The organism is Kitasatospora sp. NPDC096140 (assembly GCF_040303045.1).
Classification (GTDB): Bacteria; Actinomycetota; Actinomycetes; order Streptomycetales; family Streptomycetaceae; genus Kitasatospora.
This window is the reverse complement of the sequence record NZ_JBEOUW010000009.1, coordinates 1-115,343: the sequence shown is the minus strand read 5'-3', so window position 1 is coordinate 115,343 and position 115,343 is coordinate 1. Positions and strand designations below refer to the sequence as shown.

At 73.4% G+C, this 115,343-nt stretch carries 91 protein-coding genes (1 of these 91 running past the window's edge); 56 read left to right on the top strand and 35 right to left on the bottom strand.

The features are described 5' to 3' along the window. The 4 genes from ABT048_RS11665 to ABT048_RS11650 form a co-directional block, all read left to right on the top strand. Positions 1 to 2,149 carry the end of a LamG-like jellyroll fold domain-containing protein gene (locus ABT048_RS11665; protein WP_350521174.1) on the top strand. 2,255 nt of this gene lie to the left of the window's left edge, so the window shows 2,149 of its 4,404 coding nt (coding positions 2,256-4,404); its start codon lies beyond the left edge, outside the window; the stop codon is at positions 2,147 to 2,149. A gap of 86 nt (positions 2,150 to 2,235) precedes the next feature. Continuing rightward, positions 2,236 to 8,781, top strand: a complete 6,546-nt coding sequence (locus ABT048_RS11660) for an RHS repeat domain-containing protein (protein ID WP_350521173.1) — start codon at positions 2,236 to 2,238, stop codon at positions 8,779 to 8,781. A gap of 2 nt (positions 8,782 to 8,783) precedes the next feature. Further along, a complete protein-coding gene (locus ABT048_RS11655; RefSeq protein ID WP_350521172.1) occupies positions 8,784 to 9,566 on the top strand; it encodes a hypothetical protein in 783 nt (260 codons plus the stop codon). A gap of 411 nt (positions 9,567 to 9,977) precedes the next feature. Then, on the top strand, positions 9,978 to 10,811 hold the full coding sequence (locus ABT048_RS11650) for a hypothetical protein (RefSeq protein ID WP_350521171.1): 834 nt from the start codon (positions 9,978 to 9,980) through the stop codon (positions 10,809 to 10,811). A 180-nt stretch (positions 10,812 to 10,991) separates the two neighbouring features. Here the strand turns inward: ABT048_RS11650 and ABT048_RS11645 are convergent, their stop codons facing one another. The 4 genes from ABT048_RS11645 to ABT048_RS11630 all read right to left on the bottom strand — a co-directional run bounded on the left by ABT048_RS11645 (position 10,992) and on the right by ABT048_RS11630 (position 15,771). Beyond that, on the bottom strand, positions 10,992 to 11,906 hold the full coding sequence (locus ABT048_RS11645; protein WP_350521170.1) for a ribosome-inactivating family protein: 915 nt from the start codon (positions 11,904 to 11,906) through the stop codon (positions 10,992 to 10,994). A 262-nt stretch (positions 11,907 to 12,168) separates the two neighbouring features. Then, positions 12,169 to 13,518 carry an MFS transporter gene (locus ABT048_RS11640; RefSeq protein ID WP_350521169.1) on the bottom strand — a complete coding sequence of 450 codons (1,350 nt, stop codon included), beginning with the start codon at positions 13,516 to 13,518 and terminating at the stop codon, positions 12,169 to 12,171. Positions 13,519 to 13,686: 168 nt separating this feature from the next. Beyond that, a complete protein-coding gene (locus ABT048_RS11635; RefSeq protein WP_350521168.1) occupies positions 13,687 to 14,421 on the bottom strand; it encodes a TSUP family transporter in 735 nt (244 codons plus the stop codon). Between the two features lie 192 nt (positions 14,422 to 14,613). Further along, positions 14,614 to 15,771 carry a right-handed parallel beta-helix repeat-containing protein gene (locus tag ABT048_RS11630; protein WP_350521167.1) on the bottom strand — a complete coding sequence of 386 codons (1,158 nt, stop codon included), beginning with the start codon at positions 15,769 to 15,771 and terminating at the stop codon, positions 14,614 to 14,616. Between the two features lie 292 nt (positions 15,772 to 16,063). Here ABT048_RS11630 and ABT048_RS11625 point away from each other — a divergent pair, with 292 nt between their 5' ends. Continuing rightward, positions 16,064 to 17,224 carry a Dyp-type peroxidase gene (locus ABT048_RS11625; protein WP_350521166.1) on the top strand — a complete coding sequence of 387 codons (1,161 nt, stop codon included), beginning with the start codon at positions 16,064 to 16,066 and terminating at the stop codon, positions 17,222 to 17,224. A 157-nt stretch (positions 17,225 to 17,381) separates the two neighbouring features. Here the strand turns inward: ABT048_RS11625 and ABT048_RS11620 are convergent, their stop codons facing one another. Continuing rightward, positions 17,382 to 18,683 (bottom strand): cytochrome P450, encoded by a 1,302-nt coding sequence (locus tag ABT048_RS11620; protein ID WP_350521165.1) that lies wholly within the window; start codon positions 18,681 to 18,683, stop codon positions 17,382 to 17,384. A gap of 140 nt (positions 18,684 to 18,823) precedes the next feature. Continuing rightward, a complete protein-coding gene (locus tag ABT048_RS11615; protein ID WP_350521164.1) occupies positions 18,824 to 19,462 on the bottom strand; it encodes a TetR/AcrR family transcriptional regulator in 639 nt (212 codons plus the stop codon). A 147-nt stretch (positions 19,463 to 19,609) separates the two neighbouring features. Between ABT048_RS11615 and ABT048_RS11610 the strand changes: the two genes are divergently transcribed. Continuing rightward, complete coding sequence (locus ABT048_RS11610) at positions 19,610 to 20,038, top strand: DUF4345 domain-containing protein (RefSeq protein WP_350521163.1); 429 nt, start codon at positions 19,610 to 19,612, stop codon at positions 20,036 to 20,038. Here the strand turns inward: ABT048_RS11610 and ABT048_RS11605 are convergent. Then, positions 20,020 to 21,744, bottom strand: coding sequence for an FAD-dependent monooxygenase (locus ABT048_RS11605; protein WP_350521162.1), 1,725 nt, complete (start codon positions 21,742 to 21,744; stop codon positions 20,020 to 20,022). The genes ABT048_RS11610 and ABT048_RS11605 overlap by 19 nt on opposite strands. Positions 21,745 to 21,884: 140 nt before the next feature. Here ABT048_RS11605 and ABT048_RS11600 point away from each other — a divergent pair, with 140 nt between their 5' ends. After that, positions 21,885 to 22,523 carry a TetR/AcrR family transcriptional regulator gene (locus tag ABT048_RS11600; protein WP_350521161.1) on the top strand — a complete coding sequence of 213 codons (639 nt, stop codon included), beginning with the start codon at positions 21,885 to 21,887 and terminating at the stop codon, positions 22,521 to 22,523. Positions 22,524 to 22,646: 123 nt separating this feature from the next. Continuing rightward, the gene (locus tag ABT048_RS11595) at positions 22,647 to 23,189 is read left to right on the top strand and encodes an MOSC domain-containing protein (protein ID WP_350521160.1); all 543 of its coding nucleotides are present in this window, start codon (positions 22,647 to 22,649) and stop codon (positions 23,187 to 23,189) included. A 542-nt stretch (positions 23,190 to 23,731) separates the two neighbouring features. Here ABT048_RS11595 and ABT048_RS11590 read toward each other — a convergent pair. After that, positions 23,732 to 24,013 (bottom strand): metal-sensitive transcriptional regulator, encoded by a 282-nt coding sequence (locus ABT048_RS11590; protein ID WP_350521159.1) that lies wholly within the window; start codon positions 24,011 to 24,013, stop codon positions 23,732 to 23,734. 114 nt (positions 24,014 to 24,127) lie between these two features. After that, the gene (locus tag ABT048_RS11585; RefSeq protein WP_350521158.1) at positions 24,128 to 24,457 is read right to left on the bottom strand and encodes a heavy-metal-associated domain-containing protein; all 330 of its coding nucleotides are present in this window, start codon (positions 24,455 to 24,457) and stop codon (positions 24,128 to 24,130) included. Between the two features lie 246 nt (positions 24,458 to 24,703). Here ABT048_RS11585 and metF point away from each other — a divergent pair, with 246 nt between their 5' ends. Further along, positions 24,704 to 25,660, top strand: coding sequence for a methylenetetrahydrofolate reductase [NAD(P)H] (metF, locus tag ABT048_RS11580; RefSeq protein ID WP_350521157.1), 957 nt, complete (start codon positions 24,704 to 24,706; stop codon positions 25,658 to 25,660). A gap of 73 nt (positions 25,661 to 25,733) precedes the next feature. On the opposite strand, the gene ABT048_RS11575 is transcribed toward metF, so the two are convergent. From ABT048_RS11575 to ABT048_RS11560, 4 genes are read right to left on the bottom strand one after another with little or no spacing between them, the layout of a single operon-like run. Then, positions 25,734 to 26,234, bottom strand: coding sequence for a hypothetical protein (locus tag ABT048_RS11575; protein ID WP_350521156.1), 501 nt, complete (start codon positions 26,232 to 26,234; stop codon positions 25,734 to 25,736). Further along, positions 26,234 to 26,623, bottom strand: a complete 390-nt coding sequence (locus ABT048_RS11570) for a hypothetical protein (RefSeq protein WP_350521155.1) — start codon at positions 26,621 to 26,623, stop codon at positions 26,234 to 26,236. The genes ABT048_RS11575 and ABT048_RS11570 overlap by 1 nt, the downstream gene beginning before the upstream one ends. Continuing rightward, on the bottom strand, positions 26,620 to 28,215 hold the full coding sequence (locus ABT048_RS11565) for a hypothetical protein (protein ID WP_350521154.1): 1,596 nt from the start codon (positions 28,213 to 28,215) through the stop codon (positions 26,620 to 26,622). The genes ABT048_RS11570 and ABT048_RS11565 overlap by 4 nt, the downstream gene beginning before the upstream one ends. Further along, positions 28,212 to 28,526: a hypothetical protein gene (locus tag ABT048_RS11560; protein ID WP_350521153.1), complete on the bottom strand. Its 315-nt coding sequence runs from the start codon at positions 28,524 to 28,526 to the stop codon at positions 28,212 to 28,214. Before ABT048_RS11560 ends, ABT048_RS11565 begins: the two co-directional genes overlap by 4 nt. A 222-nt stretch (positions 28,527 to 28,748) precedes the next feature. On the opposite strand from ABT048_RS11560, the gene ABT048_RS11555 reads away from it, so the two are divergent. Next, positions 28,749 to 29,912 carry a permease gene (locus ABT048_RS11555; RefSeq protein WP_350521152.1) on the top strand — a complete coding sequence of 388 codons (1,164 nt, stop codon included), beginning with the start codon at positions 28,749 to 28,751 and terminating at the stop codon, positions 29,910 to 29,912. Between the two features lie 48 nt (positions 29,913 to 29,960). Here ABT048_RS11555 and ABT048_RS11550 read toward each other — a convergent pair whose 3' ends face one another. The 3 genes from ABT048_RS11550 to ABT048_RS11540 all read right to left on the bottom strand — a co-directional run bounded on the left by ABT048_RS11550 (position 29,961) and on the right by ABT048_RS11540 (position 31,340). Further along, on the bottom strand, positions 29,961 to 30,161 hold the full coding sequence (locus tag ABT048_RS11550; protein ID WP_350521151.1) for a DUF397 domain-containing protein: 201 nt from the start codon (positions 30,159 to 30,161) through the stop codon (positions 29,961 to 29,963). An 83-nt stretch (positions 30,162 to 30,244) separates the two neighbouring features. Further along, positions 30,245 to 30,448, bottom strand: a complete 204-nt coding sequence (locus ABT048_RS11545) for a DUF397 domain-containing protein (RefSeq protein WP_350521150.1) — start codon at positions 30,446 to 30,448, stop codon at positions 30,245 to 30,247. Between the two features lie 34 nt (positions 30,449 to 30,482). Beyond that, positions 30,483 to 31,340, bottom strand: a complete 858-nt coding sequence (locus ABT048_RS11540) for a helix-turn-helix domain-containing protein (RefSeq protein ID WP_350521149.1) — start codon at positions 31,338 to 31,340, stop codon at positions 30,483 to 30,485. Positions 31,341 to 31,580: 240 nt separating this feature from the next. Here ABT048_RS11540 and ABT048_RS11535 point away from each other — a divergent pair, with 240 nt between their 5' ends. The 3 genes from ABT048_RS11535 to ABT048_RS11525 all read left to right on the top strand — a co-directional run bounded on the left by ABT048_RS11535 (position 31,581) and on the right by ABT048_RS11525 (position 32,881). Next, positions 31,581 to 32,015: an ATP-binding protein gene (locus ABT048_RS11535; protein WP_350521148.1), complete on the top strand. Its 435-nt coding sequence runs from the start codon at positions 31,581 to 31,583 to the stop codon at positions 32,013 to 32,015. Then, entirely contained in the window at positions 32,012 to 32,293 is a 282-nt protein-coding gene (locus tag ABT048_RS11530; protein ID WP_350521147.1) for a hypothetical protein, read from the top strand. Before ABT048_RS11535 ends, ABT048_RS11530 begins: the two co-directional genes overlap by 4 nt. A gap of 276 nt (positions 32,294 to 32,569) precedes the next feature. Next, positions 32,570 to 32,881, top strand: coding sequence for a hypothetical protein (locus ABT048_RS11525; RefSeq protein WP_350521146.1), 312 nt, complete (start codon positions 32,570 to 32,572; stop codon positions 32,879 to 32,881). Between the two features lie 80 nt (positions 32,882 to 32,961). On the opposite strand, the gene ABT048_RS11520 is transcribed toward ABT048_RS11525, so the two are convergent. Further along, positions 32,962 to 33,909, bottom strand: coding sequence for a DUF8832 domain-containing protein (locus tag ABT048_RS11520; protein WP_350521302.1), 948 nt, complete (start codon positions 33,907 to 33,909; stop codon positions 32,962 to 32,964). Positions 33,910 to 34,190: 281 nt separating this feature from the next. On the opposite strand from ABT048_RS11520, the gene ABT048_RS11515 reads away from it, so the two are divergent. Further along, entirely contained in the window at positions 34,191 to 36,434 is a 2,244-nt protein-coding gene (locus ABT048_RS11515; RefSeq protein ID WP_350521145.1) for a heavy metal translocating P-type ATPase, read from the top strand. A 180-nt stretch (positions 36,435 to 36,614) separates the two neighbouring features. On the opposite strand, the gene ABT048_RS11510 is transcribed toward ABT048_RS11515, so the two are convergent. Then, positions 36,615 to 38,402, bottom strand: a complete 1,788-nt coding sequence (locus ABT048_RS11510) for a serine/threonine protein kinase (RefSeq protein ID WP_350521144.1) — start codon at positions 38,400 to 38,402, stop codon at positions 36,615 to 36,617. A 262-nt stretch (positions 38,403 to 38,664) separates the two neighbouring features. Here ABT048_RS11510 and ABT048_RS11505 point away from each other — a divergent pair, with 262 nt between their 5' ends. The 9 genes from ABT048_RS11505 to ABT048_RS11465 all read left to right on the top strand — a co-directional run bounded on the left by ABT048_RS11505 (position 38,665) and on the right by ABT048_RS11465 (position 51,421). After that, a complete protein-coding gene (locus tag ABT048_RS11505; RefSeq protein WP_350521143.1) occupies positions 38,665 to 42,927 on the top strand; it encodes a hypothetical protein in 4,263 nt (1,420 codons plus the stop codon). A gap of 197 nt (positions 42,928 to 43,124) precedes the next feature. Beyond that, complete coding sequence (locus ABT048_RS11500) at positions 43,125 to 43,550, top strand: hypothetical protein (RefSeq protein ID WP_350521142.1); 426 nt, start codon at positions 43,125 to 43,127, stop codon at positions 43,548 to 43,550. Next, positions 43,547 to 44,341, top strand: coding sequence for a nucleotide exchange factor GrpE (locus tag ABT048_RS11495; protein ID WP_350521141.1), 795 nt, complete (start codon positions 43,547 to 43,549; stop codon positions 44,339 to 44,341). The genes ABT048_RS11500 and ABT048_RS11495 overlap by 4 nt, the downstream gene beginning before the upstream one ends. A gap of 31 nt (positions 44,342 to 44,372) precedes the next feature. Further along, positions 44,373 to 46,940 carry an Hsp70 family protein gene (locus ABT048_RS11490; protein ID WP_350521140.1) on the top strand — a complete coding sequence of 856 codons (2,568 nt, stop codon included), beginning with the start codon at positions 44,373 to 44,375 and terminating at the stop codon, positions 46,938 to 46,940. After that, on the top strand, positions 46,937 to 47,254 hold the full coding sequence (locus ABT048_RS11485; protein WP_350521139.1) for a hypothetical protein: 318 nt from the start codon (positions 46,937 to 46,939) through the stop codon (positions 47,252 to 47,254). Before ABT048_RS11490 ends, ABT048_RS11485 begins: the two co-directional genes overlap by 4 nt. 92 nt (positions 47,255 to 47,346) lie before the next feature. After that, entirely contained in the window at positions 47,347 to 47,586 is a 240-nt protein-coding gene (locus ABT048_RS11480) for a chaplin (RefSeq protein ID WP_350521138.1), read from the top strand. A 175-nt stretch (positions 47,587 to 47,761) separates the two neighbouring features. Next, positions 47,762 to 49,402, top strand: a complete 1,641-nt coding sequence (locus ABT048_RS11475) for an AMP-binding protein (RefSeq protein ID WP_350521137.1) — start codon at positions 47,762 to 47,764, stop codon at positions 49,400 to 49,402. 134 nt (positions 49,403 to 49,536) lie between these two features. After that, positions 49,537 to 49,980: an SRPBCC family protein gene (locus ABT048_RS11470; RefSeq protein WP_350521136.1), complete on the top strand. Its 444-nt coding sequence runs from the start codon at positions 49,537 to 49,539 to the stop codon at positions 49,978 to 49,980. A 175-nt stretch (positions 49,981 to 50,155) separates the two neighbouring features. Then, positions 50,156 to 51,421, top strand: a complete 1,266-nt coding sequence (locus ABT048_RS11465; protein ID WP_350521135.1) for an APC family permease — start codon at positions 50,156 to 50,158, stop codon at positions 51,419 to 51,421. A 168-nt stretch (positions 51,422 to 51,589) separates the two neighbouring features. Here the strand turns inward: ABT048_RS11465 and ABT048_RS11460 are convergent, their stop codons facing one another. From ABT048_RS11460 to ABT048_RS11450, 3 genes are all read right to left on the bottom strand, one after another. Then, positions 51,590 to 51,991 (bottom strand): YccF domain-containing protein, encoded by a 402-nt coding sequence (locus ABT048_RS11460; RefSeq protein WP_350521134.1) that lies wholly within the window; start codon positions 51,989 to 51,991, stop codon positions 51,590 to 51,592. A gap of 144 nt (positions 51,992 to 52,135) precedes the next feature. Further along, positions 52,136 to 52,798, bottom strand: coding sequence for a hypothetical protein (locus tag ABT048_RS11455; protein ID WP_350521133.1), 663 nt, complete (start codon positions 52,796 to 52,798; stop codon positions 52,136 to 52,138). A gap of 273 nt (positions 52,799 to 53,071) precedes the next feature. Then, on the bottom strand, positions 53,072 to 54,109 hold the full coding sequence (locus ABT048_RS11450) for a YncE family protein (protein ID WP_350521301.1): 1,038 nt from the start codon (positions 54,107 to 54,109) through the stop codon (positions 53,072 to 53,074). A gap of 135 nt (positions 54,110 to 54,244) precedes the next feature. Here ABT048_RS11450 and ABT048_RS11445 point away from each other — a divergent pair, with 135 nt between their 5' ends. Continuing rightward, the gene (locus ABT048_RS11445; RefSeq protein WP_350521132.1) at positions 54,245 to 55,141 is read left to right on the top strand and encodes a LysR family transcriptional regulator; all 897 of its coding nucleotides are present in this window, start codon (positions 54,245 to 54,247) and stop codon (positions 55,139 to 55,141) included. A 109-nt stretch (positions 55,142 to 55,250) separates the two neighbouring features. On the opposite strand, the gene ABT048_RS11440 is transcribed toward ABT048_RS11445, so the two are convergent. Beyond that, a complete protein-coding gene (locus tag ABT048_RS11440) occupies positions 55,251 to 57,656 on the bottom strand; it encodes a collagenase (protein ID WP_350521131.1) in 2,406 nt (801 codons plus the stop codon). 257 nt (positions 57,657 to 57,913) lie between these two features. Between ABT048_RS11440 and ABT048_RS11435 the strand changes: the two genes are divergently transcribed. The 3 genes from ABT048_RS11435 to ABT048_RS11425 all read left to right on the top strand — a co-directional run bounded on the left by ABT048_RS11435 (position 57,914) and on the right by ABT048_RS11425 (position 62,473). After that, on the top strand, positions 57,914 to 58,468 hold the full coding sequence (locus ABT048_RS11435; RefSeq protein ID WP_350521130.1) for a hypothetical protein: 555 nt from the start codon (positions 57,914 to 57,916) through the stop codon (positions 58,466 to 58,468). 110 nt (positions 58,469 to 58,578) lie between these two features. After that, positions 58,579 to 60,240 (top strand): multicopper oxidase family protein, encoded by a 1,662-nt coding sequence (locus ABT048_RS11430; protein ID WP_350521129.1) that lies wholly within the window; start codon positions 58,579 to 58,581, stop codon positions 60,238 to 60,240. A gap of 421 nt (positions 60,241 to 60,661) precedes the next feature. After that, positions 60,662 to 62,473 (top strand): APC family permease, encoded by a 1,812-nt coding sequence (locus ABT048_RS11425; protein ID WP_350521300.1) that lies wholly within the window; start codon positions 60,662 to 60,664, stop codon positions 62,471 to 62,473. A gap of 227 nt (positions 62,474 to 62,700) precedes the next feature. Here ABT048_RS11425 and ABT048_RS11420 read toward each other — a convergent pair whose 3' ends face one another. After that, positions 62,701 to 63,333, bottom strand: a complete 633-nt coding sequence (locus ABT048_RS11420) for a transglycosylase family protein (protein ID WP_350521128.1) — start codon at positions 63,331 to 63,333, stop codon at positions 62,701 to 62,703. A 218-nt stretch (positions 63,334 to 63,551) separates the two neighbouring features. Between ABT048_RS11420 and ABT048_RS11415 the strand changes: the two genes are divergently transcribed. Beyond that, positions 63,552 to 64,406 carry an S-methyl-5'-thioadenosine phosphorylase gene (locus ABT048_RS11415; RefSeq protein ID WP_350521127.1) on the top strand — a complete coding sequence of 285 codons (855 nt, stop codon included), beginning with the start codon at positions 63,552 to 63,554 and terminating at the stop codon, positions 64,404 to 64,406. Between the two features lie 123 nt (positions 64,407 to 64,529). On the opposite strand, the gene ABT048_RS11410 is transcribed toward ABT048_RS11415, so the two are convergent. From ABT048_RS11410 to ABT048_RS11395, 4 genes are all read right to left on the bottom strand, one after another. Further along, complete coding sequence (locus tag ABT048_RS11410) at positions 64,530 to 64,934, bottom strand: hypothetical protein (protein ID WP_350521126.1); 405 nt, start codon at positions 64,932 to 64,934, stop codon at positions 64,530 to 64,532. Between the two features lie 165 nt (positions 64,935 to 65,099). Beyond that, complete coding sequence (locus ABT048_RS11405; protein WP_350521125.1) at positions 65,100 to 65,570, bottom strand: hypothetical protein; 471 nt, start codon at positions 65,568 to 65,570, stop codon at positions 65,100 to 65,102. Positions 65,571 to 65,613: 43 nt separating this feature from the next. Continuing rightward, positions 65,614 to 65,745 carry a hypothetical protein gene (locus ABT048_RS11400; protein ID WP_350521124.1) on the bottom strand — a complete coding sequence of 44 codons (132 nt, stop codon included), beginning with the start codon at positions 65,743 to 65,745 and terminating at the stop codon, positions 65,614 to 65,616. Between the two features lie 131 nt (positions 65,746 to 65,876). Beyond that, positions 65,877 to 66,485 carry a TetR/AcrR family transcriptional regulator gene (locus ABT048_RS11395; RefSeq protein ID WP_350521123.1) on the bottom strand — a complete coding sequence of 203 codons (609 nt, stop codon included), beginning with the start codon at positions 66,483 to 66,485 and terminating at the stop codon, positions 65,877 to 65,879. Positions 66,486 to 66,543: 58 nt separating this feature from the next. Here ABT048_RS11395 and ABT048_RS11390 point away from each other — a divergent pair, with 58 nt between their 5' ends. Beyond that, the gene (locus tag ABT048_RS11390; RefSeq protein ID WP_350521122.1) at positions 66,544 to 67,446 is read left to right on the top strand and encodes an alpha/beta fold hydrolase; all 903 of its coding nucleotides are present in this window, start codon (positions 66,544 to 66,546) and stop codon (positions 67,444 to 67,446) included. On the opposite strand, the gene ABT048_RS11385 is transcribed toward ABT048_RS11390, so the two are convergent. Then, positions 67,423 to 68,136: a sirohydrochlorin chelatase gene (locus ABT048_RS11385; RefSeq protein WP_350521121.1), complete on the bottom strand. Its 714-nt coding sequence runs from the start codon at positions 68,134 to 68,136 to the stop codon at positions 67,423 to 67,425. The genes ABT048_RS11390 and ABT048_RS11385 overlap by 24 nt on opposite strands. Further along, complete coding sequence (locus tag ABT048_RS11380) at positions 68,136 to 69,260, bottom strand: uroporphyrinogen-III synthase (RefSeq protein ID WP_350521120.1); 1,125 nt, start codon at positions 69,258 to 69,260, stop codon at positions 68,136 to 68,138. The genes ABT048_RS11385 and ABT048_RS11380 overlap by 1 nt, the downstream gene beginning before the upstream one ends. A 300-nt stretch (positions 69,261 to 69,560) precedes the next feature. Here ABT048_RS11380 and ABT048_RS11375 point away from each other — a divergent pair, with 300 nt between their 5' ends. The 8 genes from ABT048_RS11375 (at position 69,561) to ABT048_RS11340 (ending at position 82,469) form a co-directional block, all read left to right on the top strand. After that, on the top strand, positions 69,561 to 71,696 hold the full coding sequence (locus tag ABT048_RS11375; protein WP_502893999.1) for a molybdopterin oxidoreductase family protein: 2,136 nt from the start codon (positions 69,561 to 69,563) through the stop codon (positions 71,694 to 71,696). A gap of 110 nt (positions 71,697 to 71,806) precedes the next feature. After that, on the top strand, positions 71,807 to 72,997 hold the full coding sequence (locus tag ABT048_RS11370; RefSeq protein WP_396547180.1) for an NAD(P)/FAD-dependent oxidoreductase: 1,191 nt from the start codon (positions 71,807 to 71,809) through the stop codon (positions 72,995 to 72,997). Further along, positions 72,994 to 75,588, top strand: a complete 2,595-nt coding sequence (nirB, locus tag ABT048_RS11365; RefSeq protein ID WP_350521117.1) for a nitrite reductase large subunit NirB — start codon at positions 72,994 to 72,996, stop codon at positions 75,586 to 75,588. The genes ABT048_RS11370 and nirB overlap by 4 nt, the downstream gene beginning before the upstream one ends. Beyond that, positions 75,585 to 75,944, top strand: a complete 360-nt coding sequence (nirD, locus tag ABT048_RS11360) for a nitrite reductase small subunit NirD (protein ID WP_350521116.1) — start codon at positions 75,585 to 75,587, stop codon at positions 75,942 to 75,944. Before nirB ends, nirD begins: the two co-directional genes overlap by 4 nt. Continuing rightward, on the top strand, positions 75,941 to 77,299 hold the full coding sequence (locus ABT048_RS11355; protein ID WP_350521115.1) for a nitrate/nitrite transporter: 1,359 nt from the start codon (positions 75,941 to 75,943) through the stop codon (positions 77,297 to 77,299). The genes nirD and ABT048_RS11355 overlap by 4 nt, the downstream gene beginning before the upstream one ends. Before the next feature lie 151 nt (positions 77,300 to 77,450). Beyond that, entirely contained in the window at positions 77,451 to 77,915 is a 465-nt protein-coding gene (locus ABT048_RS11350; RefSeq protein WP_350521114.1) for a hypothetical protein, read from the top strand. A gap of 50 nt (positions 77,916 to 77,965) precedes the next feature. Further along, positions 77,966 to 81,754 carry an HD domain-containing protein gene (locus ABT048_RS11345; protein ID WP_350521113.1) on the top strand — a complete coding sequence of 1,263 codons (3,789 nt, stop codon included), beginning with the start codon at positions 77,966 to 77,968 and terminating at the stop codon, positions 81,752 to 81,754. A 91-nt stretch (positions 81,755 to 81,845) separates the two neighbouring features. Continuing rightward, complete coding sequence (locus ABT048_RS11340; RefSeq protein WP_350521112.1) at positions 81,846 to 82,469, top strand: hypothetical protein; 624 nt, start codon at positions 81,846 to 81,848, stop codon at positions 82,467 to 82,469. Here the strand turns inward: ABT048_RS11340 and ABT048_RS11335 are convergent. The 3 genes from ABT048_RS11335 to kdpB all read right to left on the bottom strand — a co-directional run bounded on the left by ABT048_RS11335 (position 82,457) and on the right by kdpB (position 86,266). Next, positions 82,457 to 82,921, bottom strand: a complete 465-nt coding sequence (locus ABT048_RS11335) for a hypothetical protein (RefSeq protein WP_350521111.1) — start codon at positions 82,919 to 82,921, stop codon at positions 82,457 to 82,459. The genes ABT048_RS11340 and ABT048_RS11335 overlap by 13 nt on opposite strands. Before the next feature lie 309 nt (positions 82,922 to 83,230). Continuing rightward, on the bottom strand, positions 83,231 to 83,716 hold the full coding sequence (locus ABT048_RS11330) for a universal stress protein (protein WP_350521110.1): 486 nt from the start codon (positions 83,714 to 83,716) through the stop codon (positions 83,231 to 83,233). A gap of 363 nt (positions 83,717 to 84,079) precedes the next feature. After that, entirely contained in the window at positions 84,080 to 86,266 is a 2,187-nt protein-coding gene (gene kdpB / locus ABT048_RS11325; protein WP_350521109.1) for a potassium-transporting ATPase subunit KdpB, read from the bottom strand. Between the two features lie 319 nt (positions 86,267 to 86,585). Between kdpB and ABT048_RS11320 the strand changes: the two genes are divergently transcribed. From ABT048_RS11320 to ABT048_RS11285, 8 genes are all read left to right on the top strand, one after another. Further along, positions 86,586 to 86,765, top strand: a complete 180-nt coding sequence (locus tag ABT048_RS11320; RefSeq protein ID WP_350521108.1) for a hypothetical protein — start codon at positions 86,586 to 86,588, stop codon at positions 86,763 to 86,765. Positions 86,766 to 86,804: 39 nt separating this feature from the next. Further along, on the top strand, positions 86,805 to 88,211 hold the full coding sequence (lysA, locus tag ABT048_RS11315; RefSeq protein ID WP_350521107.1) for a diaminopimelate decarboxylase: 1,407 nt from the start codon (positions 86,805 to 86,807) through the stop codon (positions 88,209 to 88,211). A gap of 228 nt (positions 88,212 to 88,439) precedes the next feature. Further along, positions 88,440 to 89,906 carry an APC family permease gene (locus tag ABT048_RS11310; protein ID WP_350521106.1) on the top strand — a complete coding sequence of 489 codons (1,467 nt, stop codon included), beginning with the start codon at positions 88,440 to 88,442 and terminating at the stop codon, positions 89,904 to 89,906. A gap of 286 nt (positions 89,907 to 90,192) precedes the next feature. Beyond that, on the top strand, positions 90,193 to 91,536 hold the full coding sequence (locus tag ABT048_RS11305; protein ID WP_350521105.1) for an ABC transporter substrate-binding protein: 1,344 nt from the start codon (positions 90,193 to 90,195) through the stop codon (positions 91,534 to 91,536). Continuing rightward, positions 91,533 to 92,456: a carbohydrate ABC transporter permease gene (locus ABT048_RS11300; RefSeq protein WP_350521104.1), complete on the top strand. Its 924-nt coding sequence runs from the start codon at positions 91,533 to 91,535 to the stop codon at positions 92,454 to 92,456. Before ABT048_RS11305 ends, ABT048_RS11300 begins: the two co-directional genes overlap by 4 nt. Beyond that, on the top strand, positions 92,453 to 93,280 hold the full coding sequence (locus ABT048_RS11295) for a carbohydrate ABC transporter permease (RefSeq protein ID WP_350521103.1): 828 nt from the start codon (positions 92,453 to 92,455) through the stop codon (positions 93,278 to 93,280). The genes ABT048_RS11300 and ABT048_RS11295 overlap by 4 nt, the downstream gene beginning before the upstream one ends. Beyond that, positions 93,277 to 94,998, top strand: coding sequence for a glycoside hydrolase family 36 protein (locus tag ABT048_RS11290; RefSeq protein ID WP_350521102.1), 1,722 nt, complete (start codon positions 93,277 to 93,279; stop codon positions 94,996 to 94,998). Before ABT048_RS11295 ends, ABT048_RS11290 begins: the two co-directional genes overlap by 4 nt. A 64-nt stretch (positions 94,999 to 95,062) precedes the next feature. After that, entirely contained in the window at positions 95,063 to 96,148 is a 1,086-nt protein-coding gene (locus ABT048_RS11285; protein ID WP_350521101.1) for a LacI family DNA-binding transcriptional regulator, read from the top strand. A 124-nt stretch (positions 96,149 to 96,272) separates the two neighbouring features. Here ABT048_RS11285 and ABT048_RS11280 read toward each other — a convergent pair whose 3' ends face one another. After that, positions 96,273 to 96,935, bottom strand: coding sequence for an NADPH-dependent F420 reductase (locus ABT048_RS11280; protein WP_350521100.1), 663 nt, complete (start codon positions 96,933 to 96,935; stop codon positions 96,273 to 96,275). Positions 96,936 to 97,147: 212 nt separating this feature from the next. Between ABT048_RS11280 and ABT048_RS11275 the strand changes: the two genes are divergently transcribed. The 6 genes from ABT048_RS11275 (at position 97,148) to ABT048_RS11250 (ending at position 104,251) form a co-directional block, all read left to right on the top strand. Beyond that, positions 97,148 to 97,993 carry a helix-turn-helix domain-containing protein gene (locus tag ABT048_RS11275; RefSeq protein ID WP_502893998.1) on the top strand — a complete coding sequence of 282 codons (846 nt, stop codon included), beginning with the start codon at positions 97,148 to 97,150 and terminating at the stop codon, positions 97,991 to 97,993. Next, positions 97,990 to 98,718, top strand: a complete 729-nt coding sequence (locus ABT048_RS11270; protein ID WP_350521098.1) for a hypothetical protein — start codon at positions 97,990 to 97,992, stop codon at positions 98,716 to 98,718. The genes ABT048_RS11275 and ABT048_RS11270 overlap by 4 nt, the downstream gene beginning before the upstream one ends. Next, on the top strand, positions 98,715 to 100,016 hold the full coding sequence (locus tag ABT048_RS11265) for a cytochrome P450 (RefSeq protein WP_350521097.1): 1,302 nt from the start codon (positions 98,715 to 98,717) through the stop codon (positions 100,014 to 100,016). Before ABT048_RS11270 ends, ABT048_RS11265 begins: the two co-directional genes overlap by 4 nt. Positions 100,017 to 100,258: 242 nt before the next feature. After that, positions 100,259 to 100,987, top strand: a complete 729-nt coding sequence (locus ABT048_RS11260; protein ID WP_350521096.1) for a response regulator transcription factor — start codon at positions 100,259 to 100,261, stop codon at positions 100,985 to 100,987. Beyond that, positions 100,984 to 102,408: a sensor histidine kinase gene (locus tag ABT048_RS11255; RefSeq protein WP_350521095.1), complete on the top strand. Its 1,425-nt coding sequence runs from the start codon at positions 100,984 to 100,986 to the stop codon at positions 102,406 to 102,408. Before ABT048_RS11260 ends, ABT048_RS11255 begins: the two co-directional genes overlap by 4 nt. Positions 102,409 to 102,829: 421 nt before the next feature. Then, positions 102,830 to 104,251 carry an RICIN domain-containing protein gene (locus tag ABT048_RS11250; protein WP_350521094.1) on the top strand — a complete coding sequence of 474 codons (1,422 nt, stop codon included), beginning with the start codon at positions 102,830 to 102,832 and terminating at the stop codon, positions 104,249 to 104,251. Positions 104,252 to 104,303: 52 nt separating this feature from the next. Here the strand turns inward: ABT048_RS11250 and ABT048_RS11245 are convergent, their stop codons facing one another. Continuing rightward, positions 104,304 to 105,911, bottom strand: coding sequence for an NPCBM/NEW2 domain-containing protein (locus ABT048_RS11245; RefSeq protein ID WP_350521093.1), 1,608 nt, complete (start codon positions 105,909 to 105,911; stop codon positions 104,304 to 104,306). Positions 105,912 to 106,577: 666 nt separating this feature from the next. On the opposite strand from ABT048_RS11245, the gene ABT048_RS11240 reads away from it, so the two are divergent. The 4 genes from ABT048_RS11240 (at position 106,578) to ABT048_RS11225 (ending at position 112,289) form a co-directional block, all read left to right on the top strand. Next, on the top strand, positions 106,578 to 107,771 hold the full coding sequence (locus tag ABT048_RS11240; RefSeq protein WP_350521092.1) for a M6 family metalloprotease domain-containing protein: 1,194 nt from the start codon (positions 106,578 to 106,580) through the stop codon (positions 107,769 to 107,771). Positions 107,772 to 108,065: 294 nt separating this feature from the next. Next, positions 108,066 to 108,686: an RICIN domain-containing protein gene (locus tag ABT048_RS11235; RefSeq protein ID WP_350521091.1), complete on the top strand. Its 621-nt coding sequence runs from the start codon at positions 108,066 to 108,068 to the stop codon at positions 108,684 to 108,686. Positions 108,687 to 109,186: 500 nt separating this feature from the next. Further along, complete coding sequence (locus ABT048_RS11230) at positions 109,187 to 111,454, top strand: RICIN domain-containing protein (RefSeq protein WP_350521090.1); 2,268 nt, start codon at positions 109,187 to 109,189, stop codon at positions 111,452 to 111,454. 154 nt (positions 111,455 to 111,608) lie between these two features. Next, positions 111,609 to 112,289: a hypothetical protein gene (locus ABT048_RS11225; protein WP_350521089.1), complete on the top strand. Its 681-nt coding sequence runs from the start codon at positions 111,609 to 111,611 to the stop codon at positions 112,287 to 112,289. A gap of 95 nt (positions 112,290 to 112,384) precedes the next feature. Here the strand turns inward: ABT048_RS11225 and ABT048_RS11220 are convergent, their stop codons facing one another. Then, positions 112,385 to 112,798 (bottom strand): Fur family transcriptional regulator, encoded by a 414-nt coding sequence (locus ABT048_RS11220; protein WP_350521088.1) that lies wholly within the window; start codon positions 112,796 to 112,798, stop codon positions 112,385 to 112,387. 219 nt (positions 112,799 to 113,017) lie between these two features. On the opposite strand from ABT048_RS11220, the gene katG reads away from it, so the two are divergent. Further along, positions 113,018 to 115,237 (top strand): catalase/peroxidase HPI, encoded by a 2,220-nt coding sequence (katG, locus tag ABT048_RS11215; protein ID WP_350521087.1) that lies wholly within the window; start codon positions 113,018 to 113,020, stop codon positions 115,235 to 115,237. The last annotated feature ends 106 nt before the right edge of the window (positions 115,238 to 115,343 follow it).

Below are 115,343 nucleotides of genomic sequence, written 5' to 3'. Positions count from 1 at the left end.
CAACGCCTCGCAGCCCGAGACGTACTACTTCAACGTGCTCTCCGGGCAGACCCAGCGCACCGGTTGGTCGATGGACGACACGGGCGGCACCTCCGTCACCGGCACCGGCGGCAGCTTCGACGCCACCCTCGGCTCCGGCGCCACCCCGAAGGCGCCGGGCCACCTCGGCGACGCGCTCGCCCTGGACGGCACCCCCAACGGCTACGCCGAAACCCAGGGCAACGTCCTGGACACCACCCGCGGCTTCACCGTCTCCGCCTGGGTCAACCTCACCGGCGACACCACCCGCAACCGGGTCGCGGTCAGTGAGAACGGCAACTTCGCGGCCCGCTTCGCCCTCGGCCTGATGGGCGGCAAGTGGGCGATGTGGACCTCCACCCAGGACACCAACGCCGTCTACACCCTGGAGACGGCGAGCTCGGACGTCCCGGTGGTGCTCAACCAGTGGACCCACCTGACGGGCGTCTACGACCCGGTCGCCAAGACCGGCACCCTGTACGTCAACGGCGTGCCCGGCACCCCGGTGGCCGTCACCGCCGCCTGGGACGCCCGCGGCCCGCTGGAGTTCGGCCGCTCGAAGTGGCACGGCAACATGACCGACCCGTGGAAGGGCTCGATCGACGAGGTCCGGCTCTGGGACCGCAACCTGACCGCGGCCGAGGCCGCCGGCGTCGCCGCCGACAAGCAGCTCGCCACCGGCCGCCCCGCCAAGGCGGTCTGGCACCTGGACGGCGCCGACGCCAAGCCGGCCGGCACCACCGAGACCGACAACCTGACCGCCTACAGCGGCGTCGCGCTCGGCCGCCCGGGCATCGCCGGCCAGGCGATCCACCTGGACGGTGTGGACGACTACCTGCGCGGCACCCGCCCGCAGGTGGACGGCAGCCGGGACTTCTCCGTCTCCACCTGGGTGAAGCTGCCGGCGCCCACCGCCGGCGACACCAATCCCAAGATGGCGGTCACCCAGATCGGCCAGCACAACAACGAGTTCTCGCTGTACTACTCGCCCTACTGGAAGCGCTGGATCTTCGGCCGCTACAAGGAGGACACCTCCGCCGACACCCTGGTCCGGACCTCGCAGCCCGACTGCACCCCGGGCACCCCGGTGAACGGTGTGCCCTGCTTCGCCGGCACCACCGGCGAGTGGACCCACCTGCTGGGCGTCTCCGACACCGCCGCCAAGAAGCTGCGCCTCTACATCAACGGCTACCTGGTCGGTGAGTCCGACTACACCCAGAACGCGCCGTGGGCCAACCCCGGCCCGCTGCAGATCGGCGCGGTCAACCGCGAGGGCGTCAACGCCGAGTTCTTCGGCGGTGACATCGACGACGTGCGGGTCTACGACCGGGTCGTCACCGGCCCCGAGGCCACCTCGATGGTCCAGCAGCGCCCGCAGCTGGCCGGCCGCTGGAAGCTCTCCGCCGCCACCGGCGCCCCGGCCGTCACCCCGGACGAGGGCCCGGCCAAGGCCGGCGCCCAGCTCGGCGGCGGCGCCTCGATCAAGGGCGACGGCGGCGTGCTGCCCAACCCGGGCACCCTGCTGCTGGACGGTTCCACCGGCTACGCCGCCACCGCCTCGACGCCGCTGCACACCGGCCAGAGCTTCACCCTGGCCGCCTGGGCGAACACCGCGGGCGTCCCGACCCGGGACATGACGGTCCTGTCGGTGGCAGGGGCCGCCAACAGTGCGGTCACCCTGCGCTGGCACGCCCTCGGCCAGGACGCCACCGGACAGCCCACCGGCCAGTGGCAGGCCGAGGTGCGCGACTCCGACGCCAACGGCGCGGTGCGCACCCTGACCGCACACACCCCGGCCACCTCCGTCCTGGAGAACTGGACGCACCTGGCGGTCAGCTACGACGCCTTCGCGGACCGGCTGGTGCTGTACGTCAACGGCCAGCCGGAGAACCAGGGCTGCCCGGACGGCTCGACCGGCTGCATCCCGCACGTCTCCTGGACCGGCGCCCCGCAGCCCTACGAGGCGGGCGGCGGCGTGCAGTTCGGCCGCAACCGGGCGGCCGGCGCCTGGGGCGAGTACTTCTCCGGTCAGCTGGACGACGTCTGGCTGTACCAGGGCGTGCTGAGTCCGGCGCAGATCGCCAAGCTCGCCGACTACAACGTCGAATTGGCCACCGCCACCGGCGTCTGATCCTCAACCTCCATGGGCCGGGCGGCTACCTGCCGCCCGGCCCATGGTCTGTCATATCCACCTTCTCCCGAGGGAGTCGTTCCACCATGAGCAGGAAGAGGTCGGTGCTGCGGCCGGCCCGTTCCAGGGTGTCCGCGGTCATCGCGGGCGCGCTGGTCGGGTCGCTGCTGCCGGCACTGCCGTTGGCCGCCGTCGCGGCGGCGGCCGAACCGTACACCAAGCCGTCCGCGGTCTCACCGGAGAAGCCGGTCAAGGGCTCGGACGCCAAGTCCAGGGGTCGCAAGGGCGACACCACCGTCAGCAAGGTCGACGGCAAGCACGGCGTCCTGCCCGGCGCGGGCAGTGCCACCGTCGACGTCCCCGGCGAGAAGGGCAAGGCGGTCAAGGCCGACAAGCTGCCCGTCGCCGTCTCCTCCGCGGGCCGGGCGGCCAAGGCGAAGGTCGAACTGCTCGGCCAGGACGCCGCCGTCAAGGCCGGGATCAACGGTGTGCTGCTGACCGTCGCGGGCGCCGACGAGAACAGTGGACTGGCCGTCGACTACTCGTCCTTCGCGCAGGCGGCGGGCTCCGGCTTCGGCTCGCGGCTGAAGCTGGTGCGCCTGCCCGAGTGCGCGCTGACCACGCCCGACCGGCCCGAGTGCCGGGTGCAGACCCCGCTGCCGGGCGGCAACGACCCGGAGCACCAGACCGTCGCCGCGGACGCCCTGACCACGGCCCCGGCCGGGTCGATGCGCCTGGCGGCCGCGCCGGGCGCGATGGTGGTCGCCGCCACCACCGGAACGGCCGGCCCGAGCGGCGACTACAAGGCGACGCCGCTCACCTCGGCCTCCTCGTGGTCGACCTCGCTGAACAGCGGGTCGTTCAGCTGGTCGTACGACATGCCGCTGACGGCGATGCCGGGCGGTCTCACGCCGAAGATCGGCCTGTCCTACAGCTCGGGCAGCGTCGACGGACGGACCGCGAACAGCAACAACCAGGCCTCCTGGGCCGGTGACGGCTTCGAGCTCTCGCCCGGCTTCGTCGAGCGCAGCTACAAGGCGTGCGCCGACGACGGCGCACCCAAGACCGGCACCACCAGCCCGGGCGACCTGTGCTGGGGCACCGACAACGTGACCATCAGCTTCACGGGGCACTCCGGTGAGCTGATCCCGGTCTCCGGTGACGAGTGGCGGATCAAGGGCGACGACAACACCAAGGTCACCCGCCTGCGCGACACCGGCCGGGGCAACGGCGACAACGACGGCGAGTACTTCCGCGCCCTGACCGCCGACGGCACCAGCTACTGGTTCGGCTACAACCGCCTGCCCAACTGGAGCGCCGGAAAGCCGGAGACCAAGTCGGTCTACACCGTGCCGGTCTACGGCAACAACGCGGGCGAGCCGTGCAACGGCGCCGACTTCGCGTCCTCGTGGTGCCAGCAGGGCTGGCGGTGGAACCTCGACCTGGTGATCGACGCCCACGGCAACGACATCACCTACTGGTACACCCCCGAGACCAACAACTACGGCCGCAACCTGAAGGCTTCGGACCGCACCCCGTACGTCCGGGGCGGCCGGCTGGACCACATCGAGTACGGCCAGCAGCAGGGCGACCTCTACTCCGTTACCGTCAAGCCGATGGGCCGGGTCGAGTTCGGCACCGCCGAGCGCTGCCTGGAGACCAACGCCGCGCTCTGCGACCCGGCGAAGATCGACGCCAACCGGCAGTACTGGTACGACACCCCGTGGGACCAGAACTGTGCCGACGGCACCGACTGCACCGGCAAGAGCTCGCCGACCTACTTCACGCGGACCCGCCTCACCTCCGTCACCGCCAAGACGCTGCAGGCCGACGGGAGCTACGCCGCCGTCGACACCTGGACGCTGAACCACAAGTGGGGCACCGCCGACTTCGACTACCAGCTGCTGCTGGACTCGATCCAGCACACCGGCTCCTCCGCCACCCCGTCCGTCGCGCTGCCGAAGACCACCTTCGCGTACAAGCAGCTGGCCAACCGGCTCGACAAGGTCGGTGACGGCCGCATGCCCTTCGTCAAGCAGCGGATCGGCACCATCACCGACGAACTCGGCGGCCAGCTCGACGTCAACTACTCGGCCGCGACCTGCGACTGGAACGCCCTGCCCACGCCGCAGAGCAACACCACCCGCTGCTTCCCGCAGATGTACCAGCCGTCCAACGACGTGCCGGTGACCACCGAGTGGTTCAACAAGTACGTCGTCGAGTCGGTCATCGCCACCGACCGCACCGGCGGCGCACCCGACATGGTCACCCACTACACCTACCTCGGCGACGCCGCCTGGCACTTCGACGACGAGGACGGCCTGACCCCGGCCAAGCTGAAGACCTGGTCCCAGTGGCGCGGCTACGCCCACGCCCGGGTCGAGACCGGCGGCGTCACCGGCATGTCCACCCAGGCCGACCACTACTACCTGCGCGGCATGGACCAGGACCGCAACGATCCTGCCGACAAGAACGCAAGGCGCAGCGTCACCGTCGACGACGGCCAGGGCACCGTCCTGACCGACGACCAGGCCTGGGCCGGCTTCGAGTACCGCAGCGAGCAGTACGACAAGCCCGGCGGCGCGATGCTCGCCAAGTCCGTCAGCACTCCCTGGAAGAAGGAGACCGCCAAGCGCTCCAACGACTGGGGCACCACCACCGCCAACCTCACCGGCACCCAGGCCACCCGCTCCTTCACCTCGCTCGACAAGGGCGCGGGAGCCGCCTGGCGCGAGACCCGCACCGACACGACCCTCGACGGCTACGGCCGCACGACGCAGATCGAGGACCTGGGCGACGTCGCGGTCGGCACCGACGACACGTGCACCCGCACGACGTACGCCGACAACACGGCGGCCTGGATCCTGACCGGCACCGTCCAGGTCGAGACGGTCGCCGCCGGCTGCGCCGCGGCCGTCAACCGCGACACCCAGGCGGACGGGACCTCCGCCGTCCTGTCGGACGTCCGCACCCGCTACGACGGCCAGGCCTACGGCGCCGCCCCCGTCAAGGGCGATCCCACCACGGTGCACGTCCTGAAGTCCCGCACCGGCAACCAGGCCACCTACCTGGACGGGACGACCCACTACGACGGCTACGGCCGCCCCGACAGCACCACGAAGCTGGCGTCCACCACGGTGTTCGACACCACGGGCGCCGCGGCGCCCGTGACCACGCCCAGCCCGCTGGCGCAGACCACCACGACCGGCTACGCCCCGGCGAGCGGCCGGCCGACCAGGATCACCACGACCGGCCCGCCGGCGGTCGCGGGCAACTCCGCCACCGCCATGGTCACCGTCGCCGACCTCGACCTGCTGCGAGGCCTGACCGTCGACACCGTCGACGCCAACAACCGCCGCACCGACAGCCAGTACGACGCGCTCGGCCGCACCCTCAAGGTCTGGCTGCCGAACCGCTCCAAGGCCGGCGGCCAGACCCCGAACCACGAGTTCGGCTACACCGACGACGACGCCCGGATCCGGGTCGTCTCGACGAAGGCGCTCCTCGCCGACGGCTCCCAGGCCACCGCGTACACCCTGTACGACGGCTTCGGCCGGATCCGGCAGACCCAGGACCCGGGGGACAACGGCGGGCGCGTCCTGACCGACACCTTCTTCGACGAGCACGGCCAGGCCGCGCTCGCCTACGCCGCCTACTACGCGACGGGCGCACCCTCCACCGCCCTGTTCAAGGTCGAGGACGCCACCGGCGTCGAGACCCAGACCGCCAACACCTACGACGGCCTGGGCCGCGTCACCAACTCCACCACCCTGGCGGGCAACGGCGTCGGCACCCCGATCGCCACCACGCTCACCGAGTACGGCGGCGACCGGGTCACCGTCACCCCGCCCAAGGGCGGCACCCCGTCGACGACCATCACCGACGCCCGCGGCCGGACCACCGAGGTCCGCCAGTACCGCGGGGGCTCCGCCACCGGTGACTACGACCGGATCACCTACGCCCAGGACGCGGCCGGGCACACCACCCGGCTGACGGACCAGTCCGGGACGCAGTGGAGCTGGACGTACGACCAGCAGGGCCACCTGGTCAAGACCGTCGACCCGGACTCCGGCACGTCGGTCAAGACCTACGACGACCGCGGCCGGCTGGCCACCAGCCGGGACGGCAACAACCGGACCCTGGCGTACGTCTACGACAACCTCGACCGGCAGACCGAGCTGCACTCCGGCTCCGCGTCGGGCCCGCTGCTCACCTCGCAGACCTGGGACCCGGCGGGGAACAAGGGCCTGATCTCCTCGGCGACCCGGTACCTCACCGTCGGCGGCACCTCGTACCCGTACAAGACGACCTGGTCGCTGTACGACGCGCTGGGCCGCGCGACCCGCACCACGCTGAGCGTCCCGTCCGTCCCCGGCCAGGAGTCGCTCGCCGGGAACTACGTCAGCGGCACGATCTACCGGCTCGACGGCAAGCCGCAGAGCACCAGCTACCCGGCGGCGGGCAACCTCGCGGCCGAGTCGGTGGCGTACGGCTACGACGCCCTCACCCGGATGACCACGGCCCAGGGGCTGAGCACCTACCTCACCGGACAGACGTACAGCCTGACCAGCAAGCCGCTGCAGGCGACGCTGTCCGACGGCACGGCGAACAACCAGCTCTACGTCACCAACGCCTACGAGTGGGGCACCCAGCGACTCGCCTCCTCGCGGACCGACCAGTACGGCGTCGCGACTCCGCTGCGCGCGGCCGTCTACGGCTACGACCAGGTCGGCAACGTCACCTCGATCACCGACAGCTCGCGCTCCGGCACCGACCGGCAGTGCTTCCGGTACGACTACCTGGCCCGGCTCACCGAGGCGTTCACGCCGAGCGGCACCGGCTGCCCGGCCACGCCCGACGCCAAGGCCCTCGGCGGCCCGGCCCCGTACTGGACCAGCTGGAACTTCAACCCCGACAGCACCCGTGACACCCAGACCCGGCACGACACCACGGGCGACGCGACGAAGGACGTCACCACCAAGTACAACTACCCCGGCGCGACGGCAGCCCAGCCGCACACCCTGAAGGGCACCAGCGGCACCGGCGTCCTCGCCGAGACCGACGGCTACGACCCGGCGGGCAACACCATCGCCCGCCACCGGGAGCTCGCCGGCGGCGGCACCAGCGACCAGGCCCTGACCTGGGACGCCGAGGGCAAGCTCGGCAAGGTCGTCGACACCGTCAGGAACGGACCCGTCACCAGCACCAGGACGACGGACTACCTCTACGACCCGGCCGGCAGTCGGCTGACCTCGCACGTCCTGGACAGCGCCAACCCGGGCGCCGAAAGCTGGACGGTCTACCTCGGCGCCACCGAGCTGACCCTCACCAAGGGCGCGGCCAAGCCCGCCGCCACGCGCTACTACTCGCTGGGCTCGGCGGTCGCCGTCCGCACGGACGACAACAAGCTCGGCTTCCAGGTCACCGACCACCACGGCACGTCCGAGCTCAACGTCGACGCCTCCACGGGCGCGGTGGCGCAGCGCCGGACGACCCCGTACGGCGAGCAGCGCGGCACCGCGCCGACCTCGTGGGCGGGCAGCCGGGGCTTCCTCGGCGGCGTCAACGAGCCGACCGGCACGGTCCACCTCGGGGCGCGCGACTACGACCCGACCCTCGGCCGGTTCCTCAGCATCGACCCGGAGTTCAACCCGGCGAGCCCCAAGGAGCTGAACGGCTACGCCTACTCGGGCGGCAACCCGATCAGCACCAGCGACCCCGACGGCCGCAAGATGTGCGCCGACGACTGCTCGGGCAGCGACATGGCGCTGCACGGCTGGGTCGGCCCGGACGGCACCTTCCACGACCCGGTCAGGGGCCCCGAGTGCGTCACCAACTGCGCCGACGACGGCGGCGACGACGGCGACGGCGGCGGGGATGACGACGGCGGTGGCGGCGGTGGTGGCGGCGGCGGTGGTGGCGGACACCCGAGCAGCTCCACGGCCGGCTCCCCGGAGGAGCGCCACAAGTGGTACGAGGCCCGGGTGGCCTGGCTGATGCAGAAGGACAACCCGATCATCGGCGAGTACCTGGAGAAGATCCGGGAGATCAACAAGAAGTACTGCCGCCCCTCGGCCAAGGACGGCTGCCAGTTCGCCAACATGGCCCAGGACATCCTCGACCGGAAGATGGTCGAGGACGCCGCCGCCCTGATCGACGAGAGCGCCAACCCGTTCAACCCGCTGGACTTCAAGCGGCTGTCGAAGGGCAAGCAGACCCAGGGCGGGTTCAGCGTCGGCGAGTACCGGATCGCGTTCGACCTGGCCCGGGGCGGCCACTCGGTGGTGGCGATTCCCGAGATCAGGGTGAAGGGCGGTGACGATCCCGAGGTGGCGGACGCCTACGTGGACGGCGTGCCGTCGGAGTTCAAGGCGTCCACCGGCGGCAGCAAGGACGCCGTCAAGGACTCGCTCAGGGCCGTGAAGGAAGGCAAGGGCGCCGTCCGGGCCTATGTGACCCTCAAGGACGGCTACGACGCCAAGACGGCCATGAGCAGCCTCAACAGCTTCCTGCACAACAACACGGCCTACTTCCAGGAGTACCAGATCTGGTCCCGAGGCGACCTCCGGGGCGGCTGGGTGATCAGCGGTAAGATCGGCAGCGAACCCAAGTGCAGTGGCGGGGGGTGCTGACCATGTCGGTCGACGCCGTGCTGGCCGTCCGACGCCCCGACGGGCCTCCGCTGACCGCGGAGGAGATCGGGTCGGCCCTCGGCTTCCGGAACGGTCCGGCGGAACGGACCCGGCACGGGGCGACGGGCCCGGACGGCTCGCGGCTCAGCCTCTGGCTGAGCACCGACCCCGGTGACCTGTCGGGCCCGGCCGTCGGAGTGATCCGCGACGACTGGTACGCGGAGCGCCTGTACGACGGCCGGCTGTACGTCGGCGTCACCGAGTCGGCGGGCGAGGACGTCGTCGCCGCGCTCCGCTCCTACTGCCGCTTCGCGACCGCCCGGCTGCACGGCACGCTCGGGGACCTGGAGACGGCCTCCTACGTCGACGTCGACGGGAACTACAGCTACCGGGTCGACCGCCCGGCTCTGCCGGAGGCCGTGGTCGACCTGCGGCTGGGGAGCGAGGCCGCGCCCGCGGCGCCGGGCTTCTCCCTGGTCGAGGCGGCCAACCGTGCCGCGTCGGGCACCGGGTTGGTCTTCACCGAGGACGAGCCCGGCCGGCACGTCATCCCGTCGGAGGGCGCGGGTGACTCGGTGACCTACACCGTCGCCCACCGGGCGGAGGAACTCCCCTTCGCCCGCGGTGCGCGCTCCGGTGCGGTGCCGGTCGACGCCCGGCTGCTGGGCGAGTTCACCGAGCGGCTGCTCACCGAACTCGCCGGGACCACCAGCGGCGCCGACCTGGCCTGCTGGGTGAACGACCGCCTCCACCGCTACGAGGTGGAGCTGTCACCGCCCGCCTGACCGGGAGGTAGCCGGTAGGCCCCGGTGTTCACGCAGTCCGAAGCCGTCGACCCACGCGCCCCACGGGGTGGGTGGGTCGACGGCTTCGTCGTGCCGTGGCGCCGTCGGGCGGGAAAGGGCGGGCGGGGTGTGGGCGGGCGGCAGTAGTCTGCTGGGCTGCGGAGTCGACTGGGTGTCCGGTGGGGACAGGGACCGCGTGGGGGAAGTGGCGTGACGTACGGGGAGCAGGACCCTTTCTCGTGGCCGGGACAGGGGCCGGGATACGGACAGGGATACGGTCCGGGGCCGGGATACGGTCCGGGGCCGGGATACGGACAGGGACAGTGGCAGGGCCAGCCGCCGTGGCAGCCGCAGGGCCGTGTTCCGTTGTGGCAGCGCTTCCGGGGCGAGGAGTGGCCCACCCTGCGGGAGGTGGTGGCGCCCGCTCGGCGGGCGCTCGGCGGGTGGGTGTGGCTGCCGCTGCTGTTCTGCCTGTGGCCGTTCCTGCTGTTGCTGGGGCTCTACCCGATGGCGCGGTCGGCGCGGCAGCTGGCGCGGCGGGTGTTCGTGGCGCCCGGGCCGCGGGGGATCAGCGATCCGGTGGTGCTGCGGGTGCAGCGGATCCGGGGGTGGCTGGCGCTCGCCGCGGGGTTCACGGTGCTGGCGGTGTACGGGTCGCCCGGGGACTGGAGCGAGGCCAACGACCAGTGGGAGCTGCGGCTGGTGATCACGCCGTGGCTGGTGCTGGTGACGGCGCCGGCGGTGGTGGGGGTGCTGTTCCGGCTGGCCGGGCCCGCCGCGCGGCCCGCGATGCGGGCCCAGGTGCGCCCGGCGGTGCTGATGGCGCTGCGGTACGTGGGCGCGTGCACGGCGGTGCCGGTGCTGCTCTTTCTCGCCCAGAAGGTGCAGGGGTCGGTCCAGGTGCTGTTCGTCGGCCAGCTGGTCGACATCCTGATGCTGGCGGTGCCGATCTGGGCGCTGATGTTCGTGGCGTTCGCCTCGCCGACGGTCGTCCGGACGGCCTTCACGATGGACCGGGTGCACGCGGTGTTCCCGCCCGTGCTGACCGGGGTGCTGGTGTGGGAGCTGGCCCTGATCGGCCTGGCGATCGGCGGGCTGCCGCCCGGTCCGCCGGCCGTGCAGCTGTGTTCGATCGTCGGCGGTCCGGCGACGGTCACCGCGGTGGCCTGGTGGGAGGTGCACCGGCTGCGTACGCGCTTCGGGGTGTCCCTGCGCGGGAGGGCGGCGGGCGGGAGCGGCCGCTAGGCCAGTGCCAGGGCCAGGTGCCCCGCCCGGGCGGGGCACCGCGGTGGTACCCGTACGGTCCGGCGCAAGGGTCGATCGTGCCGGCCGGCACTCAGAACCGTTGTGTGGAAGCCGGAACGGCGCCTCACCCCCGATCGGGCGAGGCGCCGTTCCGGCGTCACGTCGGCTGCCCGGCGGGCGCTACAGCAGCGCCTCGGAGCCGTGGAGCTCCACGAAGCCGACCACGCGCCGCAGCTGGTCGAAGTTCGTCACGTTGTTGCCGATCAGCCGCACCGAGGCCGGCTGGCCCTGCCGCCAGCTGTGGGCGGCCCGGGAGAGCGCGCCCCACTGGTTCTCCATGTCGCGGTAGTCCACGCTCAGTTGGACGTCGGCCCAGGAGCTGATGTTTCCGTGGACCCGGTTGAAGATCGGCCCGAACCGGGCGGCCTCGGAGAAGACGGTGATGGCCATCAGCATGCCCCGGTCGATGCGGGTCTGGTCCCAGGTGCCGACGTTGTTCAGGTCCCGGAGCGCGTTGAAGATGTTCTGGGCGCCGAGGTGCAGGTTCTCGCGCGTGGTGCCGCCGTTGAGGCTGAGGTAGCTGCCGTTGCGCGGCATGAGCCGCGCCGTCACGCCCAGGTCGTTCTGGAACTGCTGCTGGCGGCCGTCCTGGAAGGCCCAGTGCTGGTTGGCGCTCGGCGAGTAGAAGCCCGCGACGTAGAGGTTGTCGGCCCACAGGTAGACGGAGACGAGGTGGGAGCCGTTGTTGTTGACCCGCACCTGGATCAGCCGGTTGGTGTTCCGGGTGGTCTGCTGGAGGGTCCCGTCGGGGGCGTCGGTCGCATCGCCGTAGCTGTTGCGGTGGATCGCGTCGATCAGGTTCCAGTAGCGGTTCGCGTGCTCCGCCCCACCGGCGGTGATGTTGGTGATGTCCCAGTCGATGACGGGCCAGTTCACCAGCGCTGCGGCCCGGTTCACCGCCGCCGGGCCCGCCTGGCTCACCGCGGCCGGGTGGACGGCGGGGGCGGTCGCCGCGGACGCGGTGCCCGCCAGGGAGACGAGGAGTGCGGTGGCCGCGGAGATCGACAGCAGCACGGAGGAGGTCTTCTTGAGCACGGGTTCCTTCTCGGATGACGGGTGATCGGAGGGGGCTGGTCACCGCGACCGGGCGCGGTCCCAGCGTTCCGATCCAGCATCCGGGCATTCCTGCTGCCGCATTTGTCCTGTCGTGCATGCCCTTTGACCTGCGGGCGAACGGCCGCGAAGGGGCGGCTCGGGTGTGGCGGGCCGGGCGGGTGCCCGGCCTCCTGCCCTGTGCGCTCGCAGCCGGTCCGGCTGCCGTGCCTCGCCGGGGGGAGTCGCTTCCCCCCGGCGGGTGTCATTCGCCCGTCTTCGGGGCCTCGTCGGCGGTGCGAGCGTCAGCGGTGCCGGTGCCGGTGCCGGTGGCGGCGGTTGCGGCGTCGGCGGCCTCCGGCGCGGGGGCCTCCGCCCGGGGGGTCTCCATCGCCGTCATCCGGGGGAGCAGGAACAGCACCGCGACCAGCAGGGCGAGCAGCAGGGTGCCGGCCAGCACGATCGGGGTCCGGATGCTGGCGACGGAGGCGATCCAACCGCTCAGGGCGGCGCCGGTCATGATGCCGAGTCGGGTCAGCAGCATGTAGCAGCTGTTGACCCGGCCGAGCAGCTCCTTCGGGACGGCCTGCTGGCGCAGCGAGATCGCCTGGATGTTCCAGGTCACGATGCCGAAGCCGATCACGCCGTACAGCGCGGCGATCTCGAACACCGAGTTGCTCAGCGACATCAGGATCAGCGAGACGCCCATCAGCAGGAAGGCGAGGGCGATCCTGGTGCCCCGGTTGAGCAGGCCGCTGAGTCGGCCGGCCAGGGTGCTCGCGGCGGTGCCGCCGATGGCGCCGGCCGCGAGGACGATGCCGTACGAGGCGGCGGGGGCGTGCACGACCCGGGTGACCATCAGGACCATCATGGTGGTGCCCATGAAGCAGGTCATTGCGCCGAGGGCGGAGAGCACGGCGAGCATCCGCACCTCGCGGTGGCGGACCAGCCAGTTGACGCCCTCGCGGATCTCGGTGAGCACCGGGCGGCCGGCCTTGGCCCGGGCGGTGGTGGAGCGGCCGGTCGCGGCGACCAGGACGGCGGCGAGCGCGAAGGAGGCGCCGTCCACCGTGAAGGGGAAGCCGGCGGCCACGGCGAACAGCGCCGAGCCGAGCAGCGGGCCGATCAGGTTCCCGCCGACGAGCATGTTGGCCTGCATCCGGCCGTTGGCGGCGTCGAGCTGGTCGGGGCGGACCACCTCCGGGACGACCGAGGTGGCGGCGTTGGAGAAGACCGTCTCGCCGCAGCCGAGCAGGAAGGCCACCGCGGCGAGCGCGACCAGCGGCGGGTCGGCGACGAAGACCCAGGCGGCGAAGCCCAGGACGACGACGGCGCGCAGGGCGTCGATCGTCCACATCAGCCGCCGCCGGTCGGACCGGTCGGCGAGCACGCCGCCGTACAGGGACATCAGCAGGTAGGGCAGTGAGGTGGCGACGGAGACCACCGAGACCGCGCTGGGCGAGTCGGAGACCGCCACTGCCAGGAGGGGCAGGGCCGATTCCCGCATGCCGTCGCCGACCGAGGAGATCGCCGAGGCGGACCACAGCAGGGTGAACTTCCGGCCCAGTCGCGGACGGCTTTTGGGTGGCTTCTCTGCCAGGTCTGCTGCGGTCACCGACGCAGTATGTCATGTCCGCGGAGGACCGTTCGGGCGGATTCCGAACTGCCCGGGGTGTCCCGAACTGACCGTGTCGGCAAGGAAGTCGGGGACGTCCTGAGCTGTCCGGACTGTCCTGCGGGTTTGCGGTCCCCGGGGTGCCTCCCGGCCGGCCGTGGCCCCGGGCTAGCCGAGACCGGAGACGCCCTTGACGAGCGTGGTCAGCCCGCCCGCCAGTGCCAGGCCGAGCACCACCAGCCGGGCGCGGTCCTCCGCCACCCGCTCGGCGAGCAGCCGGCCGATCACCGCTCCGCCCGCGAGCGCGGCGGCCACCAGGCACCAGGCGGACGCGCCCAGTCCGGGCAGGCCCTTGGTGGCCAGTGAGACGGCGTTCACCACCACGCCGTAGAACTGTGCATTGGGTACGAACTGCCGGGCCGTCCAGCCGGTGTTGACGGCGTACAGGGACACGGCCGGGCCGCCCACCCCGGCGGCCGAGTTCATGAACCCGCTGGTCGCGCCGGCGACCAGGGCCCCGCCGACCCCGCGCAGCGCGGACGCCCTGGCCCCGCGCAGGACCAGCAGCGAGGCCAGGCTGACCAGGACGCCGATGCCGATCAGCAGTGCGGGCTCCGGCACCTCCGCCGCGACCCACGCCCCGGCCGGGACGGTGCAGGTCGCCGCGAGGATCAGCGGGAGCATCGCCGTCAGCCGCACCTGCCGCCAACTGCCCAGCAGGCCGACGGCGCTGATGACGCCGGCGGCGAGGTTCGACAGCGTGACCCCGCCGCTCGGGCCGAGGAGGAGGACCAGGACGGGCGCGGCGACGAGGGCGAAGCCCATGCCGGTCAGCCGCTGGACGGACGCGCCCGCGAGGACGGTGCAGCCGAGGAGGAGGACGGTGATCCAGCCGTGGTCCATCGGGCTCCTCGGTCGGCGGGCGGTCCGTACCGATCATGCCGCACCGGCGAGTTGCGGCCGGTGCGGGGCAGGACGGGCCGGTGCGGGAAGGCGGCTCGGGGAGGGCGGCTCGGGGAGGGCGATGGGGGCCCGCGGCGTGGGGGAGGCCACGGGCCCGTCGGTCGTTCGCGGCGCGGGTCGGCGGTTCCGTCGTCAGTGGGCAGGGGGTACGGCGTCGGCGGTGTCCGGGAGCGGGTAGGCGGCGGGGTCGACCGGTCCCGGGAGGTCGGTCGCGGGGCGGGCGGGGGCGGTCGGGTCGGGCAGGGACGGTTGCGCGGGCGGGGCCGGGACCTGGCTGAACGGGATGCCGGGCGGCGCCTGGACCGGGCTGGTGCGGCCGGCGGGCACCGGTCCGCGGCCCTGGACCCCGCAGCCCGCCACGGTCTCCAGGTTCTCCGGGCTCTGCACGGCGGGCTGGTTGCCGCTGAAGCAGTTGGCCGGGTCGACGGAGGCCAGGGCGAGGTCGGTGCCGTTGCCGGTGGCGCGGTTGCCCTCGACGCGGTTGCCGCTCGCCGGGTGGCCGGGCGGGTCGGTGATGACGATGCCGACGGCGCGGTTGCCCCGGACGAGGTTGCGCTGCACCTGGTTCGCCGTGCCACCGCCGATGCCGATGCCGATGCCGAAGCCGCCGTCGGCCTGCTCGGGGGTGTCGGCGGCGTTGTTGTCGGTGACGACGTTGCCCGCGATCACCGCGCCGTGCTGCGGGGCGAGGGCCTCCAGGTCGTTGGAGTTGACGGTGACGCCGACCCGGTTGCCGCTGACCTTGTTGCCGAGGATGGTCAACCCGTCGGAGGCGTTGGTGAGTTCGATGCCGACGGCGTTGCGCTCGACGGTGTTGCCGCGCACCAGGGTGTCGCAGGGCTTGCACTGCCCGACGTAGATGCCGGAGTCGGCCTGCCCGGAGGCGTACGAGTCCTCGATGACGCCGCCGCGCGCGTCGAAGGCGTAGATGCCGTACAGGCCGTTGTCGTAGGCGGTGACGCGGGTCGCCCGGAAGCCCTGGACGGCCGGGAATCGGGCGGTGTCCAGGGGGTCGTAGGCGGAGCCGCCGGCGCCGCGCTGCTGCAGCTTCTCGTCGGTGACGCCGGTGAACAGGACGCCGTTGGCGAGGTAGCCGTGGACGGTGAGGTTCTCGACCACCGAGCCCGGCCCGGTGACGGTGACGCCGTTGGCGAGGCGCACGCCGCCGTCGAGCACCACCGTGTTGCGGTCGGTGCCGCGCAGCACGATCCGGGGCTTGGTGATCCGGACGCTCTCGCGGTACGTGCCCGGGTCGACCAGGACGGTGTCGCCCTCGCGGGCCACGTCCACGGCCTGCTGGACGGTCGGGAAGTGCTGTGGGACCCGAACGACCGTTCCTTCCGGGTGTTTTGCATCGGACGAGGTCGAACCTCCGGACGAGCAGCCGGAGATGACGAGCGCGGCGGCACTGAGCAGGGCGGGGAGGAGGGTCCGGACCGCCTTTCCGGGGCTCCTGGTTGTGGTGGAGCGGAATTGACGTGTGGTCAAAAGTTGCATAAGGCGTGTTCTATCGTCTCCAATGTCGCCCATGCATGCCGAAACCGGAAAGGCGCAGGACCGGCCACGAACTGTCGGCCCCGGTGTGGACCGAAGGGCCCTGCTGGCGGGCGGGGCGGCGCTGGCCGCCGGGGTCGGTGCGGGGGTCGGCGCCGGCCTCACGGCGCTCGCCCGCGGGGGCGACGGCGGACGGGCCGCGGCGCCGCCGCCCGAGCCGTCGGTTCCCTTCCACGGCGAGCGGCAGGCCGGAGTGACGGCCCCGCAGCAGCCGGCGACCCAGCTGCTCGCCTTCGACCTGCCGCCCGCCGCCACCTCGGACGGCCGGACCGCCCTGCGGGGCCTGCTCGGGGAGCTGACCCGGGTGCTGGCCGAAGCGAGCAGCGGGACGTCGGCGGACGCGCGCCTGCAGGGCGGCGAACCGGCCCGGCTCAGCAGCCTGGTGGGGGTCGGGCCGGGGCTCGCCTCCCGGCTGGGGCTGAACGTTCCGGCGCCGGTGCTGGCGGAGCTGCCCGCCTTCCCGGGGGACCGGCTCGACCCGGCGCGCGGCGGCGGCGACCTGCTGGTCCAGCTGTGCGCCGCGGACCGGTGGCCGCTGTCCGTCGTCGCCGAGCAGGTCGGCGCGGCGGCCGGGGCGGCGGGCGCGTCGGTGCGGTGGACGCAGTCCGGTTTCCTGCCCCGCACGGCCGCGGGGACGACGCCGAGGAACCTGTTCGGCTTCAAGGACGGCACCGCGAACCCGGACGAGGAGGCCGCCGGGCAGTGGGTCTGGGGCCCGCCCGGCCCGCACCGGCACGGGACCGTCCTGGTCTACCGGCGGATCCGGATGGACACCGCGGCCTTCGGTGCCCTCCCCGCGGACCGCCGGGACCTGGCGATGGGCCGCCGGGAGGGCGACGGCGCGCCGCTCACCGGCTCGGCGGAGCACGACGAGCCGGACATCTACGCGAAGAACCCCGACGGCTCGTACCTCATCCCGGCCACCGCCCACGTCCGGCTCTCCAGCCCCCGGCTGGACGGCGGCGCCCGGATGCTGCGGCGCGGCTACAGCTACGACGACGGGCCGGGCGACCGGGGCCTGCTGTTCTGCGCCTTCGTGCGGGACCCGGCGCAGTTCACCCGGGTGCAGAACCGGCTGGCCGCGCGGGACGCGCTCAACCCGTTCCTGGAGCACACGGCGTCGGCGGTGGTGTACGTGCTGCCGGGGGCGGAGGAGGGCGGGGTGCTGGGGGCGGGACTGTTCGGCTGAACGCCCGCGGGCCGTAGCGCCGTACCGGGCCGGCGCCCGCGGGGCGTGCCGCTGTACCGGGCCGTACCCGCCGTCCGTGGGCGTGGTGCCTGGCGCGGGCGTGGTGCCGCGCGCGGGCCGTACCGCCTGCGGTCGGGGCGGTACGGCCCGGTGCGGTTCACCAGTCGACCGGAATCCGGGCCGGGCTCCGGGTGGTGCTGCCGAGCTGCCACGCGAGCTCCGCGACCGGGGTGGTGAGGCGCAGGCCGGGCAGGGCGGCGGCCAGGCGCCGGAGGGACTCGCGCATTTCGAGGCGGACGCGCCAGGCGCCGATGCAGTAGTGCGGACCGGCGCTGAAGGCGAGGGTGGGCGCGGCGAGGGGGAGGTCGAGGTCGGCGTCGAGGCCCTCGGGGTAGACGTCCGGGTCGCGGTTGGCGCTGCCGAGGCTGATGGCGACGACGGCGTCGGCCGGGATGGTGGCACCGCCGAGTTCGATCGGGGCGGTGGCGCGGCGGATGGTCGCCTCGTCGTCGCCGAGCGGGATGAAGTGCAGCAGGCGTTCGGCGGTCCGCTCGGCGGTGTCCGGGTCGGCGAGCCGGGGCCAGTGCTCGGCGCGTTCGCCGAGGAGGTAGACGAGGGCGTTGCCGAGGGCGCCGGCGACGCTCTCGTTGCCGCTGGCGGTGAGGCCGGCGACGAGGTGGACGAGGGACTCCTCGGGGATGCCGCCGTCGTGGTCGGCGGCCTGGACGAGGCGGCTGACCAGGTCGTCGCCGGGCTCGCGGCGGCGGCGTTCGATCAGCTCGGTGGTGAACGCGCCGTACTCGGCGAGGGCTTCGGCGTGGTCTTCGGCGTCGTCCGCGTCCGCCTCGCCGTGCGCGGCGTCGTCCGCGCTCGTGTCACCGTCCGCCTCGCCGTCCCCGTCCCGGTCCGCGGAACCGTCCGCGGGACCGTCGCCCGGGGCGCCGCCCTGGGCGAGCAGCGCGAGGGTCCAGCGGTGCAGCCGTTCCTCGTCCAGGCTGTCCGGACCGTCGCCGTCGAGCCCCATCAGCCGGGTGGTGACGGCGAACGGCACCGGCCGGGTGAACGCGGCGACGAGGTCGGCCGGCGGGCCTGCCGCGACCAGCGCGTCCACCGACTGCTGGACGGCCGCCGCGACCCAGGGCTGCCAGCCGGCGATGGCGCGCGGGGTGAAGGCCCGCTGGACGGTGGCGCGCAGGCGGCGGTGGGCGGGGCCGTCCTGGTTGAACAGGGACGCCGGGTTGGCGGCGACGTCGGCGGTGGCGCCCGCGGTGCCCACGTCGTGCAGGTCGGCCCGGGTGATCCGGGGGTCGCCGAGGACCTGCCGGACGTCGTGGTAGCGGGTGACCAGCCAGGCGGGGGTGCCGTCGGGGAGGGTGGTCGGGTGGGGCGGCCGGACGGGGGAGACGGGGAGCCGGTGGAGCGGGGGGAGGGCGGTCCTGGTGGCGGCGGGGGAGTCCATGGGTCCCTTCGGGGGTCGGCGGGCGGCGGGCGGCGGGTGGGCGGCCCGGCTGGTCGACGGGAGAAGGGAGTGGGGAGTGGGGAGTGGGGAGTAGGAGAACGGACGATCCAACTGTCATATTTTCATGGGGAATTGGAGGCTTAGGGCGCTTCTCCCGTTGTGCCCGATGGTATGCCCCCGAACAGCGCGCCGGGCAGGAACGGCCGCAGCGCGCCCAGGACGGCGCCGATGCAGGCGTCGCGCAGCTCGTCGCGGGTGCAGCTCTCCTCGGTCAGCCAGTCGATGACCAGCACCCGGACGAACACCAGCCAGCTGCGCAGGATCTGTGACACGGCCCGCCGCGCCGTCTCGTCCGCGAGCGGGAGGACGCCGAGCAGTCGGCCACGCAGGGCGTCGAGCTCCTCGGTGATGATCGTCTGGATCACCTGGTCCCCGGCCAGGACCCGGTTGGCGGCGAGCACGGCGTGCCGGTTGGCGACGAAGTAGTCCAGGTGGGCGTCCATGCCCTCGACCAGCTGCTCGATCAGGGAGTCGGCGGGATCGAACCGGGACTTGGCGAGCAGCTCGTCGGCCGCCTGCCGGTAGACCTCGGCGAACAGGTCGTGCTTGCTCGGGAAGTGACGGTAGAGCAGCGCACGCGAGACCCCGGCCTGCTCGGCGACCTCCTCCATCAGCACCTCCTCGTACGGGCGGGCGGCGAAGAGCCGGGCGCCGACGGAGAGCAGCTGGGCGCGCCGCTCGGCGGGGGAGAGCCGGCGGCGTCGTTCGTGGACTGGCATGCGCGCCAGGTTACTTGACACGTGTCCACTGGTGGTCGAGCTTAGTAGACGCGTGTCAACTAGGGCGTGCGTCGTGAGGGCGCATGCCGGTGAGCGCGTGCGTCGAGCGGGCGCGCTCCGACGGGACCGACGACGGGTGGACGGGTCATGGCCAAGACGCTGCGGGTGCTCGTGTGGGCGATGGGGGTCGCCGATGTGGCGATCGGGTTCTTCCACATCCTGGTGGGGAACGCCGCGGTGCCCGGGGCCGCGGACGCCGGCCCCACGATCGACAGCTTCGGCCGCTTCATGGGCGCGATCTTCGCGGGGTACGGCGCCGCCTGGATCTGGGCCGCCCGGCAGGCGCCGGTGCCGGCCCGGGTGGTGCGGTGGCTGGCGGCGGTGTTCCTGCTGGGCGGCCTCGGGCGGGTGCTGTCCATTGCGGTGGACGGGTGGCCGCACGGCTTCCAGGTGGTGCTGATGGGGATCGAACTCGGGCTCGCGCCGGTCTACTTCTGGCTCGCCGACGCGGACGAACGGGCGCGGGCCGAGGCGTCGTCGCGGCTCTCCGCCCCGGCTCAGGCCACCGGGGCGTAGCCCCCGGGGTGCCCGGCGGCGCCCGGGTCGGTGGCACCCGGGTCGGCGGCGCCCGGGTCGGTGGCACCCGGGTCGCCGGTGGCGCCGGTCAGCGCGACGTAGCCGTCCGGCCGGACGAGGACGACGGCGCCGCCGCGCAGCCCGTACGCCCGCGCCAGGTGGCCGTCGGGGTCGAGGACGGCGGCCCGGCGCAGCTCGACGGAGCGCAGGTCGGGCAGGTCGGGCAGGTCGGGCAGGTCGACCGGACCGGGCGGACCGGCCGGATCGGTGGGCCCGCCGATGGTCAGCAGGGTGAAGTGCGGGCCGCGGAAGAGGTCGAACAGCCGGGTCGGCCTGCCGTCGGCGGTGGTGCAGGGCGCGTCGGGGGCGCGGTCGCCGGCCCGGATGCCGGTGGCGTCGTCGAGGTTCCGGCCGAGCGGCCCGCTCCGGTAGCCGACGGAGAGTCCGGTGAAGTCGGAGCCCGCGGCGGCCGGGTTGACGAACTGGTCGGTCAGCGCACGGGCGCCGTCCGCGCCGAACAGCGCCTTGTGCTGGGCGGAGGTGGCGGCGAGGACGGCGCGGGCGACGGGCAGGCGCTCGTCCTGGTAGCTGTCGAGCAGTGCGTCGGGCGCGCCGCGCAGGACGGCGGCCAGCTTCCAGCTCAGGTTGTGCGCGTCCTGGATGCCGGTGTTCATGCCCTGGCCGCCCGCCGCGGAGTGGCAGTGCGCGGCGTCGCCGGCGAGCAGTACCCGGCCGTCGCGGTAGCGCTCGACCATGCGGACCGTCGGCCGCCAGACGGTGGACCAGCTCGGTTCGTGCAGCGTGACCCCGGGCAGTGCGGCGCGTTCGGCGAACAGCCGGCGGAAGGTCTCCGCGGTCGGGTCGGGGATCGCGCCGTGCTCGTCCGGCGCGACGGAGGCGTGCACCGCCCAGTTGGCGTCGGCCCGCATCGGGATCATGGCCAGGGCGCCGACGCCGAGCCGGGGGTCGTTCCAGATGTGCATGGCGTCGGTGTCCAGGCCGTCGACCTCCATCGAGGCCATGAGGAATCGTTCCTCCTCCCAGGTCTCGCCGAGGAAGGGGATCCCGGTCAGTTTCCGGACGGAGCTGCGGCCGCCGTCGCAGCCGACCAGGAAGCGGGCGTCCAGCCGTTCGGTCCGGCCGGAGCGCCGGACGGTGGCCAGCACGCCGTCCGCGTCCTGGGTGAAGCCGACCAGTTCGGTGTCCGTCTCGACGGTGACGCCGAGTTCGGCGAGCCGTCCGCGCAGCACCTCCTCGGTGTGGTGCTGGCCGAGCAGCAGCATGCCGGCGTACGGGCGGTCGGGGGTGGGGCGGTTGCCGGGTGCCGGGTCCACCTCGCCGACGAGCCGACTCCCCTCGTACGTCCGGACCTTGAGGTCGAGCGTGCCGCGGTCGAGGATCGCGTCCACGACGCCGAGGTCGTCGAACACCTCCAGTGTGCGCGGGTTGATCCCCTTGCCGCGGACGCCGCGGTCGCGGAACTGCGGCTCCCGCTCGATGACGCGGCAGTCCACCCCGGCGCGGGCCAGCCCGAGGGCGAGCGCGAGGCCCACCGGGCCGGCGCCGACCACCAGGACCTCGGCCCGGCCGGTGTCGCCGGCGGGTCGTGCGGCGTGCGGGGTGGTGCGTTCGGTGTGCGCGGCGTGCGTGGTGTGCGGGGTGGTGCGTGTGGCGTTGTGCGTGACAGCAGGCGTGACGTTGCGCATGACGGACCCCCTGGGTACCCATCCATCCGGCCATAAGATACGGCGCGTTTCTTGTCTCTGACTGTAGACTCGAATCGATAAGAAACGCAACGTATCTACGAGAGTGGGTGCGACGGACGCGGGAGGCGCGGGACCCGGTGGTGAGCGAGAGAGCGGGATCGGGATCGGCAACCGGACCGGCGGCGGGGCCGGCCGGCGCGTCACGGCGGCGCGGGAGCGAGCTGGAACGGGCGATCCTGGACGCCGTCTGGGCCGAACTCGCCGACCACGGGTACGACCGGCTCACCATGGAAGGCGTCGCCGCCCGGGCGCGGACCAGCAAGCCGGTGCTCTACCGCCGCTGGCCGAACCGGGCCGCCCTGGTCATCGCCGCCCTCGGCCGCAACGCCCCCGACTACCAGGAGCCGCCGGACACCGGCGAGTTGCGCACCGACCTCGCACTCTTCATGGCCAGTCTGCTGCACCGCTTCGACGACCTGCCGACCGACGCCGTCCACGGCTTCCTGGTCGACCTGCTGCGCGATCCCGAACTGCGGGCCGGCTTCACCGGCGGGCTCACCGCCGAGGGGCCGGTCGGCAGCCTGGGCGCGATGATGCGCCGCGCGGCCGACCGGGGCGAGATCAACCCCGACCGGATCACCCCGCGCGTCGTCTCGCTCCCGCTCGACCTGCTGCGCGACGCCTTCCTGACGGGCGGCGCCGTACCGTCCGACGACGTGGTGGCGGAGGTACTGGACGAGGTCGTGATGCCGCTGCTGCGCTCCCCGTCCGGGAACTGACGGTCAGTCGGTCCCGCCGCGCACCGATCCCACCGGCCCGCCGGGCATCGATCCCGTCGACCCGTCAGGCCTGGCCTATGCTCGGGGCCCATCGAACGTGCGTCCGCGAGGAGGGTCCGAAGCATGAGCGGCACCGTGGTGGCGGTCAGCAGCAACGCCGAGTACGCGTTCACCAAGCCGAACCGGGCCGGCATCAGGTTGCTCGCCGGGCTCGGCGTGGAGGGCGATGTGCACGCCGGGGTGACGGTCAGGCACCGCTCGCGCGTCGCCCAGGACCCGACCCTGCCCAACCTGCGGCAGGTCCACCTGATCCACCGCGAACTGCTCACCGAGCTCGCCGGATCCGGGTTCGACGTGGCGCCGGGTGCGCTCGGCGAGAACATCACCACCGAGGGCGTGGACCTGCTCGGCCTGCCGGTCGGCGCGCTGCTGCGGATCGGTCCGGAGGCCGAGGTGGAGATCACCGGCCTGCGCAACCCGTGCGCACAGATCGAGAACTACCGGACGGGCCTTCTGAAGCAGGTTGTCGGCCGCGCCGCGGACGGGACGATCGTCCGCCGGGCCGGGATCATGGGCACCGTCCGTACGGGCGGCGCGGTCCGGCCCGGCGACGCGATCGCCGTCGAACTGCCGGACGGGCCGCACCGGGCGCTCGACCGGGTCTGACGGTCCGCGACCCGGGCTCAGGCCGTGCCCGGGCGCGACGGTTCACGACCGGACGTCAGGGCCGTGCGGGCCGTCAGCGCGGCGGTTGCCCGTCGACCCGGCGCAGGTCGTAGAGGTGCGACTTCCCGGCCTTCCGGCTGTGCCAGGCGCAGAGCGGCGGGACCGGCTCCCCGGTCGTTCCCCCGGGCAGCGGCGCGGAGTCGGGCGCCCCGGCGGCGTCGACGGTGCACCAGCTGCGCTCGGGCGGCCGGCGGCACCAGACGTCCAGGTCGGTCCGCTTGAACGACGGCCGGCCGTGGAAGGTGCCGTCCTGGTCGAAGTGGTAGACCAGACCGTCCAGTCGGCGGACGAACTCGATCGACGCCGCGGCGGATCCCCCAACTCGTCTGCCCCGCAGGCCCGAAGGGCTTCGAGGATACCCCTGGTCCGATACCCCCCACCCGTACCCGGCTTCCGCCTCCCCGGGGTTCCACTCTCCCGGGTTCGGCCGTGGGCCCGTTCTCGCGGGCCCCGTGCGCGGAGCGGGTGTCGTGCCGGTCGGATCAGGACCGGACGAGGCGGGCGATCGCCTGGTTGGCCTCGCGGATCTTGACGCCCGCCTCCTGGCCGCCCTCGGCGATGGCGTCGCGGACGCAGCACTCGATGTGCTCGTCCAGGAGTTGGAGGGCGAAGGACTGGAGTGCGCGGCTGGCGGCGGAGACCTGGGTGAGGACGTCGATGCAGTAGGTGTCCTGCTCGACCATGCGCTGCAGGCCGCGGATCTGTCCCTCGATGCGGCGGAGCCGCTTGAGGAAGTCGTCCTTGTGGGAGCTGTAGCTGGCCATGGCCGTCTCCGGTTCCTGTGCGGTGAGGAGGGTGCTCACTCTACCGGCGCGCTCCGGCGGGGGAGTCGGCCCGGACGGGCGGTGGCGCCCGCCCGTCCGTCCGGGCCTCGGGGGTCAGCCGTCGAGGCGGCCGACCAGGTCGTAGCCGGCCTCGTCGACGGCGGCGGCCACGTCGGCGTCGGCCAGCGGCCGGGTGCTGCCGACGGTGACCCTGCCGGAGGCGAGGTCCACGGCGACGTCGGTGACGCCCTCGACCTTCTTCAACTCGGCCGTGACCGAGGTGACGCAGTGGCCGCAGGTCATGCCCTTGACCTGGAAGGCCGAGGTCAGGGCGGACGCGTCCTCGGGGGCCGCGCCGGCGCCGGTGCTGCACGAGCCGCAGCAGGAGGAGGCCCCGGCGGTGGTCGACTCGACGGTGAGGGTGGTCTCGCTGGTCTCGCTCATGGGTGTGCTCCTGTCGTCAGTGCCCCGGCGCCTTCCGGAGTGGCCCGGTCGGCCGGCTGCTTCCTTCATGAGAGAAGGTACCATACCCCCCTAGGGTATCCAAGGGAGCGGGCGGGCCCCTGTTCGGCGGCCGCCTCCACCCGGCCCCGGATGCGTCAACGCCGCGCTGTGGCGCCCCTGTTGCGGGTGGTCGGGCAGGGTGGGAGGGCGCCGTCCCGACCCCGCCCACCACACGAGGTGAACCCCATGGACCAGACCACCCGACCCGGCCCGCGCGGCCTGCGCGAGATCCTCGCCGCCGGCGAACGGACGTACTCCTTCGAGTTCTTCCCCGCCAAGGACGACTCCGGCGAGCGCGCCCTGTGGGCCGCGATCCGGCGGGTGGAGGCGGCCGCGCCGACCTTCGTCTCGGTCACCTACGGTGCCGGCGGCTCCTCGCGCGACCGCACCATCGAGACCACCGAGCGGATCGCCGCACAGACCACGCTGCGCCCGGTCGCCCACCTGACCGCCGTCGGCCACTCCACCGCCGAACTGCAGGCCGTCCTGCGGCGCTACGCGGACGTCGGGATCCGTGACGTGCTCGCCCTGCGCGGCGACCCGCCCGGCAACCCCAACGGCGTCTGGGAGCAGCACCCGCAGGGCCTGCGGCACGCCGTCGACCTGGTCCGGCTGGTCAAGCAGTGCGGCGCGTTCACCGTCGGCGTGGCGGCCTTCCCCGAGCGCCACCCGCGCTCCGCGGACTGGGACGACGACGTCCGGCACTTCGTCGCCAAGTGCCGGGCGGGCGCCGACTACGCCGTCACCCAGATGTTCTTCGAGGTCGAGCACTACCTGCGGCTGCGGGACCGGCTGGCCGCGGCGGGCTGCGGGACCCCGGTCATCCCGGAGATCATGCCCGCCACCGACGTGCGCCAGATCAGCCGCTTCGCCGAGCTCAGCGGGGCGTCCTTCCCGGCCGGCCTGGCGCTGCGGCTGGAGGCGGCCCGCGGCGACCGGGCGGCCGCGCACCGCATCGGCGTCGACCACGCCACCCGGATGGCCGAGCGCCTACTGAGCGAGGGCGCGCCCGGCCTGCACTACATCACCCTGAACCGCTCCACCGCCGCACTGGAGATCCACCGCAACCTCGGGCTCGACCGGCCGGCGGGGGAGGAGGCGCCGGCTCCGGAGGCCCGGCCGCTGATCGGCAGCCGCATCTGACGCGAGCGCGCGCGGCGATCACGTGACCGGGGGCGTCCGGTCGGACTTCCTCACGTCGAGCGGGAGCCCTTGATCAGTGCACGGTGACCTGGATGCTCTTGGAGATATCGCACCTTTCCAAGTCGTACGTCGGTACGCCGTCGTGGCAGCCCCCCTCGCCGAACAACCACGTCAGTGTGGTGGTTCCGGGCGCCAGGGCGGTGAAGGTCAGGTCGAACTCGGAGCCGCAGCCCGCTTTGGGCTCGTCCGTGGGGCAGGGAGTGATGACGAAGTCCTTGCCGGGGCGCAGCACGCTGCCGTCGCCCGCCGAGGAGAGGTACCACCACAGTGGCCGGGCACCCCCGGTCGTCCTGACACCGAGCTGCTGTCCGACCGCCAGGGTCACCGTGCTGGGCGGGTACGGGGACCGGCCGTCTCCCGCGTCGTCGGGGAGGGAAACCTCCACCTGCGGCCGGGTGGCGGTGGCGGCCGCGGGACCGGCCGGGTCGGAGTCGGACCACCAGTCGTCGAGGTAGGAGAAGAGCAGCAGGGCGACGGCCACGAGTGCCACCACGCTCGTGATGGTTCGGCGCATCAGGTGTTCCCTTCCCGGACGTGGCGACGCATGGCGATCAGGAGCGCTACCTCGGCCAGCCAGCGTGCGAACAGGACCTCGCGGCCGAGGTCCGCCCCGCCGGCCGCGGCGGCGCGCAGCCAGCCGCGGACCAGCTCGCCCGGTTCCCGGCCGATCACCGGTTCGGGCAGGTCGAGCGCGGCGGCGAAGCCGCCGGCGCGCACGTACTGGGCCAGGACGCCCAGGGGGTCGGGGCCGATGCGCAGGGCCTCGGCCTGGTAGGAGGCGGCGATGGCCGCCTCGCCGAAGAGCACCCGGCGCGGGACTCCGTCGATCAGCAGGCCGCGGGTGAGGGCGGACTCGACGTCGTAGCCGGTCATCAGTTCGGTGTCGGGGAGGAAGTCGGTCATTTCGGAAGCTCCGCGCCGTAGGGCCGGTTGATCTTCGCATCGCCGGTGAGGCCACCGGTATTGATGCTGTTGTGGATGAACTGGTCCTCGGTGACCCACACCGACTGGCCCCAGGGGTTGTAGACCTGCAGGCGGTCGCCGTCCCGGGCCACGATCACCATCTGGTGGTAGCCGCCGTCCTTGCCGGCCGCCTTGCTGGCCTCGTCGAAGGCGCAGAACGGCACCGGCTTGCCCTCGTCCAGGGCCTTCTCGATCCGGGTGACGGCCGCGCGCCGGTCGTCGTCGGTGTCCAGGTTGACGTACTCGTAGGTCGAGCCCGTGGCCTTCCCGAGGTTCTGGTTGGCGAGGAAGGTGTTGCCCTTGGGGCCGATTCCGCCGCCGTTCTCCGGGTAGACCTTGGTGCCGCCGTCGGCCAACTGGCCCTGCTGGTACTGGCCGATGAAGAGCTGCTGGAGGCGCTGCTGGAAGTACTGGGGCGAGTCGGCTCCCGGGACGTCGGTCATGTTGCCGGTGGTGAGCTGCAGCATCGTCACCGGGTCGAGCTTGAGGCTCGCGACCATCGTGGAGGCGGCTACGCAGTCGCCGACGTTGCGCTGGCTGTAGATGTCGTAACCGTCGACGATCTGGGTGCCCTTGTAGTTCAGGAGGATCGTGTGGGTGGTGGACTCCTCCTGCAGGGGGTCCGTGGCGAGCGCCGGGACCAGGTGTTCGGACAGCCAGCGCGGGTCGTCGCCGTGGGGGTGGATCAGCGCGGCGAACTGCTGGACGTCGGCCACCGGGTGGCCGGCCGCCAGGGCCTTCCAGAGGTAGGCGGCCTCCTCCGGCGACTTGGCGTCGGACAGGAGCTTCTGGAAGGCCAGCTGGTCGGTGCCGTTCATCACGGACATGAACTGCTTGGCGCGGTCGAGCTGGCCGTCCGTCAGGATGTAGTCGCCGTCCGCACCGCCGCCGGGGCCCTTCTCGTTCGCCAGCACCAGCGCCGCGAGGGGGTCGATCGGCCCCTGTCCGGCGCGCTCGGTGCGGGCCCTGGCGGCGAGCTGGTTGAGCATGCTCGCGGCGTGGGTGCCGCTGCTCTCCGCCCGCTGGGCGGCCGAGATCCTGGTTCCCACGGCCGTGTTGGCGGGTTCGATGGCGGCGATGGCCTTGCCCATGTCGAAGGCGTCGTGGGCGAGGGACTTCTGCACGTTCTCCAGGGCGGTCACGCCCTGCGCGTCGGTGCTCTGGGCCCCTTCCAGGTTGTCCGCCCAGGTGTTCAGCTCGGTGGCGGCCTGCTCCAACGACTTCTGGGAGACGCTCAGTTCGTTCGCCAGCGCCCGGATGGACTGGGTGGCGTTCTCGGCGACCGAGCCGGTCCAGGCGTTCGGCAGCCGGTTGTCGGCGACCTCCCCGAGGTCGGTGGACGCCTTGGCGTAGGCCTTGGCGGTCTCCGCGTACGCCTTGGCCCGCTCACGTATCGCGCCCGGGTTCCCGGCCGGCCGGGGCACGGCCAGGGCCTTGCCGATCGCGCCGAGCAGTGCGGGGCCGATGAAGAGGCCGCCGCCGGGGTGGGTGATGGCCTGCTGCGCCTTCTGCAGGTCCGCGACCTTGCTCATCGCGTCTGCGCCGGGGTCAGCGACGCGGCGAGCTTCGACTCCGCGGCGCGGTAGTTGGCGTTGGTGGCCGACATCTTCTGGACCAGTTGCGCCACGGCGCGCTGGGTGACGTGCAGTTCCTGGCTCCAGTTGCTGTCGAAGCCCGCCCATGCCAGGTCCACGCCGAACTCGCCGAAGTCGGCGGACTGGACGGGCGTCTGCGCGGTGTAGGACTGGTTGGCCGAGGCCAGGTCGGTCGCGACGTTGTTGAGTGCCGTCGTCACGTGCTCCAAGGCGTCGGGCTGGACGGTGTACCCCACCGAGTCGGGCATCGGCTGCTCTCCCCCAAGAAGCTCCATGGCTCGCCGTGATCGGACGAGCACGGTCGACGAGCATAGACGTAACCGGGGGAGCGCCGGTTCCGGGGTCGGTCCGGGGAGGGATGTCGGCGCGCCACGCAGGCCAATACCCCGTACGGGTATATCGTGGCCGCGCCCAGCGGACTCCCACGGCACGGTGCCCGGCCCGGGCGCCAACCGGGAAGGCGGACCACCATGCACGCGATCCTGCACGCGCTGTCCATCGCCGGATCGATGACCTGGGAGATCACCTGGGCGCTGATCCTCGGCTTCCTGCTCTCCGCCGTCGTCCAGGCCGTCGTCCACAAGGCCACCGTGGTCCGGCTGCTCGGTGACGACCGCCCCCGCACCCTCGCCGTCGCCGCCGGCCTCGGCGCGGCCTCCTCGTCCTGCTCCTACGCCGCCGTCGCCCTGGCCCGCTCACTGTTCCGCAAGGGCGCGGACTTCACCGCGGCGATGGCGTTCGAGATCGCCTCGACCAACCTGGTCATCGAACTCGGCATCATCCTGGCCCTGCTGCTCGGCTGGCAGTTCACGGCAGCCGAGTTCGTCGGCGGGCCGGTGATGATCCTGGTGCTCGCGGTGCTGTTCCGGCGGCTGCTGACCGACCGGCTGCTGCGGGAGGCCCGCGAGCAGGCCGAGCACGGCCGGGCGGGCTCGATGGAGGGCCACGCGGCGATGGACATGTCGGTGGCGGGGGAGGGCTCCTTCGCCCGCCGGCTGCTCACGGGGAAGGGATTCACCTCGGTCTCCCACGTCTTCGTGATGGAGTGGGCGGCGATCCTGCGGGACCTCGTCCTCGGCCTGCTCATCGCCGGCGCCATCGCCGCCTGGGTGCCCGACTCCTTCTGGCAGTCGTTCTTCTTCGTCGACCACCCGCTCGCGAGCAAGCTCTGGGGCCCACTGGTCGGCCCGCTGGTGGCGATCGCGTCGTTCGTCTGCTCGATCGGCAACGTGCCGCTGGCGGTGGTGCTGTGGAAGGGCGGGATCAGCTTCGGCGGAGTGGTCGCGTTCATCTTCGCGGACCTGCTGATCCTGCCGATCCTGAACATCTACCGGAAGTACTACGGTCGGCGGACGGCGCTGTTCCTGCTCGGCACCTTCTACGTGGCGATGGTCCTCGCCGGCTACTTCGTCGAGCTCGTCTTCGGTGCCCTCGGCCTGATCCCGGACAACCGCGACGTGGAGATCCCGATGTCCGGCGTCCAGTGGAACTACACGACCTGGCTCAACATCGTCTTCCTGCTGCTCGCCGCCGCCCTGCTGGTCCGCTTCTTCCGCACCGGCGGCCGGGCGATGCTCCGCATGATGGGCAGCGCCCCCGACGCGGGCGGGTGCACGGGCCACGGTCACCACTGATGAGGTTTGCGCGAGAAGTCGGCCAGGCCGACTTCTCGCGCAGGGAGTTCAGACGCTGGGGATGTCCCCGGTCTTGATGGCGGTGACGAACGCCGTCCATGCGTCGGAGGGGAAGACGAGCGCGGGGCCGTTGGGGTCCTTGGAGTCGCGGACCGGGACGGTGTCAAGGAAGCCGTCCGCGACCTCGACACAGTTCCCCTGGTTGGCGCTGAACTTGCTCTTGCGCCATACGGCACGGCTCAGATCCATAGCACTCCGATCGGTGTCCTTCGCGTAACTGCCGTTGAACTCGCGTGGGAAGTCGGACGGGCCGACTTCCCACGCGGGGTTGTTCACGCGCTGGGGATGTCCCCGGTCTTGATGGCGGTGAGGAAGGCCGTCCAGGCGTCGGTGAGGAAGGCGAGCGTCGGGCCGTTGGGGTCCTTGGAATCTCGTACGGCCATTCCACCGACGGTGATGTGCCCTGTTTCTACGCACTCAGTCGCCTGAGCGCTGTAGCTGCTCTTGTACCAGCCCCGAGCTGAGATCTCCGGCATGGTTACACTCTCACCCTCTTGTCGGATCCGGCACTCACGTCTCTGCCGCGATGGCGGTGATCATATCGAGCGACTGGGTCGGGTTCAGGGCTGACGACCGCAGGTAGTCGAAGACGAGCCCGTAGCCGGCCAGCTCCGCCTCTTTCTCCAGGTAGTGACTGCTGGTCAGCGTCTCCAGGGCCACCGCGCCGGAAGTGGACGAGTCCGTGAACCCGAGCATCACGAACCCGCCGCACGCTCCGGCAACTGCCCCCACCTCCAGTGGCACGACCTGCATTGTGAGGTTGGGGAGCTGCGATGCCTCGGCGAGGTAATGCAACTGTGCTCGGTGTACGTCAGCCCCACCCACAGGGCATCGGAGGGCGGGTTCCCAGATGATTGCCCAGAAGCGTGCCGGGTCCGGCTTGGTCAAGACCGCCTTGCGTTCCATTCGCACCTTGACCAACTGATCGATGCGCTCCGGCCGAACAGCGGCGGGGTTCGCTTCCAGCAAAGCCTGGGCGTAGTCCTCGGTCTGCAAGAGGCCTGGGATGACCAGAGGTTGCCACGTTCGGATGTACCGGGCGTCGCCCTCCAGGTCAAGGTAGTTGGCGTAGGCGGGCGGAATCGTGTCGCCGTAGTCGTGCCACCAGCCGCGCTTCTTGCTTTCCCGAGCGAGTGTTTCGAGGGCGTCCCTGTCCCGGGGCTCGGTCACTCCATAGACGTCCAGCAGGATGCCGAGGTCCAAACGCCGGATCCCGACAACGCCGGTCTCTATGCGGCTGATCTTCGCGCGCGAGCACTTCAGAGCACCTGCGGCGTCGTCTGTGCTCTTGCTCGCCGACTCCCGAAGCCGGCGAAGCTCTGAGCCAAGACGGCGGCCGCGCACGGTCGGCCTTGATTCGTCAGTCACGGCGTTCCTTCCCTGAGGCCTGTCCAGTCTGCCTTGTGACGTGGCATCTGATCCAGGCTAGCCAATCTGCACTGATGCAGAACGGCATGTTGCGATGAGCACTGATGCGGTGCATGCTACTTGGCGTAGTGCGATGCGACACACAGCGTGATCAGTGGCGGCTCATCGCTCGGGCATCCCTTTGCCCTCCGCCGCCTTCGGATCGCGAACTTTCCCACCACCCCCGGAGGAGGCCCCGCCATGCCCGGAAAGTTGGAGAAGCCGCCCGCCCCCACCAACCCGTACTCGTGGTGGCTGCCCAGGCACCACAAGTCCGCCGGGTTCGCCCGGCGGTTGCTCCGCACCTTCCTCGCCGGCCAGCCTGACGGTGAACGGTTCCTCGACACCGGCGAGTTGCTGCTCGGGGAGCTCGTCACCAACGCGGTCCTGCACGCCAAGACCCCGCCGGGGCGGCTCATCTTCATCCGGTTCGAACTCGACCCCGACTCGCTTCGCATCGAGGTGCACGACGCCGACGCCAACCGGCCGTCAGTGCCGCACCCCGCCACCGAGCAGGACGAGAGCGGGCGCGGGCTCTGGCTCGTTTCCCAGCTGGCGTCCGGCTGGGGCTGCCGCCCCCGCGCCGGTGGCATCGGCAAGATGGTGTGGGCGTTGATCGACGGGGGCTCGCAGTGAGCGTCGAACTTCCCTTCCCCGTCAGCGTCGAGATCAAGGACATCGCGAAGGTCGCCATCTTCGCCAAGCTCCCCGATGCCCTCGACGCCGTCCGCGCCAGCCTCGCCCGGCTCCCGTTGGACGAGGACCAGGCCGGCTACCTCGCCGACTACTTCTCCCCGGCCTCCGCCGAGCGGATCGCCCACCAGCTGATCCACATCGGAGTGGTCGGCGTGATCGCCTTCCTCGGGATCCACGCCCACCCCATCTACCTGCGCCCGGCGTTGGACCCCGAGTGATCCGGCGACTCACCTGGGTCCGCATCGAGATGTGGTGGTGTCTCACGCCCAGTTCTCACGCCCAGTTCTCCCGCCCGGTCCGCGCCGTCAGCCCGCGCCGCCAGGCCGCCCATGCCGAGATGCAGCTCTGGGCGGCCACCCCGGGCAACGCCGAAGCCCTTCTCCGCACGGTGCTCCGGCAAGCCGCCCGAGGGTGAGCAGCGGTGCCGGGCGATCCCTCCCGGACCGCCCGGCACTTTCCGTCTGGGCATGTTCATCCGAGTAATCTGCGCACCTGTGAACGACACCTACGGCCTGCTCGCTGGCCTGGCGCAAGCCGGGAGCATCACCGCACTGCGCGGCCTACTGCCCGAAGTCGTGCCATGGGTTGTGTCCCTGCCCAGTGAGGACATCGAGACCCTGCTCACCGAACTGACCGACACGGCACACAATGAGGCGGATCCGGACAACCTCGCCCCGATCGCGGTGCTGCTCGCCCAGTGGAAGCGCAGCGCCGAGATCCACGCGGACCCCGCGTTGCATGCCCGTCTCGCCTGCGAGCCCGAGGGTGACCTCGGGCCCGTCCCCGTCCCCGAGTTGGCCGACTGACCCGATCAAGGGTGTGAACAAGACCATGCCGGGCGATCCCAGATTCGGGATCGCCCGGCATCTTCCGTTGGGAAGCGCGTTCAGTGCTGGTGGACGCCCGTGTCCCCCGTGGCAGCGATGGTGGCGCCGTCGGCTGTCAGGGTGAAGGCCGCCGTGCGGACGGTGTCCTGGTGCTTGAAGTCCAGGAAGAGGCGGTAGCTGCCGGCGCTCGGGGCGGTGGTGGTGAAGCCGATCTCCGGGCCCGGGGCGGTGGTGTCCGGGTGGACGTGCAGGTAGGCGAGGTCGCCGGCGCGGAGGGCGACCAGGTGGCCGTACGCCCCGAGGTAGGGCTGGAGGTCGGTGACCGGCCGGCCGTCCTTGCTGACGCTCAGGGTGAGCCGGCCGCTGCGCCCGGGGGCGAGGTCGCCGCCGAGGGTGACGGTGTAGCCGTCGACGGTGACGGTCCGTCCGGTCTGCGGGAGCGGGGCCGGGCGCAGGTCGCCGGCGGCGTGCAGGTCGGCGCCGAGGGTGAGGCCCTCGGCGGCGCCGGCCGGGGTGAAGTCGGCGAACACCCGGTACTCCCCGGCTGCGGGGACGGCGGTCGGGGCGCTCCAGGTGCCATCGGCAGTGAGGGTCGGGTGCAGGTGCTGGAAGGTGGAGAGGTCGCGCGGGGCGACGATCAGGTGCAGGTCCTTCTCGTGCTGCTGCTGGTAGGCGGTGACCGGCCGGCCGTCGGCGCCGAGGATGCGGAACCGCAGGTCGGTGGGGGAGCCGGCGGTGACGAAGGGGTTCTCGACGCTGAGCGTGTAGCCGCGTTCGGAGATCTGCAGCCCGCCGGGCGGGTGCTCGCCGGCGGCACCGTCGCCCGCCTCCTCGGCGTGTCCGGCGTGTCCGGCGTTCCCGGGGTTCCCGGTGTCGTGTCCGCCGTGCCGGGCCGTGGCGGGCTGGGGGGAGGTGCCGCTGCCGGTGGCGTTGCCGACGCCGAGGGCGAGGCCGAACGCGGCGGCGAGGCCGGCGGTGAAGGCGGTGATGCGCAGCGCGGTGTTCATGGCGGGGTTCTCCTCGGGCGTACGGGCGGGCGGGCGTACGGGCAGTCCGGCGCGGGGCCCGGCCCCGCTCGACATCCATGAGTGAATACCCCATGGGGGTATCAAGTCAAGCGGATCGAAACGGCGAAAAATACCCACTGGGGGTATCGGCCAGGGCTTGCTCTGGATACCCCTCGGGGGTATAAATGAACCCGGCACCGCCCGATACCCCTGCGAGGTATGAAGGCCCGGCCGCCGAACGCACCGCACGACCGGCAAGACGACTGTCACGAGGAGCGACGATGACTACGCAGGCACCCGCCTCCGCGGAGGTGGAACTCTCGATCGGCGGAATGACGTGCGCCTCGTGCGCGGCCCGCATCGAGAAGAAGCTCAACCGGATGGACGGGGTCACCGCCAGCGTCAACTACGCCACCGAGAAGGCGAAGGTCTCCTTCGAGGACGGTGTCGAGGTCGCCGACCTGATCGCCACCGTCGAGGCCACCGGCTACACCGCGGCGCTGCCCGAGCCCCCGGTCGCCGAGGGCCCGGACGGCGAGCGGATCCGGCCGGCGGACGAACTGGCGCCGCTGCGCGCCCGATTGTTCACCGCGGTGGCGCTCGCCGTGCCGGTGATCGCGATGGCGATGGTCCCGGCCCTGCAGTTCGACAACTGGCAGTGGCTGTCCCTGACCCTGGCCGCCCCGGTCGTCACCTACGCCGCCTGGCCGTTCCACCGGGCCGCGTTCACCAACGCCCGGCACGGCGCCGCGACGATGGACACCCTGGTCTCGCTCGGCACCGGCGCCGCGTTCCTGTGGTCGCTGTGGGCGCTGTTCCTCGGCGACGCCGGGATGCCGGGCATGCGGCACGGCTTCGAGTTCACCATCGCCCGCAGCGACGGCGCGTCGAACATCTACCTGGAGGCGGCGGCCGGCGTCACCGCCTTCATCCTGGCCGGGCGCTACTTCGAGGCCCGCTCCAAGCGCACCGCCGGTGCTGCGCTCAAGGCGCTGCTGGAACTGGGCGCCAAGGACGTGACGGTGCTGCGCGGCGGGGCCGAGGTGCGCATCCCGATCGCCGAACTCGCCGTGGGCGACCGCTTCGTGGTCCGGCCGGGCGAGAAGATCGCCACCGACGGCCTGGTGGTGGAGGGCGCCTCGGCGGTGGACGCCTCGATGCTGACCGGCGAGTCCGTCCCGGTCGAGGTCGGGGTCGGTGACGGCGTCACCGGCGCCACCGTCAACGCGGGCGGCCGGCTGGTGGTCGAGGCCACTCGGGTCGGCGCGGACACCCAGCTGTCCCGGATGGCCAAGCTGGTCGAGGACGCGCAGAACGGCAAGGCCGCCGCGCAGCGCCTCGCGGACCGGATCTCCGCCGTCTTCGTGCCGATCGTGATCACCCTCGCGGTGGCCACCCTCGGCTACTGGCTGGGCACCGGCGAGGGCTGGACCGCCGCCTTCACCGCCGCCGTCGCCGTGCTGATCATCGCCTGCCCGTGCGCCCTGGGCCTGGCCACCCCGACCGCGCTGCTGGTCGGCACCGGCCGCGGCGCCCAGCTGGGCGTCCTGATCAAGGGCCCGGAGGTCCTGGAGTCCACCCGCAGGGTCGACACCATCGTCCTGGACAAGACCGGCACCGTCACCACCGGCCGGATGACCCTGATAGCCGTCCACACCACCGGCGGCACCACCGAGGCCGAGGTGCTGCGCCTGGCGGGCGCCCTGGAGCACGCCTCCGAGCACCCGATCGCCCGGGCGATCGCCGACGCCGCCGCCAAGGCCGGCGAACTGCCCGCCGTCGAGGGCTTCGAGAACGTCCCGGGCCTGGGCGTCCAGGGCGTGGTGGACGGCCACGCGGTGGTGGCCGGCCGGGAGGCGCTGCTCAACGAGTGGTCGCAGTACCTGTCGGAAGACCTGGTCGGGGTCAAGCGCGCCGCCGAGGCGGCCGGCCGGACCGCGATCGCGGTCGGCTGGGACGGCGAGGCACGGGCCGTCCTGGAGGTCGCCGACGCGGTCAAGCCGACCAGCGCCGAGGCGATCGGCAAGCTGCGCGCACTGGGCCTGACCCCGGTGCTGCTGACCGGTGACAACCGGCGGGTCGCCGAGGCCGTGGCGGCCGAGGTCGGCATCGCGCCGGAGCACGTGATCGCCGAGGTCATGCCGCAGGACAAGGTCGACGTCGTCAAGCGGCTGCAGGCCGAGGGCAAGGTCGTCGCGATGGTCGGCGACGGCGTCAACGACGCCGCGGCCCTCGCCCGGGCCGACCTCGGCCTCGCGATGGGCACCGGCACCGACGCCGCGATCGAGGCCGCCGACCTCACCCTGGTCCGCGGCGACCTGCGCGCGGCGGCCGACGCCATCCGGCTCTCCCGCCGGACCCTCGGCACCATCAAGAGCAACCTGTTCTGGGCGTTCGGCTACAACGTCGCCGCCCTGCCGCTGGCCGCGGCCGGGATGCTCAACCCGATGATCGCGGGGGCGGCGATGGCCTTCTCCTCGGTCTTCGTGGTCGGCAACAGCCTCCGACTGCGCCGCTTCCGCTGAACGGGCATTCCGCTGAACGGCTTTTGCCGAGCGGCTTCTGCTGAGCCGCTTCCGTTGAGCGGCCTCCGCCGAACCGCCTCCGCCGTGCCGGGCGGACTCCGGACCACTCTCCACCGCCGGGCCGAGGCCCCGGAACCCCGCCGGGGCTCCGGGGCCCCGGCGTTTCCGGGGTGCGGCCGGTCAGTCCTCCGGCAGCTCCACCGCCTGCCAGCGGTACGCCGCATCCTCCTGCCAGGCCTGCAGTTCGCCCTCCACCACCGCGGCCAGGCAGAGCCGCCAGTCGTCGCCCATCGCGAGCGCCACCCGGGTGGCCGGGCGCAGGGTGGGCCGCCACCAGCGGGGACGGCGGGAGGCGCCGCCGGCCGGGAGCCGCAGCCGTACGCCGCCGGCGCCGGCCAGGGCGATGGTCGGGCCGCCGCGGTGGCCCGCCATGGCGATGTCGAGGGAGGGTTCGCCGTCGCCGATCTCGGTGCCCGGCCCGGCGGAGCCGAGGGTGTGCAGCTGGACGGAGCCGTCCGGCCGCAGGGTGGCGGCCTGCGGGCCGGCGGAGGTGCGGGCCAGTGCCCCGGCGCGCAGCGCGCCCTCCGGGCCGACCGGGGTGGGCGGTTCGGTGGTGCCGGGCCGCCGGCCCAGCACCCGGCCGTGGTGCTCGACCAGGACCAGCCAGCAGCCGGGCCGTTCCTCCAGGGCGGCGAGCACCCGGTCGGCGGGGCAGCCGGGCAGCTCGTGGCCGGTGAGGGTGAGGCCGGGCGCCCAGCGGTAGGAGCGCAGCGCGCCGCCGGCGGCCGTCCAGACCGTCATCTCCCCGGCCGGACCGACCGCCCCGGCCAGCCCGTTGACCCCGCGCGCCGCCTCCCACCAGCCGGCCGACGTGCCGACCCAGAGGGTGTTGCCGCGGTCCTCGGCGCAGACCACCAGCTCGCCCTGGCGCCCGGCCCAGCCTGCCGCCAACTCCCGTACGGCTCCGGGCCCCTGTCCGGCGGGCAGCAGTCGGCCGGTGTGGCCGGGGCCGGCCAGCGCGGTGCCGTCGGAGCCGCCGGTGACCACCAGCGGGCGGCCGGTGCGGTCGGGCAGCACGGCCAGTCCCGCGGTACGGGCCACCGGCCGGTGCGAGCGCAGCAGTTCGCGGCCGCGGGCGGCCCACGGGCCGAGCGGGGAGGGACGGCGCTCCGGGTCGCGGGCCAGCGGCTCGCACGCCCAGCGCGCCAACTCCTCGCCGTAGCCGGCCGCCAGCAGCTCGGCGCGGGCCTGCTCGGCGGCGAGCCGGTGGTCGAGCCGGCCGTGGTCGGGCAGCAGCAGGGTGCGGGCGAGGGTGCCGACCGCGAACAGGTCCTTGGCGGTGGTCGGGAAGCCGCCGACCTGCTCGGCCTCCGGCGGAACGTGCCCGGGGGTGAACACCGCGACGGTCAGGGTGTGGTCGAGCGGGGCGAGGAAGGTCAGGTCGATCAGCTTGACCTGGCCCTGGCCGTCCACCAGGACGTTGGCGGGGGAGATGTCGCGGTGCACCCAGCGCTTGCGGTGCAGCTCGTCGACGATCCGGCAGAGTCGGGCCAGCACCTCGGCCACCGCCGCCGGACCGCCGCGCTGGCCGCGCGCCCAGGTGTGCAGCGGCGCGCCCTCGACCCAGGGCGAGATCTGGTAGCCCAGCAGCCCGGCGGAGGGCGCCGCGCCGGGCCGGTGCGGGGAGGGGCCGAGCAGGAAGCTGGGCACCACCAGGTCGGTGACGCCCAGCCGGTGCGCGTTGTGCGACACGTCGTCCCAGCGCCCGAGCCAGCGCCGCACCTCGGACGGGTCGCGCTCCAGCATGATCTTCGCGGCGACCAGTTCCTTGCGACCGTTGTGGCCGGTGCGCACGGCCCGCCACACCTCGGCCTCGCCGCCCCGGTGGTGGAACTCCAGGAGTTCGTACTGCTCGGGGTCGAACTCCGGCCCGAACCGGAGCCCGGGCACCCAACGCGACTCGGACACACGACCCCCGACGTTATGAACCGCTCGACGCTGCTGACTGCCCGGTCGACGGCCGCTCGATGCTTTCGACGAACCGCTGTTGGTGCGCTTGTTCATGTCCTGCTCATGCGTTGCCCAGGATAGTGCTCTTTCCTGTTCGTCTGTCCGATCGAGGGCCTATTCTGATGGCGCCCGAGCAACATCACGACACGACGTCAACTCATGATCGTTCGAACCTCGTTGATCATGGAGACGGCGACATCCTGACACAGGGGGACGGTGCATGGCGCTGCTAGCGGTGCTGCTGATCGTGGTGGCACTGGCCGGTGCGGCCGTCGTCGTACTGGCGCGCCGCCGAGGAGCCCTGGACGCCGACGCGGTGGCGAGAGCCCTGGCCGCGGCCGCCGAACAGCTCACCGCCGGGAAGGCGGCCCAGGCCCGCCGCCGCTACGCCCGACTGGCGAAGCGACTCGCCGCCGGGCCCGCCGAACTGGGCCCGCAGCGCGGCCTCGCGCTGCTCGGCCAGGCCGAGGCGACCATCCCCACCGGCGACCGGGCGGCCACCCTCGCCCTGCACCGCGAGGCGTTCCCGCTGCTCGCCGACCCGGCCCGCCAACTGCCCCGGTGGAGCCTGCGCCACCTCGCCGAGGAGCGGATGCGGGGCGGGGAACGGAACCCGGCCGACGGGACGCCGCAGACCGGGGAACGGCCCCGGACCCCGGACGGCGACCTCGGACCGCTGCTGGCCTTCCTCCAGGCCACCGCCGCCGGCGCCGAACCCGGCGAGGAGGCCCAGGCCGCCGCCCGCGCCCTCGACTGGCTGCAGCGCCGCTGCCGGGAGGGCTCCGCCGAGCAGCGCGAGGAGGCCACCGTCCGCGCCCTCGCCGCCCTGCCCGGCCGCGACTGGCCGGTGCTCGCCCGCGCCGCCCTGCTGCAGGAGACCGGCCGGCTCGCCGAGGCCGAGACGCTGGTCGCCGACTCCGTCCGCGGCGGCAGCGGCGAGCTCCACTTCCGCTGGGGCATCCACCACTACAACCGGCACCGGGACGGAGCCGCCGTCGCCGCCTTCGACGAGGCGCTGCACATCGGCCCCGGCGAGCCCTCCCCGTGGGGGCGCGGCCCGGCACTGCGCACCGACTGCCTGCTCTTCCGCGGCCTGGCCAAGCAGCGGCACGGCAACACCGACGGCGCCTGGAGCGACTTCGCGGCCGCCACCGCGGAGAGCCCGACCGACCCCCGCCCCCGCTACGCCCTCGGCCGGCTCGCCCTGCTGCTCGGCGCCGACGACCAGGCCCGGGAGCAGTTCACCGCCGCCCTGACCGTCCAACCCTCCTTCGCCCCGGCCCGGTTCGGCCTCGCCCTGGTGCACGAACGGGCCGAGCGCCACGCCGAGGCCGCCGCCGACTACCGGGCCGGCCTCGACCGGGCCCCCGACTGGCGCCCCGCCCGGGTCCGGCTCGGTGCCGCCCTGCTCGCCGCCGGTCGGACCGCCGAGGCCGAGCCGCTGCTGCGCGCCGAGTCCGACACCGAACCGGGCAGCCGCTGGACCGGCATCGCCGCCTTCCACCACGGCCTCGCCCTCGCCCGCACCGACGACCCGGCCGGCGCCCTCGCCCGCTGGGAGCCACTGGACGACGAGGACCTGAGCGAGCGCCGGGCCCTGGCCCGCGACCGGCTCGCCCGCACCCGGCTGACCGGGGATCCGGTCGCCGCCCGCGAACTCTGGCAGCGGGCCGCCGCTGAGCACCCGGCCGCCCCCGGCTACCGCGCCGCCCTCCGCGAGGCCGCCCTGCGCGAGGCCGCCCACCTGCTGGTCACCGGCCGTGACCGCCCCGAGTCGCGGGCCGGCGCCACCGCCGCGCTCGCCCTCGCCGACACCCTGCCCGGCGCCCTGACCCACCGCCAGGCCCGGCTGCGCGCCGCCCTGGCCCTGGCCGAGGGCAAGACCGAGCCGGTCGGCACCCTGCTGGACGCCGGCAGCGGCCTGCGCGACCGCTACCACCTCGCCGCCGTCGCCCTGCTGGCCGGCCGCCCGGCCCGGACGATCGCCCTGCTCGGCCCGCCCGACCCGAACGGCGACCCGGCGACCGCCCGGCTGCGCGCCCTGCTCGCCGAACGGGCCGGCAACTGGGCCGCCGCGCTGGAGTGGTACCGGAACTTCCTGACCGCCGCGGCGCCACCGGGAGCCGCCCGTGCGGCGGAGCCCGCCGGCGACTGCGCCACCTGCGACCGGCCCGCCACCGGCGCGTGCGCCGGCTGCGGCCGCGAGGCCTGCACCGACCACCTGCACACCCCGGAGGGCGCCGGCTCGCCCCGCTGCGTCCGCTGCGCCGGTCCTGCGCTGCGCGCCGTCCTGGACTGCGCCCGCCGCACCGGCGCGCCCGACCAGGCCGAACCCGTCCTCGCGGCCTGGGCCGCGGCGCTCGGCGACAGCGCCGCCGCCGCACCGGTCCGGCTCGACCTCGCCCTGCTGCGCGCCGAACTCGGCCGCCACGACGAGGCGCTGGCCGATCTCCCCGCGGACGCCGCGGCCGTCCGCGCCGCCGTCCTGATCCGCCGGGCCGGCGCCGCCCTCGCCGCCAGCCGGCCCGGACGGGCCGCCGGCGACCTGCGCCAGGCCCTCCGCCTGGCCCCCGGCCACGCGCGGGCCACCGAGACCCTCGTCCTGCTCGCCGAGCACGAGGCGCACCAGCACGCCATCGAGGGCCGCCACCGCGAGGCCTGGGAGGCCTACCGCGACCTGCTGCTCAAGGACCCGGCGCACCCCCGGCTGCTGCACGCCCTCGGTCTGGCCGGCTACCGGCTCGCGACCGCGTCCGGGGCGGCTGCCTCCGAGAGTGCCGTGTCCGGGAGTGCCGTGTCCGGGAGCGCCGTGTCCGAGAGCGCCGTGTCCGAGAGTGCCGCGTCCGGGAATGCCGCGTCCGGCGCGGCCCGGGACGAGGTCTGGGCCTGGACGCTCGGCTGCCTGGTTGCCGCCCTGCACCAGCCCGAACTGTGGGCCGAGTCCGCCCGGATCACCGGCCGCACCCCCGAACCGCAGCGGCTCGCCGCCGCCCGCACCGGGCTCATCGACCGCCTGCGGGACGACCTGCGCGCCCTCGACCGGGCCGCCGGCCGCAGCGGGGACGAGGTCTCCGCCTGGACGCTGCGCCTCGGCATGGAGGCCCACACCGCCGACGCCTTCGCCCAGGAGGACCTCCGAATAGCCCTGCCCGGCTGCCCCTCCCGCCGCCTGACGGTCGGCCCCACGCTCGACCGGCTGTTCCGCGCGGAGCCCGAACTCGCCGCCTGGGCCGAGGCGTTCGAGCAGGCCGTACGGGCCTGGCGGCAGCCCGCCGGCTCCGGCGCTCCCGGCCCGGCCCGCGCCCTCGGCCTCTTCGGCGAGCTCGGCCCGCAGCGCTACCTCCAGCTGCAGGGCCGCCAGGCCGCCGCCGTCGCCGCCCTGGATGCCGTGCCCCAGCAGCGGCGCGGCGAGGACTGGCAGTCGCTGCTCGGCGAGTCGCTGGTCAGCCAGGCCCGTGAGCACCACCGCAACCAGGACTGGCGGGAGGCCCTGGACTGCCTCACCCGGGCCGGGGCCGTCCCCGGGGCCGCCCTGCCCGCCGACTCGGCCGCCATCGCCGCCGAGTCCGGCGTCCGGGCCGCCCGCGCGCTGCTCAAGAGCACCGTGGACGACCAGCCGGGAGCGGCCGAGCTGCTGGAGAAGGCGTACGCGCTCGCGCCGGACGACCCCGAGGTGCGCGGCGACCTCGGCGCCACCTACGCCCAGTGGGCCCGCAAGATCAACAACGAGGACAAGGACTACCCCCGCGCCCTGGAGCTGCTGCAGAAGAGCCTGGAGCTCGTCCCCGGCGACCCGACGGCCCGGCACTTCCTGGAGGCCGCCCTGGGCAACCGGGCCGGCCAGCTCAGCCGCCCCGAGGCCTCCGACGCCGAGCTGGAGGAGGCCGCCGACGCCTGGCGGGCGCTGATCGCCCTCAACCCCGACCCGGACCACCGGCTCGGCCTCGCCTTCGTGCTGCGCCACCTCGCCCGCTCGGCCGCCTTCGCCGACGACCGCGGACGCGCGGTGCGCCGCATGGCCGAGGCGCTGGACGCCGACCCGGAGTGGGACGGCGACGCCGAGCACGAGGCGCCGCGCCGGGTCGCGGTGATGCTCGCCAACCACGTGCTCGACGCCATGGGGGACAAGCCGTTCACCGCCCAGGCCGCCGTGCTGCAGAAGGCCAAGTCGTACGACGACTCGACGGACATCCGCCGCCTGATGGTCAGCGTCTGGCGCGGCGAGGCCATCGGCCACTACGAGGCCCGCCGCTACCAGGAGGCGCTCCGGCTGCTGGAGGAGGCGCTCGGTCTGTCCCGCACCCCGGAGGACGATGACAAGCTGCACCGCGAGCTCGGCATCGTCTACGGCTCGTACGCCGTCCAGCGGGCCAACGCCCGGCAGCTGCGGGAGGCCCGCGATCTGGCCCGCAAGGCCGTCGAGCACAACCCGGAGGACCTGGAGCTGCGCGCCATGCAGCGGCGGATCAACTCGCTCTACTGACGGCAACCGCACGGCAGTTGCCGTCGTCCTAGACCGTGCGCCCCGGCGCCGGCCGCCGTCCCGGCCGTCGGGACCGGCCGGTCGGGGCCGGCCCGCCGAGAGCCGTCCGTCGAGACCCCCGCCCGCCGAGAGCCGCCCGTCCTGAGTCGTGAGTCGTGAGTCGTGAGTCGTGATCGTGAGGAGAGGGACCGCCCGCCATGCCACTGCCTGAACCGTCGCCGTACGAGGTCCTGGGCATCCCGCTCACGGCCGGTGTGCGCGAGATCAACCTCGCCGTCGGACCGGCGATGCGGGCGGGCCGTCACACCCGCCAGCAGATCCAGGAGGCCGCCGCGCTGCTGCGGAACCCGGACCGGCGGCTGGAGTCCGACCTCCAGCAGCCCCTCCCGCCGGAGCCCGTCGACCGGGCCGCCGACCTGCTGGCCCCGGCGCTCGCCGAACCACTGCTGGTGATCGAGCGCCCGCCGCTGCCGCCCGTCCCCGCCCTGCTGACGCTGCACCGCGCCGAGCTGGCCGCCGACTTCGCCGAGCCCGCCCCGCCGGGCACCGACCCCGAACCGCCCGTCCCCGCCCGCTACGCGGCCGACCTGTCCGTGCTGCCGCAGATCGAGGTACCCGAATGACCGACGCACCGACCGCATCCCCGCTCGACGGCCACCGGCGGCTGGAGATCCCGCCGGGCGTCGAGGAGGTCGACCTGGAGCGGAAGTTCGTCCAACTGCTCTTCCGCTCCTCCCTCCTGGGGAGCAAGCTGACGGAGCAGCGGCAGACCGCCCGGGCCGAGCAGCGCGACCTGCTGGGCATCCTGGTCGAGGTGGACGACGCGCTCGCCGCCCTCGGCCTGGACCGCGAGCTGGTCGCACTGGGACGCGGTGAGGGCATCGAGGCCACCCGGCGGCGGCTGCTCGGCCGGCTCGCCAAGGCCAAGGTCCGTCCGATGCGGCTGGAGGGCATGCCGGCGGACCCGGAGCTGACCGAGATCGTCGGCACCGAGGTCCGGCCCGGGGTGGTGCCGGAGACGGTGCTGCGGACGGTGGTCACCGGGTTCTTCTGGGAGGACGAGGTGCTGCGGCGGGCCCAGGTGGTGGTCGCCGCACCGGAGCCGGAACGGGCGCCCGACACGCAGGCGCTGCAGCCCGAGGGCACCGGGGAACCCGGGATGACCGAGGGGGCCGGGGAGCCCGAGGCCGTGCCGGTCGAACCCGCTGTCGAAGCGGCCGAAGCGCCCGAAGCCGCCTTGACGGTCGAAGCGGCCGAAGCACCCGACGCCGCCGAGACGACCGTGCCGGCCGGGGCCGCCGGAGCAGGCGATCCCGTCGCCGTGCAGCCCGTCCGCGCCCAGCCCAAGGCGGCCCCGCCCCGGGCCCGCCGCAAGGCGACGGCCGCGGGCAAGCGGGCCAAGCGCAAGAAGTAGCCAGGACCACGAGGGGCAAGAGGGGAACGACATGTACCGCACACTCGGCATCGACCTGGGCACCACCAACTCCGTGGTCGCCCACCTGCGCCGGGGCGAGCCGGAGATCATCTTCAACCGGCAGAACCAGGAGGCCACGCCCTCCGTCGTCGGCAGCGGCCGCAAGGGCGAGCTGCTGGTGGGCTCCACCGCGCGCAGCCGGATCGCCATCGACGGCGCCAACGTGATCCGCTCGGTCAAGCGCTTCATGGGCCGCAAGTTCAAGGACCCGCAGGTGCAGGCCGCCCTCAAGGAGGTCGACTACAAGGTCACCGCGGGCACCGACGGTGACGTCAACGTCTGGTTCAACGGCCGCTCGTACACCCCGATCGAGATCTCCGCGATCGTTCTGCACCGGCTCAAGGAGGACGCCGAGCAGCGCTTCGGCGAGCCCTTCCACCGCGCCGTCATCACCGTCCCCGCCTACTTCGGCGAGCGGCAGGTCGCCGCCACCCAGGAGGCGGGCCGGATGGCCGGGCTGCACGTGCTGCGGATCATCAACGAGCCGACCGCCGCCGCGCTCGCGTACGGGATCACCTCCGAGGCGGGCGACGAGGGCAGGACCGTGCTGGTCTACGACCTCGGCGGCGGCACCTTCGACATCTCCATCCTGCTGCTGGTGCCCGGTTCGGTGTCGGTGCTCGGCATCGAGGGCGACAACCTGCTCGGCGGCGACGACTTCGACCGGGCGATCACCACCGCGCTGCTGGAGGACATCCGCGAGGAGTACGGCTCGGACTACCAGCCCGACCTGCGCGACCGCCCGAAGATCGCCTCCACCGCCGAGACCATCAAGATCGAGCTCTCCAACCAGGAGTCCTCCGAGGTCATCCTGCCCGGTCTCGGCGCCGGACAGCTGGTGCTGGAGACGGAGTTCGAGCGCGCCCGCTTCGAGGAGCTGATCGAGACCCAGATCGAGCGGACCATCGAGCTGACCCACAAGGCCATCATGCAGGCCAACCTGACCGTCGGGGACATCGACGAGGTGGTGCTGGTCGGCGGCTCGACCGCGATCCCGCTGGTCGCCCGGCGGCTCGGCGAGGTGTTCGGCCCCCGCCGGATCCGGCGCGGCGTCAACCCGATGCAGTGCGTGGCACTCGGCGCGGCCGTGCAGTCCGCGTTGGTCGGCGAGGTGGAGTGCCCGGAGTGCCGGGCCCCCGGGGACCTCTCCGCCTCCAACTGCGCCAACTGTGCGACCTCCCTGCTCGGTGGTGACCGGGTCTCCTGCCCGACCTGCCACATCCCGGTCGACTCCGCGGCCGCCGACTGCCCCAAGTGCGGCCAGGAAACGGGTGGTTCGGCCGGCGGCGCGACCGTCCCGAAGCAGGTCCAGGCCACCACCGTGGTCCGCAGCGACAACTGCCCGCGCTGCGGCACCCCGGCGGCCCCCGGCGTCACCGCCTGCGAACTGTGCGGCGAGGCGCTGAACTCGGCCGCCCCCGGCCTGACCAAGGTGATCTCCACCGCCGCCGAGGACGTCGGCCTGCGCTGCGCCTCCTGCGGCGTGGTCAACCCGCCCGGCAGCGAGACCTGCACCGGCTGCGGCGAACTGATGCAGGTGACCAACCCCTTCGACATCACCCCGAAGAACCTCGGCATCGAGCTCAACGACGGCCGGCTCGCCGTCATCATCCCCAAGAACACCAGCTACCCGACGAGTTCGCCGGTCAGCCGGGAGTTCGTGGTCTCCGGCAGTGGCCGGCAGCGGCTGGAGGTGGCGGTCTACGAGGGCGAGCACGAGATCGCCCAGCAGAACGAGCTGATCGGCCACCTCACCCTGCGGCTGCCCGAGGGCCTGGGCGGGCGCACCCCGGTGGAGGTCTCCTTCGGCCTCGACCGCGACCGCACCATCACCCTGTCGGTACGGATCCAGGGCGGCGCGGAGAAGACCGTCAAGCTGGAGCGGGTCACCCTGGACCCGGAGCTGAAGGTGCAGGTCGAGGAGCAGCAGCGGCAGATCGAGACCTTCACCGACCGCTGGGGCGGGGAGCTGACCGAGGCCGAGATGCGCGAGGCGCAGCGGCTGATGGACTCCCTGGACGACCTGGCGGCCGGTCAGACCCGCGGCCAGTCGGTGGACGAGGCGCTGGAGCGGGCCCAGCGCCAGCTCAAGGCCCAGCGCTGGGTGCGCGGCTCGGAGGCGTACCTGAGCCTGTTCATCCACTACTGCGAGAAGCACCTCGACCCCAGCGACCTGGACCGGCTGCGGTCGGTCTCCGCCGAGCTGCGGCTGCGCCGCGAGGCGGCCGACTGGGAGGGCGCGATGCGCGCGGCCCAGCGGGCGGACGAGCTGTGCGACTCGCTCGGTCACACCATGCGGATGCTGACCATGTGCAACGTCTACGTGACCCAGAACATGGTCTCGCCCGCCCTGGGGCAGCTGATCATGGCGGAGCTGCGCGGCCTGGACGCCGCCGTGGAGGCGCCCAACATGGAGGAGGTCAACAAGCACATGTCGAACCTGCTGGCGCTGTACGCGCAGGCGCAGCGGGAGCTCGGCAGCGAGCCGGCCGCGGAGTCGCTCGGCCCGGTGCGCCCGGAGGAGGCGGGGCCGCGATGAGCGCCGTGGCCGACCCGGAGGTGCTCTGTCCGCTGTGCAAGGTCGCGGCGGATCCGCGGAGCCTGTGCTGCCCCTCCTGCCGTGAGGACCTGTCCGCCCTGTTCCGGCTGCGTTACGCCGGTCGGATCGATTACAACCGGGCGTTGGAGGCGCTGGCGGCCGGCGACGAGGCGACGGCGCGGTTCCGGCTGCGGGGCGCCCTGGAGGCGGAGCCGGGCCTGCACCCGGCCCGGGAGCTGCTGGAATCACTGAGCGTGGCGGGGCCGGCGGGCCTGGTGCGGGTGGGGCGGGAGGGCGACACGCCCTCTGAGTGACCAATTCGGACCCTCCCGACCTGCCGTCGCGTTCCATCGGTGCGAGTGTGATCGTCACACGGATGTTCGCCACCCTCACAAGGAGTGACGCAATGCGTATTCGCACCACCCTCGCCGCCACGGCGCTCGCCGCCGTGGCCGTCCTGGCCGGTGCCGGCACCGCCGCCGCGGGCGACGCGACCGCCAACGGTGTCGCCTACGGCTCGCCCGGTGTGCTGTCGGGCAACCAGATCCAGATCCCGATCAACCTCGAAGCCAACGTCTGCGGCAACACGATCGGCATCATCTCGATCCTGAACCCGGCCATCGGCAACACCTGCATCAACGCGTGACCCGTGCGCTGGGGCCGTCCGTCGAACCGACGGGCGGCCCCAGCGCCGCGTCCGGGGCCGGGCCGGTCGTGCCGCGCCCGGGCGCGCTCCGGTACCCCCGTTCGGGGGTGGCGGCAGGGCCCCGGGAACGGGACCATGGTCCCCGACCCGCCCCGTCGCACCCAGGAGCCCGCACGTGCCGACCACGCCGACCCCGCGCAGCTACTCCTCCGGTACCTCGGACGTCCCCCTGCTCGGCGACACCATCGGGGAGAACCTGGACCGCGCGGTGCGCGCCTTCCCCGACCGCGACGCCCTGGTCGACCGCCCCACCGCCCGCCGCTGGACGTACGCCGAACTCGCCGCCGACGTCGACGCCGTCGCCCTCGGCCTGCTGGAGCTCGGCATCGCCAAGGGCGACCGGGTCGGCATCTGGGCGCCCAACTGCGCCGAGTGGACGCTCACCCAGTACGCCACGGCCAAGCTCGGCGCCGTCCTGGTCACGGTCAACCCCGCCTACCGCGCGCACGAGCTGGAGTACGTGCTGAACCAGGCGGGCATCCGGCTGCTGGTCGCCGCCGAGCGGTTCAAGTCCTCCGACTACGCCGCGATGATCGACGAAGTCCGGCCCCGCTGCCCCGAGTTGGAGCGGGTGCTGCTGATCGGCGGCCCGACCTGGGACGACCTGCTCGCCGCCGGCCGTCGGGCCGGCCCGCGGCTGGTCGCGGAATTCGCCGCCCGCCAGGACGAGTTGGCCCCCGACGACCCGATCAACATCCAGTACACCTCGGGGACCACCGGCTTCCCCAAGGGCGCGACCCTCTCGCACCACAACATCCTCAACAACGGGTACTTCGTCGGCGAGCTGCTCGACTACACCGAGCAGGACCGGATCTGCATCCCGGTCCCCTTCTACCACTGCTTCGGCATGGTGATGGGAAACCTGGCGGCCACCTCGCACGGCGCCTGCACGGTGATCCCGGCGCCGTCCTTCGAGCCCGGCGCCACGCTGGCCGCCGTCGCCGCCGAGCGCTGCACCTCGCTGTACGGCGTGCCGACCATGTTCATCGCCGAGCTCGCCGACCCGGACTTCGAGCGCCACGACCTCGGCAGCCTGCGCACCGGCATCATGGCCGGCTCGCCCTGCCCGAGCGAGGTGATGAAGGAGGTCATCGGGCGGATGGGCATGGCCGAGGTCTCCATCTGCTACGGCATGACCGAGACCTCGCCGGTCTCCACCCAGACCCGCGTCGACGACCCGGTCGAGCGCCGGGTCTCCACCGTCGGCCGGGTCGGCCCGCACCTGGAGGTCAAGGTCGTCGACCCGGCCACCGGCCGTACCGTCCCGCGCGGCGAGCCCGGCGAGCTGTGCACCCGCGGCTACTCCGTCATGCTCGGCTACTGGGGCGAGCCCGAGCGCACCGCCGAGGCCGTCGACGCCGCGCGCTGGATGCACACCGGGGACCTCGCGGTGATGGACGAGGACGGGTACCTCGCCATCACCGGGCGGATCAAGGACATGGTGATCCGCGGCGGCGAGAACCTCTACCCGCGCGAGATCGAGGAGTTCCTCCACGCCCACCCGGACGTCCTGGACGTCCAGGTCATCGGCGTCCCCGACCCGAAGTACGGCGAGGAGCTGATGGCCTGGGTCCGGATGCGTGAGGGCGCCGAACCGCTCACCGCGGAGGCCGTCCGGGAGTACTGCGCCGGCCGGCTCGCACACTTCAAGATCCCGCGCTACGTGCACGTGGTCGAGGAGTTCCCGATGACGGTCACCGGGAAGATCCGGAAGGTCGAGATGCGCGAGGAGGCGCAGCGGATCCTGGGGCTGTAGGGCCGACCCGGCCGGGCCCGCGGCCGCCTGCGCGTCGCACCCCGTCGGCCGATCCGGTGACACCGCCGGCCCCTGCGGCCGCTGACCGGGCCGGTCCGGGGGCGAACCCGGCCGCCGGGCGGGAGAGTGTGATCATGCCCCTCGACGTCACCGTGGAACGCCTGATCCCCCGTCCGCCCGCCGAGGTCGCCGGCTACGCCATGGACTGGCGCCGCGACCACGAGTGGACCCAGGGAATCCGCAGCGCCGCCCTCACCCGGGAGGCCGACACCGGGGGCTTCGGCGTGGGCGCCGAGGTCACCCGGACCGCCCACTTCCTCGGGCGGCGCTTCGAGTACGTGCTGCGGGTGGCCGGCTACGCCCCGCCGCAGGTGCTCGACATGGTCTCGGTGGCCGGGCCGATGCCGATGCACGTCACCTACACCTTCGAGCCCACCCAGGGCGGCACCTTCGCCCGCATCCGCGTCCGCGGCGGATCCACCGGTTTCCACCGCCTCACCGCGCCGTTGATGTCCCGCCAGGTCCGCTCCTCCCTCACCAAGGACCTGCGCGCCCTCGAAGCCCGCCTCACCGGCTGAACCGGCTGACCGCTCCGCATCGACCCCCGCCCGGAGCCCGTCCCGCGCAGCCCCGTCCCGCGCAGCCCCGTCCCGCGCGGCCCCGTCCCGCGCGGCCGCTGCCGGCCCCTCGGCGTTCGCTTCGCTCCGGTATCGTGCGCCGTCGTTCGGGCCCGACGGGAAGAGGTGCAGGTCAATGAGTGGGTCGGCGTCGGCTGCCGGGCCGGGGGAGTTGCGGCGGCACCTGGGCGTGTTCGACGCCGTGGTGATCGGGCTGGGGTCGATGATCGGCGCGGGCGTCTTCGCCGCGCTGGCGCCCGCCGCGGCCGCCGCCGGCTCCGGACTGCTGATCGGACTGGCGCTGGCCGGGGTGGTGGCGTACTGCAACGCGACCTCCTCCGCCCGGCTCGCCGCCCGCTACCCGCAGTCCGGCGGCACCTACGTCTACGGCCGGGAGCGGCTCGGCGAGTTCTGGGGGTACCTCGCCGGGTGGGGCTTCGTCATCGGCAAGACCGCCTCCTGCGCGGCGATGGCGCTCACCGTGGGCTCCTACGTCTGGCCCGCCCAGGCCCACGCCGTCGCGGTCGCCGCGGTCGTGGCGCTGACCGCGGTCGACTACGTCGGCGTGCAGAAGGCCGCCTGGCTGACGCGGGCGATCGTCGCCGTCGTGCTGGGCGTGCTCGCCGCCGTGGTGGTGGCCTGCCTGAGCGGCGGCCAGGCGGACGCCGGCCGTTGGGCGGTCGGCGCGGACGCCGGGTTCCACGGGGTGCTGCAAGCCGCCGGCCTGCTGTTCTTCGCCTTCGCCGGGTACGCCCGGATTGCCACCCTCGGCGAGGAGGTGCGCGACCCGCAGCGCACGATCCCGCGCGCGATCCCGCTCGCGCTGGGCATCACCCTGGTGGTGTACACGGCCGTCGCGCTCGCCGTCCTGGCCGTACTCGGCCCCGAACGCCTCGCCCACGCCGCGGCGCCGCTGGCGGACGCGGTCCGGGCAGCCGGGGTGCCCGGGCTGGCTCCGGTGGTGCGCGCCGGGGCGGCGGTGGCGGCCCTCGGCTCCCTGCTCGCGCTGATCCTCGGCGTCTCGCGCACCACGCTCGCGATGGCGCGCGACCGCCACCTGCCGCACGCCCTGGCCGCCGTCCACCCGCGCTTCGGCGTGCCGCACCGCGCCGCGCTGGCCGTCGGCGCGGTGGTGGCCGTCGTCGCGGCCGTCGGCGACGTGCGCGGCGCGATCGGCTTCTCCTCCTTCGGAGTGCTCGCCTACTACGCCGTCGCCAACGCCTCCGCCTGGACCCTCACGCCGGGCGAGGGCCGCCCGCCGAGGATCGTCCCGGTCGTCGGTACGGCCGGCTGCCTCGCGCTGGCCTTCGCCCTCCCGTCGGCCTCCGTCCTGTCGGGCGCGGTGGTGCTCGGGCTCGGCGCCGCTGCGTACGGCCTGCGCAAGGCGGTGGCCCGCCGCTGAGGCCCCCGGTCAGCGCTGAGGCTCCCGGTCAGCCGGCGAGCCGGTGCGGGAAGCCCGTCGGACCAGCCCCCGGCGAGCCCGGCCCCGCCCCGGGCCGGCACCCGGACCGCAGGAACGCCGACGGCCGGCGAGGCGCAGTGCCTCGCCGGCCGTCGGCGTACGCGGGTGCTACCGGCCGCCCCACGGCTCGTCCGTCGAGACGATCTCGCGGCCGAGCGGCGTCAGCGAGACCGGGATCATCTTCAGGTTGGCCCAGCCGAAGGGGATCCCGATGATCGACAGGAACAGCGGAACGCTGGTGATCAGGTGCGCCAGCGCCAGCCACCACCCGGCGAAGACCAGCCAGATCACATTGCCGACGCAGGACGCCGCCCCGGCGTCCGACCGCTCCACCGCCGTCCGCCCGAACGGCCACAGGATGAAGCCCGCGAGGCGGAAGGACGCGATGCCGAAGGGGATGGTGATGATGAGGACGCAGCAGATGATTCCGGCGACCGCGTAGGCAAGAGCCATCCAAATGCCGCAGAAAACCAACCAGATGACATTGAGGATGAACTTCACTGCACTCATGCTTGGTACCTTCTCACGGCCGATCGCGTTGCACCACGACCGTCCCATGCCCGCCGGAGGGCGTGTCTACGCCCTCGGGGGTTGTGCCTCAGGGGTCGGTCCGGGGTGCGGCCTCAACCCGCGGTCGAAGTGAGGCCGGCCGACTCAGCGGTCTCCCACGAGCGCGAAGGCGAACGCCAGGCGCCGGTCGATCCACTCCGCCTTCATGGTGACCTTCTCGCTGCCTTCCGACGTCATCACCACCTCGCCGTCGGCACGCCACTCCAGCGTGCGTGACCTGTGCGGCAGGTCGCCGCCCTCCGCCCCGAAGCTGGTGAGGGCATCCGCGACGCCGAGTGCCAGGCGGCCCGCCGCCAGCCCGAGCGCGTCCTTCGGAGAGCCGCCCGCGATCCACTGGTTACGGCCGACGATCACGGGGTGGCCGGGCTGGTCGATGGCCCAGGTGTGGCGGAAGGGACGCCGGGGCGGAACGCGGCGGACGGTTCCGATGAGCTGCCCCTGCCCGTCGTGGACGGGGTGGTGCCGCTCGCCGTCGACCTCGATCCGCTCGCCGACGTAGCAGAGCAGACGGTTCGCGACGAGGTCCTCGAAGAGGGTGAGTGAAGGGCCTGCGGCCGGCGGCGCCGACGCCGGTACGGGCGGCGCAGCCGAGGTGGCGAGGTAGGCGCAGGGGGCGAGGACACGGTCGTTCCTGCCGCCCTTGGCGACGCGGACGGCGCGAGGGCCGCAGCCGATGCGGTTTCGCGTGGGGGTGGCCGGTCGTTCGACGTCGCCGATCACGAACTCCCTGACCCGTTCCCAGCTCACGGGCTCGACGGGAGGTTCCGCGGAGCTGTTCCTGTTCCTGCCGAAGCGCATGTTCGCCTCCCGACGGCCCGACTGGTCTTGATCCGTCCCCGACCCTAAGCGGTGCCGGTCCGGGGCTTCCCGCGTGGGCCGCCGGGTGGCCGTGGCCCGGGGTGGTCAGCCGGCGCCCCCGGCCGATCGGGCTCGTTTCCGAACACCACCGACCCCGATCGGTCCCAGGGGTGCATTTCGGGGGAAGGTCCGGGGCCGGGGCCCCGGTGTGGGTGGGGCGGGTCAGGCGGGGCGGGGGAGGTAGGCGAGGCCGTGGGCGCCGGGCTCGGCGCGCTTGGGGAGGGTGAGGCGGGAGACCGGCGTGAGGGTGTCGAGGTCGATGACGTCGACGGTGGAGGAGACGACGGAGGAGACGTAGGCGAGTCGGCCGTCCGGGGAGGAGGCGATGGTCAGGGGGAAGAGGCCGATCTCGACGGAGCCGAGGAGCCGGTGGTCCTCGGTGGAGAAGACGCTGAGGCGGCCGGGGAGCTGGCGGCCCAGCCGGGAGTCCGGGTCGGGGGCCGAACGGACCTCGCCGGCCAGGAGCTTGCCGGTGGAGGTGAGGTGGACGGGGAGCGCGGCGGACCCGGTCGGGAGGGTGTCGACGACCGAGGCCGTGCGGGCGTCGATGACGCGGATGCCGGGGGTCGCGTCGGGCCGGCCGGCGAAGCCGAGGTAGGGCCCGGCGACGTACGCCCGGGTGCCGTCGGGGGAGACGGCGAGGCCCTCGCTGCCGGGGACCTCGACCTTGGCGGTCAGGACGCCCTTGTCGAGGTCCACGATCGAGACGAACGGGGCCTCCTTGTTGGTGGCGAAGCCGGTGCGACCGTCCGGGGAGACGGCGAACCAGTGCGGGCCGGGGGCGTCGGTGTCGATCCGGCCGATCGGGCGGCGGGTGTCGGTGTCGACGACCACGACGCCGCCGGGGCGGTCCGGGCCGCCCTCCACGCTGACGTAGAGGCGACCGCGGGCGGTGTCCAACGCCAGGCCGTGCGGGCCGTGTTCGGGGGCGAGGTCGATCACCTCGACGATCCGGCGGGTGTCGGCGTCGATCACGGTCAGCTCGGTGCGGCGGCCGCCGTTGGCGTGGTAGTAGCCGGAGTGGTAGGCGCTGGTGCACCAGAGCAGGCGCTGGGTCGGGTCGAAGCACAACTCGTGCGGCTCGGCGAGGACTTCGACGGTGTCGAGGAGCCGGTCGGTGGCGGCGTCGAAGAAGGAGACGGTCGGGCCGCTCTGGCTGACGGCGGCGAGGACGTCTCCGGCGAGGTGGGAACGGGACATGGTGGACACAGGTGCTCCTTGAAGCGGGTTTCCCGGTGGACGTCTCCACTCTCCGGCTCCCGGGGCGGCGGAACAATGCAAGGATGGACACGGGATAGTTGACCGGAACGCAAAGATGCAGCTCAGGAGCCATGGATGGACCTCAACTTGCTGCGGGCCCTGGACGCCCTGCTGCAGGAGAACAGTGTGACCAAGGCCGCCGAGCGGCTCGGCACCTCACCGGCGGCGGTGAGCCGGACGCTGGCCCGGCTGCGCCGGGCGGTCGGCGACCCGCTGCTGGTGCGGGCCGGACAGGGGATGGTGCCGACCCCGCGGGCGCTCGAACTCCGGGAGGAGGTGGGCGCGTTGCTGCGCGACTGCGACAACGTGCTGCGCCCCGGGGCGGGGTTCGAGCCGGTTCACCTGGAGCGGACCTTCACCGTGCAGACCAGTGACGTCGTCCTGGTCCGGGTGGCCGGGTCGCTGACCGAGCGGATCCGCGCGGAGGCGCCCAAGGTCGACACGGTGTTCCTGCCGGAGGCGCTGGAGGGCGGGCCGGCGCTGCGGCAGGGGCTCGTGGACGTCGAGGTGGGCGTGCTGGGGCACCTGGACCCGGAGATCCGCAGTCGGCCACTGGTCCGGGCGCCCCTGGTGGGCGTGGCCCGCGGTGGGCATCCGCTGTTCGACGGGCGGATCACCGCACGGCGCTTCGCCGCGGCCGACCACATCGGCGTCTCGCGGCGCGGCAGGCGGCTCGGGCCGATCGACGCCGCGCTGGCCGAGCGCGGGCTGCGGCGCCGGGTGGCGGTGGTGGTGCCGAGCCACACCAGCGCGATGCTGCTGGCCCGGGACAGCGACCTGGTCGCGCTCGGGGTGGCGGACTGGCTGCCGGAGACGGTCGCGGCGCTGGGCCTGCGCACCTTCCCGATCCCGCTCGAACTCGACCCGCTGGAGCTGGGGATGGCCTGGCACCCGCGCAACTCGGCCGACCCGGGCCACCGTTGGTTCCGCGAACACCTGGCGGCGGCCGTCCGGCGGGCGGGGCAGGAGTGAGCCGGGCGCGGTACGGATCCCACTGTCCGTACCGCGCCCGGTGATCGGTGGCCCCGGGTGATCGGTGGCCCCGGCGGCCGGTGTTCCGCGGCCGCCGGGCGTTCGGCGGCTACCGGCGGAGCGGTCCCTCGCAGGTGTAGTCGGCGGTACCGGCCTTGCCGCCGGTCCAGACGTCGACCTTGCCGAAGCTGCAGTTCATGTCGTTGAGGTTGTTCGCCCCCTCGACGTCCTTGGTGCGGGTGAGGATGAAGTAGTCCACGGTGTCGGACATGTCCTTGAAGACCTTGTCCGGGTTGGTGGAGTCGGAGAGGTTGGCGGTGATGCGCCCGGTGCAGACGAAGCGCATCGGCTTGTTGGCCCAGTCGCCGTTGTCCTTGCAGTCGGGCGTGGCGCCGGTGGCGGCGGCGAACTCCTCCTGGACGTCGTCGGCCCACGCGAGGTCGAGGGAGCCGTTCGGGACGAAGGAGGTCGACGGGACGTACAGGTTGTCGACGTTCTTGATCTGGGCGTCGAGGAAGGCGGAGTACTCCTTCTGCAGGGCGGCGTCGGCGCCGACCCGGTCGCGCCAGGCGTCGAAGCCGGCCGGGTCGTCGGCGCGCTGGTAGCCGTACATCTCGCGGAGCAGCGAGGGGTGCTGCTGCCAGAGGAACTCGAAGAAGGTGCCGGCGTAGTTGTAGAAGTGGAAGGCCGGGGTGTCGGTGTAACGGGCGTGCAGGAGCTGGGCGACGGTCATCCGGGGGATGCCGGCGGCCTCGTCCGCGGCCAGCTTGCGGACCAGCGACTTGCGCACCAGGATGCCGTGGTCGCGGGTGGAGCCGTCGAAGAACTCGGCGGTGCCCTCGTCCATCGCGGTGGTCTTGTCGTCGGCGTACCAGCGCGGGTCGCCGAAGTAACCCGGCACCGCCCAGCGGCCGTTGAGGTAGTGCACGTACTCGTGGCGGAACAGCTCTTCGAGGGTGAGCTGGGAGTCCTGCGGGACGCGTCGCTGGTAGGTGTAGAAGGTGGCGCCGCGCTCGATGTAGATCCCGCCGTTGCTGGTGGAGTAGCCGGTGAGGATCGGGTGGTAGACCTCGTAGTCGGCGCGCGAGGCGTACAGGTGGATGTGCAGGGTGGGGTTGGCGTCCCCGGCGAGCGGCTGGTCGGTGCCGAGCACCCGGAAGTACTGGGACTTGACCTGCTTGCTCGCGTAGTACATCTGGTCGACGGTGGCCTTGTCGAGGGCGGTGTGGACCTCGACGGCGCCGTTGTCGTAGGTGTACGTGTTCGGGAAGAGCTTCGCCTCCAGGTCGGATATGCAGACGCCGTACTGGTGGCAGACGCCGTAGGTGGCGGCCCAGCCGATGGCCTTGGCCCAGGGGTCGGACCACTCGCCGAAGGCGGTCCGGGTGGTGTCGATCAGCCGGCCGAGGTCGGCGACGGTGGCGTCGTGCAGGGCCGGCACCTGCCCGAACCGGCCGTACTCGGCGACGGCGTCGCGGGCGGCCCAGGCGTTCTTGGTGCCCTTGAGGTGGCCCCAGGAGGCGTAGGCGCGGAACGCGGCGCGGTAGTCGGCGTCGCCGGCGACGGCGGTGAGGAAGGCCGGGTCCTGGTTGTAGATGCCCAGGTAGTTGAGGTTGAGCGCCTGGAGGACGGCCTTGCCCCAGGCGGCGCTGTCGGCCACCGTGGTGCCGGGGGCGAGCACGCCGAGGATGCGTCGGGCGAGGCCGAGGTTGTTCTGGCGCAGGCCGTCGGCGCCGGCGGTGATGGCGGTCTCGCGCAGGATGTTCGCGGCGAGGTCGGTGCGGTCGAAGGCGTGCGCGCTGCCCGCGTACGCCGTGATCGCGCGCTGGATCGAGCCGAGCGTCGCGGGGTCGGAGACGTTCAGCTCGTGGTGGGTGAAGGCGTGGTAGACGGTCGCGTGCAGGTACGTCCACAGCTCGTAGACGTGCGAGGAGCCGGTGCCGTCGTCGGTGGCGGACAGCCGGGTGAGCCGGTCGGCGACCGCACGGACGTGGGCGTTGTCCATGGTGGTGGTGAAGCGGGCGTCCCAGGTCCAGAGGATCGAGTTCAGACAGCCGTCCGCGGTGATCGCCGGGTCGGTGAGGAAGGCGACGAGCTGGTCGGCGCCGAGGCGGGTGAGCCCGTCGACGGTGCAGGGCACGCCGGCGCCGCTGGTGGGAGGGGTGGCGGCGGCGGTGCCGGCGACCTGGTCGGCGGTCGGCGCGGGCGCGCCGACGTGGTCGGGCAGCAGTCCGGGGATGAGCGTGCTGCCGAGCGAGCCGCCGCCGGGGGCCGGGGCCGGGGCGCCGGGCTTGGCGGTGTCGGCGCCGAGGTGGTCGACGTCGTCGTAGGCGGTGCGCTGGTCGGGGGCGGCCGGGGCGGGCGTGGAGCTCGTCGGTGCGGTCGGCGCCGAGGCCGGGGCCGAGGTCGCGGGGGTGGGGGTGAGGGCCTGGGCGGTCTGCAGCGTGGGCAGCGTGAGGGTGACGGCCATCGCGGAGGCGAGCAGGACTCGCCGGGCTACGCGGGAAGTTGACACCGGATCTCCTGGAGGGGGAATTGGCAGGGCGGTGCGAGGCGGCAGTGCCGTGGGTTCCGGCCCGGGACTGCCGGGGGCGAGGGCGGGCGTTGCGGGGTTTGGGGCGCCCTCGGTTGAGCGAGGCGTAACATAGCAATGTGAAATTGCACCTGCCAAGAGGGTGAACGGAGTTGACCCCCACTCCTTCCGCTTCTGCAGTTCGGGATACCCTGCGGGGGTACGTGCAGGCGGACCGGACCCGATGGGGGAGGCGGAGGATGGCGCAGCTGCGGCCGTTCGGCCCCTCGGTGCCACGGGCGCTGCGCCTGCTGCTGCTCGCCGCGCTGCTGATCGGCGTCGTGACGATGCACACGCTCGGGCATCCGGCCGGTGGGCACGGTGAACGCGGCGGGCACGGTGGGTACGGCGGGCACGGTGGACGCGAGGCCGGGGACGGCCGGGTGGCGGCGCGTCAGGCGTCGGGCCACCACGCGATGGCCCCCGAGCCCGTCCGGGCCCCGGCCGCGCGGCTCGTGACCGGCGGCCCCGGCCTCGACGCCGACCCCGGCTCCGGCCCTGCCTCTGCCGCCGCCTCTCGCGCCGCCTCTGCCTTCGCCGACCCCTCGGCTCCCGGCGGCATGGACCCGATGACGGTCTGCCTCGCCGTCCTCGCCGGCTGGACCCTGGTGCTCCTGATCGCCGGTCCGCTGCTGCGTTCCGGTGGGGATGCCGCGGCCGAGGTGCGCGCGCGTCTGCTGCGGGCCGTCCGCGCGCAGCCCCCGCCCGGGGGTGGACGGATACTCCTCGCCCGGCTCTCGGTGCTGCGTCAGTAGGCGCGCGCCCGCCGATCCGTGCCCGCGCGCGCTGCGAAGCGCCCGCGTGCGGAACGGCCGACGCGACGTCCTGCGCGCCCACACCACCACCGCACGAGGTGCACTCCGCCATGCGCACACCCACCCGCCGTACCGTCCTCGCCGCCGCGCTCGCCGCCGCCGGGACCGGCCTGCTCACCGCCTGCTCGTCCGATTCGATGAAGGGCATGGACCACGCGTCCGTGAACCACGGCGACGCGGGAGGTGCGAGCGGCCCGGCCGCCTCCGCCGCCCCCGCCGGTTTCGTCGCACCGAACGGCCCCGAGGTCGCCGCCGCCGAGGCGAAGCGCAACCCCGGCCCGGAGCGCAAGGTCGCGCTCACCGCCACCGAGACCACTCTCGACCTCGGCGGCCGCACCGTCCGCAGCTGGGCGTACGGCGACCGCCTTCCCGGCCGGGAGGTCCGGGCCACCGTCGGCGACACGCTCGCCCTCACCCTCGCCAACCACCTGCCGCAGCCCACCTCGCTGCACTGGCACGGCCTCGCGCTGCGCAACGACATGGACGGCGTGCCGGGCCTGACCCAGTCCGCCGTCAGGGTCGGCGCCACCTTCGACTACCGCTTCACCCTCACCCACCCGGGCACGTACTGGTTCCACCCGCACTCCGGTGTCCAGCAGGACCGCGGCCTGTACGCGCCGCTGATCGTCGAGGACCCGAAGGAGCCGCTGCGCTACGACCGGGAGTGGGTCGTCGTCCTGGACGACTGGGTGGACGGCGTCGACGGCAGCACCCCGGACGCCGTCCTCGCCGAACTCGCCCAGGGCATGGGCGGGACGGACCACTCCGGCGGCTCCGGCCACGACATGCCGGGAATGCCCGGGATGTCAGGGATGTCAGGGATGTCAGGGGCGTCGGGGGTGACCGGCCCGGCGGGGCCGGGGGCGGGCGGTGCGACGAGCGGACCCGCCCGGATGCTGATGGGTGCCCGCAGCCCCCTGCTCGGCGGCGACGCCGGCGACGTCGCCCACCCGTTCCACCTCGTCAACGGCCGTCTCGCGACCGCTCCCGAGACCTTCACCGCCAAGCCCGGCGACCGGATCCGGATCCGGCTGATCAACGCGGCCGGCGACACCGCCTACCGGGTCGCCCTCGGCGGACACGAGCTGACCGTCACCCACACCGACGGCTTCCCGGTCGAGCCGGCCGCCACCCGGGCGCTGCTGCTCGGCATGGGCGAGCGCTACGACGTCCTGGTCACCGCCGGGGACGGCGTCTTCCCGCTGACCGCGCTCGCCGAGGGCAAGGGCGCGACCGCGCTCGCCCTGCTGCGCACCGGCGGCGGCGCCGCGCCCGACGCCTCGGTGCGCCCGGCCGAGCTCGACGGCACGCCGGTGACCGCCGGTGGGCTGAAGGCCGACCCGAGTGTCCGACTGCCCGCCAAGTCCCCTGACCGCACGGTGCAGTTGGAGCTCACCGGTGGCATGGCGAAGGCCGACTGGGCGTTCAACGGCCGCAGGTACGACCCGGCGCAGCGCCACCCGGTGGCCGCCGGCGAGCGGGTGCGGCTGGAGTTCCGCAACAGCACCGCCATGTGGCACCCGGTCCACCTGCACGGACACAGCTTCGCGCTGCCCGGCGACGGCCCGCGCAAGGACACCGCGATCGTGCTGCCCGGCACGACGCTGGCCGTCGACTTCGACGCCGACAACCCGGGGCTGTGGATGGTGCACTGCCACAACGTCTACCACGCGGAGACGGGCATGATGACCGTCCTCGGTTACCAGGCGTAACCCCGGTCCACCTTGTGAGACGCCGGGGCGGGGAGCGCGTTCCCCGCCCCCGGCACCCGCCTCGCTGCGCCGTGCCACCCTCGCCGACCTGCGCCTTCATGACGATTTCTTAACGCGGGCCGATGACACCTCCTTAACGCCCGTCGCATAGCCTGGCGCACTGCCGTCGCCCGACGGCGCTTTTGCGGGGTCTTTAAACAAGAGGTGTCACGTGGTTTCGTCGGGTTCGACGGGGACGGCGACGGAGGGTTCGTCGTCGGCGCGAATACGGCTGCGGAGCTGGCTGCTGGAGGACATGAGCGCGGCGAAGCCCGCGGAGCCGTCCGACGCGGCAGGCGGCCCGCAGGCGTCGCACGACGGCGCGGCGGCGGGGGAATCCGCCGCGCACGGTGCGCACGCCGGCCAGCGCTGGTGGCGGGTGATGTGCCTGACCGGCCTGGACTACTTCTCCACGCTCGGTTACCAGCCGGGCATCGCCGCCCTGGCGGCCGGCGTGCTGTCGCCGATCGCCACCATCGTGCTGGTGATCGTCACGCTGCTGGGCGCGCTGCCGGTCTACCGGCGGGTGGCCAAGGAGAGCCCGCGCGGCGAGGGCTCGATCGCGATGCTGGAGCGGCTGCTGTCGTTCTGGAAGGGCAAGCTGTTCGTCCTCGCGCTGCTCGGCTTCGCGGCGACGGACTTCCTGATCACCATCACGCTGTCCGCCGCCGACGCGAGCGCGCACCTGGTGGAGAATCCGCACCTGACCGGCATGCTCGGCGACAAGCAGGTGCTGATCACGCTGATCCTGGTGGCGCTGCTCGGCGCGGTCTTCCTCAAGGGCTTCAGCGAGGCGATCGGCCTGGCCGTGGCCCTGGTCGGGGTCTACCTGGCGCTGAACGTGGTCGTGGTGGCCGTCGGTCTGTGGAAGATCATCGAGGCGCCGCACGTGGTCACCGACTGGACGGACGCGCTGACCGCCCAGCACGGCAACCCGATCATCATGGTCGGCGTCGCCCTGGTGACCTTCCCGAAGCTGGCGCTCGGCCTGTCCGGCTTCGAGACCGGCGTCGCCGTGATGCCGCACATCGAGGGCAGCGCCGGTGACACCGAGGCGAACCCGGCCGGCCGGATCCGGGGCGCCCGCAAGCTGCTCACCACCTCCGCCGTGATCATGAGCTGCTTCCTGATCGCCACCAGCTTCATCACCACGCTGCTCATCCCGGCCGACCAGTTCAAGCCCGGCGGCGACGCCAACGGCCGCGCCCTGGCGTACCTGGCCCACCAGTACCTGGGCGGCGCCTTCGGCAGCGTCTACGACCTCTCCACCATCGCGATCCTCTGGTTCGCCGGTGCCTCGGCGATGGCGGGCATGCTCAACCTGCTGCCCCGCTACCTCCCGCGTTACGGCATGGCCCCGCACTGGGCCCGCGCGGTGCGGCCGATGGTGATCGTGCTGACCCTGATCGGCTTCCTGGTGACCTGGATCTTCGACGCCAACGTCGACGCCCAGGGCGGCGCGTACGCGACCGGTGTGCTGGTGCTGATCAGCTCGGCGGCCATCGCGGTGACCATCGCGGCGTTCCGCAAGCGCGAGAAGGGCTGGACCGTCGCCTTCGCGGCGATCTCGGCGGTCTTCCTCTACACCACCGTGCTGAACTGCATGGAGCGGCCCGACGGTCTGAAGATCGGCGCCTGCTTCATCGCCGGCATCATCCTGGTCTCGCTGGCCTCCCGGCTGCGCCGCGCCTTCGAGCTGCGGGTCACGAACGTGGCGATGGACGAGGTGGCGGAACGTTTCATCAGGGACTACGCGCACCGCCCGCTGCGGCTGATCGCCAACGAGCCGAGCCGCCGCGACAACGCCGAGTACCGCGACAAGATCCGCCAGATCCGCGCCGACAACGACATCCCCGGCGAGGACGACCTGGTCTTCGTCGAGGTCACCGTCCGCGACGCCTCCGACTTCGAGGCCGAGCTGACCGTCCGCGGCGAGGTCCTGCACGGGCGCTACCGGGTGCTCACCCTGGAGAGCTCCAGCATCCCCAACGCGATCGCCGCGCTGGCGCTCACCGTCCGGGACCGCACCGGGCAGCGGCCGCACCTCTACTTCGAGTGGACCGAGGGCAACCCCTTCGCCCAGTTCCTGCGGTTCTTCCTGTTCGGCCAGGGCGAGGTCGCGCCGGTCACCCGCGAGGTGCTGCGCGAGGCCGAGCCGGACCGCTCGCGCCGCCCGCGCGTCCACGTCGGCTGACCCCGTCGGCCGACCCCCGCGGGCGCCCCGGCGCCGGCCCCTGACCGCCGCCCCAGCTGCACGGCCCGTCCGCTCCCGGTGAGCGGGCGGGCCGTCGGCGTTCCCGGAGGCGCTCTCGCCGGCGGGGCCGGGGCGGCGCGGCGGGTGACGCGGTGAGGCCGTGAACACGTGGTGCCGCCCACGCCCGGGAGGGGAGGGCGTGGGCGGCGGATCGGGAGGGGACGCGGTCAGGAGGGGAGATCCAGGACCATGCCGGGCTGGATGAGGTCCGGGTCGTCGCCGACGGTGCCGCGGTTGAGGGCGTAGAGGGCGGGCCAGCCACCGGGGACGCGGAGGCGCTCGGCGAGGTCGGCGAGGGTGTCGTTCTCCCGGACGGTCCAGGTGCCGTCCCGCGAAGGCGCGGGCTCGGCGGCCGGGGTGTGGGTGTGGGCGGGGGCGTGGGCGGCCGGGGGCGGCGCGGCGTCGCCGCGGTCGTGGCGGTGGGCGGCGCGGGCGCCGCAGACGGGCCACGGCGAGAGGCCGCGGCGGCCGGCGAGGCGCTGGGCGACGGCGATCTGCTGCTCGCGGGTGGCGAGGTCGGGGCGCGGGGCGTAGGCGAGGCCGCCGTTCTCGCGCCAGGTGGGCTGGTCGAACTGGAGACCGCCGTAGTAGCCGTTGCCGGTGTTGACGCGCCAGTTGCCGCTGCTCTCGCAGGCCGCCACGCTGTCCCAGTCGTACCGGCCGCCGTCCGCCCGGCCGGGGTCGGACCCGCCCTCGCGGCCCGGGGGTGCGGCGTGGGCCGCTGGGGCGCCGGCGAGGGCCACGGTCAGGGCGCAGAGCGCGGTCGGGACGAGGCGGCGGAGACGAGCGGTGGGAGGCATGGGCGGCTCTCAGATCCGGGGACAGGACACGCACCGCCCGGAGACGGCGCACTCCCACCGACGCAGACAGCCGGGCCGTTCCGCCGCCGACACGTCCGGCAGGTCACCCGCACGGCCGCCCGGTGCCACCCCGGCGGCCCGCGGCCATCCGGCCGTACCCCCGGTTCACCCCCCGCCCTAGAGTGACCGCGGACGTTCCTCGACGAAGGGTACGAACGATGACGATCGATCAGGGCGGCGCACGCGCCGAGTTGGGCGTGATCGGCGGCTCCGGGCTCTACGCGCTGCTGGACGACGTGACCGAGGTGCGCGTCGACACGCCGTACGGGGCGCCCAGCGACGCGCTGTTCGTGGGGGAGGTGGCCGGGCGTCGGGTCGCCTTCCTGCCCCGGCACGGGCGCGGCCACGGTCTGCCGCCGCACCGGATCAACTACCGGGCCAACCTGTGGGCGCTGCACGCGCTGGGGGTGCGGCAGGTGCTCGGGCCGTGCGCGGTGGGCGGGTTGCGGCCGGAGTACGGGCCGGGCACGCTGCTGGTGCCGGACCAGTTCGTGGACCGGACCTCCGGGCGCGTGCAGACCTTCTACGACGGGCTGCCGCTGCCGGACGGCTCGGTGCCCGAGGTGGTGCACGTGTCGATGGCCGACCCGTACTGCCCGGCGGGGCGACGGGCGGCCCTGGACGCGGCGCGCGACGCGGCGTGGGAGCCGGTGGACGGCGGCACGCTGGTGGTGATCGAGGGCCCGCGCTTCTCCACCCGCGCCGAGTCCCGCTGGTTCACCGCCAACGGCTGGTCGGCGGTCGGCATGACGGGCCATCCGGAGGCGGTGCTGGCGCGTGAACTCGGGCTCTGCTACACGTCGTTCGCGTTGGTCACCGATCTCGACGCGGGGGTGGAGAGCGGCGAGGGCGTCACCCACGCGGAGGTGCTGAAGGTCTTCGCGGGCAACGTCGACCGGCTGCGCACCGTCCTGTTCAAGGCGCTGGAGGTACTGCCCGCGGAACGGGACTGCGTCTGCTCGCACGCCCTGGACGGGGTCGCCACCGGCCTGCCGGGCGTGGCCGCCGACTGAGCGGACTGAGCCGACTGAGCCGTCCGAGCCCGGTGGCACCTGTAGCCCGGAGAGCCCCGGAGACCGCGGAGGCGGGCCGCCGACACCGTCGACGGACCGCCTCCGCGGTCACGACCGGACGGGTCACACGTGGATCTCGGTGGTGCAGTCGGTCCACCACGGGCTGAGCGGGGGAGTCCAGCCGAGGTACTTGGTGCCGCAGATCTTGATGCTCCCGACCTGTACGTAGTACTTGGTCGCGTTGGCCTTGCCCCGGTCCGCCTTCACGTCCCCCAGGTCCTTGTCGAAGTTGGACTTGAGGTGGACGGTGCCCGTGTAGTACGTGCCGCCGCCGGTGTAGATCCAGACCCAGCCGTCGGAGCAGTTGTCGACCTGGACCTGGATGTTGTCGAGCTTGTAGTACTTCGTGCAGCCGGCCGTGGCGGAGGTGCTCGCGGCGGCCGGGGAGGCCGACAGGGTGGTCAGTGCGGCGACTGCGAGCCCCAGGGCGCCGGCGGTCTTCGCCAGCGTGCCCGACGTCTTCTTCATGGTGACAACCCCTGTGGTGTGGTTCCGACATGTCTGCTCTCGGAGCACCCCCACTGTCCCGGTGAGGTCATACGTGTGCCATCAGTCATCTGACTGTCGGGGTGTGCACAGGTGTGGCGGCGGACGTCCCCCGGGACCCGCCGACGCGGGGCGATGACGGGCCCCTCATGTACCGGCGGCCCGGACGTAGACGTCGGCCGCGCCGGGGAGGTCGGCGGCCGGTCGCTCCACCACGAAGATCTCCCGTCCGCCCTGCCCGTCGGGCAGCAATGGGCCCGCGGCGGGCTCGTCTCCCGGCAGTGACGCTCGCAGGTCCTCCGGCAGCGATGCGGGGGCACCGGGCCGGGGCAGGTCGTACGTCCTGAGGAAGTCGTCGAGGTTGGCGTCGTCGCCGCCGCCGATCCGGTAGCGCAGGTAGGCGACCCGCGCCCCGTCGGCGGTCCGGGACAGCACGGCGTCCGCCGGGACGTAGTAGCGCCCCTTGCCGGGGTGCTGCTCATGGGACAGGCCCGCCAGCCGCTCCGCGCGGTCGGTGTCGGTCGGCGGCGGATCGACGGCCCGGAGGTACGCGGCCACGCCCCACCAGGCGCACCCCATGGTGATCAGCCCGCAGAGCACGAGGAAGGCAGCCGGCAACCGTCGCGTCCACCGCCTGTCACCATTGATGTGGGACACCATGTCAGCCCTTCCTGGTCCTGGCCTTGCCGGCGCCTCCCATGTCGAACTCCTGGGCCAGACCTGTCCGGTGGAGACGCTGGAGGTCGTCGTCCGATACGTGCCAGTCCTTGCTGCTCTCCGGTGTTGCGGACATGGGTCACGCTAACGAGCGAGCGGGGACGGGCGCAGCCGAACGGACCGACTGGTGGGGCAGAAGGATCCTGTGGCCCGCCGGGCGATTCGTTCGCGGTGTGTCGCCGTCGGCCGGAGTCGGCGGTGGGTGGGTCAGTCGGTGGTGGGGAAGGCGCGGTCGAGGTGGTAGCGGAGGGTGGCGATGGCCTCCTCCGGGGTGCGCTGGCCGAGGAGGACGCTCAGGCCGAGGCCGGCCGAGGTGGCGAGGAGGACGGCGGCTTCCCGGTGGGGGTCGACGGTGGGGTCGGTGTCGCCGGCTCGTCGGGCGGTGGCGAGGTGGGCGGCGAGGAAGGCCTCCATCTCGTTGGGAGCGGCGAGGAAGGCCTGGTCGGCGAGGGCGCGGTCGGTGACGGAGAGGACGGCGTACTCGGTGTGGATGAGGTGGAAGGCGCGGCTCTCGTCGTCGGTGGGGACGGCTTCGAGCAGGACGGCCTCGATGATGCCGCGCGGGTCGGTGCCGGCGCCGGTCGCCCGTACCCGGTGCCGGACGCGTTCGCCCATGCGGCCGGTGAGGCGGGTCATGGCGTCGAGGAGCAGCTTCTCCTTGGTGTCGAAGTAGTACTGCACGAGCCGCACGGAGACGCCGGCCTCGGTGGCGACGGAGCGCATGGTGACGGAGTGGAGGCCGTCGCGCGCCGCTGACCGGAGCAGGGCGTCGACGATGTGGGCCCGTCGCTCCTCGTGGTCCACCAGCTTGGGCATCGGGTTCCCTTCGAATACTTTTGTGGTACAACCATACCATCAAAACAGGGGAGGGCTCATGACCAGGACCAGCGTCGGACACTTCGTCAGTGAGGCGGCTCGGGCGAAGTTCCTTGAGGCGTACGACCGCGCGATGGACTTGTGGCCGAGCCCGCGGCAGGAGTTCGACGTCGAGACCGCGTACGGGAGCGTGCACGTCCACCGCCACGGCGCGGCGACCGGCGAGCCGATCGTGCTGCTGCACGGGCACGCCGGGCACCCGTCCAACTGGTACCCGCAGGTCGCGGCCCTCGGGGAGCACCACCCGGTCTACGCGATCGACACCCTGGACGACCCCGGCCGCAGCGTGCAGCGCGCCGTCGCGGCGGGATCGCAGGAGAACGCCGCCTGGCTGGGGGAGGTGCTCGCCGGCCTGGGGCTGGAGCGGGTGCACCTGGTCGGGGTCTCGTACGGCGGCTGGCTGGCGCTCAATCAGGCCGTCCACGCGCCCGAGCGGCTCGCCTCGGTCGCGCCGCTGGACCCGGGCGGGATCGAGAAGGTCCCCGCGCGGTTCTACGTCAGCATGATCGCCGGGCTGTTCGGCATGCTGGCGCCGAGGCCGCTGCGTCCGGCGGTGGGGCGGCTGCTCGCCAACCCGGCGCTCGGTGCGCCGCGCGAGATGATCGCTCCGCTGATGCCCGGGATGCGCAGCTACAAGCCGGGCGGCCGCCCGGCGGCCCGACCGTTCACGGACGAGGAGCTGGCGTCGATCGACCTGCCCGTCCTGGTGCTGGTGGGCAGGCGCAGTGCCCTGCTGCGCCCGCGCCGGGTGGTGGAGCGGGTCACGCGCCTGATCCCGGGCGTGCGGGCGGAGATCCTGGACCGGGCCGGTCACGGCCTGAACCTGGAGCAGCCGGAACTCGTCAACGAGCGGCTGCTGTCGTTCATCGAGGGAGCGTCAGGCGGCGGCCGGCAGGGCTGAGGCGGCGTGGGCCTCGTCGTAGCGGTGGAGTACCAGGCGGGCTACGGCCGGGTGGGCCGCCAGCGGGGCGCCGGTCCAGGTGGCCGCGGTGCCGGCCGCGCGGCGGGCGAAGAAGCCGGGGGAGAGCAGGTAGGTGGCGAGGGCGACCCCGGGGTGGCCGGCGGACCGGAGGTCGGCGACCGCCCGGTGGGGGGTGGGGGCGGCGGCCGACAGGTGGGCGGGGGTGACCGGGCGGCCCAGGCGGGCGGCCAGCAGCCGGGCCATCCGCGCGGTGTCGGCGACCGCGGTGGGATCGGAGGAGCCGGCGCCGGCCAGCACCACCGGGGCGTCCGTCGGGGCGCCGGCCTCGGTGAGGCGGTCGGCGAGGGCCTCGGCGAGCAGCGGGTGCGGGCCGAGGGCGGCGGCGAGGCGGGCGTGCGGGAGGCCGGCGTCCGCCAGGGCGGCGGGGATGTCGACGCGCACGTGGTAGCCGGTGCCGAGGAGGAGCGGGACCAGGATCGGCTGCCGGTCGGCGAGCCGGCCGAGGGCATGCGGGAGGGACGGCTCGGCGAGGTCCAGGAAGCAGCAGTGGACGGCCAGTTCGGGGCGGAGCGAGCGAACGAGCCGCAGCAGGGCGCGCGTCGAGGTGACGGCCGCCGGATCGCGGCTCCCGTGGGCGACGGCGAGCAGCGCCGGGGCCGGCGGGGCCATCAGCCCGCCGCCAGCCGGTAGCCGCGCTTGGGGACGGTGCGGATCAGTGCGGCGTGCGGCCCCAGCGCGGCCCGCAGCCGTCCGACCGCCGCCTCCACCGCGTGCTCGTCGGCCGCCGCGTCGGGCCAGGCGGCGCGCAGCAGGTCGGCGCGGCTGAGCACCCGGCCGGGCCGCTCGGCGAGCGCCCGCAGCACGGCCGCGCCGCGCGGGCTGAGCCAGTGGCTCTCGCCGTCGACCAGGGCGGCGTTCCCCTGAAGCGTCAACACCTGCCCGGCGAGGGCGACTTCACGTCGGGCCCGGCTGGGCAGGGTGTCGGCGAGCAGCCGGACCAGCGAGCCGAGGCGGCCGCGCTCCGGGTGGACGGCGGGCAGTCCGAGCTCGGTGAGCGGCCGGGCGCACAGGGCGCCGACGCACACCGGCAGGACGTCCTCGCGCAGGGCGTCGACCAGCGCCTCGTACAGGCCCTCGGCCTCCGCGGTGGCGAGCAGGGCGGTGATCGCGGGCGCGCTGGTGAAGGTGAGGGCGTGCACCTGGCGGCGGACGGTCTGGTCGAGGAGCTTGCGCACCGCGCCCGGGTCCTCCGGAGGCGCCCAGCGGTAGACCGGGACGGAGATCACCTCGGCGCCGCGCTCGCGCAGCGCCGAGGCGAAGGCGTCCAGCCGGATCCCGTGCTCCTGGACGGCGATCCGGCAGCCGGCCAGCGGGCGGGCGAGCAGCCAGGTGAGCAGCTCGTCGGTGGCCTCGGTGCCGGGGGAGTACTCCTCGCCCAGCCCGCTGGCCCGGACCGCGCCGGTGGCCTTGGGCCCGCGGCTGAGCACCACCGCGCCGCGGCAGGCCTCGGCGAGCGCGGCGCCCCGGCCCCAGCCCTCGGCGGCGCTCATCCAGCCGCGCCAGCCGACCCCGGTGGTGGCCACCACGTAGTCGAGGGGGGCGGCCAGGCAGCGTTCGGTGGCCTCGCGCAGGGCGAGGTCGTCGGCGAGCGGCAGGATGCGCAGCACCGGGGCCTCGACCACCTGTGCGCCGCGGCGGGTGAGCAGGGCGGTGAGCTCCTCGCGGCGGCGCGCGGCGGTGACGCCGACGGTGAAGCCGGTGAGCGGCCCTGACGGGGTGGGGGTTGCTGCCATGCCCGCCAGCGTGCGGTGCGCGTGTTACGGGGGCATTGCCCGTCCGTCACCTGCCGGTAAGCGAAAGTGCCGCTCCGGTTACGGCAGATGTCCGGCCGTGCACCCCGGTGGCCGGGTGCCGTGAGCGAGGCGTACCGCGCCCGCAACACGGCCGACCCGATCGGGAAACAGCGGGCGGCCACCGTTCTCGGCATGACGTTGACCAGCCCGAAGGCCGCCGGAGCCGCGGACGCAGCCGGAGCCGCCGCCGCAGACGCCGCCACCGACACGCACTGCCCGTACTGCTCGCTGCAGTGCGGCATGCGGCTGGTGCCGGTCGAGCGGCTGCCGGCCGGGCGGTCGTCGGCTGATCCGTCGTCGGCTGAGCGGCCGTCGGCCGGCCGGTCGCCGGTCGAGCTGCTGGAGCGCCCGGACTTCCCGGTCAACCGGGGCGCGCTGTGCGGCAAGGGCCGCTCGGCGCCCGCCCTGCTGGACCGGGACGTCCGGCTGACCGGTCCGCTGCTGCGCGACCGGCCCGGCGCCCCGCTGCGCTCGGCGAGCTGGCCGGAGGCGCTGGACCGGGTGGCCGCCGGGCTGGCCCGGACCAGGGCAGAGCACGGACCGGACGCGGTGGGCGTGTTCGGCGGCGGCGGCCTCACCAACGAGAAGGCCTACCTGCTGGGCAAGTTCGCCCGGGTGGTGCTGGGCACCGCCAACATCGACTACAACGGCCGGTTCTGCATGTCCTCGGCCGCCGCCGCGCACCGCCGGGCCTTCGGCCTGGACCGCGGGCTGCCGTTCCCGCTCGCGGACATCCCGCACACCGGCTGCCTGATCCTGGTCGGCGGCAACCCGGCCGAGACGATGCCGCCCGCCGTCCGCTACTTCCGCGAACTGCGGGAGAACGGCGGCACGTTGATCGTGGTCGACCCGCGCCGCACCCGCACCGCCGAGCTCGCCGACCTGCACCTGCAGCCCCGCCCCGGCGGGGACCTGGCGCTCGCCCTCGGCCTGCTCCACCTGGTGATCGCGGAGGGCCTGGTGGACGGCGCCTTCGTGGCGCAGCGCACCCGCGGCTTCGAGCAGGCCCGCGAGTCGGCGATGGCCCACTGGCCCGACCGGGTGGAGCGGATCACCGGCGTGCCGGCCCACCAACTCCGCGAGGCGGCAGAGCTGTTCGGCCGGGCCGACACCGGCATGGTGCTCACCGCGCGGGGGCCGGAGCAGCAGAGCAAGGGCACCGACACCGTCGGCGCCTGGATCAACCTGTGCCTGGCCACCGGCAAGGCCGGCCGCCCGTACAGCGGCTACGGCTGCCTGACCGGCCAGGGCAACGGCCAGGGCGGGCGCGAGCACGGCCAGAAGGCCGACCAACTGCCCGGCTACCGCTCGATCGAGGACCCGGCGGCGCGGGAGCACGTCGCGTCCGTGTGGGGCGTCCCGGCCGCGAGCCTGCCCGGCCCCGGTGTGTCGGCGTACGAGCTGCTGGACGGCCTCGGGCGGCCCGGCGGCGTCCGGACGCTGCTGCTGGCCGGCTCCAACCCGGCGGTCTCGGCACCGAACGCCGGGCACGTCACCGAACGGCTGCGGGCACTGGACCTGCTGGTCGTCGCGGACGTGGTGCTCTCCGAGACGGCCCGGCTCGCCGACGTCGTGCTGCCCGTCACCCAGTGGGCCGAGGAGGACGGCACCACCACCAACCTGGAGGGCCGGGTGATCCTGCGCCGCCGCGCCATCGATCCGCCCGAGGGGGTGCGCAGCGAGCTGTGGCTGCTGCGCGAACTCGCCGCCCGGCTGGGCGTCGCGGAGGGCTTCCCGGCCGAGGCCGAGCAGGTCTTCGCCGAACTGCGCCGCGCCTCGGCCGGCGGCGACGCCGACTACGCGGGCATCAGCTACCGGCGGATCGCCGCCGAGGACGGGGTGTTCTGGCCCTGCCCGACGCCGGACCACCCGGGCACCCCGCGGCTGTTCCTCGACCGCTTCGCCACCCCGGACGGTCGGGCCCGCTTCGCCGAGGTGACCCACCGCCCGGCCGGTGAGGAGCCGGACGAGGAGTACCCGCTGTTCCTGACCACCGGCCGGGTGCTCTCCCAGTACCAGAGCGGCGCCCAGACCCGCCGGGTCGCCGAGCTCAACGCGGCCGCCCCCGGCCCGTTCGTCGAGCTGCACCCGCGGCTGGCCGAGCGGCTCGGGATCGCGGACGGCGAGCCGGTCGCGGTCAGCAGCCGGCGCGGCCGGGCCGTCGCCCCGGCGCGGATCACCGACGCCATCCGGCCGGACACCGTCTTCATGCCGTTCCACTGGGCCGGCGCCGGCCGGGCCAACAGCCTCACCAACCCGGCGCTGGACCCGGTCTCCCGGATGCCGGAGTTCAAGCTCTGCGCGGTGCGCGTCGAGCGGGCGGGGGCCGCCGGGGGCGGCCCGACGAGGGTCGAACGAACGGAGGTAGTCCGATGAGCCGCACACCCCCCACAGCCCGCACAGCCCCCACACCCCCCGAGCCCGCCACGGGCCGCACGAGCGGCACGCGCCCTGCGGCCCCCAGGATCGCCGTCGTCGGCGGCGGCATGGCGGCCGCCCGTTTCGCCGAGCGCTACGGCGCCCTCGGCGGGCCCGGCACGGTCACCGTGTACGGCGCCGAGGCCCGCGCCCCGTACAACCGGGTGCTGCTCGCCGAGGTGCTGACCGGGCGCTACGACGCCGAGTCGATCGCCCTGCCGCTCGGCGGGGCGACGGCCCGGCCCGGCTGCGAGGTCGTCGCCCTCGACCCGGGCGCGCGCACCCTCGCTCTGGCCGACGGCACGGTGGAGCCCTGGGACGAACTGGTGCTGGCCACCGGCGCCAACCCGGTGCTCCCGCCCGTCCGCGGGCTGCGCCGCCCCGACGGGTACGGCCTGGTCGAGGGTGTGCACACGCTGCGCACCCTGGAGGACTGCTCCCGGCTGGCCGAGGAGGCCGTCGGCGCCAAGCGCGCGGTGGTGATCGGCGGCGGGGTGCTCGGGGTGAGCGCCGCCCGGGCGCTGGCCGCGCTCGGGGTGCGCACCGAAATCGTCCACCAGGCACCGCATCTGATCGAACGTCAGCTGGATCCCGAGGCGGCCGACGTGCTGCGGGAGCGGCTGCGGCTGCTCGGCGTCGACTGCTACACCGGCAACCGCGCCCGGGCCGTCCACGGCGGCGAGAAGGTCGGCTCCGTGGAGCTGGCCAGCGGCTACCGGCTGGACTGCGACCTGGTGGTCCTCGCCTGCGGCACCCGTCCGCGCACCGCGCTGGCCCACGCCGCCGGACTGCCGGTCGGCACCGGGATCCTGGTGGACGACCGGCTGGCCGCCGCCCCGCACGTGTCCGCGATCGGCGACTGCGTCGAGCACCGCGGCACCGTCCACGGGCTGGCCGGCCCGGCCTGGGAGCAGGCCGACGTCCTCGCCCGCCGCCTCTCCGGCGCCGAACCGGACGCCCGCTACCCCGGCACCAGCCCGCGCGCCCGGCTCAGCACCGGCGACCTGGAGTACGCGGCCTTCGGCACCGTCGACGAGACCCTCGACCCCGGCCTGGACGTGCTGCGGCTCACCGACGCCACCCGCGGCAGCTACAAGAAGCTCGTCCTGCGCGGCGACCGGCTGGTCGGCGCCATCCTGCTCGGCGACCTGGCCACCGTGGACGCCCTGGCCGGCGCCTTCGCCGACGGCGGCACGCTCGCCGGCCACCCCCTGCACCTGCTCACCCGAGGAACTGCCATGACTGGAGTAGCGCGATGACCCCTGACGACCGCGACCGCACTGTCCGGGACCTCGTCCTGGTCGGCCACGGCATGGTCGGCCAGCGCTTCCTGGAGGCCTGGACCGAGCAGCCGGCCGCGGCTGCCTGGCGGGTGACCGTGCTCGCCGAGGAGCCCCGGCCCGCCTACGACCGGGTCCACCTCAGCGCGCTGTTCTCCGGCAGCACCCCCGACGACCTCGGACTCTGCCCCGCCGGCTTCCCGGCCGAGCACGGCATCGACCTGCGGCTGGGCGACCCGGCCACCGCGATCGACCGCGAACGGCGGCTGGTGCACACCCGCTCCGGCTCCCGGGTCCACTACGACGTCCTGGTGCTGGCCACCGGCTCGGTGCCGTTCGTGCCGCCGGTGCCCGGCACCGACGCCCCCGGCTGCCACGTCTACCGGACCATCGAGGACGTCGACGCCATCCGCGCCGGGGCCTCGGCCGCCCGGACGGGCGTCGTCGTCGGCGGCGGGCTGCTCGGCCTGGAGGCGGCCGGCGCGCTGCGGGCCGGCGGACTGGACACCCACGTGGTGGAGTTCGCGCCCCGGCTGATGGCCGTCCAGGTCGACGACGGCGGCGGCGCGGCCCTGCGCCGCAAGATCGAGGAGCTCGGCGTCACCGTCCACACCAGTGCCGGCGCCAGCGGCGTCCTCACCGGCCCGGACGGCACGGTCCGCGGCCTCGCCCTCGCCGACGGGCGTGAACTGCCCGCCGACCTGGTGGTGTTCTCGGCCGGCGTGCGCGCCCGCGACCAGCTCGCCCGGGAGTGCGGGCTGCCGGTCGGCGCGCGCGGCGGTGTGGTGGTCGACGCGCACTGCCGCACCGAGGATCCGGCGATCCTCGCCATCGGCGAGTGCGCCCAGGCCGTCGACGGCCGGGTCTACGGCCTGGTCGCCCCCGGCTACCAGATGGCCGAGACGGCGGCGCGCACCCTCGCGGAGCTGGAGGGCGAGGGCTTCACCGGCGCCGACACCTCCACCAAGCTCAAGCTGCTCGGCGTGGACGTCGCCAGCTTCGGCGACCCGCACGGCACCGCCGAAGGCGCCCTCGACGTGCTCTACAGCGACAGCCGCAGCGGCGTCTACCGCAAGCTCGTCATCGGCGCCGACGGCGCGCTGCTCGGCGGCGTCCTGGTCGGCGACACCGAGGGCTACGGCACCCTGCGCCCGCTCGCCGTCGGCGGCAAGCCGCTCACCGTCGCGCCCGAACAGCTCGTCCTGCCCGCCGGGTTCGCCCCCGCCGGAGCGGTCGCGCTGCCCGACGAGGCGGTGCTCTGCTCCTGCCACAACGTCACCCAGGGCGCGGTGCGGGCCGCCGTCCGCGACCAGGGCTGCGACAGCGTCGCCGCCGTCAAGAAGTGCACCCGGGCCGGGACCGGCTGCGGCAGCTGCCTCAAGCAGCTCGGCGCCGTCGTCACCGAGGAGCTGGAAGCCGCCGGGGTCAGCACCGTCAAGGGCCTGTGCGAGCACTTCGCCCACACCCGCGCCGAGCTGTACGAGATCGTCCGGGTCACCGGCGTGGCGGGCTTCTCCGAACTGCTCGCCGAGCACGGCAGCGGCGGCGAGGGCTGCGAGATCTGCAAGCCGACCGTCGCCTCCATCCTCGCCAGCCTCGGCAACGGCCACATCCTGGACGGCGAGCAGGGCGCCCTGCAGGACTCCAACGACCACTTCCTCGCCAACCTGCAGCGCAACGGCTCGTACTCGGTCGTCCCCCGGGTGCCCGGCGGCGAGATCACCCCCGAGGGCCTGATCACGATCGGCGAGATCGCCCGCGACCACGGCCTCTACACCAAGATCACCGGCGGCCAGCGGATCGACATGTTCGGCGCGACCGTCGACCAACTGCCGGTCATCTGGCAGAAGTTGGTCGACGCCGGCTTCGAGTCCGGGCACGCCTACGGCAAGTCGCTGCGCACCGTGAAGTCCTGCGTCGGCGAGACCTGGTGCCGCTACGGCGTCCAGGACTCCACCACCCTCGCCATCGAACTCGAACTGCGCTACCGGGGGCTGCGCTCCCCGCACAAGCTCAAGGCCGCCGTCTCCGGCTGCGCCCGCGAGTGCGCCGAGGCCCAGAGCAAGGACTTCGGCATCATCGCCAGCTCGGCCGGCTGGAACCTCTACGTCGGCGGCAACGGCGGCATGACCCCGCGCCACGCCGACCTGCTCGCCGCCGACCTCGACCGCGAGACCCTCATCCGCACCATCGACCGCTACCTGATGTTCTACATCCGCACCGCCGACCGCCTGGAGCGCACCTCGGTCTGGCTGGAGCGGCTGGAAGGCGGCCTCGACCACCTGCGGGCCGTCGTCATCGACGACTCGCTCGGCATCGCCGCCGAACTGGACGATCTGATGGAGCGTCACATCGGCGGCTACCGCGACGAATGGGCCGAGACGCTCGCCGACCCCGAGCGGCTGCGTCGCTTCGCCTCCTTCGTCAACGCCCCCGGCACCCCCGACCCCGCCGTGACCTTCGTCCCCGAACGCGGCCAGATCCGCCCCGCCCGCCCCGGCGAGGCCGGCCGCACCCTCGACTCCCCGGTGCTCGTCGCCGGAACCCGACTGGAGGTGCTCACCCCGTGACCGTACAGATCCACGACGGCACCCGCTGGCAGACCGTCTGCGCCCTCACCGACCTGCAACCCGGCCGCGGCGTCGCGGTGTTGCTCCCGGAGGCCGGCCAGATCGCGCTCTTCCGGGACCGCTCAGGAACGCTCCACGCCGTCGACAACCTCGACCCGTTCAGCGGCGCGCCGGTCCTCTCCCGGGGCCTGCTCGGCAGCCGCGGCGACCGTCCGACACTCATCTCGCCCATGTACAAGCAGGTCTACGACCTGACCGACGGCCGCTGCCTGGACGAGGACACCGCCCCCGACGGCGCCCCCGCGGTGCTGCGGCGCTGGCCGGTGCGGGTGGCCGCGCCCGGAGGTGCGGAATGACGACCGTCCTCGACGCGAGAAAGCCCGCCCCGCTGGCAGGTTGGGACCCGGAGGACGAGGAGTTCTGGTCGCACACCGGCGCCCGGATCGCCCGCCGCAACCTGGTGTTCTCCGTGCTCTCCGAACACATCGGCTTCTCCGTGTGGAGCCTCTGGTCGGTCCTCGTCCTCTTCCTCGGCCCCGAGTACCACATCGACACCGCCGGGAAGTTCACCCTCACGGCCCTGCCGACCGCACTCGGCGCCCTGCTGCGCCTGCCGTACACCTTCGCCGTCGCCCGCTTCGGCGGGCGCAACTGGACGGTGGTCAGCGCCCTGCTGCTGCTCGTCCCCACCACGCTCGCCGCCCTCGTGCTGGAACCAGGCGTCTCGTACGGGACCCTGCTGGCCGTCGCCTGCGTGGCCGGCGTCGGCGGCGGGAACTTCGCCTCCTCGATGGCCAACATCAACGCCTTCTACCCGCACCGGCTCAAGGGCTGGGCCCTCGGCATCAACGCGGGCGGCGGCAACCTCGGCGTACCGGCGGTCCAGCTGCTCGGGCTGCTGGTGCTGGCCACCGCCGGTGCCGCCCACCCCCGGCTGCTGCCGCTGCTCTACCTGCCGCTGATCGTGCTCGCGGCGGCGGGGGCGTGGTGGCGGATGGACAACCTGGCGACGAACTCCGCCGGGCCGACTGGGTCCTCCGGTTCGTCCCGGGAGGGGCGGGCGCTGCGGGAAGTCGCCCGCGACCCGTACGGCTGGGCCGTCTCGACGCTGTACATCGGGACGTTCGGCTCGTTCATCGGCTTCGGGTTCGCCTTCGGGCAGGTGCTGCAGGTGCAGTTCCACGAACGCTTCGACACCCCGGTCAAGGCGGCCGCGCTCACCTTCCTCGGGCCGCTGCTGGGCTCGCTGCTGCGGCCGGTCGGCGGGCGGCTCGCCGACCGGTACGGCGGGGCGGTGGTCACGCTGTGCACCTTCCTCGCCATGGGGGCCGGGACCGGCGTGGTGCTGCTCGCCTCGCGGGCCGACTCGCTGCCGCTGTTCCTCGCCGGGTTCATCGCGCTGTTCGTGCTCAGCGGCCTCGGCAACGGCTCGACGTACAAGATGATCCCGGCGCACTACCAGGCCGTCGCCCGGACGGCGGTCGCGGCCGGCGCCGACCCGGAGGCCGCCGAGGCCGACTCCCGGCGCCGCTCCGCCGCGCTGATCGGGCTCGCGGGAGCGATCGGCGCGTTCGGCGGAGTGCTGGTGAACCTGGCCTTCCGGCAGTCCTTCCTGGCCAGCCACAACGGCGACGCGGCGTACCTCGGGTTCCTCGGGGCGTACGTGCTCTGCTCGGTGCTGACCTGGGCGGTGTGGCTCCGCCGGCGGTGACCCGGGGGCGGGCACCGGCCCGCGGGCCGGCCCGCCGGGCCCGGCCGCGGGGGTGGGCCGTTGGTATGACGACCGCCCGGCCTCGACGCGCGGCGCCCCGGCCGGGCGGTTAGCGTCAGCCGCAACACGTCCTCACCACAGGGAGGTTGCAGTGCAACGGTGGATCATCCTGGCGGTCGTCACCACGGCCCTCGCCGGCCTCGCCGCACCCGCCCAGGCCGACGACCCGGTCCCCGCCACCACCGTCGTCAGCCTCGGCGACGCCAAGATCGACCCGAAACTGCCCGGCCGCGTCCGGGTCGACGTCGACTACCTCTGCTCGGTCGGCACCGAGGCCCGCTCGCTCACCGTCTCCGTCGAGCAGAAGGACCCGCAGGACTCCTCCTCGATCGCCTTCGGCTCCAGCCGGACGGCCGAGGCGGACGTGGTCTGCGACGGGACGCAGCAGCAACGGCAGATCGTCGTCCAGTCCAAGACCTTCAACTGGATCCCCGACGTCGACGCCGTGCTCACCGCCACCGTCTCCAACATCGGCGCCACCCCGCCGGCCGCGGCGGACGCCAAGCGGGTCACGCTCACCACCGCGCCGGCCGCCCCCAGCGCCACCACGAGCTGAGCCGGGATTGCCCTACGCTCGTGCCCTGCACACGGGGAGGGGCACGAGCGGTGGTCGACAGCTCGAACACGATGAACGGCACCGTGCACGGGGACGCCGTCCAAGCCGGGTACATCGGAAACGTCTACCTGGACGGACGGCGTCCCCCGGCCGTCGCCGCCGGGGACGACCCCTGGGTGCACACCGCCGCCGACTCCCGGGCCTGGCACCACGCCCGGGCCGACCGCGACGCCGAACCGTACCGGCGGGCGGCGCTCGCAGCCGTCCGCCGACTCGCCCGCCTGCGCGACAAGGCCCACCTCACGGACGACCCCTGGCAGGACCCCGGGATCGCGCTCCGCTTCGCCGCACGCGTCGGCTGGCTGCTCGGCGACGAGCCGCTCGACCTCTACCCGGCCGAGGCGGCGCTGCTGGCCGTACTCCCGTTCCTCTACCGGGTCCGCTCCCTGCGCCTCGCCGCCGCCCGGGCAACCGTGCGGCCGACCGACCTGCAGGCGTCCGGCGGGCCCCACGGCGACCGGGCGGCGTACGAGCAGTTCATCGAGTCCCACGACCTGCTCACCCACCGCGCCCGCACCCGGCCCGACTCGGCCGCTCCGCTCGGCTGGTGGCTCTACCACCGCTGGCTCGACCAGCACGAGGACCTCGCCGACCCCGACGGCGTCCGCGAACTCCTCGACGCGCTGCCGGAGCTCGCCGAACTCGGCGAGACCTTCTCGCCCAAGCGGGTCTGCGCCCTCCTGCACGGCCTCCGCCGAGGCCCCGACGTCACCAACCGCGACTACCTCGCCGGCCTCAGCGCCGACGACCACCTGCGGGCCCCCGGCGAACAGCACGTCCGCGAGCCGCGGCTGGCCCTGCTGCTGGCCCTCGCCCACGGCACCGCCATCGAGACCACCGCTCTGCCCGACATCGTCGCCGAACACCTCGGCATCCCTCACGAGGTCGACCTCCCCGCCCTGCGCAGGACCCTGGACGAGGCGGCGTGGGGCGGGTCCTACGACCTGCCCGTGCTCCGCGCCGAATGCCACCACGAAGCGGTGGTCGAAGGCCTGCGCGAGTACACGGCCAGGGCCGACGAACTCCTCCACGCCGTCCGCCGCGTGCTGGTGGACCACCCGCTGCCCACCCGCCTCACCTCCGACGAAGCCGCCCCCGCCGGCGGCGCCTTCACCGGCTGGGCGAGGTTCCGGCTGGACGAACGGCGGGTGCGCAGCCTGCTGATGGGCGTCGAGCTCTACCGCGACCGGGACCTCGCCGTCCGCGAGCTCTACCAGAACGCCCTCGACGCCTGCCGCTACCGCCGCGCGCGCACCGAATACCTCGACCGCACCAACACCCTGGGCGCCAGCTTCAGCTACGACGGCCGCATCGAGTTCCGCCAGGGCGTCGACGAGGAGGGCCGCGCGTACCTGGAATGCCAGGACAACGGCGTCGGCATGGGCGAGGCGGAGTTGAGGGGAGTCTTCTCCAACGCCGGCGCCCGCTTCGCGGAGCAACTGGACTTCACACTCGAACGCGCCGAGTGGCGAAAGGCCGACCCACCGGTGGAGCTGTACCCCAACAGCCGCTTCGGCATCGGCGTACTGAGCTACTTCATGCTCGCCGACGAGATCCGGGTGACCACCTGCCGCATGGACGCCACCGGCCGACGGGGCCCCCTCCTGGAGGTCTCCATCCACGGCCCCGGCCACCTCTTCCGGATCGTCGAGCGAGAGGACACCTGCCGGAAGCCCGGCACCACCGTCCGGCTGTTCCTCCGGGACGACATCGACCTGGCGGCGTCCTGGTCGGCTCTCGAAGCGCTCGAACGCCTGCTGGGCATCGCGGAGTTCACCACGACGGCCGTTCACGAGGAGCGGAGAGTCGAGTGGGAGCCGGGAACGTTCAGGAGCAGGTCGTCACCGACGGCCGAGGAGTTCGGCATCGGCGCGTGGGGTGCATTGGTTCCGTGGACGGAGGCACCCAGCGGAGTGCACGTGACGTGGTGCGAGTACGGCGGGGCACTCCTGGTGGACGGCCTGTTCGTCCAGCCGTCGGCATCGCGGAGGCTCATGGCACCCGGCAGGGGACCCGTGGGAGTCGTCGTGAACCTCTCGGGCCCGTGGGCGCCGAGCAGGTTGTCGGTTGACCGTCGCCAGGTGATCGATGACGTGTCCGACCGCATCGGTGGACTCCTCAAGCAGGCAGTCGTCGAACTGGTCGGCACCGGCGCACCTCTGCTGAGCATGGAATGGCTCACGGACGTGATGGATGGGGACGCGGAGCTCGCCGACGTCGTGGCCGCGGAGTGTGTCCGGCAGGGCCGAGTCTTCGACTACTGCGGCATCGAGTTCGAGACCCGACGGACGGGGTGCTTCCCCGTGGACATCGATGTGCTGGACGTCGTGGGGATCGCGGCGCCCGGCGCGAGCGGCAGGAAGCCGCAAGTTGCCGGCAGGCCGGGGGACTCGGTCGTCCTGTGGCGACTCCTGGCACACCGTCGGCAGCAGCAGTTGGAGGCGCTGGCGGACGTGTGTCCGGAACTCCTGGCCGTCGGGGACGTGCGTGTGGCGATGCCGTCCGATCAAGTCTCCATGACGACCCGCCATGGTGTGAGGTTCACGGGGACGAGGTACTGGAGGAGTCCTGGCAGAGAGGTGATCGCCATGATCGCCGCCAGGCTCGGTGCCGATCTGGATTCCGCCGAGGAGTGGGCCATCAGCGTCGGCATGGTGCCCGGTGGTGCTCCGGGTGGTGGTCGGCGGGTCACCGTGACCGGATTGGTGGTGGAAGCCGGCTATCGGGACGTCTCGGTCACCGAGGTGGCCGAGGAGTGGTTGCGGGACGGTGCGGATGTCTCTCGGGCTGTGCGTGATCTGGCGCTCGCGGTGGAGTCCGACCCGGTGTTCCTGCGGGCGCGGGAAGAGCACGGGCGGTTCCGTGACTGGCCGGAGCCGGGTGACGTCGTCGCCCCGGGCCATCTGGTCAAGGCGAGCGTCACGCTTGGCGTTCCCGTGCCCGAGGTGGCGCGCGCCATGGCGGGGTACGGACTGAAGGCCGACCCGACGGGACTCCCCACTCATCCGTCGGATGACCTGCTCGTGCCGCTCAGCTCGTGTCTTGACGGTTCATGGCCGTGGCTCCTCCGCGCGGAAGTCGTCCCCGCTGCGCACGTGTTGCGTGTTGCGGAAGCGAGGGAGGTCGGCATCGGCCAGGTGCTCGATTTCTTCACGGATCTCGGGTTCCGAACGCCGACGATGCCGCAGGACGCATCGGTGGAGGACCTGGACCTGTTCGAGCGCCGAGGGGCCCGGTGGGGGGATCCCGCAGAGGTTCCCTTCAGACACGCCTTCGGATTTCTGGACCTCGGAGACACCACCTTGGAGGAGGTGGTCGACTGGTACCGGGCGTACGGATCTCCGATGTGCCTTCCGGGCCCGGCCACTCGACTCGATCGGGAGCTCTTTCAGGTCGACGGCGCCGTGGACTGGGAAGACCTGGCCATCGGTGACACCGTGCCGTTCGCCCGGCTGATCACGGCGGCGCATCAGCTCCACAGACGCCCGGAGGAGTTGGCCGGGCACTTGAGGTCTCGGGGGATCGACGTGTCGTGCGATGGCCTACCCTCCGGTCTGACGCATCGTGAGGCGCTCCAGATTCTCGGTGACATCGGCCGGGAGCCGATCTATGTCGGCAGGGGGCTCTCGTTGGCGACACTCCTGGAGGTCTCGCAGCGCACCGGTAGGTCGATCGCGCAGATCGCCGTGTGGCTCCGTGAGTGGGGCGTTCCCGTCCCCGATGTCGCCGAGACGATCCGCGCGGCCCTGGCGCGGGTGCCGATGGCGGACCCCTCGTAGGTGTGAATCCGCCGGCGAGCGGGACTGCTACGATGCGCCCCCTTGTTCTACAGTTCTGTAGAACCTCACGACCGGTGAACGGGGACGCGACATGCACAAGCCGCTTCGGCTGCCGCAGCAGGATCGGGCGGACTTCGAGACGGCGCTCGGGCGGGCGCTCGCCGCGCCGCAGGTGCGGGAGGCATTGCGGGGTGTCGAGGGTGACGCGCGCGGGGTGGAGTCGTTGCGGCGGGCGGCGCGGGAGGACGCGGAGTTCGTGCTGGCCGCGGCGGCGCCGGAGTACGAGCGGTACGCGGCCCTGCGGGCGAGTGCGGACGCGGTGGTGCGGCTGCCTGCGGACGAGCCGGAGCGGGAGCGGGCGTCGGGGTGGTGGGGGGTGCTGGGGGTGGTGGTGCCGGTCATCGCCGGGGCGGCGGCGGTGATCTTCCTGCTGCTGGGCTTCGCGCTGGGCCTGGTCGAGGACCTGGACGTCCTGGCGCACGCGCTGGTGGAGGCCGGGTGGGTCGCGGCCGGGGTGGCGGCGGTGAGTCTGCTGGTCGGCGGGCTGGGGCTGCTGGGTGCGGCGGCCCGGTCGGCGGAGGCGGCGGGCGAGGAGCCGGACGGCGCGGGGGAGTTGCTGCGGGCGCGGGAGGCCTGGCGGGCGGCGCTGGTGGAGCGCGGGCTGGTGCCGTACCTGGTGGTGCAGGCGAACGGGGCGCCGGATCAGGGGCGTTGATCGAGTTCCGCTGAGCGGGCGGCGTCGACCAGGAGGTGGGCGGCGTCGAGCGGGATGTCGAGCCGGCGGGCGATCCAGGGGGCCGGGCGGCCGGAGCGGGCGAGCATCCAGGCGGAGTAGAGGCGGTCGAGCCGGGGGGCGTTCTCGGCGAGCAGCAGGGGGCGGACGGCTTCCATGGGGAAACCTTCGAGGGCGCGGGCGCTGTACTCGGGACCGTCGGGGCCGGCCGGCGGCAGGGGGAGCGGGCGGCGGGCGTCGAGCCACCGGGTGAGGAGTACGGCGCCGACCACGAGGAGGCCGGTGCCGGAGGCGCCGATCAGGATGCCGCCGATGACGGGGCGCTCGTCCTCCTCGGCCATGCCCAGGGCGATCTCCTCCAGGACGAGCAGGCCGAGCACGGTGAGCAGCGCCGCGGCTTCGCCGGGGCGCGGACGGAGCCGGGACGTCGACATGCGGAACCTCTTCCTCGGCGGGGTGACCGGGGCCTTCGGGCGGGCGCGGCGATTCACCTCCCGTACAACGGCGGTGGGCGGTCCGGGGCACGCCGTGAGGAGCCTGGTGGTGAAGCGTGGGCGCGTGGAGTTGACGTGACGTCAAGAAGGGTTCAGGCACTGTCGGTTGATGGCGCTCTGGCCCAGAAGCGGCTTCGCCCAAGCATAGCCTGAGCATGTCAAGTTTGACGCTGTTCGCTGCGCCCCGCACACGAGCACTGCGCCCCCACGCGGGGCGTGGGGGCGCAGCGGGGGCCAGGGGCCGGGGCCTCAGCGGGCCAGGAGTGGCAGCGGTGCGCCGGTGCGGGCGGGGAGTTCCAGGCGGGTGAGCAGCGCGGACGGCGAGACCTCGACGACCCGGCAGCCGGCCCGGTGGCGGCAGTGGCGGGCGACCGAGCCGTGGCGCAGGCGGTCGAAGCGGCGGCGGGTGGCGGCGCCGAGGACGAGCAGGTCGTCGGGGCCGGTGACGGCGCCGACCAGGGCGCGCCCGGGGTCGGCGTCGACCACCAGCGGGCGGATGACCAGGCCGGACGGGTAGCCGCCGTAGGCCTGTTCGAAGGCGACGTCGAGGCGGCGGCGGGCGGCGTGCTCCAGTTCGGACCGCGGGCGCAGCCCGTCCCGCTCGCCGGCCGTCCACGCGGCGACGGGCACCAGCACCGCCCCGTGCCGGGCCGCCTCGCCGACGGCGTGGTAGAGGGCGGCCAGACTGCTCAGGGATCCGCTCAGGCCGACGATCACTCGGGTGGTCCCGGTCATGGCCGTTCGCCTCCGTCTCTCCGGATTCGCTCCGGTGGTCTGTCCGGTGGTTTGTCCGGTGGTCGGTCCCGTCCCGTCCGTCCGGTGGGTGGGTCCGGTGCGCGGGCCCCGTGGCCCGTCCCGTGGTCCGTTCCGTGGGCTGGTCCGGAGGGGAGTCCGGAGGGTGGGTCCCGTGGGGTTCGCCGGTTCGGTTCTCCTCGCTGCGGATGCCTCCAGTGAACCCCGGAACCGGCCCGTCCGCACCGGCGCTGACACCACCATGACGCCGGTCGCACACATCTTGACGGCCCGCTGACGGGCGCCTGCTGACGGCTGCGCCTGCTGACGGCTGCGCCCGCCGGCGGCTGCGCCCGCCGGCGGTGCTCAGCCGAGACCGGGCACGAACTGGATCACCAGGTCGATCGCCTTGATGCCGAGGAACGGCAGCACCAGCCCGCCCAGCCCGTACACGCGAAGGTTGCGCCGGAGCAGGTCGGTCGCGGAGGCGGGCTGGTAGCGGACGCCGCGCAGGGCGAGCGGGATCAGCGCGACGATGATCAGCGCGTTGAAGATGATCGCGGAGGCGATCGCCGAGGTGGGGCTGTGCAGGCCCATGATGTTGAGGTGGTGCAGCCCGGGGTAGGCGTTCGCGAACATCGCGGGGATGATCGCGAAGAACTTGGCCACGTCGTTGGTGATCGAGAAGGTCGTCAACGCGCCTCGGGTGATGAGGAGTTGTTTGCCGACCCGGATGATGTCGATCAGCTTGGCCGGGTTGGAGTCGAGGTCGACCATGTTGCCGGCCTCCTTGGCGGCCGGGGTGCCGGAGTTCATGGCGACGCCGACGTCGGCCTGGGCGAGGGCCGGGGCGTCGTTGGTGCCGTCGCCGGTCATCGCGACCATGTTCCCGGCGGCCTGTTCGCGTCGCAGGTGGGCGAGCTTGTCCTCGGGGGTGGCCTCGGCGAGGAAGTCGTCCACGCCGGCCTCCTCCGCGATCGCCCTGGCGGTCAGGGGGTTGTCGCCGGTGACCATGACCGTGCGGATGCCCATCCGGCGCAGTTCGGCGAAGCGTTCGGCGATGCCCTCCTTCACCACGTCCTTGAGCTCGACCACGCCGAGTGCGCGGGCGCCGTGCCGGTCGTGGACGGCGACCAGCAGCGGGGTGCCGCCTGCCTCGGCGATCCGGTCGACCAGCGGCTTGGCCTCGATCGGCAGTCGTCCGCCGGAGTCGACGACCCAGCGGGCGACGGCGCTCGCGGCGCCCTTGCGGATCAGGCAGGTGGTGCCGTCGGGCCAGCGCAGGTCGACGCCGCTCATCCGGCTGTGCGCGGTGAACGGGACGGGCTGCTGCTCGCCGAGTTCGCCGGGGGAGCGGGGCGGCACCCAGTACTGACGGTTCGTCAGTTCGACCAATGAGCGCCCCTCCGGCGTCCCGTCCGCGACCGAGGCCAACTGGGCGGCTTCGGCGAGCTGTTCGGTGGTGGCGCCGGGCAGGGGGTGCAGGGCGACGGCCCGGCGGTTGCCGTGGGTGATGGTGCCGGTCTTGTCGAGCAGCAGGACGTCGACGTCCCCGGCGGCCTCCACCGCGCGGCCGGAGAGGGCGACCACGTTGCGCTGGACGAGCCGGTCCATGCCGGCGATGCCGATCGCGGAGAGCAGCGCGCCGATCGTGGTCGGGATGAGCGCGACCATCAGTGCGACCAGCACGATGGTGGTCTGCGGCGCATTCGCGTAGATGGCCATCGGCTGGAGGGAGACGACGGAGAGCAGGAAGACGATGGTGAGGGAGGCGAGCAGGATGTTGAGCGCGATCTCGTTCGGGGTCTTCTGCCGGTCGGCGCCCTCGACCAGGGCGATCATGCGGTCGACGAAGCTCTGTCCGGGCCGGGAGGTGACCCGGACGACCAGGTGGTCGGAGAGCACCGTGGTGCCGCCGGTGACGCCGGTGCGGTCGCCGCCCGACTCGCGGACGACGGGTGCGGACTCCCCGGTGATGGCGGATTCGTCGACGGTGGCGACGCCCTCGACCACCTCGCCGTCCTGCGGGATCACCTCACCGGCCGGCACGAGGACGATGTCGTGCAGCATCAACTGCTCGGCGGGGATGACCTCGTGGCGCAGGTCGCGGGTGCCGACCCGCCAGTGCAGCAGCCGTCGGGCGGTGGTGCCGGCCTGGGCGCGGCGCAGCGAGTCGGCCTGCGCCTTGCCGCGGCTCTCGGCGACGGCCTCGGCGAGGTTGGCGAACAGCACGGTCAGCCAGAGCCAGAACGAGATCACCCAGGCGAAGACGCCGGGATGGACGACGGCGCTGATGGTGGTGAGTGCCGAGCCGGTCTCGACCACCAGCATCACCGGGTTGCGCGCCATGACGCGCGGGTGCAGCTTGCGGACGGCTGCGGGCAGCGCCTCGGCGAGCTGCTGCCGGGTGATGAGCCGGCGGCGCCCGCTCCGGGCGTCGGGCGGCCGGTGGCTCGGGTGCTGCGGAGCTTGCCCGGGTGCACGCTCCCGGCGGCGGGACCGGTTCTGCTGGTCGGTGGTGGTGTCCGGGGTGGTGAGGGCCGAACGGCGCATCGTCTCGGGGGACCTTCCGGGCCGCCCGGTCGGGTGGGCGGCGGTTCGGGATCGGCGGGGACGGCGGACAGCCCACCACCGCCGGTCCGCGCGCCATGCCGCTCTTGACGCAGGCTTGGCGGCGGGGACGCCGTCCTTGACGGCTCCCTGACACCGGGGCCACGCCCCCGTCAGGGGAACGTCAAGGTCGGTGGCGAGGGCGTAGGCCATCCGTCAAGGACGGCTGCGGTCGGTGTGCGGAGGGTCTCCACTGGAGGTGAACGGAGGTGCGGCCCGCCACCGGGACGAACCGCACGACCCACCACCGAGAGGACCCGCCATGACCACCGCAACCCTCCTCGTCGACGTCGACCGGCCGCTGGAGCGCACCGCCCGCCCGGTGTCCGCCGCCGGGCGCCGGGACCGGCCCGAGCCGCCGGATCCGGCCCCGGCGGACGAGCGCGACCGCATCCGCACCCGCCCGGCGCACTGCCGCTTCGCGATGCACTACGAGGACTGACCGGCCGCCACCCCGACCCACCCCCCCAGGAGCACCCTCATGACCCAGCTCATCGCTCGCCCTGCCGCCGGTTCTCCCGTAGCCGGTTCTCCCGTCACCGACGCGCCTGTCACCGACGGCCCCGTCACCGACGGTCCCGCCGCCGACCGGCTCGGCGGCCCGTGGCCGGCCTCGGCGCGGGCCGGCCGGGGAGCCGACGTGCTGGTCGGCGGGGTCGGGCTGGCCGAGGCCGCCGAGCGGTTCGGCACCCCGCTGTACGTGCTGGACGAGGGCGAGGTGCGGGCCAGGGCGCGGGCGTACCGGCGGGCGCTGCCGCACGCCGAGGTGCTGTACGCGGCCAAGGCCTTCCTGTGCAGCGCGATGGCCGACTGGGTGGCCGACGAGGGCCTGGGCCTGGACGTCTGCTCGTCCGGCGAGCTGTGGCTGGCGGTCTCGGCGGGCTTCCCGCCGCAGCGGATCCTGCTGCACGGCAACGCGAAGTCGCCGGAGGAGCTCCGGTCGGCCCGGCGGCTGCGGGTGGGGCGGATCGTCATCGACGGGCCGGCCGAGATCGCCCGGCTCGCCGCGCTGGTGGCGGCCGACACCCCGCAGAAGGTGCTGGTCCGGGTCGTCCCGGGGATCGCGGCCGGGCACCATGCGGCGGTGCGGACGGGTGTCGGCGGGCAGAAGTTCGGCTTCCCGATCGAGGGCGGCGACGCGGCCGACGCGGTGGCCCGGGTGCTCGACCAGCCGGGGCTCGAACTCGCCGGTCTGCACTGCCACCTGGGGTCGCAGATCACCGAGGTGGAGCCGTACCTGCGGGCGGTCGACGCGCTGGTGGGCCTGCTGGCAGAGGTCCGCGACCGGCACGGCGTGGAGCTCCCCGAGCTGGACCTCGGCGGCGGCCACGGCATCAGGTACCTGCCGGGGGACGCGGAGCTGGACCTCGCCGAGTTCGCGGTGCGGGTGACCGACCGGGTGGCGGTGCGCTGCGCGGAGGCCGGGCTGGACGTGCCCCGGCTGGTGGTGGAGCCGGGTCGTGCGCTGGCCGGCCCGGCCGCGGTGGCGGTGTACCGGGTGCTGTCGGTGAAGCGCGTCGCGGACGGCCGGTGCTTCGTCGCGGTGGACGGCGGGATGAGCGACAATCCGCGCCCGGCGCTGTACGGATCGCCGTACAGCGTGCGCCTGGTGGGCCGCCGCTCGGAGGCGGGCGAGGCCCGGGTGGACGTGGTGGGGCGCCACTGCGAGGCGGGGGACGTGCTGGTGCGCGATGCGGTGCTGCCCGCCGACGTGCGGCCGGGGGACCTGCTGGCCGTCCCGGCGGCCGGGGCGTACCAGCTGTCGATGGCCTCCGGCTACAACCTGGTCGGCCGTCCGGCGGTCGCCGCGGTGCGGGACGGCCGGGCGCGGCTGCTGATCCGGCGGGAGACGGTGGAGGACTTCCGGGCGCGCGAGGTCGGCCGCTGACGGCTCTCGTCGGCAGCCCCCGCTGACGGCCTCCGAAGTCGTCCCCCGCGCTCGTTCCCCGTGGTCGTTCCCCGCGAATGCCCTCCCCCGGCGGCCCCGAACGGCTACGTCCGTCCGCATGACCGGCCACATCGATCACCGCGGAACTGGCATAGATCTTCCAGGAGAACACGGTTCGCTCCCCCCGCCACCCGGCGGCCGGGGGCCCTGGAAGGCGAGGTGGCCGAGGTGGCGCAGGAGTCGAGCGGCAGTCAGGGCGGCGCGGACGCCGTCGAGCTCGGGGGGTATCACCAGGAGCTGAAGCGGACGCTCGGCTCCTTCCAGGTGTTCGCGATCTCGTTCGCGTTCATCTCGGTGGCGGTCGGCATCTTCGCCACGTACGACGACGTCCTGCAGAGCGCCGGGCCGGTCGGGATCTGGCTGTGGGTGATCGCCGCGGTGGGGCAGACGCTGGTGGCGCTGGTGGTGGCGCAGTTCGCCGCCCGCATCCCGCTCAGCGGTTCGTCCTACCAGTGGGCCTCCCGGCTGGCCACGCCGCGGGTCGGCTGGTGGTTCGGCTGGCTGACCTTCTGGTACCTGGCGATCGCGGTGGTGGCGATCGACAACGCCCTGGCGAGCCAGGCGTTCATGCCGCTCGTCGGGATCGATCAGGACGAGACGACGGCGCGCGTGATCACGCTGGTGGTGATGCTGATCCAGGCCGTGATCGCGGTCGCCTCCACGCGCCTGGTCAGCCTGATCAACTCCGTCGCGGTCGGGCTGGAGGTGGCGCTCGTCGTCGTGGTGGCGATCGCGCTGGTGGTCGTGGTGCTGGTCACGGGCGACGGCTCGGCCGGCAACCTGATCTCACGCGGCGTCACCGCGAACGCGCCCGACTACTTCGCCGTCGGCGGCGGACTGATGCTGGCCATGATCATGGGGCTCGCCACGCTCGTCGGCTTCGACTCGGCGGCGAACCTGGCCGAGGAGGCCAAGGACCCCTACCGGAGCGTCCCGCGCGCCATCGTGGGCTCGGTCGTGGCGGCCGGGCTCCTCGGCATGCTCTTCCTGATCGCGCTCACCGTCGCGATCAAGGACATCACCCGGATCAGCGGCGTCGGCTCACCGGTGGCGGCGATCCTGCGGGACCGCATGGGCCCGGCCGCGGAACGGATCCTGCTGATCGCGATCACGATCGCGTTCTTCGGTGCCGGGGTCGTGGTCATGGTCGCCTGCTCCCGGCTGGTCTTCGCGATGGCGCGTGACGGCCGGTTCCCCGCGCACCGGGTGATGCGGCGGGTCGACTCCCGTACCGGGACGCCGATCCCGGCCACGGTCCTGATCCTCGCGCTCGGGGTGCTGCTGATGGTCGCGTTGCCCGGCGACGCCCTGATCAAGCTCATCACGGCATCGACGATCATCCCGGCGATCATCTACGGCTCCACGGTCGTCCTCTACCTGGCCGTGCGCGGGCGGCTGAGCCGGCGGACCGGCGCCTTCGACCTCGGGCGCTTCGAAGTCCCGGTCGCGGTCAGCGCCCTGGTGTGGACGGCCCTCGCGCTGTTCGTGCTGGTGACCCCGCCGGACGCCGCGGTCCCGGTCGGGATCGTGGCCGGTCTGCTGGTGGTGGGCGGGCTGTACTTCCTGGGGATGCTGAGGTTCGACCGCGCGGCGCTGGAGAGCGAGCCGGGCGACGAGCACGCCTTCCGGGAGTGACCCGGCGTCGCCGCCCTTGCGGCCGAGGACCGCCGCCGGCGGCCGGGAGGGGCGGCGCCCCGGATAACGGAACGGTTGCGGAGCCCGTCCTTCCCGTGCGCACCTCTTGACGGCGCGGGGAGGGCGGGCGTTTGCTGTGTCCCGCTCGTTGGAACCCGTTTGGTTCTGGTTTGTTTTGTGTGTTTGAACGTTCAAAACGCTCCGGATGCCCCACGGAACCCGGCGAGCGCGCCATCACCCCCTCCCTCCCCCTGCCTTCCAGTGCCGCTCCACCGAGAGGAATGCAATGTCACACCTTTCTCGCCGCGACCTGCTCCGCACGTCCGGAGCGGGCTTGCTGGCCCTCGCCGCCGGCGGCACCCTCGCGGCCTGTGGCGGCTCCGGCTCGGGCGGCGCCTCCGGCGGGGACGCCGACAGCGGCACGATCACCGTCTGGTCCTGGGCCACCGCCGCCGAGGCCCTGCGCGGGATCGTCCCGGCCTTCGAGAAGGACAACCCCGGGATCAAGGTCGACGTCCAGGACATCGGCGAACCAGCCATCTGGGACAAGATCACCGTCGGCATGGCGGCCGGCGGCCAGGGCCTCGGCGACGTCCTGCACATCGGCTGCGACTACCTCCCGGGTTACCTGGAGAAGTTCCCCGGGGGCCTGGCCAACCTCTCCGAGTTCGGCGCCGACGCGCACAAGGACAAGTTCGCCAAGGGCCTGTGGCCGGTCGTCACCGGCAAGGAGGGCCACGTCTACGCGCTGCCGTGGGAGGTCAATCCGCTCGGCTTCTTCTACCGCAAGGACTACTTCGACAAGGCGGGCATCGATCCCGAGTCCCTCGCCACCTGGGACGACCTGATCGCCGTCGCCGACCGGTTCAAGGCCGCCAACCCCGGCATCGCCGTGATCGGCCTCAACAAGGCCGCCAACCCGACCCCCGACCTGGACTTCCTCCAGGGTCTGATGCAGCTCCAGGGAGCGTTCTACTTCGACCTCCAGGGGAAGATCACCGTCGGCTCCGAGCCGGCCGTCCGCGCCCTGACCATCGTCAAGCGACTGGAGGAGGCCGGGCTGATCGCCGACACCCCCGGAGTCCAGAGCTGGGTGCCCGTGATGAAGACGGGCAAGCTCGCGGTGGCCGCGATGCCCGCATGGGTCGCGCACTACCTGGAGAAGAAGTTCCCCGACCAGAGCGGAAACTGGCGCCTCACCAAGCCCCCGGCAGTGACCCCCGGCGGGAAGCGCACCGCCCTGGTCAACTCCACCCACCTGGCCGTCTCCGCCTCCAGCCCGCGCCGCCGCGCCGCCTGGAAGTTCGTCGAGTACGCGCTCACCCGCACCGCCTCGGTGAACGCCATGTTCAACGCCGGCGGTGTCTTCCCGGCCCTCACGGAGGCCTACACCGACCCGCTGTACGCCGCGCCGAGCGCCTACTACGGAGGCCAGCCGGTGCTCAGGACCTTCGCCGACCTCGCCACCGACGGCGGCGACCCCACCAACTACTCCGGCGACTACGCCCGCGCCCTCAAGCTCGTCAGCGACGCCCAGACCAAGGTCCTCCTCAAGGGCGCCGACCCGGCCGCCGTCCTCCAGGACGCCGCGAAGCAGCTCGCCCAGCAGACCGGACGCACGATCGCATGACCGCCGCCGCCCCGTCCGTCACCCTTGCCAAGGACGCCGCGCGGGCCCACCGCGCCGCCCGGTGGCGTCGCACCGCAGTGCCGTACCTGCTGCTCGCCCCCGCCCTCCTGACCTTCGGCGTGTTCAAGGCCTACCCGGTCGTCGACTCGCTGTTGCTGTCCTTCACCACCGGCTCGGGCGCCGCCACCCGCAGCGCCGGCCTCGCCAACTACCGGCGCCTGCTGGACGATCCGTTGTTCTGGACGGCGCTGCGCAACACCGCCGAGATCCTCGTCGTGCAGGTCCCGCTGATGCTCGCGCTGGCCGTGCTGATGGCCGTCGCCATCAACTCCGCGTTCGTGCGCTGGCGCGCGGTGTGGCGGCTCGGCATCTTCATGCCCTCGGTCACCGGCCTGGTGGCCACCGGCGTGATCTTCGCCTATCTGCTCAAGGCCGACGACGGTGCGGTCAACTGGTTGCTGGACGCCGTCGGACTGCCCACCGCCGACTGGCTGGGCCAGCCGTTCTGGGCCCGGATGGCCGTCGTCCTGGTGCTCACCTGGCACTACACCGGCTACAACGCCGTCATCTACCTCGCCGGCCTGCAGTCCATCCCCAGGGAACTGTACGAGGCCGCGATGGTCGACGGCGCCGGACCGATCCGCCGCTTCACCGCGATCACCCTGCCCGGCCTGCGCCCGGTGCTGCTCTTCACGCTCGTGCTGTCCACCATCGGCACGCTCCAGCTCTTCGACGAACCGTACGTGCTGACGGGCGGCGGCCCGGACAACGCGACACTCACCGTTTCCATGTACCTGTACCAGAACGGCTTCAGGTACTTCGACTTCGGCTACGCGTCCGCCATCGCCTACGCGCTCACCCTGCTCGTGTCGGTGCTCGGCGCGGTCCAGATGCGCCTGATGGGAGAGCGCGACCGATGAACCTCCGCAAACTCCGCGGCTGGCCGCTGACCTTCGTGCTCGCCGGCATCACCGGGCTGTCCGTCGGCCCCTTCTACTGGCTGGTGATCGCCTCCACCCGCAAGGACACCGAGATCTTCGACTGGCCGCCCAAGCTGCTGCCCGGCGGGCACCTCGGTGAGAACCTCAGCCACCTCCAGCAGAAGATCGGCCTGCTCCGCGTGGTCGGCAACTCGCTGCTGGTGGCGGGGGTCCAGACGATCGGCGCCCTCGTCGTGGCGCTGCTGGCGGGGTACGCCTTCGCCAAGTTCCGTTTCCGCGGCCGCACCCTGCTCTTCGCACTGCTGCTGTCCACCCTCGTCGTGCCCGAACAGGTCATGCTGGTACCACTGTTCAAGATGATGATGGACTTCGGTCTGCTGGACACCTACCAGGCGCTGATCCTGCCCGGTCTGTGCGTGCCGTTCGCCGTGTTCCTGATGCGGCAGTCGCTGAGCAGTCTGCCGGACGAGCTCCTGGACGCCGCCCGGGTCGACGGCGCGGGCGAACTCCGGGTGCTGTTCAGCGTGGTCGTGCCGGTCATGCGGCCGGTGCTCGCGGCCCTGTCGATCTTCCTCTTCCTGGGGTCCTGGAACCAGTTCGTGTGGCCGCTGATCGCCCTGCGCAGTCCCGCGATGCACACCTTGCCCGTCGCGCTGGCGACCCTGCAGGGCAACAAGTCCAACACCGACTACGGCGCGATCCTGTCCGGCACCGCGCTGTCCACCCTGCCGATGATGGTCCTCTTCCTGGTCCTCCAACGGCAGTTCATCTCCGGCCTGCTGGCCGGCGCCACGAAGGGATGACGACCGTGACCGACATCTGGGAGCCGCACGCGCCCACCGCCGGCGGTCTGCGCCCGCTGCACGCCCAGGGCCTGGACCTGCGGGTCAGCGGCGCGGGCACGGCCCGGGAGATCGCCGACGGGGTGCTGGAGGTGAGCGCCGAGGGCGAGGGCGACGTCCGGATCGAGTGGCGGGTGCCCTGCGTGGACGCCACCGCGCTGTGGACGCCCGAGCCGCACGGCACCGGCCGGCTGCCCGCCGCCTGGAGCGCCCCGCAGCGCACCGGGCTGACCCGCGGCGCGCCGATCGCCGCGCTCGTCGGCACCGGGGACGTCGCGCTGTGCGCCTTCGCCGCCGGACGCCCCGACGTGCTGGCCGGGGCCGGCGTGGTCGAGGAGAGCGGCGAGTTCCGGTTCTGGGCCCAGGCCACCGACCGGCTCACCGTCCGGATCGACACCTCGCGCCGGCACTACGCCCGCAGCCTGGCCGAACTCGCCGCCTGGTGGGGCGCCGACCACAAAGCCGACATCCCCGAGGCCGCCCGCCGCCCCGCCTACTCCACCTGGTACTCGATGCACCAGGACGTCTCGCCCGAAGGCGTCGAGACGCAGGCCGCGCTCGGCAAGGAACTCGGCCTGGACGTGATCATCGTGGACGACGGCTGGATGACCGCCGACCGCACCCGCGGCTACGCCCACTGCGGCGACTGGGAGCCCGTCTCGCTGCCCGACACCGCCGCCCACGTACGGCGCGTCCACGACCTCGGCGTGCGCTACCTGCTCTGGTACGCCCTGCCGTTCATCGGCAAGGACAGCGCCGCGTACCAGCGGATCGGCCGCCACGCGCTCGCCGACGCCGCCCACATGGGCGCGGTCGTCGCCGACCCGCGCTACCCCGAGGTCCGCGCCTTCCTCACCGACCGGCTCGCCCGCGCGGTCGAGGAGTGGGGCATGGACGGCCTCAAGGTCGACTTCGTCGACTGGTTCGCCCGGGACGCCGACGGCGCCCCGCCGGCCGGCCCCGAGGCGGACTGCGCGAGCGTGGACGAGGGCGTCGAGCGGCTGCTCGCCGGGATCCGCCGCCGGATCACCGCCGCGAACCCCGACGCCATGATCGAGCACCGCCAGCCGTACGTCAGCCCGGGCCTGTGGCCGTACGTCACCATGATCCGCGCCACCGACTGCCCGCTCAGCCCGCAGGAGAACCGGCAGCGGACCATCGACGTGCGGCTCGCGGCCGGGCCCGTCCCCGTCCACGCCGACATGCTGATGTGGCACCCGGCCGAACCGCCGGAGCAGGTCGCCTGTCACCTGATCAACGTGCTGTTCTCCGTCCCGCAGATCTCCGTCGACCTCACCGCGCAGAGCGACGGGCAGCGCGAGGCGATCGCCTTCTGGCTCGGCGTGTTCCGCACGCACACCGCGACCCTGCAACTCGGCGAACTGCTCCCGGCCCGCCCCGACCTCGGCTACCCGATGGTCACCGCGCGCGGCGCCGACACCGTCGCCGTCGCCCGCTACGCCGCACTGCCGGTGGACGCCTCCGGCGGCTGGCACACCCTGCTGGTGGCCAACGCCGACACCGACCCGGACGTCCGGCTCACCGGCGGCAGCGGGACGGCCACGATGACGGTGCAGGACGCCCGGGGGCGTATCGTCCGGCAGGGCGAGGTCGAGCTGGACCGTGCGGAACCGATCCCCGTGCCGCGCGGCGGACTGCTGACCCTGCGCCGCAGCTGACCACGCCCGGAGCCACAGCCGACCACGCCCGGAGTCGCAGCCGACCACGCCTGGAGGAGACCGGATGCCCGAGGGACCGCAGCGACCGCGCCGCGGCGCCACCACGATCGAGGAGGTCGCCCGCGCGGCCGGGGTCTCCCGGCAGACCGTCTCCAACGCGCTCAACGCCCCGCAGCGGGTCCGCCCGGAGACCCTCGACCGGGTCACCACCGCGATCCGCGAACTCGGCTACCAGCCCGACCAGTCGGCGCGTTCGCTGCGCAGCGGCGCCCGGCGCACCCTCGGCTACCTCGCCCCGGTGGACGACCCGCTCGACCCCAACCCGCTGATGGCCGGCTTCCTGGAGGCCCTGGTCGACGCGGCCGGAGCCGAGGGGCAGCGGGTGCTGCTGTTCCGGCCCGCACCGCCGGCCGGGGACCCGGTGGCCGCGATCGACGAACTGGTGGCGGCCCGTCAGGTGGACGGGCTGGTCCTGGCGGACGTGCTCGCGGAGGACCCCCGGATCGCGCACGTCGCACGGCTCGGCGTCCCCTTCGTCAGCTTCGGCCGCACCGGCCCGGGGGAGCCGCAGCACTGGGTGGACATCGCCAACGACGCGGCGACGGCGGAGGTGGTGCGGCACCTCGCGGCGCTGGGCCACCGCCGGATCGGCTACCTCGGGGTCGACGAGCAGCTGCCCTGGATGGCGGCCCGCCGGGCGGGCTTCCTCGCCGAGGCCCGCCGGCTGGGCCTGTCCGCGGTGGCGCTCCCCGCGGTGGCGCTCCCCGGGGCGGCGCTCCCCGGGGCGGCGGGGGAGAGGCGGGAGGCGGCCGCGGCGCCCTCCGCGGTCGCCGCCGTCCGGGCGTTGCTGAGCGGGCCCGACCGGCCCACCGCCGTCGCGGCCGGCAGCGACCTGCTGGCGCTGGACGTGTACGAGGCGGTGCGGGCGGAGGGGCTGGCGGTCGGGCCCGGTGGGGTGGCCGTCACCGGCTTCCACGACACGCCGCTCTGCCGCCACCTCCACCCCGCCCTGACCTCCGTCCGGCTGCCGCTGCGCGCGATCGCCACGGCGCTGGTCGGCCGGCTGCTGGGCCGGGTGCGGGGGGAGGCGGTACCGGCGGCGGGCCTGGAGCTGCCCACCGAGCTGGTGGTGCGGGGGAGCAGCGCGTGACGACGGGACGACCGGCGCCCGTCTGACGCCCGGGCCGGTCAGCCCGAGCCCGTTCGCCCGAGGCCGTTCAGCCGCGCCCGTTCGCCCGAGGCCGTCCGCCCGCGCCCGTCCGCCCGCCCCCGGCTCAGGCCCGGTGGGCCGCCGGGCGCTCCGGGGACGCCTCCGCGAGCGCCCGGGTCACGGCGTCGACGCCGGCCCGCAGCCCGTACACCGGGGTGGCCGGCTGCTGGCGCCAGGAGTCGTCGAGGCCGCCCGCGTCCACCGTGTCGAAGCCCAGCTCGTCGACCAGCGCCCGGACGACCTGCTTGGCCGCCTCGTCGTCCCCCGACACCGGTACGGCGAGGCGGTCCGGGTCGCCCGCCGGGAGCGGCCGCTCCAGCAGGTCCTGCGCGTAGGTGCCGTTGAACACCTTCACCACCGGGTGGCCGAGGTGCTGCTCCGTCCACCGGCTCTCGGTCAGCCCGCCGTCCTCGATCGCGTCGATCCGGCCGTCGCGCTCCTTCGGGTAGTAGTTGCCGGTGTCGATCACGACCACGCCGTCGGCGGCCTCGTCGAACAGCCCGGAGGGCAGGTCCGGCACGTTCTTCAACGGGACGGTCACGACCACCAGCTGCGCGCCCCGCGCCGCCTCGGCGACCGGCACCGCCGTCGCGCCCGTCTCCTCGACCAGGGCCTTCAGCGTCTCCGGGCCGCGCGAGTTGGCCACCGAGACGTCGTGCCCGAGCGCGGTCAGCCGCCGCGTCAGGTTGCCGCCGATGTTGCCCGCGCCGATGATGCCGATCTTCATGGGAAGCCCCTCGTCTGCGAGTTCTGCGATTCCTGCGAGTCCTGCGATTCCGCGAAGTCCGCGAGTTCCGTACTGGCTCGTCGCCTTGGCCCAACGACGTGCCGACCGCTCCGATTCCCCGCAACCGGGTGGTTTTCCGGAGGCCGGACCCGGCGGTCCCCGCGTGCCTGGTCCTGCCAGGGCCAGGCACGGGAGGGCGCGCCCGGGTGAGAATCACTCCCGTGAACCCGAGCAGCACCCTGAGCGAATTCCTGCGCACCCGCCGCGCCCGGCTGCGGCCCGAGGACGTCGACCTGCCCGACTACGGCGGCCGCCGCCGCGTCGCCGGGCTGCGCCGCGAGGAACTCGCCCACCTGGCGGGCGTCAGCGTGGATTACTACACCCGCCTGGAACAGGGCCGGGTCGGCAACCCCTCGCAAGCCGTCCTCGACGCCGTGGCCCGCGCCCTGCGCCTCGCCCCCGACGAGTCCGGCCACCTCCACCGGCTGGCCCGCCCGGTCACCCGCCCCCGCCGGCCGACCGCCCGCCAGCAGCCCCGCCCCTCCCTGCTGCGCCTGCTGGAACAACTGGACCACACCCCGGCCGTCGTGATGGGCCACCGGATGGACGTCCTGGCCTGGAACCGGGCCGCCACCGCGCTGTTCGGCGACTACGGCGCCCTCCCGGTCGAGGAGCGCAACATCGCCCGCATCACCTTCCTGGACCCGGCCTCCCGAGAGCTCTACGGCGACTGGGCGACCTGCGCCCGGGAGAACGTCGCCTTCCTCCACCTGGAGGCCGGCCGCCGCCCCGACGACCCGCTGCTCGCCGAACTGGTCGGCCAACTCTGCCTCTCCAGCGAGGAGTTCCACCGCTTCTGGGCCGAACACCCGGTCGCCGACAAGACCTCGGGCCGCAAGCTCTTCCACCACCCCCTGGCCGGCACCCTCGACCTCGCCTACGACACCCTCCGCCCCGCCGACGACCCCTCCCAGGCCCTCGTCACCTACACCGCCGACCCCGACACCCCCTCCGACGACGCCCTGCGGCTGCTGCTCTCCTGGGCGGCCTCCCGGTGAGTCCCGAGCGACCGCCCGGCAGCCGGCTGCAGCACCTCCTCGCCGGCCTGCCCGCCGCCTTCGCGGCCGCGCCCCGGCCCGGCCGGATCGACGCCTGCCCCTGCTGCACCCCGCAGGCCGCCCTCGACACCCTGCTGCGCACACCCCGCGAACGGCTGGGGCCCGACGAACTGACGCGCTACGCCACGTCGGTGCTGAACACCGTCGGCTCCCCGGCGGATCTGCGGTACTTCACGCCCCGCATCCTCCGGCTCCTCCTCACCGGTGAACTCCTGCTCCCCGACCTGGAACCGTTCTGCGGCAAGCTCGACCGGGCGGCCTGGCGGGACTGGCCGGAGGCCCCGTACCTCGGCGAACTCCTCGACGCCCTCTGGACGGACGTCCTGACCGGCCCCGAGTGGTGGGACGCCGAAGCCGTCCTGTGCGCCCTCACCGCCGCCGACCCGGGGAGCGTCGACCGGCGGCTGGCGGAATGGGCCCGACTGGCGACACCGACCGCCGTCGAGCGCCTGCACGAGTTCCTCCTCGTCGGCCCCGGGCCCCGGAACGCCTTCTGGGACCGGACGAGCCCGTCCTACCGGGCCTTCACCGCATGGCTGCGCGGCCCCGTCCTGCTCGACGCCGTCGCCGACGCGTTCGACCGGACCGAGGAACCCGCTCACCTCGAACAACTCGCCACCGTCCATGACATCTTGGGGACTCTGCCGTACCGTCCGTCCATGTGACCCTCGACCAGGCGTACGTGAACCAGATCTTCCTCCCGGCGACCTACGCCGAGGGGGTTCCGTACGGGCTGTTCCGTGAGCTGCGCGCGTCCGCCCCGGTCTGCTGGGTGGAGGAGCCGGCCGTGGGGGAGTGGCCGGCCGGGCCGGGCTACTGGGCGGTGCTGCGGCACGCGGACGTGAAGCACGTGCTGCGCAGCCCGGAGGACTTCTCCTCGCACCTGGGCGCCACCCAGATCCGGGACCCGGACACCCCGGCCGACCTGGACTTCGCGCGGGCGATGATGCTCAACCAGGACCCGCCCGACCACTCCCGGCTGCGCCGGGCCGTCGCCGCCGCCTTCACCCCGCGGGCGCTCCGGGAGCTGACCGCCGCCATCGAGGCCCGCGCAGCCGAACTCGTCGCTGCCGTCCGCCCGCTGGGCGAAGCCGACTTCGTGCCGCTCGCCGCCGACCTGCCGGTGTGGACGCTCGCCCGGATCCTCGGCGTGCCGGAGCAGGACCGGCAGTTGCTGGTCGACTGGTCGAACCGCGTCATCGGCTACCAGGACCCCGACCACGCCCACTCCAGCACCGCTGACCCGTCCCGGCTCACCGACCTGGGGCGCGCCGCGCTGGCCCACCGCCCGGAGGCCCGCACCACCCCCGACGGGCGGCCCGTCAACCCGCGCTCGCGGGCCGCACTTGCGGACATGTTCGCCTACGCGCACGCGCTGGCCGAGCAGCCGCCGCCCGGCAGCATCGTGGCCCGGATGCGGGAATCCGGGCTGAGCGTCGCGGAGTTCGAGACGATGTTCTTCCTCTTCGGAGTCGCCGGCAACGAGACTCTGCGCAACGGCCTGCCGGGTGGGCTGCATTCCCTGCTCACCCACGCCGACCAATATCGCCTGCTGTGCCGACGGCCGGATCTCGTCGCTTCGGCGGTGGACGAGCTGCTCCGATTCTGGCCGCCCGTACTGGAGTTCCGGCGCACGGCGACGCGGGACGTCGAGCTCGGTGGGCAGTCGATCCGCGGCGGCGACAAGGTGGTGGTGTACCACGCTTCCGCCAACCGCGACGAGTCGGTCTTCTCCGATCCGGATCGCCTGGACATCACCCGTACGCCGAACGATCACGTCAGCTTCGGTTTCGGCCCGCACTTCTGCGTCGGAGCGCAACTGGCCAGGATCCAGATGTCGGCGGTGCTCCGGCGGATCGTCACGGAGCTGCCGGAGCTGGAGCTCACTCCGGGCGCGCCGGCCACCCGGCTGGTCTCGAACTTCCAGAACGGCCTCAAGAGCCTGAGCGTCCGCTGGCGCTGACCCGCGCTGACCCGCACCGACCCGCGAGCACCGGCCCGGCCCCGGCCGGCGCGAGGTCCGGTCGGCTCGCCGGAGAAGCCGAATGATCGTAAGCCCCGCACGGGACGGAAAGCCGGCGCACGCGGTTCTGCTCATGAACCCATAGGATTCCCCTAACCTTCCGCGAAGGTGAGGAAGCCTCCGATATCTCGTAATCCGGTGCCCCTTCTCCGCATTTCACCAAGGCCGCTACGGTGTGCGCCATGACGTCCGTCCTCGTCGTCGAAGACGACCCCGCAATCCGCGCTTCCCTCATAGAGGTGCTGACCAATCACCACCTCCTGGTGCGCAGTTCTCCGAACGGCTTCGGCGCGCTGCGCGAGATCACCCGGCGGCCGCCGGACGCGATCGTCCTCGACCTGGGACTGCCGGACCTGGACGGCGCCGACGCCCTGCGGATGATCCGCGGCCTGTCCCAGGTCCCCGTCCTGGTGGCGACGGCCCGGGACGACGAGCGGGAGATCATCAAGCTTCTCCATGCGGGAGCCGACGACTACCTGGTGAAGCCGTTCTCCGGTGGACAACTGGTGGCCCGCCTGATCGCCGTGCTGCGACGCTGCTCCGCTCCCGCCGCCTTCCCCGCGGCAGGTCCGGCGGCACCGGCGGGCCCGGTGCCCGGTGCCGACCGCGGTGCGATCGTCGTGGGCGACCTGTGCATCGAGCCGACGGCGCGGACGGCGCGTCTCGCCGGCGGGGATCTCTCCCTGACCAGGCGCGAGTTCGACCTCCTGGAGTTCCTCGCCCGGAACGCGGGACGGGTCGTCTCCCGGCAGGTGATCCTCGCCGAGGTCTGGCGCCAGCCGTACGTGGACGAGAAGACCGTCGACGTCCACCTGTCCTGTCTGCGCCGCAAGATGGGCGAGCGGGCCTCCCGGCCCCGCTACCTGCACACCGTCCGGGGCGTCGGCGTGAAGCTGGTGGCCCCCCAGTGAGATCCACCCTCGCCACCGTCGCCCTGGTGGCCACCTCCATGGTCGCCCTCTCCTTCCTGGTGCCGCTGGCCCTGCTCCTGCGCACCCAGGTGCAGACGCAGGCCATGCTGGCCGCCGAACAGCGGGCGGCCGCCCTGGTGCCCGCCACGGTGACCCTGGCGGCCCGGCCCGCGGACCTGGAGCTGGTGGTGGCCCGTCTGGAGCTGGCCGGTCGGCACAGCGTCCATCTGCCGGACGGCCGGACCGTCGGCACCGCGCACGCCCCCGCGGACCGGCTGGACCGGGTCGTGCGGGAGCGGCGGTCCTTCACCGGCGCGGTCCCCGGCGGCCGGGCCTACCTCCAGCCGGTGCCCCTGGAGGGGAGCCGGGTGGCCGTCGTGGAGGAGTTCGTACCGCAGGCCGAACTGAACCAGGGGGTGGCCCGGGCCTGGACGGTGATGGCCCTGCTCGCCGTGGGCCTCGTGATCGGCTCGGTCCTGCTGGCCGACCGTCTCGGCGCCCGCGTGGTGCGCGCCTCCCGCACCCTGTCCGACGCCTCGGCGGCGCTGGGCGCCGGCGACCTCGGGGCGCGGGTCGAACCGAGCGGGCCACCGGAGCTCCGGGCGGCCGGACTGGCGTTCAACAGCATGGCCGATCGCGTGACGCAGCTCCTCGAATCCGAGCGGGAGCTGGTCGCGGACCTCTCGCACCGGCTCAGGACCCCGCTGACGGCGTTGCGCCTCACCACCGAGCAGGTCGGCACGGTCGCGGGCTCCACGCGGGTGAGCGAGGCGATCGACCACCTCGAATCCGAACTGGACTCGATCATCGTCACGGCCCGCATGCCGCTGTCCGGCAGGCCGCTCGGTGCCAAGGACGGCACCGGTTCCCGCGCCCGGGGGGCCGGGCACCCCGGGCGGCGCTCCGCCGAACTGTGCCGGGTGTCGGAGCTGGCCGCGCACCGCGTCGGCTTCTGGTCGGTGCTCGCCGAGCAGGAGGGCCGGTGGTGCACCTTCGAGGCGACCGACGAACCCACGCCCGTGCTGCTGCCGGACGACCACCTGGCCGCCATGGTCGACGCCCTGGTCGGCAACGTCTTCCGGCACACCCCCGAGGGGACCGCCTTCGCGGTGAGCGTGCAGCGGACGGCCCAGAGCGTCGTGCTGGTCGTCGAGGACGGCGGCCCCGGCATCCAGGACCCGGGCAGTGCGCTGTCCCGGGGAGTCAGCAGCGGCGGGTCGACCGGCCTCGGGCTGGACATCGCCCGTACCGCAGCCGAGTCGACCCGGGGGCGCCTGTCGATCGGCCGCAGCACGCTGGGCGGGGCGCGGGTGGAAGTGGCCCTCGGCCTCGCCCCGGACTCACGGTTCGCCCTCGGCCGGCCGTGGCGCCACCGCCGGCGGCGCGTCACGGAGGTCCTCCGGCGCAGCCGGCAGGACTGAGGCCCGTTCGCGGACGGGGCGTGTCCCGTCCGCCGTGCCGCCGTGCGTCGTGCGTCGTGCCGAGCAATTCGCAAAGGCGCCGGATCGTCGAGGGCATGCAAATTCATCTCGGATGTCGGCAGGCCTTGTTGACGGATTGTCTTGCAAATATTTGAACGTTCTGAGTATTTGCGTGATCGGACCTTGACGTGGGAAGTTCCTCGCGGCCAAGATCCTCTACCGACGGGTAGGGAAGTCGCCACGGAATACCCAGGCGCCCGCCCGGCGAGCCGCCGAGCGCGATTCCGGCACTCACCACCGCCTCCGCAGCATTCATGTCCGTGGCGCTCCGGTCACGGCCTGCGATGCCCTCGCCCCGCCGACCGTCCGCGCGGTGACCGTTCGACGACAAACGCCCGCTGAGGCGCACGGAGGAGTAGAGATGTCGGATTCGGGGGCCGACGCGGCCGCGACGGACGCCGGACTGGCACGCCTGGTCCGCGACGGACAGGAACGGGACCGGTCCGCGGCGGAGGCGGACGCGTTCCTCCTGCGCGGGTTCCTCAGTCTGCCGGAGGACCGGCAGGCGGTGCTGTGGAGCTGCCTCGACGAGCCCGCCGGCCGATCGTCGACGCCCCTGCCGGAGCCGGACGCGCCGGGTCGTCAGATCCTGTACGACGCCTACCTCCAGACGTATGCCGCGCGGGTGCCCGATCGGTCGTGCCGTCACCTGATCGCCGCCCTGGCGGAGTTCGTCCGGCACGGCGCCACCGACGACACCGAGGGCCTCACCGGCCATCTCTCCCGATGCGACAGCTGTGGTCGCGCCCGGACGGAGCTGACCGCCATCGACCGCTGGCAGCGGCCGGTCCTGCGCCGGGGGTTGCTGCTGTGGACGGGAGAGCCCTCGGCCACCGCCTCGTCGGCGGCCGAGGCCGGCACCCCGCCGGCGGCCGAGGCCGGCACCCGCCCGGAGCCGGCAGCCGCACCGCGACCCGCCCCCCGCAGCCGCGCGCGTCCGCCGCACGACGGCGGCCGGCGCCCCGGCGGGCGGCGCGCGCTGACGTCCTTCGCCGCGGTCGGGGCCGGCGCGGTGTCCGCCCTGGTCCTCGCCGGGGTGGTGCTCACGATGGTGGACTCGGCAGGAACCCACCCCTCACCGGCCGGTGCGCTCACGCTGCCGGGCTCCGCCGAGCCGGCGTCCCCCGCGGGTTCCTGGAGCCCGGCTCCGTTGAGCGTCGCGGACTCGCCGTCGGCCACCGCACCGGTAAGCCCGTCGCCCACGGCCTCGACCGCCTCCGCCTCGGCCGGCCCGTCACGTGCCCGGCCGACCGAGTCGGCCGTTCCGTCCTCCACCCCGTCGAGCCCCGCACCGGCGACGGCGGCAGTGGCACCGCCCCCGAGCCGCCCGGTCGGCCTTCCGCTGGTGAACAGGGCCTCGGGGCTCTGCGTCGCTCCCACCGACCGGAGCGCCGACAGCCCGCTGCAGCTCCAGCAGTGCACCGGCCAGGCCGCCCAGCGCTGGGAGCTCCTGGCGGCCGACCAGGGCGGCTACCAACTCCGCACCGCGGACACCGGACTGTGCCTGGACGGCACGACGTCGGGCGGGAACCTCGTCGCGGTCACCGTGCGGAGCTGCCGGTCCGACGCGCAACGCGCGGAGCAGCTGTGGAGGCTCGAACCGGACGCCAAGACCGGTGCCGTCCGTCTCTGGTTCGTACCGTCCGTCCCGTCGAGCGACGACGCCTCCCACCTGCTCGGCCCGTACAACTGGCCGAAGGCCGACCCGCCCCGGAGCGGATCGGCGCTCGTCCAGCTGCCCGACTACTACCACTCCGGCAGCTTCCTGTTCACCCTCGGATGACCGGCGTGGCCGCGCCCGGGGACGTCCCGCTCGCGGCCCCGCCGTACGGCGGTCAGTCGCAGCTGAGCCGGGGGTCGGCCCAGTCGGCGTGGTCGTGGTCGATGTCCGGCCCCGACCTGGTGACCACCAGGCGCAGCGTGCTGCCGCCGGTGAGGTCGGCGCTCAGCTGCTTGACGGCGGACTTGCCGGTCACGGTGCCGCTGTCGGCGACCTTGGTGGTGTCCCGGTAGATCTGGAAGTCCACCGAGCCGTCACCGCCGGTCTCGTCGTCCACCCCCACGTCGACGGTGAGGTTCCGGCACTTGCCGCCCAGGTCGTAGGCGATGGAGCCGGCGGCGTGCACACCGAGGCCCTTCGCATAGGCGGTGCCGCGGATCGTCAGGGGGTGCCCGTCGTGCGTCCCGCGCTCGCCGTTGCTCATGTCCTCCTCGACCGGGCCCCAGCCGTTGGTGGCGATGGTCCAGGGCTGGCCGCTGAGCGGGCCGGAGTGGACCGCCGGCGGGGTGGGCCGGTCGGTGCCGTCGGCGGTCGGGAGGATCCACTTCTGGGCCTCGGCGTCGGTGCAGGCCTCGGTCGTGGGACCGCCGTCGGCCCCGACGGCCAGGCAGCGTCCGGAGCGGCTGTTCCTGAGGGTCTTCGCCGTGGGGTCGTAGGCCCAGGTCCTGGCCGGATCGTCGACCCGGCCCTCGCCCCGGGTGCCCTGGCAGTCCCGGACGGTCACGGCGGTGCCGTCCACGGCCAGGCAGGTGTCGTTCCTCAGACGCAGCGTGTGGTCGACGGCGTACACCCAGGCCCGGTCGGACTCCTCGGCGCAGTCGGCCAACGCGGCCCTCGATCCGTCGGCCGAGCTCAGGCACCGCTGGTCGTGCCGGACCATGCCCCGGGTGGTGTTGCCGATGGCGCCGCGCTGCACGCTGCCGTCCTGCTTCGTCGTCACCTTCGCCATCGACTTGCAGGTGTCGTTGACCTGGCTGCCGGAGACCTCGGCGGAGATCGTGCCGCCGTTCGCCTTCGGCACGCCGAAGGCGACCGACGTGGCCGGCTGGTTGTAGCAGTTGGACTCGGGGAGGCCCCACTCGAAGTATTCGGTCCAGTCCGCCATCCCGCCCGGAGAGATTCCGCCGGCACCGTTCGTCCTGATGCTGCCCAGGTCGATGCTGGTGTGGGTGGTGGTGTCGGTGACGGTCGCGCCGAACCAGCCCCGTTCCGAGGTGGGGGCGACGGTGAACGCGTACGTGTGGCCGGCCTGCCAGTCCAGCAGGGCACTGCAGTGCTTGCCGCTGCCCTCGCCGTCGAAGTTCTCGCAGGTGCTGACGGGGCTCTTCCGGGCGGCGGTGGCGTCCCACACCGAGAACAGGACGTGGCGCTTGTCACCGCCGTCGCTCTGCATGCCGAAGTAGGCGGTCTGGTTGTTGTCGAAGGCGAACTGGTGGCTCCAGAAGACGTCGGCGGTGTAGCCGGGGTCGGACTGCGGGGTCGTCGTCCAGGTGACGTCGTGCAGGGAGCCGGTGCCCGAGGGGAAGGCGTAGAACGTGTTGGTGCCCGGGGTGGGACCGGCCATGGCCGAGGAGCCGAGCATGGCAGCGGCTCCCCCGGCCAGGCTGAGGGAGAGGACGAGACCGACGATGCGGAGCCGGTTCTTCGAACGGTGTTTGGCCACGGGTGTGCACTCCTGCTCTGTGGGTGGTCTTCGGCGGAACCCGCTCGGGCGTGCCGTGGGGTGCCGTGGGCGTGCCGTGGGGGTGCGTTTCGCGCGGGGTCCGAGGCGCCTGCCCGGGACGGCCGACGCCGCCCGGCCCGAGGGGCGCCGGGGCCGGAACCGGTGCGGGCGTGCCGTCCGCTCCCGGGTGCGGGGATCACCGACCTCGGGGCCCGTCGGCGGACACGAGTGAGGGTAGGAGCGGCCGGGCGCCGGATCCGTCGCCCAGTGGGTCGGGTAACGAACTCCTAGGGCTCCGTTCACCTTTCGGCCCGTACTCCCGGGCCGTGGCCCGGTCGGGGCGAGCGTGACCGGCGGGGCCCGGTGCCGCCGTGACGGTGTGGCGGCACGGGCCGGGACACGGCCCGGGGACTCGCCCGGCCGTTCCGGCGGGTGAGCGGCGCCGTGTGCGGCCGTGCCCGCCCACCGGGCGGCCGTGTCACTCGCGGGCCTCGGCGAGCCGCCGCGCGTCATCCGATCGCGGGTCGCTGTCGATCGTGGGCTGAGCGGAACGTTAGGGCTTGGTTAGCCGTGCCTTCGAGGGCCGGTTCCGGCCACCTGGCGGCTCCTACGATCGGCCGGGCACGGCGGATCTGCCGCCGGTGCGGACGAGTAGGGAGACCCACCATGGCACGTCATCGTCGTACCCGGCGCATCACCAGCGTGGCCCTGGCTACCGCGACCGTGATCGGTGGCGGCGTGTACCTGACGTCCGGTTCCGGCCCGGCGTCGGCGGCGGTCGCGGAGTCGTCGGCGAGCTGCAAGCTGCGGGCGACGGGCGCCAATCTGTCGGAGGGCTTCGGCGGCCAGGCCGGTCTCGTGCCGTCCACCGGCACCGTGAACGCCAAGATGATCTTCGTGGACTTCCCCGACGCCAAGGCGAACGACTCCACCGCGTCGTTGTACGACCAGCTCGCGCCCGGCGCCACCGACTGGTTCTCCAAGGCCTCGTACGGCCGGCTGAACCTGCACATCTCGGCTGACACCAGCCGCTTCTACCGCATGCCGAACTCCTCCGACAGCTACGGCTACCAGCGGGGCCTGAGCTACGAGAGCCACCAGCGGTACATCGAGGACGCCCTGAGGGCCGTCGGCCGCTCGGTGGACTTCAGCGGTACTCAGATCCTCTACATCGTGCCGACCGGGCGCGCCTCGGCGATCTCCTTCTCTCCCACCTTCATGGGCAGCGTCACGGCCGCCGACGGCACCGTGATCGACAAGACCGTCACCCTCGGGCAGGACCTGTGGGCCTGGGGATCGGGTGTGATGAACCACGAGACGGGCCACGCCATGGGGCTGCCCGACCTCTACTCCTTCGGGTCCGGAGACGCCCACGGCTACGTGGGCGGCTGGGACATGATGGGCCTCATCTCCGGCCCCGACCCGGACCGCTTCGGCTGGCACAAGTGGAAGCAGCAGTGGATCGACGACAACCAGGTCAGCTGCTACGGCGGGCCGGGCACCCACACGGTGACCCTCACCCCGCTGGAGACGAACGGCGGCAGGAAGATCGCCGTCGTCAGGACCGGTCCCACCCGCGCCGTCGTCGCCGAGGTCCGCGGGAAGCAGGGCGTCGACAGCGGCGCCTGTACCACGGGTGTCCTGATCTACACCGTCGACACCACCGTCAACAGCGGCGACGGTCCCGTCCGGGTCCAGGACGCCCGCCCCCGCTCCGGCGGCTGCGGAGGACACGAACTCAACGACGCCGCCTTCGGCTACGGCTCCGGCGCCGTCAGCCACTACAGCGACGAGTCCGGGGCGACGATCGACGTCACCGGCCACAACGGCGGCAACTACACGCTCACCATCCACAAGTAGCCGAAGCGGCACCGGGAGGCACCGCACCACGCCGCACGCGGGGACCGTGCGGCGGTGAACCCGTCGTGGGACGGAGGAGGGATGTCGGATCCGGTGAACCACCCGACCACGGAGTCCGGACCGACAGGCCTGCTCCGGGAGGAGCCCGCACCAGGCCCCGCACCACGTCGCGCCCTTCGCCTCCGGGCGCGACCGCCGTGCGCCGACGGCCGGCGTCCCGGCCGGCGACGCGCGCTGACGTCCTTCGCCGCCGTCGGGGCCGGCGCGGTGCTGGCGCTGGTCATCGCCGGTTTGGTGCTCACGACCGTCCACGCGGCGGGTGCGCACCGTCCGCCGGCCGGCGCCCTCGCGCTCCCCGGCTCCACGGAGCCGGCACCCGTCACCGGCGACCCGAGCACGAGTCCGGTGACCACCCCGTCCCCGGGACCGTCGACGGTCGTCACACCGTCGCCGACCGGACGGATCGGTCTTCCGCTCGTCAACAGGGTCTCGGGGCTCTGCGTCGGCATCGCCGACCGGAATGCCGACGGCCCGTTGCAGCTTCAGCACTGCACCGGTCAGGCCGACCAGCGCTGGGAGCTCCTGGCGGCCGATCAGGACACCTACCAACTCCGCAACGCGGACACCGGACTGTGCCTGGACGGGACCACCGCCGGCGGGGACACGATCACGGTCGCCCTTCGGAGTTGCCGCTCCGGCGAGCAACGCGCCCAGCAGCTCTGGCAGTTCGAGCGGGATGCCAGGACCGGTGCCGTCCGGCTGTGGTTCGTCCCGCCCGTCCCGTCGAGCGAGGACGCCGGCCATCTGCTCGGCCCGGAGAACTGGTCGAGGGCCGACCCGGCCCGCGTCGGATCGGCCCTCGTCCAGCTGCCCGACTACTACCACTCCGGCAGCTTCCTGTTCACCCTGGGATGACCGGCGAGCGGCCACCGGCGACCGGCGATCCGCGGTCATGGCCGACGTTCCGCCGGGCTTCGTCCCCGTCGTCGTCGCCGGACCACCCGTCAGCCGGCCGCGCGGCACCGCCGGCCATGGGTTAAGCGGAACGTTAGGGCTTGGTTAACCGCGTCTTCGAGGACGGGTTTCGGCCACCGCACTGCTCCTACGATCAGCCGGGTACAGCGAGTGGTCCGCGAGTGCACCTCGGCCGTCCGCCCGTCACCGGAGCGGTACCGGTGGTGCCGAACTCCCGCTGTCCGCAGCGCTGTCCGAACCGCTGTCGGCCGCGACAGCGCTCGCCGTCCGGACCGGTCGGGGGGCCGTCCGGCGGCCTTCCGACAGCCGCCCGCACCGCATCCGCCCCACTGCCCGGGGCCGGGAACAAGCTGGCCCGACCCGGGCACGGAAGCAAGCCCGCCGCAGGCGCGGGCACCCCAGGGGGACACCCCCGGGCCCCGTACAAGGAAAGGAACGTGATGGGACACCGAAGCACCGAGCGTCGCCGTCGCCGGCAGAAGCGCTCGACCCGCACGACGGCACTCGTCAGCCTGGCGGTCGCCGCCGGGATGGTCGCCGGCGTCCTGGGCATCCAGACCGCGTTGGACGCGCCCTCGCGCGTCCCGGCCGCGGCGTCGGCCGACGATCTCGGCGCGAGCCAGACGGTCGGTCTGGTCACCGACGACGACGGCGAGACCGGCTCCGCCGAGAGCGGCACCAAGGCGCCGGCCGCCCCGAAGCGTGACGCCAAGGCGACGCCGCTCAAGGAGATACCCAAGGAGCAGCCCGACCGCGGTCTCGTCTACGCCGGTCTGAGCCTGCCCAGCGACGACCGCTGCGCCGGACAGCTGCAGGTCAGCGGCGGTACGCTCTGCAGCCACGGCCCCGACGCCCCGCCGCAGGGCGTCGACATCCACAAGGACGCCGCCCCGGTGGCCGCGGCCGCCGCCCAGCCGGCCGCGCTGACCCCGGCGGCGAACGCCCAGCCGCCTTCCGCCGCCGACCTGTTGAAGGGCGGCTCGCCGGTTCTGGACGCCGGGACCAAGGCCCTGGTCGGCGACGCGGCCGACGCCTCGCCGAAGAACCCGGCCGCCGCCGCGGCCGCGGGCGGCTCGGCCGTGGTCTGCGACGGCGACGGCACCAGCGGCAACCGCGTCCAGGTGGTGTACGTCCACGCCCCGGGCAAGGACCGCTTCGCCCAGTACCTGGCCTCGTTCAAGAAGTGGGCCGCGGACGTCGACACCATCTACGACGCCAGCGCCCAGGAGACCGGCGGCGACCGGCACGTCCGCTTCGTCACCGAGTCCGACTGCACCGCCGCGGTGCTGAACGTCCAGATCTCCGACGCGGACATCAGGGACTTCAACTCGCAGAACAACGCGCTGGCCAAGCAGGGGTTCAACCGCAAGGACCGCAAGTACATGATGTTCACCGACGCCCAGGTGTACTGCGGCATCGGGACCTTCGACGGTGACGAGCGCCCCGGCGCCGACAACCAGAGCAACTTCGGTCCCTCCTACGGCCGTTCCGACTCCGGCTGCTGGGACGGCGCCACCGCCGCGCACGAACTCGGCCACAACCTGGGCGCCGTCAACGACAGCGCGCCGAACTCCAGCAAGGCCGGCCACTGCGTCGACGAGTGGGACCTGATGTGCTACTCGGACGCCCCGAACTACCCGAAGATGAAGACCGTCTGCCCGGACAACAGTCACGACGACCGGCTGGACTGCCGCCACGACGACTACTACAACACCAACCCCGCGCCCGGCAGCTACCTGGCCACGCACTGGAACGTCGCCAACAACCGCTTCCTGATCGCGGGCGGCGGCACCGGCCCCAACCCGACCCCCACGCCGACCCCCACGCCGACCAAGACCGGCGGCCCGTCGCCCACGCCGACCAAGACCGGCGGTCCGTCGCCCACGCCGACCAGTACGGCGAGCCCGTCGCCCACGGCGACCGCCACGCCCACCAAGACCGCGTCCCCGAGCCCGACGGCCACCGGTACCTCCTCGCCCACCGCCACGCCGTCACCGACGGCCACCTCCACGACCGGCTCCACCGGTCCTGACGTGACGGTCAGCCAGGTCACCCAGAGCTCGGCCATGCTGAGCTGGCCGGCCGCCAACGGTGCCGCCGGCTACGACGTCCTGCTGAACGGACAGTCCGTCGGCACCGTCCACTCGACCGTGGTCGGCATGGTCCGGCTCGCCCCGGGCACCCAGTACAAGGTGGCCATCGCCTCCCGTGACGCCGCCGGCAAGGTCTCCAAGCCGGGTCGCACCGTGACCTTCAAGACCACCGCCGACTCCGGCACGCCGCAGCCCGGCACCCGCTACACCCTGGTGAACGGGCTCACCGGCCAGGCCGCCGACCTGTGGGGCAGCTCGATGAACGACGGCACCGTCGCCATCGCCTACCAGCGCACCGGCTACGCCAACCAGAAGTGGACCTTCGAGGACGCCGGGAACGGCACCCTGCGGATCAAGTCCGTGCGCTCCGACAAGTGCCTCCAGCTGGGCGGTGACGCGGTGGCCGGCCAGTACGTCGCCCAGCAGCCCTGCTCGGACGCGGCCGCACAGAAGTGGCAGGTGAACTCCGCCAACGGCGGCGTCACCATCACCGCCCAGGGCTCCTCGCTGGTCCTCGGCATCAGCAACCGCTGGTACTACGGCGGCTGGCTGCTGGAGCTCCAGCAGCCGAACGGCCAGGCCTTCCAGAACTGGTCGCTGCAGAAGACCTCCTGACCCCGGACCGGGCGGCCGGCCCCCCTCCGGCCGCCCGGGCAGGTCGGTCGGGCAGGCCGGTCGACCCCGGGCAGGACCGATCGGCCGGGTGCGGCCGCCGTGAACCGCGGCGGCCGCGCCCGGCCGTCCCACTCACCGTACGAGGAAGCAGCCCATGCGCATCCGTTCCATCGCCGCCGCCCTGGCCGTCGCCGGGGCGGCCGTTCTCGCGACTGCCTCAGTCCCCGCCTCCGCCCACGGCGACACCGTCCACCTGGAGATCACCGGCGCGGACAACGGTCACGTCGCCACCACTGCCACCTTCGAGAACGACCACGACCCGGTCACCGAGGGGTTCGCCGGCTCGCTCGCCGCGACCTCCTCCGACGGGCGCACGGTGGGCCCCTGGCGCCTGGTCGCCGTCCCGGGCCACCCCGGCAGCTACACCACCCGCGAGATCCTGCCGGCCGGCCACTGGAAGATCACCGTCGACTGCGCCTTCCCCGACCTCGGCCACGGCGAGCGCGAACTCGACGTGCAGGCCGCCGCCATCAGCGACCCGGTCGGCTCCGTGCCCACCACTGCGCCCACCTCCGGGCCGACCACCGTCCCGTCCCCGGTCGTCACCCTCGGCCCCACCACCGACCCGACGGCCCCCGCCCCCACCGACCCGACCACCTCCGCTCCCGCAGGCACCTCCGCTTCCGCCACCGCGACGTCCGGTGCCCGGCCGAAGGACTCCGCGGACGAGGACGGCTCGACCGCCGCCGCCTGGGCCGCCGTCGGCACCGCGGCCGTCGCCGTCGTGCTCGTCGTGCTCGGCTTCCGTCTGCGCCGCAAGGCCACCCGCGGTTGATCCACCCCCGGGGCGCGCCCTGCAGGCGGTGGTGCTGTCGGCCTGTCCGCGCAGTCGGAAGCGGACGGCCGGACCGCCGGGGGCCGCCGGAAGGATCAGCCCGCGCAGGTCGGGCAGAGGCCCCGGTAGGTGACCTCGGCCTGCGAGACGGTGAATCCGAAGCGCTGCTCCGTCGGGAGGTCGGCCAGCGGGTTGCCGAGCGGGTGGACGTCGCGGATGGCGCCGCAGCCGGTGCAGATCAGGTGCTGGTGCGGGCGGTGCGCGTTGGGGTCGTAGCGCTTGGCGCGCCCGTCGGTGGAGACCTCGATGACCTCGCCGAGGGTGACCAGCTCGCCGAGGGTGTTGTAGACCGTCGCCCGGGAGATCTCCGGGAGGCGCTCCGCCGCGCGGGCGTGCACCTCGTCCGCGGTCAGGTGCACGTGCTCGCCGTCCAGGACCTCGGCCACGACACGCCGCTGGGAGGTGAGGCGCCAGCCGCGCCCGCGCAGTCGCTCCAGCAGGTCACTCATATCGGTTCACCTATTCAGGTCAAGGGGAAGACCGGAGTTTACCAATACACATCCTGGGTCATCCGGATCCCGATCGGATATGGGTTTGGTGTCATTCTTGACTTGGATTCCGTCCATCGTAGGATCGGCTCCGGCGCTAGCCTAGGTACCAGCAGTAGATGTAGATGCCGTAGGTAGCACAGAAGACACCGTGATCCGCCTTGTGAGGGAAGGATTCCCATGTCTGACATCCACGATGCAACCGGCGTAGAGGCGAAGGCGGAGGGCTGCCCGGTGAACCACGGGCGCGCCGCGCACCCCACGCAGGGCGGTGGCAACCGCCAGTGGTGGCCGGAGCGGCTCAATCTCAAGATCCTCGCCAAGAACCCCGCCGTGGCCAATCCGCTCGGAGCGGAATTCGACTACCCGGCGGCTTTCGAGGCGCTCGACCTCCCGGCCGTCAAGCGGGACATCCAGGAGGTGCTCACCACCTCCCAGGACTGGTGGCCGGCCGACTACGGCAACTACGGCCCGTTCATGATCCGCATGGCCTGGCACAGCGCCGGCACCTACCGGATCAGCGACGGCCGCGGCGGCGCCGGCGGCGGCCAGCAGCGCTTCGCCCCGCTGAACAGCTGGCCCGACAACGCGAGCCTGGACAAGGCGCGCCGCCTGCTGTGGCCGGTGAAGAAGAAGTACGGCCGCAGCCTCTCCTGGGCCGACCTGATCGTCCTGGCCGGCAACGTCGCGCTGGAGGGCATGGGCTTCCGGACCTTCGGCTTCGGCGGCGGCCGGGTGGACGAGTGGGAGCCCGACGAGGACGTCTACTGGGGCCCGGAGACCACCTGGCTGGGCGACGAGCGCTACACCGGCGACCGCGAGCTGGAGAACCCGCTGGCCGCCGTCCAGATGGGCCTGATCTACGTCAACCCCGAGGGCCCCAACGGCAACCCGGACCCGATCGCCGCCGCTCGCGACATCCGCGAGACCTTCTACCGGATGGCGATGAACGACGAGGAGACCGTCGCGCTGATCGCCGGCGGCCACACCTTCGGCAAGACCCACGGCGCCGGCCCGGCGGACAACGTCGGCGCGGACCCCGAGGACGCGCCGATGGAGCAGCAGGGCATCGGCTGGAAGAGCGCCTTCCGCACCGGCGTCGGCGGGGACGCGATCACCAGCGGCCTGGAGGGCGCCTGGACGCCCACCCCGGTCACCTGGGACAACAGCTTCTTCGAGACGCTGTTCGGCTACGAGTGGGAGCTCACCAAGAGCCCGGCCGGCGCCCACCAGTGGAAGCCGAAGGACGGCGCGGGCGAGGGCACCGTCCCGGATGCCCACGACCCGGACAAGCGCCACGTCCCGATCATGCTCACCACCGACCTGTCGCTGCGCTTCGACCCGGTCTACGAGCCGATCTCCCGGCGCTTCCTGGAGGACCCGGCGGCGTTCGCCGACGCCTTCGCCCGCGCCTGGTACAAGCTGACCCACCGCGACATGGGCCCGGTCGTCCGCTACCGCGGCCCGGAGGTCCCCAGCGAGCACCTGCTCTGGCAGGACCCGCTGCCGACCGTCGACCACCGGCAGATCGGCGCGGCCGACGTGGCCGACCTCAAGCGGCGGATCAACGACACCGGCCTGTCGGTGGCCGAGCTGGTCTCCACCGCCTGGGCGGCGGCCTCCTCCTTCCGCTCCAGCGACAAGCGCGGCGGTGCCAACGGCGGCCGGATCCGGCTGCAGCCGCAGATCGGCTGGGAGGTCAACGAGCCCGACCGGCTGGCCGCGGTGCTGCGCACCCTGGAGGGCGTGCAGCGGGACTTCAACGCGCAGGCCGGCGGCGGCACGCAGGTCTCGCTGGCCGACCTGGTGGTGCTGGCCGGCGGCGTCGGCGTCGAGCAGGCGGCCAAGGCGGCCGGCCTCGCCGTCGAGGTGCCGTTCGCGGCCGGCCGGGTGGACGCGCCGCAGGAGCTGACCGACACCGAGTCCTTCGCCGCGCTGGAGCCCAAGGCCGACGGCTTCCGCAACTGGGTCGGCAAGGGCAACCGCCTGCCGGCCGAGTACCTGCTGCTCGACAAGGCGAACCTGCTCGGCCTGAGCGCCCCGGAGCTGACCGTGCTGGTCGGCGGCCTGCGCGTGCTGGGCGCCAACCACGGGCAGTCCGCGCACGGCGTGCTCACCGAGACCCCCGGCGTGCTGACGAACGACTTCTTCGTCAACCTGCTGGACCTGGGCACCCGTTGGACGGCCACCTCGGAGGACTCGCACACCTTCGAGGGCCGGGACGCCTCCGGCAAGGTCAGGTGGAGCGGCACCCGGGCCGACCTGGTCTTCGGCTCGAACGCCGAACTCCGGGCCGTCGCCGAGGTGTACGCGAGCGACGACGCCAAGGAGAAGTTCGTGACGGACTTCGTCGCGGCCTGGGTCAAGGTCATGAACGCGGACCGCTTCGACCTCGTCTGATCCCCACGGCGGTGCGGGCGGGAGCCCGGGGTAATCTCCGAAGGACGGGCTGCGCGGGTTCTTCTGGCCGCGGGGGAAGTACCCGGACGAGGCGGGGGCGGCGGAG

Excerpts from the sequence above, each read along its gene's own strand:
- ABT048_RS11390 (WP_350521122.1), top strand. The coding sequence starts at position 66,544 with ATGACCAGGACCAGCGTCGGACACTTCGTCAGTGAGGCGGCTCGGGCG.
- ABT048_RS11230 (WP_350521090.1), top strand. The coding sequence starts at position 109,187 with ATGGGACACCGAAGCACCGAGCGTCGCCGTCGCCGGCAGAAGCGCTCG.
- ABT048_RS11425 (WP_350521300.1), top strand. The coding sequence starts at position 60,662 with ATGTGCCTGACCGGCCTGGACTACTTCTCCACGCTCGGTTACCAGCCG.
- ABT048_RS11555 (WP_350521152.1), top strand. The coding sequence starts at position 28,749 with ATGCACGCGATCCTGCACGCGCTGTCCATCGCCGGATCGATGACCTGG.
- ABT048_RS11285 (WP_350521101.1), top strand. The coding sequence starts at position 95,063 with ATGCCCGAGGGACCGCAGCGACCGCGCCGCGGCGCCACCACGATCGAG.
- ABT048_RS11535 (WP_350521148.1), top strand. The coding sequence starts at position 31,581 with ATGCCCGGAAAGTTGGAGAAGCCGCCCGCCCCCACCAACCCGTACTCG.
- katG (WP_350521087.1), top strand. The coding sequence starts at position 113,018 with ATGTCTGACATCCACGATGCAACCGGCGTAGAGGCGAAGGCGGAGGGC.
- ABT048_RS11615 (WP_350521164.1), bottom strand. The coding sequence starts at position 19,462 with ATGCCAGTCCACGAACGACGCCGCCGGCTCTCCCCCGCCGAGCGGCGC.
- ABT048_RS11560 (WP_350521153.1), bottom strand. The coding sequence starts at position 28,526 with ATGCCCGACTCGGTGGGGTACACCGTCCAGCCCGACGCCTTGGAGCAC.
- ABT048_RS11620 (WP_350521165.1), bottom strand. The coding sequence starts at position 18,683 with ATGGACTCCCCCGCCGCCACCAGGACCGCCCTCCCCCCGCTCCACCGG.
- ABT048_RS11655 (WP_350521172.1), top strand. The coding sequence starts at position 8,784 with ATGTCGGTCGACGCCGTGCTGGCCGTCCGACGCCCCGACGGGCCTCCG.
- ABT048_RS11660 (WP_350521173.1), top strand. The coding sequence starts at position 2,236 with ATGAGCAGGAAGAGGTCGGTGCTGCGGCCGGCCCGTTCCAGGGTGTCC.
- ABT048_RS11320 (WP_350521108.1), top strand. The coding sequence starts at position 86,586 with ATGACCACCGCAACCCTCCTCGTCGACGTCGACCGGCCGCTGGAGCGC.
- ABT048_RS11585 (WP_350521158.1), bottom strand. The coding sequence starts at position 24,457 with ATGAGCGAGACCAGCGAGACCACCCTCACCGTCGAGTCGACCACCGCC.
- ABT048_RS11300 (WP_350521104.1), top strand. The coding sequence starts at position 91,533 with ATGACCGCCGCCGCCCCGTCCGTCACCCTTGCCAAGGACGCCGCGCGG.
- ABT048_RS11635 (WP_350521168.1), bottom strand. The coding sequence starts at position 14,421 with ATGGACCACGGCTGGATCACCGTCCTCCTCCTCGGCTGCACCGTCCTC.
- ABT048_RS11505 (WP_350521143.1), top strand. The coding sequence starts at position 38,665 with ATGGCGCTGCTAGCGGTGCTGCTGATCGTGGTGGCACTGGCCGGTGCG.
- ABT048_RS11280 (WP_350521100.1), bottom strand. The coding sequence starts at position 96,935 with ATGAAGATCGGCATCATCGGCGCGGGCAACATCGGCGGCAACCTGACG.
- ABT048_RS11375 (WP_502893999.1), top strand. The coding sequence starts at position 69,561 with ATGCGGCTGGTGCCGGTCGAGCGGCTGCCGGCCGGGCGGTCGTCGGCT.
- ABT048_RS11260 (WP_350521096.1), top strand. The coding sequence starts at position 100,259 with ATGACGTCCGTCCTCGTCGTCGAAGACGACCCCGCAATCCGCGCTTCC.
- ABT048_RS11465 (WP_350521135.1), top strand. The coding sequence starts at position 50,156 with ATGAGTGGGTCGGCGTCGGCTGCCGGGCCGGGGGAGTTGCGGCGGCAC.
- nirB (WP_350521117.1), top strand. The coding sequence starts at position 72,994 with ATGACCCCTGACGACCGCGACCGCACTGTCCGGGACCTCGTCCTGGTC.
- ABT048_RS11470 (WP_350521136.1), top strand. The coding sequence starts at position 49,537 with ATGCCCCTCGACGTCACCGTGGAACGCCTGATCCCCCGTCCGCCCGCC.
- ABT048_RS11610 (WP_350521163.1), top strand. The coding sequence starts at position 19,610 with ATGGCCAAGACGCTGCGGGTGCTCGTGTGGGCGATGGGGGTCGCCGAT.
- ABT048_RS11495 (WP_350521141.1), top strand. The coding sequence starts at position 43,547 with ATGACCGACGCACCGACCGCATCCCCGCTCGACGGCCACCGGCGGCTG.
- ABT048_RS11480 (WP_350521138.1), top strand. The coding sequence starts at position 47,347 with ATGCGTATTCGCACCACCCTCGCCGCCACGGCGCTCGCCGCCGTGGCC.
- ABT048_RS11520 (WP_350521302.1), bottom strand. The coding sequence starts at position 33,909 with ATGAACACCGCGCTGCGCATCACCGCCTTCACCGCCGGCCTCGCCGCC.
- ABT048_RS11420 (WP_350521128.1), bottom strand. The coding sequence starts at position 63,333 with ATGCCTCCCACCGCTCGTCTCCGCCGCCTCGTCCCGACCGCGCTCTGC.
- ABT048_RS11330 (WP_350521110.1), bottom strand. The coding sequence starts at position 83,716 with ATGACCGGGACCACCCGAGTGATCGTCGGCCTGAGCGGATCCCTGAGC.
- ABT048_RS11305 (WP_350521105.1), top strand. The coding sequence starts at position 90,193 with ATGTCACACCTTTCTCGCCGCGACCTGCTCCGCACGTCCGGAGCGGGC.
- ABT048_RS11460 (WP_350521134.1), bottom strand. The coding sequence starts at position 51,991 with ATGAGTGCAGTGAAGTTCATCCTCAATGTCATCTGGTTGGTTTTCTGC.
- ABT048_RS11295 (WP_350521103.1), top strand. The coding sequence starts at position 92,453 with ATGAACCTCCGCAAACTCCGCGGCTGGCCGCTGACCTTCGTGCTCGCC.
- ABT048_RS11400 (WP_350521124.1), bottom strand. The coding sequence starts at position 65,745 with ATGTCCGCAACACCGGAGAGCAGCAAGGACTGGCACGTATCGGACGAC.
- ABT048_RS11565 (WP_350521154.1), bottom strand. The coding sequence starts at position 28,215 with ATGAGCAAGGTCGCGGACCTGCAGAAGGCGCAGCAGGCCATCACCCAC.
- ABT048_RS11575 (WP_350521156.1), bottom strand. The coding sequence starts at position 26,234 with ATGCGCCGAACCATCACGAGCGTGGTGGCACTCGTGGCCGTCGCCCTG.
- ABT048_RS11410 (WP_350521126.1), bottom strand. The coding sequence starts at position 64,934 with ATGAAGAAGACGTCGGGCACGCTGGCGAAGACCGCCGGCGCCCTGGGG.
- ABT048_RS11550 (WP_350521151.1), bottom strand. The coding sequence starts at position 30,161 with ATGGATCTGAGCCGTGCCGTATGGCGCAAGAGCAAGTTCAGCGCCAAC.
- ABT048_RS11590 (WP_350521159.1), bottom strand. The coding sequence starts at position 24,013 with ATGGCCAGCTACAGCTCCCACAAGGACGACTTCCTCAAGCGGCTCCGC.
- ABT048_RS11240 (WP_350521092.1), top strand. The coding sequence starts at position 106,578 with ATGGCACGTCATCGTCGTACCCGGCGCATCACCAGCGTGGCCCTGGCT.
- ABT048_RS11335 (WP_350521111.1), bottom strand. The coding sequence starts at position 82,921 with ATGTCGACGTCCCGGCTCCGTCCGCGCCCCGGCGAAGCCGCGGCGCTG.
- kdpB (WP_350521109.1), bottom strand. The coding sequence starts at position 86,266 with ATGCGCCGTTCGGCCCTCACCACCCCGGACACCACCACCGACCAGCAG.
- ABT048_RS11340 (WP_350521112.1), top strand. The coding sequence starts at position 81,846 with ATGCACAAGCCGCTTCGGCTGCCGCAGCAGGATCGGGCGGACTTCGAG.
- ABT048_RS11500 (WP_350521142.1), top strand. The coding sequence starts at position 43,125 with ATGCCACTGCCTGAACCGTCGCCGTACGAGGTCCTGGGCATCCCGCTC.
- metF (WP_350521157.1), top strand. The coding sequence starts at position 24,704 with ATGGACCAGACCACCCGACCCGGCCCGCGCGGCCTGCGCGAGATCCTC.
- ABT048_RS11485 (WP_350521139.1), top strand. The coding sequence starts at position 46,937 with ATGAGCGCCGTGGCCGACCCGGAGGTGCTCTGTCCGCTGTGCAAGGTC.
- ABT048_RS11355 (WP_350521115.1), top strand. The coding sequence starts at position 75,941 with ATGACGACCGTCCTCGACGCGAGAAAGCCCGCCCCGCTGGCAGGTTGG.
- ABT048_RS11435 (WP_350521130.1), top strand. The coding sequence starts at position 57,914 with ATGGCGCAGCTGCGGCCGTTCGGCCCCTCGGTGCCACGGGCGCTGCGC.
- ABT048_RS11380 (WP_350521120.1), bottom strand. The coding sequence starts at position 69,260 with ATGGCAGCAACCCCCACCCCGTCAGGGCCGCTCACCGGCTTCACCGTC.
- ABT048_RS11430 (WP_350521129.1), top strand. The coding sequence starts at position 58,579 with ATGCGCACACCCACCCGCCGTACCGTCCTCGCCGCCGCGCTCGCCGCC.
- ABT048_RS11445 (WP_350521132.1), top strand. The coding sequence starts at position 54,245 with ATGGACCTCAACTTGCTGCGGGCCCTGGACGCCCTGCTGCAGGAGAAC.
- ABT048_RS11595 (WP_350521160.1), top strand. The coding sequence starts at position 22,647 with ATGAGCGGCACCGTGGTGGCGGTCAGCAGCAACGCCGAGTACGCGTTC.
- ABT048_RS11545 (WP_350521150.1), bottom strand. The coding sequence starts at position 30,448 with ATGCCGGAGATCTCAGCTCGGGGCTGGTACAAGAGCAGCTACAGCGCT.
- ABT048_RS11395 (WP_350521123.1), bottom strand. The coding sequence starts at position 66,485 with ATGCCCAAGCTGGTGGACCACGAGGAGCGACGGGCCCACATCGTCGAC.
- ABT048_RS11220 (WP_350521088.1), bottom strand. The coding sequence starts at position 112,798 with ATGAGTGACCTGCTGGAGCGACTGCGCGGGCGCGGCTGGCGCCTCACC.
- ABT048_RS11385 (WP_350521121.1), bottom strand. The coding sequence starts at position 68,136 with ATGGCCCCGCCGGCCCCGGCGCTGCTCGCCGTCGCCCACGGGAGCCGC.
- ABT048_RS11605 (WP_350521162.1), bottom strand. The coding sequence starts at position 21,744 with ATGCGCAACGTCACGCCTGCTGTCACGCACAACGCCACACGCACCACC.
- ABT048_RS11290 (WP_350521102.1), top strand. The coding sequence starts at position 93,277 with ATGACGACCGTGACCGACATCTGGGAGCCGCACGCGCCCACCGCCGGC.
- ABT048_RS11570 (WP_350521155.1), bottom strand. The coding sequence starts at position 26,623 with ATGACCGACTTCCTCCCCGACACCGAACTGATGACCGGCTACGACGTC.
- ABT048_RS11250 (WP_350521094.1), top strand. The coding sequence starts at position 102,830 with ATGTCGGATTCGGGGGCCGACGCGGCCGCGACGGACGCCGGACTGGCA.
- ABT048_RS11415 (WP_350521127.1), top strand. The coding sequence starts at position 63,552 with ATGACGATCGATCAGGGCGGCGCACGCGCCGAGTTGGGCGTGATCGGC.
- ABT048_RS11370 (WP_396547180.1), top strand. The coding sequence starts at position 71,807 with ATGGCGGCCGCCCGTTTCGCCGAGCGCTACGGCGCCCTCGGCGGGCCC.
- lysA (WP_350521107.1), top strand. The coding sequence starts at position 86,805 with ATGACCCAGCTCATCGCTCGCCCTGCCGCCGGTTCTCCCGTAGCCGGT.
- ABT048_RS11490 (WP_350521140.1), top strand. The coding sequence starts at position 44,373 with ATGTACCGCACACTCGGCATCGACCTGGGCACCACCAACTCCGTGGTC.
- ABT048_RS11515 (WP_350521145.1), top strand. The coding sequence starts at position 34,191 with ATGACTACGCAGGCACCCGCCTCCGCGGAGGTGGAACTCTCGATCGGC.
- ABT048_RS11450 (WP_350521301.1), bottom strand. The coding sequence starts at position 54,109 with ATGTCCCGTTCCCACCTCGCCGGAGACGTCCTCGCCGCCGTCAGCCAG.
- ABT048_RS11225 (WP_350521089.1), top strand. The coding sequence starts at position 111,609 with ATGCGCATCCGTTCCATCGCCGCCGCCCTGGCCGTCGCCGGGGCGGCC.